98 protein-coding genes, 3 tRNA genes, 1 other RNA gene, 1 pseudogene and 2 riboswitches (1 of these 105 running past the window's edge) are annotated in these 113,170 nt (G+C 68.9%); of the genes and pseudogenes, 41 read left to right on the top strand and 62 right to left on the bottom strand.

Going from position 1 to position 113,170, the window contains the following annotated elements; all coding sequences use genetic code 11:
* Nucleotides 1-67: 67 nt before the first annotated feature.
* A tRNA-Lys gene (locus ELQ90_RS13400) sits at nt 68-140 on the bottom strand.
* A 115-nt stretch (nt 141-255) separates the two neighbouring features.
* On the opposite strand from ELQ90_RS13400, the gene ELQ90_RS13395 reads away from it, so the two are divergent.
* Together ELQ90_RS13395 and ELQ90_RS13390 are read left to right on the top strand one after the other, a co-directional pair.
* Nucleotides 256-1,071 (top strand): inositol monophosphatase family protein, encoded by an 816-nt coding sequence (locus ELQ90_RS13395; protein ID WP_243696181.1) that lies wholly within the window; start codon nt 256-258, stop codon nt 1,069-1,071.
* A 39-nt stretch (nt 1,072-1,110) separates the two neighbouring features.
* A complete protein-coding gene (locus ELQ90_RS13390) occupies nt 1,111-4,026 on the top strand; it encodes an aminotransferase (RefSeq protein WP_128495774.1) in 2,916 nt (971 codons plus the stop codon).
* Between the two features lie 78 nt (nt 4,027-4,104).
* On the opposite strand, the gene ssrA is transcribed toward ELQ90_RS13390, so the two are convergent.
* The 5 genes from ssrA to prfB all read right to left on the bottom strand — a co-directional run bounded on the left by ssrA (nt 4,105) and on the right by prfB (nt 8,565).
* Nucleotides 4,105-4,473, bottom strand: a transfer-messenger RNA (tmRNA) gene (gene ssrA / locus ELQ90_RS13385).
* Nucleotides 4,474-4,601: 128 nt separating this feature from the next.
* The gene (gene smpB / locus ELQ90_RS13380) at nt 4,602-5,078 is read right to left on the bottom strand and encodes an SsrA-binding protein SmpB (protein WP_128495773.1); all 477 of its coding nucleotides are present in this window, start codon (nt 5,076-5,078) and stop codon (nt 4,602-4,604) included.
* 101 nt (nt 5,079-5,179) lie between these two features.
* Entirely contained in the window at nt 5,180-6,094 is a 915-nt protein-coding gene (gene ftsX / locus ELQ90_RS13375) for a permease-like cell division protein FtsX (RefSeq protein ID WP_128495772.1), read from the bottom strand.
* Nucleotides 6,091-7,341 (bottom strand): cell division ATP-binding protein FtsE, encoded by a 1,251-nt coding sequence (gene ftsE / locus ELQ90_RS13370; RefSeq protein ID WP_128495771.1) that lies wholly within the window; start codon nt 7,339-7,341, stop codon nt 6,091-6,093. Before ftsE ends, ftsX begins: the two co-directional genes overlap by 4 nt.
* A gap of 108 nt (nt 7,342-7,449) precedes the next feature.
* Nucleotides 7,450-8,565 (bottom strand): peptide chain release factor 2, encoded by a 1,116-nt coding sequence (gene prfB / locus ELQ90_RS13365; protein WP_128495770.1) that lies wholly within the window; start codon nt 8,563-8,565, stop codon nt 7,450-7,452.
* Between the two features lie 53 nt (nt 8,566-8,618).
* Between prfB and ELQ90_RS13360 the strand changes: the two genes are divergently transcribed.
* The gene (locus ELQ90_RS13360) at nt 8,619-9,842 is read left to right on the top strand and encodes an MFS transporter (RefSeq protein ID WP_128495769.1); all 1,224 of its coding nucleotides are present in this window, start codon (nt 8,619-8,621) and stop codon (nt 9,840-9,842) included.
* A gap of 277 nt (nt 9,843-10,119) precedes the next feature.
* Here the strand turns inward: ELQ90_RS13360 and ELQ90_RS13355 are convergent, their stop codons facing one another.
* The 7 genes from ELQ90_RS13355 to ELQ90_RS13325 all read right to left on the bottom strand — a co-directional run bounded on the left by ELQ90_RS13355 (nt 10,120) and on the right by ELQ90_RS13325 (nt 14,689).
* On the bottom strand, nt 10,120-10,563 hold the full coding sequence (locus ELQ90_RS13355) for a pilus assembly protein TadG-related protein (RefSeq protein WP_128495768.1): 444 nt from the start codon (nt 10,561-10,563) through the stop codon (nt 10,120-10,122).
* Nucleotides 10,563-11,033: a TadE/TadG family type IV pilus assembly protein gene (locus ELQ90_RS13350; RefSeq protein ID WP_128495767.1), complete on the bottom strand. Its 471-nt coding sequence runs from the start codon at nt 11,031-11,033 to the stop codon at nt 10,563-10,565. Before ELQ90_RS13350 ends, ELQ90_RS13355 begins: the two co-directional genes overlap by 1 nt.
* A complete protein-coding gene (locus tag ELQ90_RS13345) occupies nt 10,993-11,379 on the bottom strand; it encodes a TadE/TadG family type IV pilus assembly protein (RefSeq protein ID WP_243696180.1) in 387 nt (128 codons plus the stop codon). Before ELQ90_RS13345 ends, ELQ90_RS13350 begins: the two co-directional genes overlap by 41 nt.
* Before the next feature lie 79 nt (nt 11,380-11,458).
* Nucleotides 11,459-11,644, bottom strand: coding sequence for a hypothetical protein (locus ELQ90_RS13340; RefSeq protein ID WP_128495766.1), 186 nt, complete (start codon nt 11,642-11,644; stop codon nt 11,459-11,461).
* Nucleotides 11,645-11,703: 59 nt separating this feature from the next.
* Entirely contained in the window at nt 11,704-12,651 is a 948-nt protein-coding gene (locus ELQ90_RS13335) for a type II secretion system F family protein (RefSeq protein WP_243696179.1), read from the bottom strand.
* Nucleotides 12,639-13,502 (bottom strand): type II secretion system F family protein, encoded by an 864-nt coding sequence (locus ELQ90_RS13330; protein WP_128495765.1) that lies wholly within the window; start codon nt 13,500-13,502, stop codon nt 12,639-12,641. The genes ELQ90_RS13335 and ELQ90_RS13330 overlap by 13 nt, the downstream gene beginning before the upstream one ends.
* Nucleotides 13,499-14,689, bottom strand: a complete 1,191-nt coding sequence (locus ELQ90_RS13325; protein WP_208020661.1) for a TadA family conjugal transfer-associated ATPase — start codon at nt 14,687-14,689, stop codon at nt 13,499-13,501. The genes ELQ90_RS13330 and ELQ90_RS13325 overlap by 4 nt, the downstream gene beginning before the upstream one ends.
* A gap of 331 nt (nt 14,690-15,020) precedes the next feature.
* Between ELQ90_RS13325 and ELQ90_RS13320 the strand changes: the two are divergent.
* The 3 genes and pseudogenes from ELQ90_RS13320 to ELQ90_RS13310 form a co-directional block, all read left to right on the top strand.
* Nucleotides 15,021-15,680 (top strand): annotated as a pseudogene (locus ELQ90_RS13320) (helix-turn-helix domain-containing protein); the annotation flags it as partial.
* 651 nt (nt 15,681-16,331) lie between these two features.
* Nucleotides 16,332-16,413 (top strand) — tRNA-Leu (locus ELQ90_RS13315).
* Between the two features lie 166 nt (nt 16,414-16,579).
* Nucleotides 16,580-17,335 (top strand): DedA family protein, encoded by a 756-nt coding sequence (locus ELQ90_RS13310; protein ID WP_128495764.1) that lies wholly within the window; start codon nt 16,580-16,582, stop codon nt 17,333-17,335.
* 55 nt (nt 17,336-17,390) lie between these two features.
* Here ELQ90_RS13310 and ELQ90_RS13305 read toward each other — a convergent pair whose 3' ends face one another.
* From ELQ90_RS13305 to murI, 4 genes are all read right to left on the bottom strand, one after another.
* Entirely contained in the window at nt 17,391-18,299 is a 909-nt protein-coding gene (locus ELQ90_RS13305) for a cation diffusion facilitator family transporter (protein ID WP_128495763.1), read from the bottom strand.
* Nucleotides 18,300-18,386: 87 nt separating this feature from the next.
* Nucleotides 18,387-19,025, bottom strand: a complete 639-nt coding sequence (rdgB, locus tag ELQ90_RS13300) for an RdgB/HAM1 family non-canonical purine NTP pyrophosphatase (protein ID WP_128495762.1) — start codon at nt 19,023-19,025, stop codon at nt 18,387-18,389.
* Nucleotides 19,022-19,765 carry a ribonuclease PH gene (gene rph, locus ELQ90_RS13295; protein WP_128495761.1) on the bottom strand — a complete coding sequence of 248 codons (744 nt, stop codon included), beginning with the start codon at nt 19,763-19,765 and terminating at the stop codon, nt 19,022-19,024. Before rph ends, rdgB begins: the two co-directional genes overlap by 4 nt.
* Nucleotides 19,762-20,607 carry a glutamate racemase gene (gene murI, locus ELQ90_RS13290; protein ID WP_128495760.1) on the bottom strand — a complete coding sequence of 282 codons (846 nt, stop codon included), beginning with the start codon at nt 20,605-20,607 and terminating at the stop codon, nt 19,762-19,764. The genes rph and murI overlap by 4 nt, the downstream gene beginning before the upstream one ends.
* A 36-nt stretch (nt 20,608-20,643) precedes the next feature.
* On the opposite strand from murI, the gene ELQ90_RS13285 reads away from it, so the two are divergent.
* Nucleotides 20,644-21,942: a nicotinate phosphoribosyltransferase gene (locus tag ELQ90_RS13285; protein WP_166409060.1), complete on the top strand. Its 1,299-nt coding sequence runs from the start codon at nt 20,644-20,646 to the stop codon at nt 21,940-21,942.
* Nucleotides 21,943-21,961: 19 nt separating this feature from the next.
* Here the strand turns inward: ELQ90_RS13285 and ELQ90_RS13280 are convergent, their stop codons facing one another.
* The 3 genes from ELQ90_RS13280 to ELQ90_RS17145 are packed head-to-tail and all read right to left on the bottom strand — an operon-like array spanning nt 21,962 to nt 25,537.
* Nucleotides 21,962-22,252: a DUF3039 domain-containing protein gene (locus ELQ90_RS13280; RefSeq protein ID WP_424980822.1), complete on the bottom strand. Its 291-nt coding sequence runs from the start codon at nt 22,250-22,252 to the stop codon at nt 21,962-21,964.
* A gap of 49 nt (nt 22,253-22,301) precedes the next feature.
* Nucleotides 22,302-23,873, bottom strand: coding sequence for a hypothetical protein (locus tag ELQ90_RS13275; protein ID WP_128495759.1), 1,572 nt, complete (start codon nt 23,871-23,873; stop codon nt 22,302-22,304).
* The gene (locus ELQ90_RS17145) at nt 23,849-25,537 is read right to left on the bottom strand and encodes an ABC transporter ATP-binding protein (protein WP_341810329.1); all 1,689 of its coding nucleotides are present in this window, start codon (nt 25,535-25,537) and stop codon (nt 23,849-23,851) included. The genes ELQ90_RS13275 and ELQ90_RS17145 overlap by 25 nt, the downstream gene beginning before the upstream one ends.
* A gap of 58 nt (nt 25,538-25,595) precedes the next feature.
* Here ELQ90_RS17145 and ELQ90_RS16690 point away from each other — a divergent pair, with 58 nt between their 5' ends.
* The 5 genes from ELQ90_RS16690 to ELQ90_RS13250 all read left to right on the top strand — a co-directional run bounded on the left by ELQ90_RS16690 (nt 25,596) and on the right by ELQ90_RS13250 (nt 29,356).
* Nucleotides 25,596-25,766, top strand: a complete 171-nt coding sequence (locus ELQ90_RS16690; RefSeq protein WP_166409058.1) for a hypothetical protein — start codon at nt 25,596-25,598, stop codon at nt 25,764-25,766.
* A 276-nt stretch (nt 25,767-26,042) separates the two neighbouring features.
* On the top strand, nt 26,043-26,735 hold the full coding sequence (locus ELQ90_RS13265; protein WP_128495758.1) for a phosphocholine cytidylyltransferase family protein: 693 nt from the start codon (nt 26,043-26,045) through the stop codon (nt 26,733-26,735).
* A gap of 90 nt (nt 26,736-26,825) precedes the next feature.
* Nucleotides 26,826-27,614, top strand: a complete 789-nt coding sequence (locus ELQ90_RS13260) for an ABC transporter permease (protein ID WP_128495757.1) — start codon at nt 26,826-26,828, stop codon at nt 27,612-27,614.
* Entirely contained in the window at nt 27,614-28,372 is a 759-nt protein-coding gene (locus ELQ90_RS13255; protein WP_128495756.1) for an ABC transporter ATP-binding protein, read from the top strand. The genes ELQ90_RS13260 and ELQ90_RS13255 overlap by 1 nt, the downstream gene beginning before the upstream one ends.
* 123 nt (nt 28,373-28,495) lie before the next feature.
* Nucleotides 28,496-29,356: a hypothetical protein gene (locus ELQ90_RS13250; RefSeq protein WP_128495755.1), complete on the top strand. Its 861-nt coding sequence runs from the start codon at nt 28,496-28,498 to the stop codon at nt 29,354-29,356.
* On the opposite strand, the gene ELQ90_RS13245 is transcribed toward ELQ90_RS13250, so the two are convergent.
* From ELQ90_RS13245 to ELQ90_RS13225, 5 genes are all read right to left on the bottom strand, one after another.
* Nucleotides 29,353-30,657 (bottom strand): CDP-glycerol glycerophosphotransferase family protein, encoded by a 1,305-nt coding sequence (locus ELQ90_RS13245; protein ID WP_128495754.1) that lies wholly within the window; start codon nt 30,655-30,657, stop codon nt 29,353-29,355. The two genes, ELQ90_RS13250 and ELQ90_RS13245, sit on opposite strands and share 4 nt — an antisense overlap.
* A gap of 31 nt (nt 30,658-30,688) precedes the next feature.
* Nucleotides 30,689-31,567: a glycosyltransferase family 2 protein gene (locus ELQ90_RS13240; protein WP_128495753.1), complete on the bottom strand. Its 879-nt coding sequence runs from the start codon at nt 31,565-31,567 to the stop codon at nt 30,689-30,691.
* Nucleotides 31,560-32,375 carry a CDP-alcohol phosphatidyltransferase family protein gene (locus ELQ90_RS13235; protein WP_128495752.1) on the bottom strand — a complete coding sequence of 272 codons (816 nt, stop codon included), beginning with the start codon at nt 32,373-32,375 and terminating at the stop codon, nt 31,560-31,562. The genes ELQ90_RS13240 and ELQ90_RS13235 overlap by 8 nt, the downstream gene beginning before the upstream one ends.
* Complete coding sequence (locus ELQ90_RS13230) at nt 32,356-33,447, bottom strand: glycosyltransferase family 2 protein (RefSeq protein ID WP_128495751.1); 1,092 nt, start codon at nt 33,445-33,447, stop codon at nt 32,356-32,358. Before ELQ90_RS13230 ends, ELQ90_RS13235 begins: the two co-directional genes overlap by 20 nt.
* Before the next feature lie 119 nt (nt 33,448-33,566).
* A complete protein-coding gene (locus ELQ90_RS13225) occupies nt 33,567-35,228 on the bottom strand; it encodes a S1C family serine protease (protein ID WP_128495750.1) in 1,662 nt (553 codons plus the stop codon).
* 223 nt (nt 35,229-35,451) lie between these two features.
* On the opposite strand from ELQ90_RS13225, the gene ELQ90_RS13220 reads away from it, so the two are divergent.
* A complete protein-coding gene (locus ELQ90_RS13220) occupies nt 35,452-36,651 on the top strand; it encodes an aminotransferase class I/II-fold pyridoxal phosphate-dependent enzyme (RefSeq protein WP_128495749.1) in 1,200 nt (399 codons plus the stop codon).
* Nucleotides 36,652-36,676: 25 nt separating this feature from the next.
* Here the strand turns inward: ELQ90_RS13220 and ELQ90_RS13215 are convergent, their stop codons facing one another.
* The 4 genes from ELQ90_RS13215 to ELQ90_RS13200 all read right to left on the bottom strand — a co-directional run bounded on the left by ELQ90_RS13215 (nt 36,677) and on the right by ELQ90_RS13200 (nt 42,436).
* On the bottom strand, nt 36,677-37,669 hold the full coding sequence (locus ELQ90_RS13215; protein WP_128495748.1) for a DNA topoisomerase IB: 993 nt from the start codon (nt 37,667-37,669) through the stop codon (nt 36,677-36,679).
* A gap of 481 nt (nt 37,670-38,150) precedes the next feature.
* Nucleotides 38,151-38,224, bottom strand: a tRNA-Met gene (locus ELQ90_RS13210).
* A 70-nt stretch (nt 38,225-38,294) separates the two neighbouring features.
* Entirely contained in the window at nt 38,295-41,231 is a 2,937-nt protein-coding gene (locus tag ELQ90_RS13205) for a UPF0182 family membrane protein (protein ID WP_128495747.1), read from the bottom strand.
* Between the two features lie 59 nt (nt 41,232-41,290).
* Complete coding sequence (locus tag ELQ90_RS13200) at nt 41,291-42,436, bottom strand: YlbL family protein (protein WP_128495746.1); 1,146 nt, start codon at nt 42,434-42,436, stop codon at nt 41,291-41,293.
* Nucleotides 42,437-42,559: 123 nt separating this feature from the next.
* Between ELQ90_RS13200 and ELQ90_RS13195 the strand changes: the two genes are divergently transcribed.
* On the top strand, nt 42,560-43,954 hold the full coding sequence (locus ELQ90_RS13195; RefSeq protein WP_128495745.1) for a zinc-dependent metalloprotease: 1,395 nt from the start codon (nt 42,560-42,562) through the stop codon (nt 43,952-43,954).
* 832 nt (nt 43,955-44,786) lie between these two features.
* Here the strand turns inward: ELQ90_RS13195 and ELQ90_RS13190 are convergent.
* Nucleotides 44,787-46,517, bottom strand: a complete 1,731-nt coding sequence (locus ELQ90_RS13190) for an ATP-dependent helicase (protein ID WP_128495744.1) — start codon at nt 46,515-46,517, stop codon at nt 44,787-44,789.
* A complete protein-coding gene (gene nudC, locus ELQ90_RS13185; protein WP_128495743.1) occupies nt 46,514-47,464 on the bottom strand; it encodes an NAD(+) diphosphatase in 951 nt (316 codons plus the stop codon). Before nudC ends, ELQ90_RS13190 begins: the two co-directional genes overlap by 4 nt.
* A 65-nt stretch (nt 47,465-47,529) precedes the next feature.
* On the opposite strand from nudC, the gene ELQ90_RS16685 reads away from it, so the two are divergent.
* Nucleotides 47,530-48,864, top strand: a complete 1,335-nt coding sequence (locus ELQ90_RS16685) for a phosphotransferase (protein ID WP_166409056.1) — start codon at nt 47,530-47,532, stop codon at nt 48,862-48,864.
* Here the strand turns inward: ELQ90_RS16685 and ELQ90_RS13175 are convergent.
* Nucleotides 48,798-52,052 (bottom strand): ATP-dependent helicase, encoded by a 3,255-nt coding sequence (locus tag ELQ90_RS13175; protein ID WP_128495742.1) that lies wholly within the window; start codon nt 52,050-52,052, stop codon nt 48,798-48,800. The two genes, ELQ90_RS16685 and ELQ90_RS13175, sit on opposite strands and share 67 nt — an antisense overlap.
* Entirely contained in the window at nt 52,049-55,339 is a 3,291-nt protein-coding gene (locus tag ELQ90_RS13170; protein ID WP_128495741.1) for an ATP-dependent helicase, read from the bottom strand. Before ELQ90_RS13170 ends, ELQ90_RS13175 begins: the two co-directional genes overlap by 4 nt.
* A gap of 148 nt (nt 55,340-55,487) precedes the next feature.
* On the opposite strand from ELQ90_RS13170, the gene ELQ90_RS13165 reads away from it, so the two are divergent.
* Nucleotides 55,488-55,712: a DUF3107 domain-containing protein gene (locus ELQ90_RS13165; protein WP_128495740.1), complete on the top strand. Its 225-nt coding sequence runs from the start codon at nt 55,488-55,490 to the stop codon at nt 55,710-55,712.
* 3 nt (nt 55,713-55,715) lie between these two features.
* The gene (locus ELQ90_RS13160; protein WP_128495739.1) at nt 55,716-56,003 is read left to right on the top strand and encodes a hypothetical protein; all 288 of its coding nucleotides are present in this window, start codon (nt 55,716-55,718) and stop codon (nt 56,001-56,003) included.
* Between the two features lie 151 nt (nt 56,004-56,154).
* Here the strand turns inward: ELQ90_RS13160 and ELQ90_RS13155 are convergent, their stop codons facing one another.
* Nucleotides 56,155-56,865 carry a ferritin-like fold-containing protein gene (locus tag ELQ90_RS13155; RefSeq protein WP_128495738.1) on the bottom strand — a complete coding sequence of 237 codons (711 nt, stop codon included), beginning with the start codon at nt 56,863-56,865 and terminating at the stop codon, nt 56,155-56,157.
* 223 nt (nt 56,866-57,088) lie between these two features.
* Between ELQ90_RS13155 and ELQ90_RS13150 the strand changes: the two genes are divergently transcribed.
* The gene (locus tag ELQ90_RS13150) at nt 57,089-58,525 is read left to right on the top strand and encodes a DEAD/DEAH box helicase (RefSeq protein WP_424980826.1); all 1,437 of its coding nucleotides are present in this window, start codon (nt 57,089-57,091) and stop codon (nt 58,523-58,525) included.
* A 154-nt stretch (nt 58,526-58,679) separates the two neighbouring features.
* Here ELQ90_RS13150 and ELQ90_RS13145 read toward each other — a convergent pair whose 3' ends face one another.
* Nucleotides 58,680-59,576 carry a PHP domain-containing protein gene (locus ELQ90_RS13145; RefSeq protein ID WP_128495736.1) on the bottom strand — a complete coding sequence of 299 codons (897 nt, stop codon included), beginning with the start codon at nt 59,574-59,576 and terminating at the stop codon, nt 58,680-58,682.
* Nucleotides 59,577-59,703: 127 nt separating this feature from the next.
* On the opposite strand from ELQ90_RS13145, the gene ELQ90_RS13140 reads away from it, so the two are divergent.
* Together ELQ90_RS13140 and ELQ90_RS13135 are read left to right on the top strand one after the other, a co-directional pair.
* Nucleotides 59,704-60,744 carry an endonuclease/exonuclease/phosphatase family protein gene (locus ELQ90_RS13140; protein WP_128495735.1) on the top strand — a complete coding sequence of 347 codons (1,041 nt, stop codon included), beginning with the start codon at nt 59,704-59,706 and terminating at the stop codon, nt 60,742-60,744.
* 22 nt (nt 60,745-60,766) lie between these two features.
* The gene (locus tag ELQ90_RS13135) at nt 60,767-62,236 is read left to right on the top strand and encodes an aminopeptidase P family protein (protein WP_128495734.1); all 1,470 of its coding nucleotides are present in this window, start codon (nt 60,767-60,769) and stop codon (nt 62,234-62,236) included.
* 31 nt (nt 62,237-62,267) lie between these two features.
* On the opposite strand, the gene ELQ90_RS13130 is transcribed toward ELQ90_RS13135, so the two are convergent.
* A complete protein-coding gene (locus tag ELQ90_RS13130; protein ID WP_243696178.1) occupies nt 62,268-62,789 on the bottom strand; it encodes a general stress protein in 522 nt (173 codons plus the stop codon).
* 77 nt (nt 62,790-62,866) lie between these two features.
* On the opposite strand from ELQ90_RS13130, the gene ELQ90_RS13125 reads away from it, so the two are divergent.
* From ELQ90_RS13125 to ELQ90_RS13115, 3 genes are read left to right on the top strand one after another with little or no spacing between them, the layout of a single operon-like run.
* Nucleotides 62,867-64,150, top strand: coding sequence for a magnesium transporter MgtE N-terminal domain-containing protein (locus ELQ90_RS13125; protein ID WP_128495733.1), 1,284 nt, complete (start codon nt 62,867-62,869; stop codon nt 64,148-64,150).
* A complete protein-coding gene (locus tag ELQ90_RS13120; protein ID WP_128495732.1) occupies nt 64,143-64,679 on the top strand; it encodes a DUF1003 domain-containing protein in 537 nt (178 codons plus the stop codon). The genes ELQ90_RS13125 and ELQ90_RS13120 overlap by 8 nt, the downstream gene beginning before the upstream one ends.
* Nucleotides 64,672-65,853, top strand: a complete 1,182-nt coding sequence (locus ELQ90_RS13115; RefSeq protein WP_128495731.1) for an Mrp/NBP35 family ATP-binding protein — start codon at nt 64,672-64,674, stop codon at nt 65,851-65,853. The genes ELQ90_RS13120 and ELQ90_RS13115 overlap by 8 nt, the downstream gene beginning before the upstream one ends.
* A gap of 221 nt (nt 65,854-66,074) precedes the next feature.
* Here ELQ90_RS13115 and ELQ90_RS13110 read toward each other — a convergent pair whose 3' ends face one another.
* Entirely contained in the window at nt 66,075-66,614 is a 540-nt protein-coding gene (locus ELQ90_RS13110) for an adenine phosphoribosyltransferase (protein WP_128495796.1), read from the bottom strand.
* 17 nt (nt 66,615-66,631) lie between these two features.
* Entirely contained in the window at nt 66,632-67,018 is a 387-nt protein-coding gene (locus ELQ90_RS13105) for a twin-arginine translocase TatA/TatE family subunit (RefSeq protein ID WP_128495730.1), read from the bottom strand.
* Between the two features lie 113 nt (nt 67,019-67,131).
* Here ELQ90_RS13105 and ELQ90_RS13100 point away from each other — a divergent pair, with 113 nt between their 5' ends.
* Nucleotides 67,132-67,782, top strand: a complete 651-nt coding sequence (locus ELQ90_RS13100) for an O-methyltransferase (RefSeq protein ID WP_128495729.1) — start codon at nt 67,132-67,134, stop codon at nt 67,780-67,782.
* 67 nt (nt 67,783-67,849) lie between these two features.
* Here ELQ90_RS13100 and ELQ90_RS13095 read toward each other — a convergent pair whose 3' ends face one another.
* From ELQ90_RS13095 to dapE, 4 genes are all read right to left on the bottom strand, one after another.
* On the bottom strand, nt 67,850-68,020 hold the full coding sequence (locus ELQ90_RS13095) for a DUF3117 domain-containing protein (protein ID WP_071256769.1): 171 nt from the start codon (nt 68,018-68,020) through the stop codon (nt 67,850-67,852).
* 81 nt (nt 68,021-68,101) lie between these two features.
* Complete coding sequence (locus ELQ90_RS13090; protein WP_243696177.1) at nt 68,102-69,319, bottom strand: hypothetical protein; 1,218 nt, start codon at nt 69,317-69,319, stop codon at nt 68,102-68,104.
* A 17-nt stretch (nt 69,320-69,336) separates the two neighbouring features.
* Nucleotides 69,337-70,560: a hypothetical protein gene (locus ELQ90_RS13085; RefSeq protein WP_128495728.1), complete on the bottom strand. Its 1,224-nt coding sequence runs from the start codon at nt 70,558-70,560 to the stop codon at nt 69,337-69,339.
* On the bottom strand, nt 70,557-71,657 hold the full coding sequence (gene dapE, locus ELQ90_RS13080; RefSeq protein ID WP_128495727.1) for a succinyl-diaminopimelate desuccinylase: 1,101 nt from the start codon (nt 71,655-71,657) through the stop codon (nt 70,557-70,559). Before dapE ends, ELQ90_RS13085 begins: the two co-directional genes overlap by 4 nt.
* An 86-nt stretch (nt 71,658-71,743) precedes the next feature.
* Here dapE and dapD point away from each other — a divergent pair, with 86 nt between their 5' ends.
* Together dapD and ELQ90_RS13070 are read left to right on the top strand one after the other, a co-directional pair.
* Complete coding sequence (dapD, locus tag ELQ90_RS13075) at nt 71,744-72,724, top strand: 2,3,4,5-tetrahydropyridine-2,6-dicarboxylate N-succinyltransferase (RefSeq protein ID WP_128495726.1); 981 nt, start codon at nt 71,744-71,746, stop codon at nt 72,722-72,724.
* A 39-nt stretch (nt 72,725-72,763) separates the two neighbouring features.
* Entirely contained in the window at nt 72,764-75,346 is a 2,583-nt protein-coding gene (locus ELQ90_RS13070; RefSeq protein ID WP_128495725.1) for a penicillin acylase family protein, read from the top strand.
* 102 nt (nt 75,347-75,448) lie between these two features.
* Here ELQ90_RS13070 and ELQ90_RS13065 read toward each other — a convergent pair whose 3' ends face one another.
* From ELQ90_RS13065 to ELQ90_RS13050, 4 genes are all read right to left on the bottom strand, one after another.
* Complete coding sequence (locus ELQ90_RS13065; RefSeq protein ID WP_128495724.1) at nt 75,449-76,756, bottom strand: citrate synthase; 1,308 nt, start codon at nt 76,754-76,756, stop codon at nt 75,449-75,451.
* 140 nt (nt 76,757-76,896) lie between these two features.
* Complete coding sequence (gene dapC / locus ELQ90_RS13060; RefSeq protein ID WP_128495723.1) at nt 76,897-78,021, bottom strand: succinyldiaminopimelate transaminase; 1,125 nt, start codon at nt 78,019-78,021, stop codon at nt 76,897-76,899.
* Nucleotides 78,022-78,035: 14 nt separating this feature from the next.
* Complete coding sequence (fdxA, locus tag ELQ90_RS13055; RefSeq protein WP_128495722.1) at nt 78,036-78,356, bottom strand: ferredoxin; 321 nt, start codon at nt 78,354-78,356, stop codon at nt 78,036-78,038.
* Complete coding sequence (locus ELQ90_RS13050) at nt 78,353-78,880, bottom strand: hypothetical protein (RefSeq protein ID WP_243696176.1); 528 nt, start codon at nt 78,878-78,880, stop codon at nt 78,353-78,355. The genes fdxA and ELQ90_RS13050 overlap by 4 nt, the downstream gene beginning before the upstream one ends.
* Before the next feature lie 174 nt (nt 78,881-79,054).
* Here ELQ90_RS13050 and efeU point away from each other — a divergent pair, with 174 nt between their 5' ends.
* From efeU to ELQ90_RS13030, 4 genes are all read left to right on the top strand, one after another.
* Complete coding sequence (gene efeU / locus ELQ90_RS13045) at nt 79,055-79,915, top strand: iron uptake transporter permease EfeU (protein WP_128495721.1); 861 nt, start codon at nt 79,055-79,057, stop codon at nt 79,913-79,915.
* A 90-nt stretch (nt 79,916-80,005) separates the two neighbouring features.
* A complete protein-coding gene (efeO, locus tag ELQ90_RS13040) occupies nt 80,006-81,220 on the top strand; it encodes an iron uptake system protein EfeO (protein ID WP_128495720.1) in 1,215 nt (404 codons plus the stop codon).
* Nucleotides 81,221-81,224: 4 nt separating this feature from the next.
* Nucleotides 81,225-82,535: an iron uptake transporter deferrochelatase/peroxidase subunit gene (gene efeB, locus ELQ90_RS13035; RefSeq protein WP_128495719.1), complete on the top strand. Its 1,311-nt coding sequence runs from the start codon at nt 81,225-81,227 to the stop codon at nt 82,533-82,535.
* 22 nt (nt 82,536-82,557) lie between these two features.
* A complete protein-coding gene (locus ELQ90_RS13030; protein WP_128495718.1) occupies nt 82,558-83,451 on the top strand; it encodes an aminoglycoside phosphotransferase family protein in 894 nt (297 codons plus the stop codon).
* 82 nt (nt 83,452-83,533) lie between these two features.
* Here ELQ90_RS13030 and typA read toward each other — a convergent pair whose 3' ends face one another.
* On the bottom strand, nt 83,534-85,441 hold the full coding sequence (typA, locus tag ELQ90_RS13025; protein ID WP_128495717.1) for a translational GTPase TypA: 1,908 nt from the start codon (nt 85,439-85,441) through the stop codon (nt 83,534-83,536).
* Between the two features lie 4 nt (nt 85,442-85,445).
* Nucleotides 85,446-87,167 carry a dipeptide ABC transporter ATP-binding protein gene (locus tag ELQ90_RS13020; protein ID WP_128495716.1) on the bottom strand — a complete coding sequence of 574 codons (1,722 nt, stop codon included), beginning with the start codon at nt 87,165-87,167 and terminating at the stop codon, nt 85,446-85,448.
* Nucleotides 87,168-87,198: 31 nt separating this feature from the next.
* Between ELQ90_RS13020 and ELQ90_RS13015 the strand changes: the two genes are divergently transcribed.
* Nucleotides 87,199-87,819 (top strand): PH domain-containing protein, encoded by a 621-nt coding sequence (locus ELQ90_RS13015; protein WP_128495715.1) that lies wholly within the window; start codon nt 87,199-87,201, stop codon nt 87,817-87,819.
* Nucleotides 87,820-87,876: 57 nt separating this feature from the next.
* Here the strand turns inward: ELQ90_RS13015 and ELQ90_RS13010 are convergent, their stop codons facing one another.
* The 3 genes from ELQ90_RS13010 to ELQ90_RS13000 form a co-directional block, all read right to left on the bottom strand.
* A complete protein-coding gene (locus ELQ90_RS13010; RefSeq protein WP_128495714.1) occupies nt 87,877-88,950 on the bottom strand; it encodes an ABC transporter permease in 1,074 nt (357 codons plus the stop codon).
* A gap of 1 nt (nt 88,951) precedes the next feature.
* The gene (locus ELQ90_RS13005; protein WP_128495713.1) at nt 88,952-90,484 is read right to left on the bottom strand and encodes an ABC transporter permease; all 1,533 of its coding nucleotides are present in this window, start codon (nt 90,482-90,484) and stop codon (nt 88,952-88,954) included.
* A 285-nt stretch (nt 90,485-90,769) separates the two neighbouring features.
* On the bottom strand, nt 90,770-92,485 hold the full coding sequence (locus ELQ90_RS13000; RefSeq protein ID WP_243696175.1) for an ABC transporter family substrate-binding protein: 1,716 nt from the start codon (nt 92,483-92,485) through the stop codon (nt 90,770-90,772).
* A 316-nt stretch (nt 92,486-92,801) separates the two neighbouring features.
* Here ELQ90_RS13000 and ELQ90_RS12995 point away from each other — a divergent pair, with 316 nt between their 5' ends.
* Nucleotides 92,802-93,554: a CPBP family intramembrane glutamic endopeptidase gene (locus ELQ90_RS12995; protein WP_128495712.1), complete on the top strand. Its 753-nt coding sequence runs from the start codon at nt 92,802-92,804 to the stop codon at nt 93,552-93,554.
* 92 nt (nt 93,555-93,646) lie between these two features.
* Here ELQ90_RS12995 and gcvP read toward each other — a convergent pair whose 3' ends face one another.
* The 3 genes from gcvP to gcvT are packed head-to-tail and all read right to left on the bottom strand — an operon-like array spanning nt 93,647 to nt 97,988.
* The gene (gcvP, locus tag ELQ90_RS12990) at nt 93,647-96,487 is read right to left on the bottom strand and encodes an aminomethyl-transferring glycine dehydrogenase (RefSeq protein WP_128495711.1); all 2,841 of its coding nucleotides are present in this window, start codon (nt 96,485-96,487) and stop codon (nt 93,647-93,649) included.
* Complete coding sequence (gene gcvH, locus ELQ90_RS12985; RefSeq protein WP_128495710.1) at nt 96,487-96,861, bottom strand: glycine cleavage system protein GcvH; 375 nt, start codon at nt 96,859-96,861, stop codon at nt 96,487-96,489. Before gcvH ends, gcvP begins: the two co-directional genes overlap by 1 nt.
* 2 nt (nt 96,862-96,863) lie before the next feature.
* Nucleotides 96,864-97,988 (bottom strand): glycine cleavage system aminomethyltransferase GcvT, encoded by a 1,125-nt coding sequence (gene gcvT, locus ELQ90_RS12980; RefSeq protein WP_243696174.1) that lies wholly within the window; start codon nt 97,986-97,988, stop codon nt 96,864-96,866.
* A gap of 88 nt (nt 97,989-98,076) precedes the next feature.
* A riboswitch (glycine riboswitch) is annotated at nt 98,077-98,185 on the bottom strand.
* Between the two features lies 1 nt (nt 98,186).
* A riboswitch (glycine riboswitch) is annotated at nt 98,187-98,272 on the bottom strand.
* 142 nt (nt 98,273-98,414) lie between these two features.
* On the opposite strand from gcvT, the gene ELQ90_RS12975 reads away from it, so the two are divergent.
* From ELQ90_RS12975 to ELQ90_RS12955, 5 genes are read left to right on the top strand one after another with little or no spacing between them, the layout of a single operon-like run.
* Nucleotides 98,415-99,158, top strand: a complete 744-nt coding sequence (locus ELQ90_RS12975; RefSeq protein ID WP_128495708.1) for an NUDIX hydrolase — start codon at nt 98,415-98,417, stop codon at nt 99,156-99,158.
* Nucleotides 99,155-100,450 carry a quinolinate synthase NadA gene (nadA, locus tag ELQ90_RS12970; protein ID WP_128495707.1) on the top strand — a complete coding sequence of 432 codons (1,296 nt, stop codon included), beginning with the start codon at nt 99,155-99,157 and terminating at the stop codon, nt 100,448-100,450. Before ELQ90_RS12975 ends, nadA begins: the two co-directional genes overlap by 4 nt.
* A gap of 1 nt (nt 100,451) precedes the next feature.
* Nucleotides 100,452-102,053, top strand: coding sequence for an L-aspartate oxidase (gene nadB / locus ELQ90_RS12965; RefSeq protein WP_243696173.1), 1,602 nt, complete (start codon nt 100,452-100,454; stop codon nt 102,051-102,053).
* On the top strand, nt 102,047-102,916 hold the full coding sequence (gene nadC, locus ELQ90_RS12960) for a carboxylating nicotinate-nucleotide diphosphorylase (RefSeq protein ID WP_128495706.1): 870 nt from the start codon (nt 102,047-102,049) through the stop codon (nt 102,914-102,916). The genes nadB and nadC overlap by 7 nt, the downstream gene beginning before the upstream one ends.
* Nucleotides 102,913-104,049: a cysteine desulfurase family protein gene (locus ELQ90_RS12955; RefSeq protein ID WP_128495705.1), complete on the top strand. Its 1,137-nt coding sequence runs from the start codon at nt 102,913-102,915 to the stop codon at nt 104,047-104,049. The genes nadC and ELQ90_RS12955 overlap by 4 nt, the downstream gene beginning before the upstream one ends.
* 73 nt (nt 104,050-104,122) lie before the next feature.
* Here ELQ90_RS12955 and ELQ90_RS12950 read toward each other — a convergent pair whose 3' ends face one another.
* Together ELQ90_RS12950 and ELQ90_RS12945 are read right to left on the bottom strand one after the other, a co-directional pair.
* Entirely contained in the window at nt 104,123-104,611 is a 489-nt protein-coding gene (locus tag ELQ90_RS12950; protein ID WP_128495704.1) for an SRPBCC family protein, read from the bottom strand.
* Nucleotides 104,612-104,637: 26 nt separating this feature from the next.
* Nucleotides 104,638-105,483: a M23 family metallopeptidase gene (locus tag ELQ90_RS12945; protein WP_128495703.1), complete on the bottom strand. Its 846-nt coding sequence runs from the start codon at nt 105,481-105,483 to the stop codon at nt 104,638-104,640.
* Between the two features lie 387 nt (nt 105,484-105,870).
* Between ELQ90_RS12945 and ELQ90_RS12940 the strand changes: the two genes are divergently transcribed.
* Entirely contained in the window at nt 105,871-106,059 is a 189-nt protein-coding gene (locus ELQ90_RS12940; RefSeq protein WP_128495702.1) for a hypothetical protein, read from the top strand.
* Nucleotides 106,060-106,392: 333 nt separating this feature from the next.
* On the opposite strand, the gene ELQ90_RS16680 is transcribed toward ELQ90_RS12940, so the two are convergent.
* Nucleotides 106,393-106,569 carry a hypothetical protein gene (locus ELQ90_RS16680; RefSeq protein ID WP_166409054.1) on the bottom strand — a complete coding sequence of 59 codons (177 nt, stop codon included), beginning with the start codon at nt 106,567-106,569 and terminating at the stop codon, nt 106,393-106,395.
* 157 nt (nt 106,570-106,726) lie between these two features.
* Between ELQ90_RS16680 and ELQ90_RS12935 the strand changes: the two genes are divergently transcribed.
* Nucleotides 106,727-107,083, top strand: coding sequence for a hypothetical protein (locus tag ELQ90_RS12935; RefSeq protein ID WP_128495701.1), 357 nt, complete (start codon nt 106,727-106,729; stop codon nt 107,081-107,083).
* Here ELQ90_RS12935 and ELQ90_RS12930 read toward each other — a convergent pair.
* A complete protein-coding gene (locus tag ELQ90_RS12930; protein ID WP_128495700.1) occupies nt 107,047-107,268 on the bottom strand; it encodes a hypothetical protein in 222 nt (73 codons plus the stop codon). The two genes, ELQ90_RS12935 and ELQ90_RS12930, sit on opposite strands and share 37 nt — an antisense overlap.
* A gap of 127 nt (nt 107,269-107,395) precedes the next feature.
* Here ELQ90_RS12930 and ELQ90_RS12925 point away from each other — a divergent pair, with 127 nt between their 5' ends.
* The gene (locus ELQ90_RS12925; protein ID WP_128495699.1) at nt 107,396-107,629 is read left to right on the top strand and encodes a hypothetical protein; all 234 of its coding nucleotides are present in this window, start codon (nt 107,396-107,398) and stop codon (nt 107,627-107,629) included.
* A gap of 76 nt (nt 107,630-107,705) precedes the next feature.
* Here ELQ90_RS12925 and ychF read toward each other — a convergent pair whose 3' ends face one another.
* From ychF to ELQ90_RS12910, 3 genes are all read right to left on the bottom strand, one after another.
* On the bottom strand, nt 107,706-108,779 hold the full coding sequence (gene ychF / locus ELQ90_RS12920) for a redox-regulated ATPase YchF (RefSeq protein ID WP_128495698.1): 1,074 nt from the start codon (nt 108,777-108,779) through the stop codon (nt 107,706-107,708).
* Between the two features lie 6 nt (nt 108,780-108,785).
* Nucleotides 108,786-109,700 carry a DMT family transporter gene (locus ELQ90_RS12915; protein WP_166409052.1) on the bottom strand — a complete coding sequence of 305 codons (915 nt, stop codon included), beginning with the start codon at nt 109,698-109,700 and terminating at the stop codon, nt 108,786-108,788.
* A gap of 653 nt (nt 109,701-110,353) precedes the next feature.
* On the bottom strand, nt 110,354-111,190 hold the full coding sequence (locus ELQ90_RS12910) for a class I SAM-dependent methyltransferase (RefSeq protein WP_208020658.1): 837 nt from the start codon (nt 111,188-111,190) through the stop codon (nt 110,354-110,356).
* A 117-nt stretch (nt 111,191-111,307) separates the two neighbouring features.
* On the opposite strand from ELQ90_RS12910, the gene ELQ90_RS12905 reads away from it, so the two are divergent.
* Entirely contained in the window at nt 111,308-112,606 is a 1,299-nt protein-coding gene (locus tag ELQ90_RS12905) for a DNA recombination protein RmuC (protein ID WP_128495696.1), read from the top strand.
* Nucleotides 112,607-112,689: 83 nt separating this feature from the next.
* Here the strand turns inward: ELQ90_RS12905 and glpX are convergent, their stop codons facing one another.
* A protein-coding gene (gene glpX, locus ELQ90_RS12900) for a class II fructose-bisphosphatase (RefSeq protein WP_128495695.1) crosses the window boundary here: on the bottom strand, nt 112,690-113,170 show its 3' portion. The gene runs 512 nt beyond the window's last position; the window shows 481 of its 993 coding nt (coding positions 513-993); the start codon falls outside the window, past its right edge — the gene reads right to left on this strand; the stop codon is at nt 112,690-112,692.

Raw genomic sequence — 113,170 nt, 5'->3', positions numbered from 1 at the left:
CCCGACCCGACACACCCACGAAATGAAAAAGCCCCGAAGACTGGCGAGAGTCTCCGAGGCTGTTCCGTGCACCCCCTGGGACTTGAACCCAGAACCCACTGATTAAGAGTCAGTTGCTCTGCCGATTGAGCTAGAGGTGCGTGATCCGGATGACCCGAACCGAGGGTCAACACTAGCATCCGATCGCGGAGCGCGCCAATCGACGATGCACCCGGAGGAATGCGTCCGGAGCCGCCCACGCCCTATCGTGGGATCGTGACCTCAGCCACTGGAAACGACCCCCTCGACGGACGCGCCCTCTCGGCCGATCTCGAGCTCGCCCTCCGCCTCGCGGACGTCGCCGACACCATCGCCATCGCTCGATTCCGATCCGCCGATCTCTCGATCTCGTCGAAGCCCGACCGCACACCGGTCACGGACGCCGACCTCGCCGTGGAGACGGCCATCCGTGAGATCCTCACGGCGGAGCGCCCGGGAGACGGCATCCTGGGCGAGGAGTTCGGTACCGGCGGGTCGACGGAACGCCAGTGGATCATCGATCCCATCGACGGCACGGCAAACTTCCTCCGCGGCGTGCCCAACTGGGCGACCCTCATCGCGCTCTCGATCGACGGCCGCCCCGTCGTCGGCGTCGCGAGCGCTCCGGCGTTCCGCAAGCGCTGGTGGGCATCGCGCGGCTTCGGCGCGTGGCTCCACGACGGCGACGACGAACCGCGCCGCTTGCGCGTCTCGGGCGTCGAGTCGCTTTCGGACGCGTCCTTGAGCTTCCAGAGCATCCAGCAGTGGGACGAGGCGGGATATCTCGACAGGCTCGTCGACCTCTCGCGAGCCGTCTGGCGCGATCGCGCGTACGGCGATGCGTGGTCGTACGGCTTGCTCGCCGAGGGTCTCGTCGATGTCGTCGCCGAGTTCGACGTGAAGGAGTGGGACATCGCCCCGTTCGCCGTGATCGTGGAGGAGGCGGGCGGTCGGTTCACGGCCGTCGACGGATCGGACACGATCGCGGCTCGCAGCTCGCTCGCCACCAACGGGGCCCTGCACGCCGACGTCGTGGCCGCCCTCGGTCACTGACGCTCTGACACACTGACGCTCTGACGAGGAGAGGCCGCCGTGCTCGAGGAGGGACTGCCGCGTCCGAACATCGACATGGCGGGAGCGACCCGCCTCGCCGACGAGGTGTTCGGCGTCACAGGGGCCGTGCGCGAACTCGGCAGCCAGCAGGACCGGAACTTCCTCGTCGCGAGTCGACAGGGTGACGTCCTCCTGAAGGTCAGCAACCGGGCGTTCGGACGCGCCGAGATCGAGGCTCAGAACGCGGTCATGCGCCACGTGCGGGCCGCCGGGATCGACGTGCCCGTGCCGCTGCCATCGCAGACCGGCGACCTGATATCGACCGTGGAGATCGACGGCGAGCCCCACCATGTCCGCCTGCTGTCGTTCGTCGCGGGTACGCCGCTCATCGATCGCGACCGACTGACGCCGTCTGACGTCGCCGCCCTCGGCGACCTCACGGGTCGGACGTCGCTGGCTCTCGCCGGCATCACGCACGAGGGCCTCGAGCGTCGCGACCTGCAGTGGGACCTGCGGAGCGGTGAGGACGTCGTGCGCTCTCTGGCGGACAGCGTCCCCGACGAGGCTCGGCGAGCACGTGTGCTCGACGCCCTCGCCGCCGTCACGGCGATGCTCGACGACCTCCGCGACGCGCTGCCGGTCCAGACCGTGCACGGCGACCTGACGGACGACAACGTCGTCATGCGTGTGGAGCGCGGGGCCTGCATCCTCTCGGGGATCATCGATTTCGGCGACGCCATGACGAGTTGGCGGGTGGCGGAGGTCGCCGTCGCGTGCACCGCCGCTCTGCATCGCGAGCCGGACGACCCGCTCGTCGCCCTACCGCTCGTGCGGGCGTTCGACCGCCACGTCGCACTGACCGACGGAGAGCTCCGGGCGCTCTGGCCCCTCGTGGTGCTGCGGGGAGCCGTCCTCGTCGTGAGCGGACTCCAGCAGGTCGCGATCGATCCCGGCAACGACTATGCCGCCGAGGCTCTCGAACGCGAATGGTCCGTCTTCGCGTCGGCCGCGTCGCTGCCGTTCGACGTCGCGGAACGGGCCGTCCGTCTCGCCCTCGACCGACCGGCCGCCCCGTTCAACGCGCCGCCCGCCGTCGTGCCCGCCGTGGGCGACACCACGGCCGCGCTCGTCGACCTCGGCTGGTCCTCGGACGATCTCCGCGAGGGCGACTGGTTGGAGGGTGACGGCACTGCCGCCGAGGCTCGAGCGGCCTCGGCCGCCGCTCCCGACGATGGCGTGGCGATCACGCGTTTCGGCGAGGGGCGGCTGACGCGGGCGACCGCCACCGGGTTGCGACCGCCGGTGAACGTGGGGCTCGGCGTCGACGTGCACTCGGACGGCCCCGTGGCGTTCCGAGCACCGATCGGAGGCGAGATCGCCCGCACGGCGGACGGGCACCTCGCCGTCGTGTCGAACGGTGTCGCCCTCGTCGTGGCCGGGCTCGAGAGCTCGCCCCTCCCGGGCACGACCGTCGCGCCCGGCGAGCCCATCGGCACCTGCGCCGGGCTCGCCACCGTGTGGGCGACGACGCCAACGGCAGCCGACGGACCACACAAGAGGTTCGTGACCCGCGCGCTCTTCCGGGGGCTGCGCTCCCGGTACGCCGACCCGACGGCACTGCTCTCGTCGTCCGTCGACGTCGAGTCCGCTGACGACATTGGTGCGACCGACGAGGCGACGCTCGCACGCCGGGCACGCTCCTACTCCCCCGTCCAAGGCCACTACTTCGAGGACCCGCCGCGCATCGAACGCGGCTGGCGCGAGCACCTCATCGACGTCGACGGCCGGCACTACCTCGACATGGTCAACAACGTCACGGTCCTCGGGCACGGCCACCCGGCCGTGGCGCGAGCCGCCGAACGGCAATGGCGTCTCCTCAACACCAACTCGCGCTTCCACTACTCCGCCGTCGCCGAGTTGAGCGAGCGGCTCCTCGAGACCCTCCCGACCGGGGCGTTCGACGCCGTCCTCCTCGTCAACAGCGGGACCGAGGCCGTCGATCTCGCCCTGCGTCTCGCACGGGCGTTCTCGGGACGGCCGGACGTGGCGTGCGTCGCCGAGAGCTACCACGGCTGGTCGTTGGCCGCCGACGCCGTGTCGACCTCGACGTCCGACAATCCGCGCGCCGGAGAGACCCGCCCGTCCTGGGTGCACGTGCTCGATGCCCCGAACGCCTACCGCGGCCGCCATCGTGGAACCGCTGCGGGCGCCGCGTACGCACGCGACGCGATCTCGAGACTCGGCGACTGGGCGGCGTCCGGAACACCCATCGGCACCTTCATCGCCGAGCCTCGTAACGGCAACGCCGGCGGGATCGCCGTGCCGCCCGGCTACCTCGGTGCCGTCTACGACGCCGTCCGGGCGGGGGGTGGCGTGGTCGTCTCCGACGAGGTGCAGGTCGGCTACGGGCGGCAAGGAGAGGTCTTCTGGGGTTTCGAGGAGCACGCCGTCGTCCCCGACATCGTCACGATGGCGAAGGCGATGGGCGACGGGCACCCGATCGGCGCCGTGATCACCCGCGGCGAGATCGTCGATGCCCTCGCGGACCAGGGCACCGTGTTCTCCTCAGCGGGCGGGAGCACCCTGAGCGCACGGATCGGCGTCACGGTCCTCGACGTGCTGCTCGAGGAGGACCTGCCCGGGAACGCTCGACGGGTGGGCGAACTGCTGAGGAGCGGGCTCATCGCTCTCGCCGAGCAGCACCCCCTCATCGGCGCCGTGCACGGCCGTGGGCTCTACCTCGGGGTCGAGCTCGTCCGCGATCCCGTGACCCGGGAGCCCGCGGACACGGAGACACGCATCGTCTGCGACCGACTCCGGGATCTCGGCGTCATCGAACAACCGACGGGCGACCGTGGCAACGTCCTCAAAGTGAAGCCGCCGATGTGCTTCTCGGCCGCCAGCGCGGCCTTCTTCCTCAGGGCCCTCGACATCGCACTGGCCGAACTCGAGTGACCGTCACGCCTTCTGACGTGGAGGGTTACGGACGCGCGATGCGTCGTGAAGAGAACCCGACGGTGTGACGACGACCGATGGTGGAGATGGGGGGAATTGAACCCCCGTCCATCGCTGTAATTCCGAGCCTTCTACGGGCGTATCCTGTGCAGACGTTCTACTCGGCCCCGACCTTTGCCACAGGCACCTAGGTCGACAGGCCCAGTCCGGGAAAAGTCCCACACACCGTCCGAACGCCGGTGTGCAGCAAGTCCCCTAGATGACGCCAGGGTCCGGATCGGGAACGCATCCGGTCTGACGGACTCTCAAACTCGCTTAGGCAGCGAGAGCGAAGTCAGTGCGCTTGGAATTGGCACTTGTGTTTTGCAGAGATCGTTAACGAGATAACCCTGCATCCTCGGCCCGCTTCTCTCGGTTTTGCAGGCGATGTCGAAACCGATCATCCCCGTGCACGATCCCGTGGAGTCTGCTCCACGAGAGCGGGTCGTCGTCACACTGTCGAGTTGTCAGGACCGGCAAACCGGTCAGCATGCGCATGGAGCGCTCACTCATTCTACAACGGCAGGGCGCCGGAGCTATTCCCCGACCATGTTCTTGGTGCGCATCGCGCGATCCGCCTCGCGCTTGTCCTGCTTCTCGCGGAGCGCCTGACGCTTGTCGAATTCGCGCTTTCCCTTGGCCACGGCGATCTCGACCTTGGCGCGACCGTCACTGAAGTAGAGGCGCAGCGGCACGAGCGTGTAGCCGCCGGGGGCGATCTTGTGGCTGATCTTGAGGATCTCCTGCTTGTGCAGGAGCAGCTTGCGCTTCCGCCGCACCGGGTGGTTGTTCCAGGTGCCCTGGCCGTACTCGGGGATATGGACGGCGTCGAGCCATGCCTCGGCGCCGTCGATGTAGGCGTAGCCGTCGACGAGGGACGCGCGACCGTGGCGGAGCGACTTCACCTCGGTGCCGGTCAGGACGAGGCCCGCTTCGTAGGTGTCCTCGATGAGGTAGTCGTGCCGAGCACGACGATTGGTGGCGACGACCTTCTCGCCCTTTTCTCTCGGCATGACCTGCTCCTCGTCCGCTCGCCCTCTCGTGAAGACAGCCCCCCAGTCTACCGGAGCGATCGTCGTCCCCGTGCGCATCGGGGCCCGAGGACGACGCCCGATCAGATGCGGAGGTACCGCTTGATCGCGAAGTTCGCCGACAGCGCCGCGAGCACCATGCCGAGAGCGAGCAGGATCGGAACCACGACGACCGCGTCAGCCACGTCGACGAAGCTGATGAACAGCATCCGCGGGGCGAGGTAACCCGACACGACGAAGTGCACGAGCGCGAGGATCGCGCCGCCGGCGAGGATCGACCCGATGAGCGCCGCGAACACGCCCTCGAGCACGAACGGTGTCTGGATGAATCTGTTGGACGCGCCCACGAGCCTCATGATCCCGAGCTCCTTGCGGCGCGAGTACGCCGAGAGACGGATCGTCGTCGCGATGAGGAGGACGGCGGCCACGAGCATGAGACCGGCGATGCCGATCGCGGCGTAGCTCGCGATGTTCAGCACGGAGAAGATCTGGTCGAGGTACTGGCGCTGGTCTGTCACCGTCTCGACGCCAGGGACACCGGAGAACGCCTCACTGATGACGGCCGATTGCGACGGGTCCACGAGGTTCACCCAGTAGGCCTGCGGGAGCTGGTCGGGAGTCACGAGGTCGGCGAGGTCGTTGCCCTCGAACTGCTGCTGGAAGTTCGTGTACGCCTGGTCGTTGTCCTCGAAGTAGGACTCCTGGATGTACGGCGCGAGCGTGTCCGAGTCGAGCTGCGCGCCGATGGCGGCGATCTGCTCCTCGGTGGCAGCTCCCCCGGCGCACGACTCCGCTGCCGAGTCGTTCGTGCAGAGGTACACGGCCACTTGGGCGCGGTCGTACCAGTAGTTCTTCATCTGCCCGACCTGCATCTGCATGAGCACGGCCGTCCCGACGAACGTGAGCGAGATGAAGGTCACGAGAACGACCGAGATGACCATGGACACGTTGCGGCGGAGGCCGTTGAGGGCCTCGGCCCAGACGAGTGCGAATCTCACTTCGTCGGCCCCACGTTCTGCTCGGTGTCCTCGTCACGCGGCTTGCCGGCGCGCAAGCCGAGCCTCTCGGCGAGGGACAGGTGTTCTTGCGTGTCGTCGGGCAGTGGCCCCGGGATCAACGGGAGTCCGGTGATGGGCTGGCTCTGCGTGAGCGGCTGCGCGGGCTCGGAGGGGCGGGGCGTGTCGTCGCGGTCCGGCTGCTCGCCCGCTGTCGCGAGGTCCTCGGAGGTGTCACGCGACCGAGCGGCCCACGGGGGCGTGCCGTCCGAGGCGCGTCCGCTCGGCGTCGTGCCAGCGGGCTCCGCCTGAGCGGCCGCCGTCTCGTTCGGCTCGGAGTCGCTCAGACGATCGATCGCCCCGGTCTCGCTCCGGTTCGCGCGCGTGGCCGACGGGGCGTCCGTCGCCTCACCCGTGGGCGCGACGACCTCCGCGGCCTCGGAACGGCGTTGGGTGACGACGGATTGGGTCGACGGCGCTTCGCGAGCGGCCTCCTCGACGGCGCGCTTCGCGCGTTCGGCGTCCGCGCCGCGCTCCTTGCGCGGTCCGAGCTCGGGGATCACGGCTGTGTTGCCGTAGCCTCCGTGCGTCTCGTCGCGCACGATCGCGCCCTCGACGAGTTCGATGACGCGCCGCTGCATCTTGTCGACGATCGCTGCCTCGTGCGTCGCCATGACGACGGTCGTACCGTTCGCGTTGATGCGCTCGAGCAACTGCATGATGCCGGCGCTCGTGGCGGGGTCGAGGTTTCCGGTCGGCTCGTCCGCGAGCAGGACCTGGGGCTTGTTGACGATCGCGCGCGCGATCGCGACGCGCTGCTGCTCGCCACCCGAGAGCTCGTGGGGCATGCGCTGCGCCTTGTTGTCGAGGCCGACCATCTTGAGGACGTCGGGCACGGCCTCCTGGACGAAGCCGCGCGACTTGCCGATCACTTGGAGCGTGAAGGCCACGTTCTGGAACACGGTCTTGTTCGGCAGCAGCCGGAAGTCCTGGAACACGACGCCGAGATTGCGGCGGAAGTAGGGGATCTTCCGATTGGAGATCGACGAGACGTTGTGCCCGAGCACGTGCACCGTGCCGGCGGAGGGCTTCTCCTCCTTGAGCACGAGCCGCAGACAGCTCGACTTCCCGGAGCCCGAGGCACCGACGAGGAACACGAACTCCCCGCGCCTCACCTCGAAGTCGACGGCGTTGAGCGCGGGTTTGATCGTGCCTGGATATTTCTTGGTGACCTGGTCGAAACGAATCATGGCTGTTCGAGCCTAAGCACGCTTCCCCCGGATGCTCGCAGGACTCGCCGGGCACGCCACCGCCGCCGACACCGTCGAGGCGAGCGGAGACGACCCGGCCGAGAGTGCCTACTCCCCGTCGATGTCCTTCATGGAGCGCCAGCGGATGCCGGCGGCGATGAAGCCGTCGAGATCGCCGTCGAAGACGTTCTGCGGGTTGCCGGACTCGAAGTTCGTCCGCAGGTCCTTGACCATCTGATACGGCGCGAGCACGTAGCTGCGCATCTGGTCGCCCCAGCTCGCCGTGATCGTTCCGGCGAGCTCCTTCTTCGTCGCAGCCTCCTGCTCGCGCTGCAGGATGAGCAGTCGCGACTGGAGAACGCGCATGGCGGCCGCGCGGTTCTGGATCTGGCTCTTCTCGTTCTGCATCGACACGACGATGCCCGTGGGGATGTGAGTGAGGCGCACGGCGGAGTCGGTCGTGTTGACCGACTGCCCACCGGGACCGGACGAGCGAAAGACGTCCACGCGGATGTCGTTCTCGGGGATGTCGACGACGACGGCCTCTTCGAGGAGCGGGATGACCTCGACGGCCGCGAAGCTCGTCTGCCTCTTGCCCGCGGAGTTGAACGGGCTCATGCGGACGAGGCGGTGCGTGCCGGCCTCGACGCTCAGGGTGCCGAACGCATAGGGCGCGTCGACCTCGAACGTCGCCGACTTGATGCCGGCCTCTTCCGCGTAGCTCGTGTCGAGGACCTTCGCCGGGTAGTTGTGTTGCTCCGCCCACCGCAAGTACATGCGGAGGAGCATCTCCGCGAAGTCGGCGGCGTCGACGCCACCCGCGCCGGCACGGATCGTGACGACGGCGGGCTTCGGGTCGTACTCGCCGCTCAAGAGCGTCTGCACCTCGAGCTCGCCGATCGTGGCGCGCACGGCCTCGAGTTCCTTGAGGACGTCGTTCGCGGAGTCCTCGTCCTCCTCGGCGTTCGCGAGCTCGACCATGATCTCGATGTCGTCGAGGCGGCTCTCGATGCTGTTGATGCGCGCGAGCTCCGACTGCCGGTGGCTGAGGGCGCTCGTGACCTTCTGCGCTTTCTCGGTGTCGTCCCACAGATCGGGCGCACCGGCCTGCTCGCTCAGCTCGGCGATGTCGGCGGTGACCCGGTCGATGTCGACCACGGTCTTGATGTCGGCGAAGGTGGCGCGCAGCGCCTGGATGTCGGCGCTCAGATCCAAAGGAAACATAACCGTGCAAGCCTACCGTGGAGCGCCGGACCGGGGCGTAGGGTCGGTTGTTGATGTCGGTCTCCTCCCCCTCGTTCTCCTTCCGTTCGGTCGCACTGTCGGCTCTGCTGCCCACATTCGTCTTCTCGATCGGCCAGGGCGCGATCATCCCGATGATCCCCGTCATCGCGTCGAGCCTCGGGGCGAACCTCGCCTTCGCTGGCTTCCTCGGCGGGCTCTTCATGATGGGAGAACTCCTCGGCGACGTGCCCGCCGGTTCGCTCGTGGCGCGCTTCGGCGAGCGCTCCGCGATGATCGGCGCCGCGATCGTCTGTCTCGTCGGCTTGGGGGTGTGCCTGCTGTTCCCCACGACGGTCGGGCTCGCGGTCGGCATCCTGTTGAGCGGGCTCTCCACCTCGGTGTTCGCCCTCGCGCGGCACGCCTTCATGACGACGTACGTGCCCGTGCAGTTCCGCGCCCGTGCGCTCTCCACCCTCGGCGGCACCTTCCGCGGCGGCTGGGCGATCGGCCCGTTCGTCGCGGCGGGGCTCATCCACGCGACGGGGTGGACGAGCATCGTCTTCTGGGTGCACGTCGTCGCGTGCGTGCTCGTCATCCTGATCCTGCTCGTGGTGCCCGATCCCACGGCATCGCTCGCACGGTCGAGGTCGGAACCCGGTGGCGAGCGGAGACGCGTCAACGTCTTCACGACCATCCGCGACAACCGCGCCGTGCTCGCGCGGATGGGGCTCGCGGCCGCGATCATGTCGGCCGTGCGGTCGTCACGCACCGTGATCCTGCCGCTCTGGGCGGTCGCGATCGGTATGGCGGACGCGCAGACGGCGATCGTCATCGGCATCGCCGGAGCCGTCGACTTCGCCCTCTTCTACACGTCCGGTCAGATCATGGACCGCTTCGGCCGGTTGTGGTCGGCGATCCCCGCGCTTACGGGCCTCGGGCTCAGTCACATCCTGCTCGCCTTCACGAGCACCGAGGGTCTCTTCATCGCGATCGCCATCACGATGGCCCTCGCGAACGGCATCGGAAGCGGCATCCTCATGACCGTCGGCGCCGACCTGGCCCCGCGCGACGACCCGGCCCGGTTCCTCGCCGCGTGGCGCTTCACGACCCACGCGGGCGAGGCGAGCGCTCCCCTTGCGATCTCCGGCATCACCGTCATCGCGTCCCTCGCGACCGCTAGCCTCACCCTCGGTGTCGTCGGCCTCATCGGGGCTCTGCTGTTCCTGCGACACCTCCCCCGGCACGTGCCGCGCGTCGCGCGGCCGGACGTGGGCTGAGCGCGAGCGACCGCTCGGCTTGTCGTCGCCCAGCGACCGCCACACAGCAACGGGGGGGGGCGCGACCGGAGTCGCCGGCCTGCGACGACGCTCGTCAGAACGCCTGGTGAACCGCGTAGGTTGACCTGGTGACTCGCGGTCGACGTCAGCACTCAACGGGACGACCGAGGCCGACGTCGTCGCTTTCGGGGATGCGCTCCAGACGATGCTCGCCGCGCAGCCGGAGCGACTGGAGCGGAACCGGGAGTCGTCGAGCGGCGGCGAGGGATCCCCCTGTTCAGCGCAGCACCGAGCGGGCAGACGACGTCGCCTCCAGACGGACGCCGTCGGGCAGGAACAGCGTGAGCACGGGCGGGCGCCACGACGACGACAGCGACACTTCGGCGCTCTGCCCGTCCGGACTGGTGGCCGCCTCGACCCGGATATCCTCCAGGCGAGTGCGTCCCACCCGGTCGACGTGGACCGTGACGGCTCTCGCGACGCTCTGGGATTCGAGCTCCACCGTGACCCCGGTCCCGTCCTCGGCGACACGGACGTCACCGAGGTCGAAGGCTTCCGCCCCCACGAGAGCGGCCGAGTCAGCGAGCGCCAGCAAGCGCTTCCGCTCGATGTAGAGGGAGGTCGCCGCGGCGACGACGAGGGTCACGACGAGCGCGAACGTCGCGAAACCGAGGGTCAGCACGAGCGTCGACCCGCGCTCCCCGCCGAGGATGTGCCTCATCACCGCTCCCCCACGTGGAACTCCGATACGGCGTTCACGGCGCTCGCCTCGATTGGGACCGTGACGAGCTCGTCGAGACCGAGGACGTGTGGAGCGAGCGGGAGGGACACGTCGAGCCGGACGACGACCGTCACGAGATCGCCGGGATCGAGGCACTCGTCCGGGCCTCCGTCATCACACGTGATCGACACGTCGGCCGCGGCGGGGTCGATCCCCTGGTCGGCGAGCGCGAACTCCACTGCGACCGAGGCATGATCGGTCGCCGAGTCGACATCCGCTGCGTCGACGAACAGGCGTGCCGCTTGACGTGCTCCTCCCTCGGCCGCGAGGACGGCCGACTGGATCTGGAAGAGCACGACCACGAGGTAGACGATCGGGACGAGGAGGACGAGACCCGCGACGATGAACTCGAGCGAGGCGCTGCCGTCCTCAGTCCTCGAGCGTCTCGACGGCGGCGCGTCCGACGGCATGCAATCCCTCCCCCACCCCGAGCAGACCGATCACCGGCAGGGTCCCGTCGACGGTGACGGCCATCGACGCGCGGCCGCGGTAATTGCCGTAGGCTGCGCTGACACGCGTCGTGTACCCGTCCCCGATGGCCGCGTCGATGAGAGCACGCGTGCGTTCGACGGCCTCGGCTGGCCCGTTGCCCGCGAGGGCCCCGAAACGCGCACCCTCCGAGGCCGCATCCACCACCGTCGTGCGGACGTGGAGCGCGAGGGCCAGTTGGATGACGGCGAGCGCGAGCGTCGTCAGCAGCACGGTTACGAGGAGGTTCTCGACGACCGCGGACCCTCGGTCGTTGCCGATCGCCACGGGCAGACCGCGTCGAGTTCCCCCAGTGAGGCGCATCACCGTGCAGGGAATCCGTTGCCGCGACCACGGCGACACTGTGTCACAGGCCAGAGACGCGCGACATGGCCTGCTCGAAGAGACCGGCGAGCGCCGGTCCGGCGAGGCCCCAGATCAGAATGACGAGACCGGCGGTCATCAGCGTTACGAGGACCCAGCCCGGGACGTCGCCCCGGTCGTCCGACAGTCGGCGTGACGCCCGGTTCAGGAGGCGTGTGATCGTACTCATGGAGGAGGCCTTTCGTCGGCGGTGTGCTTGTGAGACAGGAAGGGAACGGCGGGAAGGGGTTAGAAACCGGCGCGGAGCACCATGAGGCCCGGAAGGATCGCGAACGCGACCGAGAGCGGGAGGATCAAGAACACGAGGGGAACGAGCATCGCCACCTCCTTGCGTCCGGCGGACTCGAGGAGGCGCCTCTTGCCCTCCACCCGGACGTCGGCCGATTGGGCACGCAGCGTCTCCGCGAGAGGACTGCCGCGCTCGAGCGCACCCGTCAGCTGTTCGATCGTCCGTGACAACGCGGGCAGCGTGATTCTGTCGGAGAGGTCGGACAATGCCCGGGCGAGCGGCACCCCCGAGCCGACGTCCGCGGTCACTCGTCGGCACTCGGCCGAGAATTCGCCCGAACCGACCTGTGCGACGCGTCGGAGCGCGTCGAGAATGCCTTCACCCGCCGAGAGACTGAGGCTCAGGAACCCGAGGGCCGTCGGGAGCTCAGCCTCGATGCGCGCCACACGACGCTTCGCCCCCTGTGCGAGTTCCCACTCGCACGCGAGGGCACCGACTATCGCTCCCACGATCGGCAGCATCGCGACCAGGAACGGTGGAAGAGCGCCGCTCACGGCGGTCGCGACGGCCGGCACCGTGACGGTGGCGATCCCCACGACCGCCCACAGCAGCTGGCGGCGGCGGAAGGAGGGGACCTCGAGGGAAGCGCCGCGTTGACCGAGCCGCAGGGAGACGGTGTGATTGCTCGCGAGGAGAACCGACAGGAGATCGAAGAATCGACCGAAGACGGGTCTCAGCAGACCCCAGACGAGGGCGACGGGGTCACCGGACGGTCGATCCACCCAAGCTCTCGCCTCGTCGGAGACGTCCACGAGGTACGGTGCCACCCGTTCCCCGAGTCGTCGCACGCCGATACGGGGAACGATTCCTCCGAGGGTCCAGAGCCCGAAGCCCAGTGCTGCGCCGAACACGACGGACCACGCGGCCGCCGCGGTCACCGGAACCACCGCCGCTCCGTCGGAAGTCGCCCAACGGCGAGCATCAGGCGGTAGGCGACGACGGAGACGACGGCCCCGGCCACGATGAGCGATGTCCCCTCCGCGGACGCGTACGCCGCCGCCGCCTCCCGACGGGTCGACAGCAGCACGAGGACCAACCAGGGCGCAGCGACGCCGAGCTTCGCGGCGTTGCGGACCCAACTCTGTCGAGCGTCGAGTTCGGCTCGCGTCGCGGCCTCGTCGCGGAGCGCGACCGCCAACTGCCGAAGAATCGCCGTGAGGTCGGAGCCCCCGACTTCCCGCGCCATGCGCAGGGTCTCGAGAACGCGGTCCGCCACCGGGTCGTCCAGCACGGCCTTCAACCGGTCGACCGAACCACCCCACGACGCCGACGTGGCGTAATCACGCGCGAAGGCTCGGAACTCGGGCCGGAGGTCCTCTGGCCCCTGCCTCCCGAGGCTCGCGACCGCGTCGGGAACCGCGAGGCCCGAGCGAGCTGCGGCTACGAGGTGATCGACGATGTCGGGCCAGAGCGTCGAGCGCAGCCTCCGTCGAGCGGAGGCCCGAATGGACACGAGGACCCACGGCACCGCCGTTCCGACGAGAGCGGCCAGCACACCGATGACAGGGATGGACGTGACGATGACGGCGACGGCCCCGACGGTGAGCCCGACGATGACCGACACGACGACGAAGACCGGAAGGGGGACCCGCACGAGACCGGCGAGTGCCAGGCGCGCACGCACCGGGGCCAGACGATCTACAGAACGGACCGTCGCCTTCTCGCGGCGCGGCCACAATCGCGGAGAGACGATGAGGACGAGCCCTCCGCCGAGCGTGGCCCCGAGCACCCAGGTCATCGGTTGCGCCCACGATCGCTCGCCGGACTCCAGCCCGTCTCGGTGAGAGAACCGCCGCGAGTCTCGAACACCGTGCTGGCCTCGATCGCTCCGTCTCTGCCGGAACCCGTTGGCGCGATGATCTCGGAGACCCGCCGCCGGCCGTCGGCGTCGATGACGCAGTGCACTACGACATCGACGCTGGCGGCGACGGTGGGCCGGACGAAATCGGCGTCGATGTTGCGGCCGGCGAGCAGCGGAAGGGTGCAGAGCTTCACGAGAGCATCGCGCGCCGAGTTGGCATGCACGGACGAGGCTCCGGGGAGCCCCGAGTTCATCGCGATGAGGAGGTCGAGCGCCTCGCCCTCTCGCACCTCCCCCACGACGAGTCGATCGGGACGCATCCGCAGCGCCTCCTTGACGAGGCGGCGCAGCGTGATCTCGCCGGTGCCCTCGAGGCTCGGTTGTCGCCCTTGCAGACCGACGACATCCTGGCCGGGCAGATCGAGCTCGAACGTCTCCTCGACCGTGACGATGCGCTCACCGGACCGAGCCGCACCGAGGAGCGCCGAGAGCAGTGTGGTCTTGCCCGATTGCGTGCCGCCCGATACGACGATGCTGTCGCCGGCCCTGACGGAGTCACGGAGGAACTCGGCCGCTCTCGGCGTCAGCGAACCGAGCGACACGAGGTTGGCGAGACTGCGGACGCGACGCGAGAACTTGCGGATGTTGATAGCGGGATGACGGCGCGTGACGTCGGGGATGGCGACGTGGAGCCGCGAACCGTCGGGCAGCGAGGCGTCTACGAAAGGCGAACTGTGGTCCACCCGCCGACCGGTGCTCGCGAGCAGCCGCTCGATGAGATCCCGGACCGCCTCCTCGGTGAGCACCGTGTCCGTGAGTTCGCTCACACCGTTGCGGGCGACGAACACGCGGGACGGGCCGTTCAACCAGATCTCCTCGATCTCGGGATCGTCGAGGAACGGCTGGATCGCACCGAAGCCGGTGAGGACCGCGAGTGCCTCACGAGCGGCGACGTCCTCGTCGGCGACGACGGCACGAGCACCTCGGTACGAGGACTCGGCGTCGCGTCGCAACTCGTCGCGGACCAACCGTTCCGCCGCGACCCGGTCACCTCCGAGGTCGATGCCCTCTCGTCGTACCCGCGTACGCACGCGCTCGGCGATGCTGTCCCCCGACTGCCCCATGTCCAGCATGATCGCGCAATCCAGCCGGTATTCGTCCGCCCTCTCCACAGCGTCAACCTGTGTCGGCCCTTTGGCCGACGTTCGAACGTGAGGTACTAGCTCACACCACTGCCGAACCAGGATCGTTGCGACGCCACTACCGGCGTCTCCATCTACGAATGAGAAAAGTCATGAAACTACATCGGCTCGTCCTGAGAACCGTCATCGCCGGCGTTGCCGCGGGTGCACTTGCGCTAGCTGTACTGACCTCGATCGTTGTTGACGTAGGAGAGACCTCCGGTGTCGAGTTGGAGCTGTCTAGTTCTGCAGCTCGATCACACGGAGGTCTCTCGTGTCCCACGCTAATGCCCGGTTGACCCCTGCCGGCCGGTTGATCATGGTTCAGCGCATCGATTCGGGTCGTGCGGTGGCTCATGTCGCGTCCGAGATGGGAGTGTCGAGGACGACGGCGTGGCGGTGGTGGCGCCGGTTCCGGGAGGCGGGGATCGTCGGATTGCAGGACCGGTCCAGCGTCGCGCGTTCCCATCCGCGTCGGACGGGTGCGTGCGCGGAGACGCAGGTGCGGATCCTGCGAGCGTTGACTCGGCGCGGGCCGGTGTTCATCGGCGCCCGGTTGGGGATGCCCGCGTCGACGATCGGTCGGGTCCTGGCCCGTCATCACACTCCGCTGTTGCGTGACACCGACCCCGTGACCGGGGTCGTGATCCGGGCGACGCGGCGAACGAAGAACCGTTACGAGCATCCCTATCCGGGGTCGTTGGTCCACATCGACGTGAAGAAACTCGGCCGCATCCCGGACGGCGGCGGTTGGCGCGCCCACGGCCGGAGCGAGAAAGTCCGCGGTCGCGGGATTGGTTACGACTACGTCCACACCGCGATCGATGACCACTCCCGGCTCGCTTATGCGGAAATCCATGCCGATGAGAAAGGCGTCACCGCGGCCGGTTTCCTCAAGCGCGCGACCGCGTTCTATGCCTCCGTCGGAGTGAGCATCAAACGCTGCTTCTACTTTCGACGACGAGCCGTCCGAACCCATACGACGATGAATGCCACAATCGCAGCCACTGCGAACAGTGAAATGACTGCGTTGATAAGAGTGAAGTTGCCGAACATTGACCGATCTTTCTCTAGCAGAAAATCTCAGCCGGCAAGCTGAAACGAGCCGGTGGGGGTGTAATAACGCACGTCATATCGAATCGTTAAATAGACGACAATCGCGTCATAGCTCCGCGACCGCTTGAACACATTCTTCTTGCCTTTGACCGTCGAGCACGGTGACTCAGAGTAAACCACTCCGACCCCACTCACCCCCACGACGCTATACGCGCGCACGTGCGTGCAGGCGACGATCTTATTCACCTTGCCTCCGCCAACAGCCGTGAATGAGGCACGATAAGAGTTGTTGGCGCTGAACTCCCCGTTCGTTGTGTAAAGCGAACCCTTCACACTGCCGGTGCCACCTGCGCCCTTTCCCGACTTAGCTCTATCGTCCCCTACCGCTCGAATGGTTGAGCGAGTTATCCCCAGCGCGCTTGGGACTGCCGCCGATCTCGCCCATCAGTATCCGTAACACCGCGGACTCAGTTCACGAGAGTTCGGCACCTGCTCCCCCGCGTCTCTAGAATTGACAACGCACCACGACGCGGAAGTGGCGAAATCGGCAGACGCGCAGGATTTAGGTTCCTGTGCCTTCGGGCGTGGGGGTTCGATTCCCCCCTTCCGCACTCACGAGGAGGCCCTCGTTCGCGCGGCGAACCTGCTCCCGAACGGGGGCTCATCCTCCCGGCGGATATTTGGCGGGATCCCGGGTTCGCGGCATAGCCGACGGCTAGACTTCGAGCACCGAACGTGCGCCGACTGGCTCGGAAGCAGCCGACGACTGGAGACCCGATGCATCACTCCGCACTCATCCCCTGGCTCGACCCTGAGAGCATCATCGTCACCGCCGGCCCCTGGGCTCTCCTCGTCGTGTGCCTCATCGTCTTCGCGGAGACGGGTCTCCTCGTCGGCTTCCTGCTCCCGGGCGACACGCTCCTCATCATCACGGGTCTCTTCGCCTTCCACCCGGGACTCGGATTCCCCCCGTTCGTCGTCGCGCTCGCGATCGGTCTCGCGGCCTTCCTCGGCGGTGAGGTCGGCTACCTGATCGGTCATAAGGCCGGGCCGAAGGTCTTCGAACGCAAGGAATCCGGCCTCTTCAGCATCGAGAACGTCGAACGAACGAACGCGTTCTTCACACGCTTCGGCGGGCTCGCGGTCATCGTCGCGCGCTTCGTCCCGATCGTCCGCACCTTCGCGCCGGTCGCCGCCGGCGTCGGCCACATGGACTACCGCAAGTACACGTTCTACAACCTCGTCGGCGCGCTCGTCTGGGGTGCCGGGCTCACGTTCCTCGGCTACCTGCTCGGCTACATCCCGCCCGTCGCCGACTTCGTGCGCAACTACATCGACATCATCCTCATCGCCGCCGTCGTGCTCACCCTCGCCCCCACGATCTACCACTACGTGCAGTCGAGCCGGAAGGCGAAGCGTCACGCGGCCGCGGGAGACGCCGTCGTCGATCACGACGAGGCCGAGCAGCTCGTCCTCGACCGCACGCTGTTCGACCAGGACAAGGACAACGACCGGCCCACCGGTCGCGCCTGATCCTCGACTTCCGCGTTCGCGGACGACACGACAGCGAGCGCCGTCGGGAGAGCTGTCAGCGGTGGTGCTGGTCCTCGTGGGCTGCGTGAGCGGCAGGCTCGAGCTGGAACGTCGAGTGCTCGACGTCGAAGTGCGCCGTGAGGCACTCCCCGAGATCGTCGAGCAGCCGACCGGCCCCGTCCTGGCGGAAGACGACGGCGTCCACGACGACGTGCGCCGAGAACACGTGCCTTCCGGAGGTGATCGCCCACACGTGCACGTCGTGGACGCCGACGACCCCTGGCGTCCCGCGGATGTGATCGCGGATGACCTCGACGTCCGTGCCGAGCGGCGCCGACTCGTTGAGCACGCGCCAGACGTCACGGATGAGGAGGGCGGCCCGCGGGAGGATCCCGGCGGCGATGAGGAGCGACACGATCGCGTCCGCCTGGACGAAGCCCGTCGTCGCGATCACGATGGCCGCGACGATGACGCCGATCGACCCGAACGCGTCGCCGAGGACCTCGAGGTACGCGCCCCTCATGTTGAGGGACCCCTTCGCCGAACCGCGCAGGATGAGGAGCGAGACGACGTTCGCGACGAGACCGACGACGGCGACGAGCAGCATGGGCAGAGCCGCCACGTCCGCCGTACCCGGTTCGACGAGCCGCCGCACGCCCTCGATCCCGACGCTCACGGCCACGACGGTGAGGATGAGTCCGTTGAGGAGCGCGGCGAGGATCTCCGTCCTCTGGTACCCGAAGGTGTGGCGATCGGTGGCCGGGCGCCGGGCGATGCCGATCGCAACGAGCGCGATGACGAGGCCCGTGAGGTCGGAGAAGAGGTGCCCGGCGTCGGCCAGCAGGGAGAGCGAGCCCGTCACGAGTCCGCCGATCGACTGCGCGACGAGGACGACCGCGACGATCGGGATGACGATCAGCAGACGGGACCGGTCCGCGGCGCCGTGTGCGTGATCGTGAGCCATGACTCCAGCCTACGTCCTTCAGACGACTTCGGAACCGCTGGTCAGCTATGAGAAATGATCGTCGTTCCCATTATCGGGCCGAACACCTCACTCGTCGCGCGAGGTGAGAATCATGCTGAGGTGCGGGATGGCGTCGGCGACGGCCCGAGCTCGGTGCGAGACCGTGTTCTTCTCCTCCGGGCTGAGCTCGGCGGCGGTCCGGCCGTCGCCCTCCGGAATGAAGATCGGGTCGTAGCCGAAACCGTTCGCTCCCCCGCGTTCCGTGGCGAGGGCACCGGGCCACACGCCGACGGCGATCGCCTCGTGCTCGGGCGTCCCGTCGATGCCCGGTACGACGATGGCGATGTGGCACTCGAAGCGGGCACCCCGGTCCGACGGAGCGATGTCCTGCAACTGCGCGAGCAGGAGTTCGAGATTGGCCTCGTCACCGCGACCCGGGCCGGCCCACCGCGCCGAGAAGATGCCCGGCGATCCGCCGAGCACGTCGACGCAGATGCCGCTGTCGTCCGCGAGGGCGATGCGCCCCGTGTGGGCGGCGGCGGCCCGCGCCTTGATCAAAGCGTTCTCCTGGAACGACAGGCCGTCCTCGACGGGCTCCGGGCCGTCGTACGGGAGCACCGTCACGCCGGGCAACGCCTCGCCGATGATGCGCTGGAACTCCTCGACCTTGTGCGCGTTGTGCGTCGCCAGCACGATCTCGACGACGGCCACGCCCTCGTCCGTCATGCCGTGCCGTTCTGCAGCACCGACCGCTGGATCGCGGCGAGTTCGGCGGCGCCCTCGACCGCGAGGTCGAGGAGCGAGTCGAGTTCCGCTCGATCGAACGGCGCACCCTCCGCGGTCCCCTGCACCTCGACGAACTGGCCGCCTCCCGTCACGACGACGTTCATGTCGGTCTCGGCGCGCACGTCCTCGACGTACGCGAGGTCGAGCATGGGGGCGCCGTCGATGATCCCGACGGAGACCGCCGAGACGCTGTCAGTGAGGGGCACGGCGTTCTTCGACACGAACTTCTGATCACGGGCCCAGGCGATCGCGTCGGCGAGCGCGACGTAGGCGCCCGTGATGGCGGCCGTACGGGTTCCGCCGTCAGCCTGGAGGACGTCGCAGTCGATCACGACGGTGTTCTCGCCGAGCGCCTTCGTGTCGATGACAGCCCGGAGGCTCCGCCCGATGAGGCGCGAGATCTCGTGAGTGCGGCCACCGATCCGTCCCTTCACCGACTCGCGGTCCATGCGGTCGTTGGTGGAACGCGGGAGCATCGCGTACTCCGCGGTGACCCACCCCTTGCCCTTGCCCTGCAGCCACCGCGGGACACCGTTCGTGAAGGACGCCGTGCAGAGCACCTTCGTGCGGCCGTAGGAGATGAGGGCTGACCCCTCGGCCTGATCGCTCCACCCCCGCTCTATCGTCACGGGTCTGAGCTGCTCGGGGATACGGCCGTCGGCGCGAATGGTGTCGGTCACGAAGTGCTCCTCGGTGCGGGGTGGAGGGTGGACAGATCGATGGCGCCCGTCTGGACGAGGTCGACACGGTCGATCTCACGACCGAGCAGTCGGTTGGCGAGGTCGCGGAAGTCATCGGCGCTGTTGCCGGTCGCCTCGTAGCGGCGGGTGGGCTGTTCGAGCGAGGTGCGTTCGAGGCCGCGGGAGACGAGTTCGCGGTACACGTCGCTCGCCGTCTCGGAGTCGCTCGAGACGAGGGTGACGCTCGGTCCCATGACGTATGAGATCGCGCCCTTCAGGAACGGATAGTGGGTGCATCCGAGAACGAGCGTGTCGACGCCGGCGTGACGCAGCGGCGCGAGGTACTCCTCGGCGACAGCGAGGACCTCGGATCCCGTCGTCACACCCGATTCGACGAACTCGACGAAACGGGGGCACGCGCGAGTGAACAACTCGAGTTGAGGAGCTGCGGCGAACGCGTCCTCGTAGGCGCGGGAATTGATCGTCCCGACCGTGCCGATCACGCCGACCCGCCGGTTCCGCGTGGTCGCGACGGCCGTGCGCACCGCCGGCTGGATGACTTCGACGACGGGGACGTCGTAGCGTTCCCGCGCATCCCGCAGCATTGCCGCCGATGCGGTGTTGCACGCGATCACGAGCATCTTGACGCCCTGGGCGACGAGATCGTCGAGCACTTCGAGGGCGTAGCGTCGGACGTCCGCAATGGGCTTCGGACCATAGGGCGAGCGCGCCGTATCGCCGATGTACAGGATCGATTCCCTCGGCAGTTGGTCGTGGATCGCGCGCGCCACGGTGAGCCCACCGACCCCAGAGTCGAAGATCCCGATCGGTGCGTCCGTCACGAGCAACTAGCCTAGCCGCGTCGCTAGGCTGACGAGGTGAGCAACTCCACCGCCCTGCACACCGACCGCTACGAACTCACCATGGTCGACGCGGCCATCGAGAAGGGCACGGCCCACCGCGAAGCGGTCTTCGAGACCTTCGCCCGTCGGCTTCCGGGCGCGAGACGCTACGGCGTCGTCGCCGGCACGGGCCGGCTCGTCGAGGCGATCACACGGTTCCGGTTCCGCGACGAGGAGCTCTCGTGGCTCGCTGACGCGCAGATCGTCCGGCCCGCCACGATCGACTGGCTCGCCGACTACCGGTTCTCGGGCGACGTCTGGGGCTACCGGGAGGGCGAGGTGTACTTCCCCGGGTCCCCCGTGCTCGTCGTGCAGTCGAGCTTCGCGGAGGGCGTGGTACTCGAGACGCTCGTGCTCAGCATGCTGAATTACGACTCCGCCGTCGCGAATGCGGCGACGCGCATGGTGACGGCGGCCGCCGGTCGCCCCCTCGCCGAGATGGGATCACGACGCGCGCATGAAGAGGCCGCCGTCGCGGCCGCGCGAGCGGCGTACATCGCGGGTTTCGGCGCCACGAGCAACCTCGAGGCCGGTCGCACATGGGGCATCCCGACGATGGGTACGGCCGCGCACGCCTTCACCCTCCTGCACGACTCCGAGGAGGACGCGTTCCGAGCGCAAGTGGCCGCCCTCGGCTCGGGGACGACCCTGCTCGTCGATACATACGACATCCCGACGGCGATCGAGACGGCCGTCCGCGTCGCGGGCACGGGGCTCGGCGCCGTCCGCCTCGACTCCGGCGATCTCCCCACCCTCGTGGTCGAGGTCCGCGAGCAACTGGACTCGCTCGGCGCGGTCGGCACGAAGATCACCGTCACGAACGACCTCGACGAGTATGCGATCGCGGGCTTGTCCGGCTCTCCCGTCGACTCCTACGGCGTCGGCACGTCGCTCGTGACCGGATCGGGAGCACCGGCGGCGGGCATGGTCTACAAGCTCGTGGCGCATCGCGACGACGCCGGCGACTGGGTGTCGGTGGCGAAGGCCTCAGCCGACAAGGTCTCCCTGGGCGGGCGCAAGCGCGCGTACCGCCGCTTCGACGGCGGAGTCGCGAGCGCCGAAGTCGTGCGCACCTCCCCCACGGCCGAAGCGCGCACGGACGAACGAGAACTCCTCACGCCACTGCTCGTGGGAGGGGAACCGATGGAGGACGTCCTCGGAGCCACGGGTGTGGAGCGGGCTCGAGCACACCGGGAGAGCGCCGTCGGGGAATTGCCCGCCGCCGCCTTCCGGCTCACTCGTGGGGAGCCGGCCCTCCCCACCCTCTACGAGTGAGGAGCGGCGCTTCGCCGGCTCAGTCCTTCTTGAGCTTCTCGTAGATCTCTTTGCAGCTCGGGCAGACCGGGAACTTCTCCGGGTCGCGACCCGGGGTCCACTTCTTGCCGCACAGCGCCTTGACGGGCTTGCCGGTCATCGCCGACTCGAGGATCTTCTCCTTGCGCACGTAGTGCGAGAAGCGCTCGTGGTCACCCGGTTCGATCGCCTCGTCTTCGAGGAGCTTCTCGAGTTCGCGGTCGAGCACGCTCGTCGATCCCCCATCGGGCGTACCGGAAGGGTCCATCGTGCTGAAGCTGGGCGTCTGCATGACCCCATTCTACGACCGCCGGCACGCAGGAGAGCCGTTGCGGCTCGAGCTACACGCTCGTCGCGAAGCCGATGATCTCCGGGCCGCGTCGATCGAAGACACGGCCTCCGGCGAGGATGCCGACGATCAGCACCAGCAGACCGGAACCGAGCCCCACGAACAGTGCGACGAGGTGCCAGGAGGGTGATTCGACGAGGCCCCGCGCGGCGAACCAGAACGTCGGGACGGTCAAGGCGATGGTCGCGAGGAGGCTGACGGATTGCGAGACGACGGCGGAGCTTCCACTCGTCTGCGGCTGCTGGAAAGGGCTGTCGCCCGGAAGGACCGCCGCGTACGGGAGTCGTGCGGACACGAGAGAGGAGACGCCGACACCGACGAGCAGCAGCGCCGAGGAGACGCCGACGATCGAGGGGAACGCCCTCCAGTCGCCGTAGACGACCGCCGTCAGCGCCGACCCCGCCGCGACGAGCACCGTCCCGATCAACAGGATCGGCACGGTGCGTCCGAGACGGTCCGCCCAGCCGCGGACACCCGACGCAACGTGCAACCACACGGCGCTCGAGTCGAGCGCCAGCTCGTTGTGGAGGGACCACCCGAGGAACAGGCACATCACGGGCAGCGGGAGCAGCGCGAGCGGTTGAGCCGGCACGCCCGCCACGAGAAGGGGCGCGATCATGAGGAACGGAACGACGGGGATCACGAGGAGAGGCGCGAGATAGCGCGAGTCCCGGGACCAGTAGGTGAGGCTCCGCGCGGCGATCACGCCGACAGGACCGCCGGGAAGCGCATCGAACCAACCGAGCCCGCCGAAGCTCTTCGTCGGGGCCTCTCGGACGGGTGAGACGACGAGCCTCGCGACGAGAGCCTCCCAACCCCGCCACAGCAGAGCGACGGTCGCGACGGCGATGAGGAGCTTGACCGTTGCGGCCCCGAGCGAGCCCGTCGCCGCGTCCCCTGGCGCCGACCAGACCGCGCCGAACGGCGTCCAACTCACGACGGATGCCGCCCGGCCGAAGACCGTGAAGCCCGCGTTCCCCCAGTCCATGCTCGCGAGCAGCGCGAGCGCGGGGATCACGAGGACGATCACGAGCAGCCACAGCATCCCCGTGAACTCGCGCGTGCGTCGATGGGACAGGAAGACCGATCCGACCGCGATGGAGATGCGCCCGAGAAGGACGCACGTGGCGACGGCGAGTAGGGCTGACACGATGGCGAACAGTATCGGCAGCGGCCCGCGAGACCACGTCACGACGGTCGCGAGACTCAGCACGGCCATGACGATCGCCGGGACGCCGAGGAGCGCGGCGATTGCGAGCCCTCGTGCGAGAGGACGCGGTGGCAGCCCGAAGAGCGCGAACGCGCGCGGGTCCATCGGGTCCTCGAGCCGGAAGAGCAACGGCACCGTGGCGAACCCGAGCACGACGAACGAACCGGCGACGACGATGAGGTCGCGAGCGTTTCCCGCTTCGACGAAGCGCAACGCGAACAGGCCGAGTCCGATCGCCCAGACGATCGCGATGCCGAGACCGATCCCGATGAGGAGCCCGAGCATCTGCATGGGCGTCCGACGCAGCGCGCCGAGCGAGGACTGAAGCCTCAGCCGGAGAAGCTGTGCAACCATTCCATCCCCTCCGCCGCTTTCCGCCCGCCCGCGAGTTCGAGGAAGCGTTCCTCGAGCGAGACGGGGCCGCGGACGTCCTCGACCGCTCCGGCGGCGAGCACCTGACCCTCGACGATGATCGCGACGTGATCGCACACCCTCTGGATGAAGTCCATGCTGTGGCTGGAGAGGACGACCGTCCCTCCGTTGTCGACGTAGGTGCGGAGGATCTCGACGATCCGGGCCGCCGACACGGGATCGACCGACTCGAAGGGCTCGTCGAGCACGAGGATGCGAGGCGAATGGATCATGGCTGCCGCCAGTGACACCTTCTTCACCATGCCTGCCGAGTAATCGGAGACGAGGCGACCCATGGCGTCCTCGAGGCCGAAGGCCCGCGCGAGATCCTCCACGCGGCTCCGGACCACGTCGCTCTTGAGCCCCCGCAGCATGCCGGCGTAGTAGAGCAGCTGGGCACCGGTGAGGCGATCGAAGACACGCAAGCGGTCGGGCAACACTCCGATCGTGCGCTTCGCGGCTGCCGGATCGGCCCACACGTCGGTGCCGTTCACCGAGACGGAGCCGGCGTCGGGCCGCAGCAGACCCGTGATCATCGACAACGTCGTCGTCTTCCCGGCGCCGTTCGGGCCGACGATCCCGTAGAACGATCCAGCGTGGACGTCGAGGTCGAGCGCATCGACGGCGTGCGTGTCGCCGAAGCTCTTGGTGAGTCCCCGCACGGCGAGCACGGTGCCGAGCTCCACGGCTCGCTCGTCGCTCCGCTCCTCATCGAGAGGCGTGACCGCGCGACCCTCGACCATGAGCGCGTCGTGCTCCGCCGCGGAGCCGTCGTGGTCGGTTACGGGCGCCGGAGCAGACACGGAGGCACCGGTCGTCTCGCTCGAATCGTCGACGAGGACGCCGGGCGCCCGAGCGTCATCGGCGGAACCCGCGTCGGTGCTCTCGGTCGCGGCGGTCTCGCTCGGAGCGGCCTCGCCGATCGATCGCGACGTGAACAGTCGCTTCAGGCGATCGACAAGACCGACCGAGCGGGTGCTCGTCGGCGTCGTGTCGTGCTCGGATGCCGGGGCCGGCCCCTGCGCGAAGACGACGGCGGCCTCGGCGGCCGAGATGGCCGGAAGAGGAGGAAGAGGAGGAGGCGACGCGGAATCATCGGATGTCGATGGCGCTCCAGCGATCTCGTCGTCCACCAGCGCGTCGGCATCACTGAGCGCGGCGCCCTCCTCAGCGCCACCGTCTGCCTCGCCAGGAGTCTCGGCTACAGGGGCGAGTCCATCCGCGGGCGTGATCGGCTCCTCGGGGGCCGGTGTGGGCGCATCGGGCGCGACATCGCTCTCGACCACGGCGCGATCACTGCCGGAGTCCTCGAGCGTTCCCGTGTCGATCGGATCCGCGGGGCCGGCGACCGCCGGCCCGGCAGCCGCCGCCGAGTCCACCGACGCGTCTTCACCCGGTCCAGCTGCCTCAGCTGCCGCGTCGGCCTCGGCGGCTGCCGCTGCGGCGGCCGCGGCAGCGGCTTCCTTTGCCGCCTTGCGCCGTGCCGCGGCGGCCTTCGCCGCGGCGGAGCGGACCGGATCCGGAGTTCGCTTCTGCGCGCTCGCGGCGGGCTTGCGCGTCGAACCGGCCGACCGGGGACTCTTCGGAGCCGACGCTTGCGGCTCCACGACGGCGTCGGGAGCGTCCGCGGATGCGGCGGCGGATTTCCGACGGTTTGTCGAGGGGGTGGACGACGACTTCGAGGTGGAGGACGATGTCGACCGTGACGACTTCGAGGTTCGCGGCGTCGACGAAGCGGTGCGCGCTGACGACTTCTTCGCGCCCGCACTCCCGCCCGGAGCGGACTCCGGAGTCTGCTCGGAAGGGGTCGACGGCGTCCGCGCGTCGTCGTTCTGAGGGGATTCGGAAGTCACCGCTTAAACCTACCAAGGGCGCTGTGGGCGTGCAGAGCGGTGTCGACAGTCGACGAGACGTCGGGCTGGGAGGAGCCCGAGCGGCGTATCACGAATCCACAACGACACTGTCAACCCTGCTGCCCCCCGCGAGGGTGTCCCGTTATCGTGTACGAGGACATAACGGGGTGTCATCTCATCGACTTTCGGGTGAATTGCGTGTGAACGGCCCAGCGGGCGCCCGCGCCGTCTCCCCCGATTTCCAACGAAGGAGCATTTCGTGACCACTCAGGTAGTGATTCTCGCCGCCGGCATGGGAAGCCGACTCGGACGGTCCCTTCCCAAGCCGCTCACCGAGTTGAGCGACGGCCGCACCATCATGCAGCAGCAGTTCGACAACATCCACCACGCCTTCGGCAAGCGGGCCAAGGTGACGATCGTCGTCGGCTACAAGCTCGAGCACATCGTCGAGGCCTTCCCCGACGCATCGTTCGTGTACAACGAGCAGTACGACCAGACGAACACCTCCAAGAGCCTCCTCCGGGCTCTCCAGGCCTCGCAGCCCGGCGGCGTCCTCTGGATGAACGGTGACGTCGTCTTCGATCCGCAGGTGCTCGACCGCGCGGCTGAGATGATCGCGCGCGACCAGTCCTTCGTGACGGTCAACACGGCGAAGGTCTCGGACGAAGAGGTCAAGTACACGACGAGCGCAGAGGGCTATATCCAGAAGCTCTCGAAGACCGTCAAGGGCGGACTCGGCGAGGCCGTGGGCATCAACTACATCTCGGCCGCCGACAAGGCGACGCTCATCCGTCACCTGCAGCGCGTCGACGCGCAGGACTACTTCGAACGCGGCATCGAGCTCGCGATCGAGCAGAACAACATCCTCGTCGAGCCGGTCGACATCTCGGACCTCTACGCCGTCGAGGTCGACTTCGCCGAGGACCTCGACCGGGCGAACCTCTTCGTCTAGTCGTCACCTCTCCGCAGGACCGGCACGCGCGTCTCGCACGTGCCGGTCCTTTTTTGCGGATAAGTTGGTGCTGTGAGTGGACCAGGACCGGTGAGCCCGACGAGAAGGTCGTCCGCCGCCCGGTACCGCCACGCACTCGTGCTGCTGACGTCGCGCGATCTCCGTGTGCGGTACTCGACGAGTGCGCTCGGCTACGTCTGGTCGATCCTCGACCCCCTCGTGATGGCCGGCATCTACTGGTTCGTCTTCGCCGTGGTCTTCGACCGCGGGGGGAACATCGGCGAGCGTCCCTACATCGTCTTCCTCCTCGTCGCACTGCTGCCGTGGATGTGGTTCAACGGCGCCGTCTCCGACAGCACACGCGCTTTCCTCAAGGACGCCAAGCTCGTCCGATCGACGTCGATCCCACGCACGATCTGGGTGAATCGCATCGTCGCCTCGAAGGGCGTCGAATTCATCGCGTCGCTCCCCGTGCTCGCCGTCTTCGCGATCGTCGCGGGAGCACCGGTCGGACCCGGCCTGCTACTGTTCCCCCTCGCCATGAGCATCCAGGCCGCTCTCACGATCGGAGTGGGCATGCTCGTCGCCCCTCTTGTCGTCTTCTTCCGCGACCTGGAGCGAGCGACCAAACTGGTCCTCCGGTTCCTGTTCTACGCGTCGCCGATCGTGTACGGCACGAGCGACCTCCCGGAACAGCTGCACTTCTGGGCCGCCTTCAATCCGTTGAGCGGCATCTTCGCGCTGTATCGATCGGCGTTCTTCCCGGCACAGTTCGACGGATTCCTCGTCGCCGTCTCCGCCGGGATGTCCCTGCTCATCCTGGCCGTCGGGCTCGTCGTCTTCCGCCGCTGCGAACGCGCCGTCCTCAAGGAGCTCTGATGGCCGACACACCGATCGCGATCGCCGTCTCCGACGTCGGTATCCGTTTCCGGCGCAATCGGCGGGGACGCCGCACGTTCAAGGACCTCCTCGCGGGCCGTAGCCGTCGCTCGCGACCGAACGAGTTCTGGGCCCTGCGCAACGTCGACTTCACCGTCGCGCGGGGCGAATCGATCGGCGTCGTCGGGCGCAACGGACAGGGCAAGTCCACGTTGCTCAAGCTCGTCGCCGGTGTCGTTCTCCCCGACGAGGGCAGTATCGACGTCGTGGGCGGCGTCGCTCCGCTGATCGAGATCACGGGCGGGTTCGTCGACGACCTGTCGGTCCGGGACAACGTGTACCTCACCGCCGGTCTGCACGGCATGACACGCTCGCAGATCGACGCGCGGTTCGACGAGATCATCGGGTTCGCCGAGATCGAGGACTTCGTCGACACTCCCTACAAGCACCTCTCGAGCGGGATGAAGGTGCGCATCGCGTTCAGCGTCATCTCCCAGTTGGACGAACCGATCCTGCTCGTCGACGAGGTCCTCGCGGTCGGCGACCGCGCCTTCAAGGCGAAGTGCTACGCGCGGATCGACGAGATGCTCGCGGGGGGACGGACGCTCTTCTTCGTCTCGCACAACGAGAAGGATCTGCGACGGTTCTGCGAGCGGGGACTCTACCTCGACAAAGGCTCCCTCGTGCTCGACGGACCCATCGGCGACGTGCTCGATCGCTACAACGACGATTACAATCGTCCCGCCGTCGCAGGCTGACGCGAGCGGTCCGACACACGACCGGCCGCCGACACCCGTTCACTGATCGACGGCGTCCTGACACAGTCTCGGCACTGCGGCAAGACACAGGGAGCGGGGGCGACACCGACATAGACTTCACGGGTGAGTCGAGAAGCGAAGGACACCGCTGTGTCGTCGAACGACCAGTCCGCCTGGGTCAAGGGACTCGACCGCGTCCTCGCGGTGCAGCGCCCCGCCGTGGTCGCCTACGTGCGCGGCGTGCGCAAGCGTCATCCCGGTGCGACGCCCGACCAGCTTGTGAGGGTCCTCGAACGCCGCTACCTCGCGGCGATCACCGCCGGCGGTGCCGCGGTCGGCGCGACGGCGATGGTGCCGGCGATCGGCACGGGCGTCACGCTCGCACTGTCCGGCGTCGAGACGGCGGGCTTTCTCGAGACGACGGCTCTCTTCGCGCAGTCGGTCGCCGAGGTCCACGGCGTGACGATCGAGGACCCGGTCCGCGCACGCGCTCTCGTCATGTCGCTCATGCTCGGCCGCACCGGATCCGACCTCGTCAAGCAGTTCACCGGTCAGGCGATGGGGCAGGGGCCCGAACGCAAGGCGTTCTGGGGCGAGATGGTGTCGACGAGCATCCCGCAGGTTCTCATGGGGCCCGTCGTCGACGAGCTCAAGAAGCGATTCCTCCGGAAGTTCGCCGTCAACCACGGCGCTTCGCTCATCGGCAAGGCCGCACCCTTCGGCATCGGGGCGGCGATCGGCGGGGTCGGCAACAACATGGCCGGGCGGCAGGTCGTTTCTGCCGCGCGCACGGCGTTCGGCCCCGCGCCCTACGTGCTCCCCCTCGAACTCGAGACCATCGAGGACGATAGGACTCCGCGCCGGAAGCTGCCGTTCGTCCGTCGTCGCGCCGTCACAGCGGGTCCCGTGTCGCCGGGGGAAGCCGACGCGTCCGGCTTCGACGAACTCTCGGGCGACGACACGGAGTCCGTCGACCGCCGCTAGTCGGTCTCTCCGTCGAGGTCGTCGGATTCCGAGGGGTCGAACGATCTGCTCGCTGTCAGTTCCGTCTCACCATCACCGGCGTGGAGCGCGGCGAACCGGTCCCACTCCGTCATGAGGTGATCGATCGCCGCGTGGAACTTACGCGTCGCCTCGCCCGGCGTCGGGTCGCCGAAGTAGTGCCGGGACCAGTAGTCGATACGCGTCAGTGTCTCGTCGTCGTGCAGCAGCCGCTCCGTCTCGGCGACGATGGTCGGTGCCGCCTCCGCCGTGAGCCACTCGCACGCCGTGAGGTAGCCCTCGGAGTCGACGACGGCGGCGGGGTCGGCCGGGCAGGTGATGAGGAGCGGCTTGCCCGTGGCGAGCCGGTCGTAGACCATCGCCGAGATGTCCACGACCGCGACGTCGGCGGCGGAGATCTGCCACCCGATGTCGGGACCGTCGTCGTACACGTGGTGCGCCGACGGATCCTCTCGGTTCGCCTCCTCGAGCATCGCGACGATGGAGCGCTTCGCGGCGCCGTAGGCGGGGTCCACGACGCCGGAGCGCGGATGCGGCCGGAAAACGACCCGGTGCTGCCCCGTCGCGAGCAGTTCCCGCACGAGGGTCACGCCGTGGGACACGATCGAGCCGTACGCGGCCGACGCGCGGTCCCCCTCCCAGGTGGGCGCGTAGAGCACGACCGTTCGGTCGTCCGGCGTATACGGAAGCGCTCCCGAGAAGTGATCGGCTTGCGGACGACCGATGGGGATGGCGCGCTTCTCGAGGTCGTAGTCCCAGAGGGCCCGACGCAACCGGCCGAGCGCCGCGTCCCCGGCGACGAGACTGTAGTCGTACGCCTTGAACTGGTTGGTCATCATGTACATCTTGTCGCTCTCACCATGGTTGATGAAGACGTGCCACATGCGACCGTACCGGAACATCTGGAAGTTCTTGGCGTTCTGGTTGACGTAGAGGACGATTCTGATGTCCTGCTCGGCGAGCGTCTGCTCGAGCGCTACGACGGTGCGCACGTACGCGACGGGGACGGGCGATTCCTCGAGCAGCGCTGCCGCGGCGGTCGCTCCCCGGCTGAGGATCACGACGGGCCACCGCTTCGCCAGGACCGCGAGCGGCTTATACCACTGCCGAACCTGGTACATGTTGACGCTGCTGTCCGCGAAGTACACGGCGATGCGGAACCGACCGGGCTCGAGGGTCGGACGCGAGGCGAGCGTCTTCGACAGATCACGCGACGCCGATCGCGACGCGAGTGTCCTCCTCAGGAACCGCAACGCTTTCCGTGCATCGGTGAGAAGAGCCATGGGTTCCACCATAACTGCGGAAGATAACGGTCTAGATAACGGGCGGTCGTCCCGCTCGCGCCATCCGCACGACCGTACGCCACGACATCGGCCGTCGTACCCCCGGCGACGTCCGCCACCCCTCCGTCCAGCCGCCGAACCACGCCGAGAGGTCGGCCGGCCGTCGCCACCAGCGCAGAAGTGTCACGGCGGTCCACGATGCGACGTACACGGGAACGAGAGGCATCGGCAGGTTGCGCCGGGCGAGCCAGACCCGGTTCCGCGCGTTCATCCGGAAGTACTCGGCGTGCCGCGTGGGATGGACGATCGGGTGGAGGGCCAGGAGGTCGCCGGCGTACCAGGCGCGCTTCCCCTGGTCCCACACACGCCACGCGAGTTCGATGCCCTCATGGGCGTAGAAGTACTCGTCACCCCATCCACCGGCGCGGTCGAAGACGCGTCGCGGGAGGACGACGGCTGCCTCGAGGCATGAGAAGACGTTGCTCGAGTCGTGGCGGTCACCCTTCCGCATCCGCGGGATCCACCGCGCTGGGGGGTCGTCGTCACCCGGGCCCTCGAGCCGCGGCTGCACGAGACCGATGTCGGGCTGGGCGGTGAGCAGATCGACGGCGTCCGCGAGGAACCGCCGGCTCGGGATACGCGCGTCGTCGTCGAGGAAGAAGACGTACTCCCCCGACACCACGGCGGCACCGCGATTCCGTCCCGCCGGGATTCCGACGTTCTCGGTGGTGCCGAGCCCTCGGACGCCCTTCGGGAGACCGACCGGTTGCCAGCCGTTACCCACGACGACGACGTCGAGCGCGACATCCTCCTGGGCGAGCACGCTCGCGAGACCATCCGCGAGATCGGACGGACGCGTGCCTTGCGTCAGCACCACGACCCCGACGGTCGGCACGCGAAAGTCAGACACTGACCCTCTTCGACGCCATGATCGCGACGAAGTGCCCGACGAGGGTCACGAAGCCGAGCACGAGCAGCCCGACGAGAGTCCAGCGCATCGCGAGCTCGTCTCCCACGAACAAACCCACCACCGCTCCCACGAAGATGACCATCGTCAACTCCACCGAGTGGAAGAGTCGATGGAACGGGACGAACTTCGCCATGCGTCGAGCGACGCTCAGGAGCCCGCCACGGGGTGCGCTCTCCCCCTCGGAGTACGTCAGCTTCGGTGCGCCGAAGTTCGCCCGAGCGACGCGGACCATGTCGTTGAGCGCCTTGTTGAGGATGATGACGAGGGCGAGGAGCGCGCCGAGCGTCGTCCATGCGAAGTCCTCGGGGGCAGTGACCGGATAGCCCGCTGCGCGGATGGCGAGCGCGAGCGGGATGAGCGCCTCCGTCGAGTAGTGACCGACCGCGTCGAGGAACGCTCCGGCGGGAGAGGACGTCCGTCGCCACCGGGCCACTTCGCCGTCGCAGCAGTCCACGAGCATCTGCATCTGACCGAGCACGAGCGCGAGCGCAGCCCCCCAGAACCCCGGGATGAGGAGCGCAGCGGCGACCGACCACCCGGTGAGGATCATGAGCCCGGTGACGCCGTTCGCGCTGATGGGGGTCCGCAGCAGGACCCACGTGAGATAGGGCGACAGGTCCCGGAGGTAGAGCGACGCCGTCCAGTGCTCCGCGTTGCGTCGGCTCCGCACCTCGGGCGGCTGGGCCACTGCCCTCAGCTCCGCGAAGCTGCGCGGCTTCAGCGGCCGCTCAACCGATTCGTGTGTCACTCGCGCCCGCGCCCTTCTTGTACGTCTGCGCCGCGATGTTGCTCGCAAGGGAGAGGTAACCGAGAACGAAACCGATGCCCCAGCAGAAGTGGATACAGGGCAACACTACGAGAAACCACGCGAAGGTCCCGACACCGTCCCGACGGGCGACGAGGGCCGCGGCGACGACGACGATGACGGCGTAGGCCGCGGGGGCCAGCCAGCCGAGCAGGAGCAGCGGGACCGCCTGGCCGGTCACGGCGGTCGCGAGCCCGACGAGACCGAGGACGATCCCGAGGGAGACGCCCACGACGAGCACGGGCGGCGCGAAGTATCGCAGGCTGCGCGAGGCCGCGATGAGCCGCGTGAGCTCGCCCCGCCACAGGCCCGTCGAGAAGAACTGACGGCCGAGTCGCGACAGGGTCGATCGCGGGCGGTAGGTGACTCGCAGCTCGGGCGTGAACCACACCGTGCCACCGCTCGAGCGGATGCGCTCATTGAGCTCCCAGTCCTGGCCCCGCTTGATGCGCTCGTCGAAGAGCCCGACCCGCTCGAGGGCGCTTCGCCGGAAGACCCCGAGATACACCGTGTCCGCCGGCCCCTCAGCTCCTCCCACGTGATGAGGCGTGCCCCCGAGGCCGACTCGCGATCCGTAGGCCCCGGCGACGGCCTTCTCGAAAGCCGTCGTGCCCTGGGCGTCCATGATCCCGCCGACGTTGTCCGCACCGGTCCGCTCGATCGTCTCTACCGCGAGTCGCGCGTAGTCGCGCGGGAGGACCGAATGCGCGTCGACGCGGATGACGATGGGGTGACGCGACGCGCGGATCGCGATGTTGAGCCCTGACGGGGTGGATCCGGCCGGGTTGTCGACCACGGTGATCCGTGGGTCCGCCCGCCCCATCTCCTCCACGAGTTCGTTCGTCCCGTCGATCGAGGGCCCGACCGCCACCACGATGTCGAACTCCCCGGTGTAGTCCTGGTCCAGGAGGCTCTGCACGGCGGCCCGCACATGCGTGACGTCGTTGAGGACGGGCATGACGTAGGAGACGCCCGGCCGAGCCGTCACCGGCTCGTCTCGCCGCGGTCGTTCCATGTTCTCCACTCGCATTCGGGTGCGCCCGAGCTTACCAGGGGGTGTCAGGGCGCCCGTGGTGCGCACAGGCCGACGGCCGCGCCGACGATGTCGGTGCGGCCGTCGAGGAGGCCTGCGTCCTACTGCAGATCGAGCTCGCCGAGAGTCACGTCGACGGTGTAGTCGCGACCATCGCGCTGATAGACGACCGTCGCGCTGGCGCCTGCGGCCAGCGCGCGCACCTGAGCCGTGAGATCGGTCGCCCCCGTGATCGGGACGCCGTTGAACGACGTGACGACGTCTCCCGAGCGGATGCCGGCTTTCTCGGCCGCTCCGTTTGCCGTGACCTCGTCGATGACGGCGCCGGCGACGTCGCTCCCCTCGACGGTCGAGGCGTCGCCGACCGAGGCCCCGAGGAGACCGTGGCTCGCCGAACCCTCCTCGATGATCTCATTCGCGATGCGCTCCGCGACGTTGGAGGGGATCGCGAAACCGACACCGATGCTGCCGGACTGCTCGCTCGAGGAACTCCCCGCGCTCGCGATTGCGACGTTGACACCGATGAGCTCGCCGTTGTCATCGACCAGCGCACCACCCGAGTTGCCCGGGTTGATCGCCGCGTCGGTCTGCACGACGGGCAGTGAGATCGATGCCGTGGCCTGCGAGCCCTGGTCCTCCTGGCCGGGGATCTCGAAGCCCCACTGTCCTCCGCCGTCGCTCCCGTCCTCGCCCTCGGTGGTGTCGGGAACGGCCGAGGAGGCGACGGTGATGCTGCGGTTGAGCGCGCTCACGATACCGTCCGTGACGGTACCGGCGAGGCCGAGGGGAGCACCGATCGCGACGACGGTATCCCCGACGTTGAGCTTCGACGAGTCGGCGAACTCCATGGGCGTGAGGCCGCTCGCGTCATCGAGCTTGATGACGGCCAGGTCGAAGACGGGGTCGGTTCCGACGATCGTGGCGCTGTAGAGACGCCCACTGCTGTCGGTGACCTGGATCGTCGGGTCCGAGACGCTGCCGTCGAGCGTGACGACGTGATTGTTGGTGAGGACGTATCCGTCGTCGCTCAGGACGATGCCCGAGCCGGTCCCCGCTCCGTCGCTCCCGGCGACGGCGATCGTGACGACGCTCGGTGAGGCCTTGGCTGCGACCGCTGTCGTCCGGTTCACGGCCGCGGTGTCGTTGATGGTGACGTTCTGCGTCCCCCCGGCGGAACTCGTCACCGCTGCCGGCGACTGGAGACCGTTCACGAGGGCGAAGGTTCCGGCCCCCGATGCGCCACCGACGAGTGCGCCGATCGCGAGTCCTGCGACGAGCATCGTCGAGCCGCGGCGCTTCGTGGTCGAGCGCGAGGTCGCCGGTGCCGGGACGGCATAGGTCGGGTTGCCGAAGGCGTCACGCGATGTCTGCGCGCCGGTCGTCGGCACACCGGGGCCCGTCGCGCCCGGCTGCGGGTGCCAGTCGCGGTGGTCCCCTGGTCGGCCCGGAGCCGAGGGACCGGCTTGGGCGTTGGGCGCGTATGCCGAATGCGGAGCCGTCGGGGCCGCGAACCGGGCCGACGATCCGTCGGCGACCGGGGGAACCACGGGGGTCGAGCTGGAGACGTTGGGGGCGACGTAGGGGTGGGCCGGCCTCGGCGGGGCGTCGGTGGGCCATTCACTCGTCACGCGGTCGCCTGTCGGCGGGACCGGAGTCGACGTACCGGCTGCGGCGTCGGTCGAACCGGCGGACCGCGTGGGCTCCGTTCCGTCGGCGGGGTTCTCCGAAACCGGTTCGTTCGAGCCGGTGGTGTTCTCGGTCATGGTGTGTTCTCCTTTTTCCAACCGACGCAAGCTTCGCCCTGAAGTCTGGACGTTTGGTCGACCACGTCTGTGAGCGACCTTTGCCCCAGCCGAATCCTCGCCGCTACGTTCTCGACGACGGTTCGCTTCCCTCGTCGAGGATCGCAGAGGAAGGTGGTCGCGGCGTCCTCCCTTGACATCCGCGTTCACGCCCACGCCGTTCCGAGGTCGGTAGCCTGAGGACATGAGCACACTCCAGGGCCCGTGGCGACGCACAGCGGCGGGAGCCGGGCTCCTCCGGCCCGACGGTTCGATCGCTCCCACGATCTTCGCGGAGATGAGCGCGCTCGCGGCGCGAACCGGTGCCATCAACCTCGGGCAGGGCTTTCCAGACGAGGACGGGCCCGTCGAGGTCCTCGAGGCCGCCATCGATGCCGTGTCGGCCGGGAAGAACCAGTACCCGCCCGGGCGCGGCGACCCTCTCCTGCTCGAGGCGATCGCCCGCCACCAGCATCGCTTCTACGCGATCCCCGTCGACCCTGCCTCGGAGATCGTCGTCACGGCGGGAGCGACGGAGGCGCTCGCCGCGTCGATCCTCGCCCTCGTCGAACCCGGTGACGAGGTCGTCGTCTTCGAGCCCTTCTACGACGCGTACGCCGGGTTGGTCGCCCTCGCCGGGGCACGGCTCGTGACGGTGCCTCTGCGTTGGCCCGACTTCCGCCCGGATCACGACGAGCTCCGCCGCGCCGTCACCGATCGCACACGCATCATCCTGGTGAACGACCCTCACAACCCCACCGGAAGGGCGTTCGACCAGGAGACGCGCGAACTCGTCGTCGAACTCGCTCACCGGAATGACGCCTTCATCCTCACGGACGAGGTCTACGAGCACTTGATGTTCTCCGGCGCGCATCGCCCCATCGCCGCCCTCCCGGGCGCCCGGGAGCGGACCATCACCGTCTCGTCGGCGGGTAAGACCTTCAACACGACAGGATGGAAGGTCGGCTGGCTCATCGCTCCCCCGGTGCTCGTGACCGCGATCCTGACCGTGAAGCAGTTCCTCACCTACGTGAACGCGTCGCCGTTCCAGCCGGCGATCGCACGAGGTCTCGACCTGGGCGAGGACGTGTTCGCCGGGATCGCACGGAATCTCGCCGAGAAGCGCGACGTCCTCGTCGACGGGCTGCGGGCCGCCGGATTCGCCGTGTCGGTACCCGACGGCTCGTACTTCGTGATCGCGGACGCTCGCCCCCTCGGCTTCGCGGACGCTCGTGAGCTCTGCGTCTCGTTGCCGGAGCGGGCCGGGGTCGTCGGAGTGCCGGTCACTGCGTTCGTGCGACCGGAGAACCGGAGCGACTACGCCTCGCTCGTCCGCTTCGCTTTCTGCAAGCGACGGGGGGTCCTCGAATCGGCCGTCGACGGACTACGTCGGCTTTCGATCTGACGGATCGCGCCGGGCGGACGACGACCTACTCGATCACCTCGGTCGCGCCAGGGCGCAGGAGTTCGACGAGCGCTGCTTCCCCAGCGTGGCCGCGCGCCGGCCGCGCCGTCCGCCCGTTCTCGTACAGGGTCAGGACGCGCGGATCGATGTAGCTCGAACGTGCGATCGTGGGCGTGTTGCCCAGATGCACCGACGCCGCCTTCACGGCCGCGACCACGGCCTTCTTCCGGGCCGTCATCGTGTCCTGGGGGCCGGTGCGTGCGAGCGATTGCGCGGCCACGGATGATCCGTGCAGCGTGCGGAAGTCCTTCGCGCTGAAGGTCTCTCCGACGAGCCCGCGGATGTAGTCGTTCGCGTCCTCGGCGGACAGCGTCTTCCATCGCCGACCGGTCTTCCACGCGAAGACCCTCGAAGCCTTGCCACGACGACGCCGGAGGGCGCGCAAGACGTCGGCGAGATCGGAGTCGATGATCTCCGAATGCCACTGCTGCGAGCTCTTGCCGGGGAAATGCAGCGTGACGAGGTCACCGGAGAGCAGGAGGTGCTGGCCGAGAAGGGTCGACAGCCCGTAGGAACCGTTCTCGTCGGCGTAGCGGTCGCCGCCGATCCGCGGAGAGACCGTATCGAGGATGCGGAACATCGCGGCGAGGACCGTCTCGCGCGACGTGGGGTCGCCGCGGAGGTGCCGCGTCACGGTCGGGCGCACGCCCGGGAGGACCTCCGCGAAGTCGAGGCAGCGCTCGAACTTGGCGACGTCCTGCTTCTCCCGCCATGCCTCGTGGTAGATGTACTGGCGCCGACCGGCGGCGTCCGTCCCCACCGCCTGGATGTGGCCGTTGGGATACGGCGAGATCCAGACGTCCGACCAGGCCGGCGGGATGACGAGGTCCGTGATCCGGGCGCGGGCAACGGGATCCGTGATCGTGTGACCATCCTCGTCCATGTACCGGAACCCCCGACCGGAACGGCGGCGCGTCCACCCGGGACCCGACGCGACGCTTCGACGCAACCTGACCATGTGGTCAGGCTATGCGGGTGTCCGTTGCAACGCCGCCCCGTGCGAAGCGGCGCCCCTCCTGCTATAGGAGGGGCACTGTTCAGGCCTCTGCGGGATGCGCCGGATGCCGCTGGCGCTGTCATCCTCTGGGCCGGTCACCGCGTCGTGCGCACCACCGCCCTCCGGCAAGTCGTGCTCGAGGAACGAAGCGTCCCGCGTCGACGGCCCCCACCACGTCTCGCGAGAGCGCGCATCCGCCACAATCGACAGACACGCACCGCCCGGTCCGATCGCTCGGCGCTCGAAAGAGAGGGTCGACCTCGTCGTGACCGCCACGTAGAACCATGTGGTTGTGCGTTACGCCGAGGTCGGGCACTGTCGAGGAATCGGCGGCTGCGAACCGCGTCGACTACTTAGCCCGGCAGTGCGCACTCGTTACCGGGAACACAGTCCCTGGGCAAAGGGAAAGGCCCGGAATCGTGATGATTCCGGGCCTTCTTTGTTGCGGGGGCAGGATTTGAACCTACGACCTCTGGGTTATGAGCCCAGCGAGCTACCGAACTGCTCCACCCCGCGGCACAAGAATTTACTCTAGCACGCGGATGAGGAGACGTCCAATCGGGGGCGGCGGACCGCCCCCGATCGGTTATTCGCCGAGGAGCCCGAGTGCCCGCTCGACAGCGGCGGAGAGTCGCTCATCGGCCTCGCCGTAAGCCGCCCAGTCGCCGGCCTCGAGGGCCGTCTGCTTGGCCTCCATGGCCGCCTGGGCCTCGGCGAGAGCCGCGGCCAGGTCGACGTCCACTCCCGTGGACGGCGCCTCGGAGCCATCACCGGGTTCCGCGGGCTGCGTCGGTTCCGTGGGTTCGCTCGGCGTCTCCTCCCCTTCGCCCTCGCCGACCGGGACGTCACCGTCGCCGGCACTCGCTCCCGAGTCACCGCCGAACAGGGAGTCGAGCGCCTGGTCGAGGGTGTCCTCGAAGGCGATCTGGTCGCCGAAGCCGACGAGCACCTTCTGGAGGACGGGATAGCTCGTCTCTCCGGTGCTCTGGACGTAGACCGGCTGGACGTACAGGAGTCCGCCACCCACGGGGAGCGTGAGCAGGTTTCCGTTCAGCACGTCCGTCTGTCCCTGACGCAGGATGTTGATGAGCGACGACACGGCCTGATCCGAGTTGAAGTCGTTCTGCATTTGGCCGGGGCCCGGGACCGTCGATTCGTCGGGCATGGTGAGCAATCGGAGTGCTCCGTAGCCCTCACCCTTCACCCCGTCCTCGTTGCCGGCGTCGGCGTCCACGGCGAGATAGCCCTTGAGGACGTTCGAGGCGTCCTCGCTCGACGCACCACGCGGGATGAACGTCGAGTACAGGGAGAACGACGGCGTCTCCTGGCCAGGCATCTGCAGCGTGAGGTAGTACGGAGGCTGCAGGCTGTTGGTCGAGGCGTCCTCCTGGGGATCGGCCGGCGTCTGCCAAGCGTCCGTGCGGGAGTAGAAGCGACCGGCGTCCGTAACGTGGTACTGACCGAGGATCGACCGCTGCACCTTGAACAGGTCCGTGGGGTACCGCACGTGACTCATGAGGTCGCCCGACATCTCGCTGATGGGCTTGAGCGTCGACGGGAAGATCTTCTGCCACGTCTTGAGCACGGGATCCTCGTCGTCCCATGCGTAGAGCGTGACGGTGCCGTCGTACGCGTCCACAGTGGCCTTGACCGAGTTGCGGATGTAGTTGATGTCGTCGATCGCGTAGCGCTGGGCCTCGGAATCCGAGTCGGCGATCGAGTTCGACAGGCTCACGGTGCGCGAGTACGGGTACGCGTCCGACGTGGTGTAGCCGTCAACGATCCAGACCACCTTGCCGTCGACCACGCTGGGATACGGGTCGGAGTCGAGCGTCAGGTAGGGAGCGACCTTCTGGATCCGGTCCACCGGGTTGCGGTCGTAGAGGATCTGCGAGTCGCTGTTGACGGCGTCCGACAGGAAGATCTGCTCCGACTGGAACTTGAGCGCGTAGACGAGGCGGTTGAAGACCGAGTCGAGCTTCGGCCCGGCATCACCCTCGAAGGTGTTGTAGGTCTCGGACTGCCCGTCCTCACCCGACGGGTAGTCGAGTTCCCGTGGGTCCGTGCCCTCAGGAGCTCCGACGATCGAGTACGTCGGCGACTGCTCACCGAAGTAGACGCGCGGCTCGTATTCGCCGAGCTCTCCGCTCGTGGGGATGCCCGATTCGAAGAACACGGGCTGACCGTCCGCCGAGCGCTGGTTTCCGTACGCCGCGACGACGCCGTATCCGTGCGTGTAGACGACGGTGTTGTTGTACCACGACGAGCCGTCGCCGAGGCCCGACTGACGGAGCTCACGGACCGCGATCACGGTGTCCTGGCTCTCGCCGTCGATCTCGTACCGGTCGACGTCGAGCTCGCTGTTGAAGCCGTAGTAGGTCTTGAATCGCTCGAGCTGCGCCACGGCCGGGCTGACGAGAGCCGGGTCGATGATGCGGATGGATGCGGTCGTCTCGGCGTCGGAACGGAGAGCGCCGGGCGACGCCTCCGTCGTGGCCGAGTACGGCACCTCTTCGACCTCGGCGACGTCGAAGGCGTCACGAGTGAGGTCGATGTTGCGCTGGATGTACGGCTCCTCGAGCACGCGGGCGTTCGGGTCGACGGTGAAGCGCTGCACGACCCACGGGTACAGCGAACCGAGGACCACGCTCGCGACGAGCAGGAGGGCGGTTCCGACGAGCGGGAAGCGCCAGCGACCGATGAACGCCGTGACGAAGAAGAGGACGGCGATGAGCAGGGCGATGCCCGCGAGGATCTGTCGAGCCCAGATGGTCGCGTTCACATCGGTGTAGCTCGCGCCCGTGATGAGGTCGCCCGTCTGCGTGAGCGTCGTGTACTGGTCGAACCAGATGCTCACGGCCTGAAGGAGGAGGTACAGGCCGGCGAGGATCGCGATCTGGATGCGCGAGGACTTCGAGATGCGGAGCTCGCGACCGTTCACGCGGATGGACCCGTACAGATAGGCGACGGCAACGGTGAGGAGCAGTGCGATGAGCACGACGGCCGAGGCGAACGACACCACGCCGCGGTAGAACGGCAGCTCGAAAAGGTAGAACGACAGGTCGAGCCCGAACTGCGGGTCGGTCGATCCCGTCGCCGTGCGGTTCAACCAGAGCAGGGTCGTCTCCCACCGACTCGAGGCCGAAAGACCCGCGAACAGGCCGAGGACGGCGGGGATCGCCCACATCGCGAGACGCCGGAGGGGTTCGACGAGCTCCTGGTAGCGATCGAGCTGCGAATTGAGCTTCGCGTACACCGGCCGGAGCCGGTAAGCGAGGTTGATCGTGACCCAGACCGGGACCGCCATGGCCACGAAGCCGATGACGAACATCACGGCGATCGCCGCCCACTGCGTCGTGAGCACGGAGGCGTACCCGAGTTGCGAGAACCACAGGTAGTCGGTGTAGAGGCCCGTGAAGAGGAAGAACGCCACGACCAGCGCACCGACCACGACGAGCGTGATGGCGAGCGGCAGGCGTCTCCGGTTGGGCGACTCGGAGCGGACGGTGGATGCAGAGGTCATTGCGTGTTGGCCTTCATCGGTCGGGGGTTCACTGCAATCCTACGTGCGATGCCTGACAGTCAGCCCGCGAGGACGTCTTCACAGGTGGGAAGTGCTTCGACGTTGCCGTCGCCGCCGATCGCGGCGAGGACATCGAGGGACTCGTCGAGGGTCGCGACCGCGAAGACCTCGAGATCGCCCGGGACATGGCCGACGACCTCATCGCAGTTCGCCGCCGGCGCGAGGAAGATCTCGGCCCCCGCATTGTCGGCGCCGTAGAGCTTCTGACGGATGCCCCCGATCGGTCCGACGTTCCCGTCGTCGTCGATCGTTCCGGTCCCCGCGATCGACCGCCCGTCGGTGAGTGGCCCTTCCGTCACCTTGTCGATGATCCCGAGGGCGAACATCATCCCCGCGCTCGGTCCTCCGACGTTCTCGAGCTGGATGGAGACGTCGAACGGGAACTCGTAGGAGCTCGACGCGACGACGCCGACGGCGACGCTCGAACTGCCGTCGTCGAGCGTCTGCTCCGCCGGGGTGACATCGACGGTCTCGTCCGCGCCGTCGCGGAGGATGTCGAAGGAGACGGGCTTCGACGGCCCGTTGTCGGCGATGATGCGTCGCAGCGTCGTGACGGTGTCCACGGCTTCGCCGTTGGCGCGGAGGATGACATCGCCGATCTCGAGCCGACCCTCGGCCGGTGCCCCTTCGGGGATGTCACCGACGACGACCTCCTCCTCGACGTCGTAGTCGAGGGCCCGGAGTGCCGCGGCGACGGCGGTCTGCTGCGAATCGGTCATGAGTGTCGCGTTCTCCTCGTCGCGCTGCTCCGAGGTGACGCCCGGAGGATAGACGGCCTCGATCGGCAGGACGGCTTTGCTCCTGTCGAACCACGACGTCGCGACTTCGAACCAGGTGGGCCGCTGCTCAGGGGTCCCCACGACGCTCACCGTGAGCATGTCGAGCGACCCCTCGGTCTCGAACGTCTCGGTTCCGGCGACCTCGATCATGGGCACGTCCTCGCCGTCCTCGCCGTCCTCGCCCGTCGGGACGCTTCCGAGGGTGTCGAAGACCGGGCCGGGCTGCTGGATGACATAGGGGCTCGGAGCGAGAGCCAACACGATGAGGAGGGCGAACGCCACGACGAGCGACACGCCTCCGACGGTGATCCGTCGCCTCGGGCGTTCTGCGGGGGGCGCGACGTGGTCGTCGGCGAAGAGAGACACGAGGGGGTCCTTTCTGCGGTGTTCGCGGCGGGCGGACGACCCCCTGCCCGCGCCACGACTTTCCGTCAGGTTCAGCGACTAGCGTAGATGGCCCGACACGGTGCTCGCTGGAAGGTGACCGAGATGGCTGAAGACGACGACAAGTCCCCCGAGGACGAACTGCGCGACATGCTGCGCGACCTCCTGTCCGGGCAGGGCGCGGTCGACCCCGGTCGCTTGGCCGGCGTCGCGGGGCTGCCGTCGGACCCGACGGCTCTCGCCGCCATGATGGCGCAGTTCCAGGCGGCCCTCCAGAACCAGGGAGACGGCATCGACTGGAAGATCTCGACGGACCAGGCCACCACGATCGCCACGACGGGAGCTGTCCCGGCGGCCGCAGATGAGCGGTTCGCGCTCGAACAGGCCTTCCACGTCGCATCGCTCTGGCTCGCGGACGCGACGAGCATCACCGAGTTGACGCAGGAGCCGCGGCTGCTGACCCGTGCCGAATGGGTGCGAGCGAGTATGCCCGTGTGGGCGCAGCTCGCCGAGCCCGTCGCGACGAGCATCTCCGACGCACTCACGCGCGTCCTCGAGGAGCAGGCCCCCGACGAGTTGCAGAGCATGATCGCGGGCGCGAGCAAGATGCTCCGCGGTATCGGAGGGACCATGTTCGCGATGCAGCTCGGACAGGTCGTCGGCCAGCTGTCGACGGAGGTCGTGTCCGGCGGCGACATCGGTATCCCCCTCCTCGACGACAACGTCGCCGCGATCATCCCGCAGAACGTGCGCGTGTTCGGCGAGGGTCTCGAGCTCTCCGACGACCAGGTGCAGCTGTATCTCGCGGTGCGGGAACTCGCCCACGCACGACTCTTCCGTCACGCGCGATGGCTCCGCCTCCACCTCATCTCCTCGATCACGGAGTTCGCCCGCGGTATCCGCGTCGACACCGAACGCCTCGAATCGCTCGCGGAGGGCTTCGATCCGTCGAACCCCGAGGAGCTGCGCTCGGCCCTCGTCGACGGTTCGCTGATCCCTCCGAAGAGCGAGGCGCAGCTCGCGACGCTCGCACGACTCGAGACGACCCTCGCGCTCGTGGAGGGCTGGGTCGACGTGATCACGGCGTCCGCGACGCGCCGACTCCCCAACGCGGACGCCGTCGCCGAGACGGTTCGCCGTCGCCGAGCGACGGGCGGTCCGGCCGAGTCAGCGTTCGCCACTCTCGTGGGCCTCGAGCTCCGACCCCGCCGCCTCCGCGAAGCGGCCGCGATGTGGCAGTCCGTGACCGACGCCGTCGGTCCCGAGCTGCGCGATTCGCTCTGGTCCCACCCCGACCTCATGCCCGTGGCCGCCGACATCGACGATCCCGGTCGCCTCATCGCGGCTCTCGAGGCCAAGGCCCGCGGCGAGGAGCCCGAACTCGACGAGATGGACACCGCCCTCGAAGCGCTTTTGCGTGGCGAAGAACGCGGGCGAGGCGATACTCCGACCTCGGACGATGACGCCCCTCCGCGCGAGGATCCCCCGCCCCACGTGTGATCGACGGGCGGTGTCGCGTGGCCGACCGGGCACGCGGCACCGCCCACGGACGGAAGACCGGAAGGACGCCGCCTGTGGAGAGCCGGCGCGCCCGGAGACGTCGTCGGCCACCATGTCCGCATGATCCTGCGCATCGATGAGAACCGGAGCGTCGTCTGGCGCACACCGACGACCCTCCAATTCGGCCTCGAGCACGACGCCGTCGTGCTCGACGACCTCACGACACTCGACGAGCGACTCGTCTCCGCCCTCATGGTCGGGACTACTCCGGCCGCGCTGGTCGTGCTCGCGAAGCTCGCCGGCGGCACCGCCGCCGACGCGGAGCGGCTCACGAGACGCGTCTCACCGGCCCTCGCGAACGACGACGTGCCCCCGGCCCGCGTACGGCTCGCCATCGACGGACGGGGGGAGACCGCTGCTCGTATCGCACAGCTCGCCGCCGGTGACGAGCGCCTCGATGTCGTCGAGGACGCGGACCGGGCCGAGGTCGCGATCGTGATCGCCCGATACTCGGTCGCCCCCGCCCGGTACGCCCGCTGGCTCAACCGGGACGTCGATCACCTCGCCGTGATCCACGGTGACCGATCGACAGTCGTCGGTCCGTTCGTCCATCCGGGGTCGGGACCCTGCCTCTACTGCCTCGACCGGGCGCGCGCCGAATCCGATGCCGCCTGGCCCGCGATGGCGAGTCAGCTCGAGGGCCGGTCGTCTCCGCGCGAACGGGAGCCCCTCGTGTCCGAGATCGCCGCCCTCGCCATCCGTGTCGTGCTGTCGCGAGACGTCGACGGCAGGGACTCGTTGGCCGACCGTTCACTCGAGATCAGCGACTCGCCTATCCCCGTCGTGCGCCGGCACCGCGTGCATCCGGAGTGCGGATGCCGATCTCCGCGAGGAAACGAGACGGTTCGCGTGGCATCGTCGACCGCGCTCCGTATTCCGCCCACGACACCCGCAGTCGTCGACGTGCCCGCGTGACGCCCACGTACAGGAGACGCCTCTCTTCGTCGATCTGGTCGAAGGACTTCGCGTAGCTGATCGGCACGAGTCCCTCCGAAAGACCGATGAGGAAGACGGTGTCCCACTCGAGTCCCTTCGAGGCGTGCAGCGTCGCGAGCGTGACGGCGTCGAGCGTCGGCTCGTGCTGCGCCGACTGCCGCTCGAGCAGTTCGTCGGTGAACTCGCGGAGGGTCGTGTCCGCCGAGGCGCTGTCGACGAGGCCCATGATCGCGTTGAGCGACTCCCACCGGTCCCGCACCGCACCGCGCTGCTCGGGCGGCACGTGCGTCCACCCGAGCGATCGGAGGACGTCGCTCACCGACTTGAACAGTGGTTCGCCGGATACGGCGACGGACGCTCCGCGCAACGCGAGGATGGCCTGCTTCACCTCGGGGAGATCGAAGAAGCGTGTGGCACCGCGGACGTGCGAGGTGATGCCACGGTCCGCCAGCGCGCGCTCGATCGCCGCCGCCTGGACGTTGATGCGATAGAGGACCGCGATATCAGATGCTGGGGTGCCCGCGCGGACGAGCGCCGCGACGGAGTCGGCCACCGACGCGGCCTCGGCCGTGTCGTCGGCGTGAACGGTCGCCGAGGGGAGTCCCGCGTCGAACTCGCCGGGGACGTCGTCGGCGGATGCGGGCGCCGCCGTGAGCGAGAGAGCGCCCGGTCGCCCGCGCATCAGCCGATTGGCGGTGTCGACGACGGACCTCGACGACCGGTAGTTGTGCTCGAGGCGCACGACGAGAGCGTCCTCGTGGGTGCGCTCGAAGTCGAGGAGATAGGACGACGAGGCGCCGGCGAACGAATAGATGGTCTGGCTGGCGTCGCCGACCACGCACACGTCGCGGCGGTCCCCGAGCCACAGCTCGAGCAACCGCTGCTGGGCGGGAGAAACGTCCTGGTACTCGTCGACGACGAAGAACCGGTACTGCTCCCGCACCTGGAGAGCGACTCGCGGCTCCTGCTCGAGCATGCCGGCGCATGCGAGGAGGACGTCCTCGAAATCGAACTGTCGCCGCTCGTCCTTCAGCGACTCGTACGCGCGCTGGAGCTCGACGACCATGTCGGTCGTGAGGGCTCCGGGCGCGGGGCGTCCGGCGATGGCGTACTCGTCGACGCTACGCCCGGTGATCTTCCGCCACTCGATCTCGGACGCGATGTCCCGGAGCGTCGCAGTGTCGACGGCGATGCGCGCCCTCTCGGCCGCGTGAGCGAGAAGCGTCGCCTTCTTCGTCACGACCTGCGGAAGGGTCCCGCCCACCACTTGTGGCCAGAAGTACCCGAGCTGACTGAGAGCCGCGGCGTGGAACGTCCGGGCCGACACTCCCCCGGCGCCCAGCCCCCGAAGCCGGGACTTCAGCTCCGCGGCGGCTCGTGCCGTGAAGGTCAGGGCGAGAACGCGATTCGGCGCGTAGGTACCGGTCGCGACGCCGTGGGCGATGCGGTGGGTGATCGCTCGCGTCTTTCCGGTGCCCGCGCCGGCGAGGATGCAGACCGGACCGCGCAGCGCTTCGGCCGCCGCCCTCTGCTGCTCGTCCAACCCGGCGAGGAGGTCGCCCGTCACGATCCGTCTGAGCCGTTCAGCCAGTCGTCGATGATGGCGCGGGCGATCGACGTGCTGCCGGGCAGCGTGACGTCCGACCCGGCGTCCCTCAGTTCATCGCGCCTGAACCAGCGGACGTCGGCGAGCTCGTCCTCGTCCGGCCGGATCGCCGCCGGGTCCTGACCATCCGCAAGCTCGGCATGGAAGCCGAACATGATCGATCGCGGGAACGGCCACGGCTGTGAGCCCAGATAGGTCGGGGGGCCGAGTCGGATGCCCGACTCCTCGTGCACCTCGCGGAGGACGGCGGCCTCGAGGGACTCGCCCGCCTCGACGAAGCCCGCGAGGAGCGAATAGCGTCCCTCGGGCCACAAGACGCTCGATCCGAGGAGGATCCGGTCCTCGTGAACGATGCGCACGATGACCGCAGGATCGGTCCGGGGGAAGTGCTCGGCGTGGCAGTGCGGGCACGCGCGCATCCAGCCGGACCGACGAACGATCGTCGCGGTTCCGCAGTTCGCGCAGAAGCGCGAGACGTGGTGCCAGTTCGAGATCGCGAGGGCCTCGGCCGCGATTCCCGCATCCCTGTCCGAGAGGCGGTGGGCGACGTCCCGAGGGCTCATCCACTCCCCCTCGTCCGCCGCTCGAGCGGACGAGCGATCCGAGGCGGCGTCGCCCTCGGTGAAGAGCAGGACCGGGACGCCGATCGGGACCGAGCCCTCGTCCCCGAGGGTGCGACCGAGGTACACGACCTCGTCGAGAGGCGGGCGGTCGAGCGAGGAGACCTCCTCGAAGACGATGGCGTCGTCTCGGACGGGCAGACGGCCGGAGCGCAGGCGCACGACGCGTGTCGCGGGGTCTTCGAGGGCCGCGGCGAGGAAGTCCTCGCTCGTGCGTGCGACCTCGTCCCGATCGAGCGCCGAGCGGGACAGCGGGAAGTCACCCAGCGGGCGGACACGAGAGATCATCGAACCCCAATCGGACAGGCGTGGCGCGGGCTCCGGTCAGGGGCACTCGACCTAACCTAGGAGGCATGGCCAGATCCCACCTCACTCTAGCCGCGCTCGCGACGTCGGCCGTCCCTGGCCTGACCGTCATCGGGAGCGGCCCGCTCGGACTCGGGGCCTCGGGTGATTTCGATTCCGCGCTCCTGCGCACCGACGACGAGCGCGAGATCGTGGTCCGGGTCCCCACGTCCCAGCGTGCCGAGACCGAGCAGGCCCGCGAACTCCTGGCGCTCGCCGCGCTCACCGACGGCATCCGGAGCAGACTCCCCTTCACCGTGCCGACGGTGCTGGGTCAGACGCCGGCGGGAGACACGCGTGCGGTCGTCTCGACGTTCGTGCCCGGCGTCCAGGTGCGTGCCGACGATCTGCCGGCCGGAGACGGCGTGGCGACGTCGATCGGCGGCGCGCTCGCGGCGCTGCATGCGCTGCCCGGTTCCTTCGTCGGCGAGGTCGGGCTGCCGACCCAGTCGGCCGAGGAGAGCCGTCGGGAGGCCTCGAGCGTCGTCGATCGCGCCCTCGCCACCCGCCTCCTTCCCGCCGCCGTCGGTGCCCGCTGGACCGACGCGATCGCCGACGACGCTCTCTGGCAGTTCAACCCGACGGTCGTCAACGGCACGGTGTCGGCGGAGTCGTTCGTGATCGCGGAACACGAGGTCGGGCAGATCGTCGTGGGCATGATCGGGTGGAGCGGGCTCCGGTCGTCCGACCCCGCTCACGATCTGCACTGGCTGTCGGGAGCCGGTGAAGCGGCGGACAGCGTCTTCGCGGCCTACACCGCGGCCTCGAGTCGCACTCCCGACGCCCGAATCCGCGTCCGCGCCATGCTCTACGCGGAACTCGAACTCGCTCGTTGGCTCCTGCACGGCAAGGACACGCACGATCAGGCGATCGTCGACGATGCAGTGTCCATGCTCGACGGACTCGTTGAGCACGTACTCGGGGATGTGATGCATCCGCTGTCCCAGCACACCGGCCCGGTCCTCTCGGTCGACGACGTCGAGACGCTCCTCTCCCGGACGCCGCGTACATCGGCGGCTGCCGGGAGCACGGGCCTCGAGACCGACTCGTACGACCGCTCGGAACTCGAGAACGTCGTGAGCGGGCGCGAGCATGACGCGGACGAACCCGCACACGAGGATGCCGAGACCGGCCCGATCGTCGTCGACGACGACGACGACGACGACGACGACGACCGAGAGAAGCCGAGCGATGAGGAGCGACAGCGTCGCGTCCGGGCCAGTGCGCGCGAGACCGTCGAGTTCGACACGACGGGGTGGATCCGCACGGGTCACGATCAGCCCGATCGAATGGGCGACCCGAGCGCCTCGTCCCATCGAGCTCGCAACTCCGACTCGGAGTAGAAGCGCTCGGGCCGGATGACGCGGTCCTCGCTCACGTAGTAGAAGACCGCGTCGACCGCTTCCGGGTCGATTCCCGCCCAGTCGGCGTACGCCAGTCGGTACAGCGCGAGCTGGATCTGCCGCTCCTCCAACTCGTCGGCCGTTCGGGGCGGCTTCCCGGTCTTCCAGTCGACGATCTGTCGACGCCCGTCGCGATCGTAGACGGCGTCGAGTTTGCACACCACGATGCGTCCGGCGATCATCGCGTGGATCTCCCGCTCGACTTCGATGGGCCTGAGGTCGGCCCATTCGGAGGCCTCGAAGGTCGCCTGAAGCGTGCGCAGATCGTGTGCGTCCGGCGCGGAATCGGACGATCCGTCGAGATCGTCGTCGAGATCGAGGTCGAGGTCGAGGTCGATCTCGTCGACCGACGCGTCGATCGTCTCGGGTGAGCCCGTCGCGGAGAACCGTTCCTCGACCCAGCCGTGGAAGAGCGTGCCGAGAAGGGTCTGGCGGTAGGGCCGCTCCGGAACGGGACGCTCGATCGCGGAGATCACCGCGTCGGGATCCTTGAGGTAATCCTTGAAGCGTGAGGCCGCGATCCGCGCCGGGATCTCGCGATCACCGGGTCCTGCGAGAGCGGCTCGTTCGGCGAGCAGGAGGTCGATGGTCTCGGCGTATGATCCCGGCGTTTCGGGGGCACCCTGCTCGTCCTCCGTCGCCGACTTCACGAGGAAGGCGGCACGTTCGACGGATCGGCGCCGCGAACCGAGCGGGTCCCGCGGCCAGACGAGAACATCGTCGTCGTCGGTGAGCGGGTTCTCCGGGGATCGCGGTTCCATCGGAAGCGGCGCGACGATGCCGGCTTCTTCGAGCTCGCGGAGGAAGACGCTCGGCCGGCGGGGTGTCTTGTGCTCGCCCCAGAACGAACCGCTCAGGAGGAGACGGGAACGGGCGCGGGTGAGCGCGACGTAGGCGAGTCGGCGCTCCTCGAGCGCATGCCGTGCCGCCAGGTCGTCGGAGAATCGTGCGAGCGCCTCGTTCACGTCCTGCTGGGTCTCGGCATTGCGCCAGGCGAAGACCGGGAGCTCCGCCGCATCGCCCCGGAAGTCGTACGGGAGAGATCCGAAGCTCACCCATCCCTTGCCGTCCTTCGCCTCGCCCGGGAATTCCCGTTCGACGATCCGGACGACTGCCACGGCGTCCCATTCGAGACCCTTCGAGCCGTGCATCGTGAGCAGCTGCACTTCGCCGGGCTCGGGCGGCTCCGTGCGCGGCGCCATCGTGTCGTCCGATTCGGCGCGACCGATCCACGCGAGGACGCTGCCGAGCGTGGGGCTCTCCTCACTCGCCAGGAAGGAGGAGACCTCGTCCGTGAAGGCGTGCAGGCGCGCGTTCGCGGTGCGGAGCGTCGATCGGGACGCATTCGCTACGACCTCGATGTCCAGCCGGAGCCCCGACGTGACGAGGGAGATGAAATCGAGGACGGGAGCGCCCGCGCGGCTGCGGAAGAGCCGGAAGAGGTGAGCAGCCTCACGCAAGCGCGAGAGGCCCTCGGCGCTGAAGCCGCTGAGCGCAACGTGACTGTCGGGCATGTCGCGGAGCGCGTCGAGCGCGTCGACGATGGACACAGAACCGTCCGCGGCGACGGACGCCCTGATCCGTTGGATGACCTCGTCGCTCAGACGCGTCGAACGGACGTCGCGTCGTTCGAGCCACGAGGCGAGTGCTCGCAGCTCACGGAGATCCCGAACACCGATCCGCCAACGCGGGCCTGAGAGCACGCGGATGAGCGAGGATCCCGCGGACGGATCGTGACAGACACGGAGCGCGGCGACGAGGTCGGTGATCTCGGGCGACGAGAGCAGCCCGCCGAGGCCGAGGATGCGGTGCGGCACGCCCCGCTCGGCGAGGGCACGGGCGAAGAGGTCCATGTGTCGTCTGACCCGGAACAGGATCGCGGCCGTTGGCGGGGACGCCGAGGTCCGGCCGTCGAGGACGAGTCGCGCCATCCAGTCGGCGACGCGCGCGGCCTCCTCGTCGATCGTCTCCTCGAACACCACGTCGAGAGCGCCGGCCCCGACGCCGGGTCGCGCCGCGAGTTCGGGGACCGGCACGGCCTGCTGATGACGGAGAGGTTGGACGAGCGCATTGGCGGCGTCGAGGATGACCGTGTCGTTGCGCCAACTCGTCGAGAGGGTGAACGATTCCACCGGGGTCGAGCGAGCGAAGTCCGTGGTGAATCGGGACAGGTTGTCGGCGCTGGCGCCGCGCCAGCCGTAGATCGATTGGTGCGGGTCTCCGACCGCCATGACAGAGTGATCGGCGAAGAGCAGGGACAGCAGGCGGGTCTGCACGACGGACGTGTCCTGATACTCGTCGAGGATGACCGCGCGGAAGCGACGTCGTGTCGCATCGACGATCGACGGGTCGCGCTCGCACGCCGCCAAGGCGAGGGCGACCTGGTCGGAGAACTCGACAAGTCCTCGTCGTCGCTTCTCTTCGGAGAAACGCTCCGCCAACTCCGTGAGGGGTTCGAGCGCGGCGACAGTCTGAACGGCTTCGAGTACCTTCGCGTAGGGCGTTCGCTTCGAGCCCCCGTACGGAAGCGCGGGGAGCCGGAGGAACTGCTCGACCAATCGCCGGACGTCGTCACCCCTCGCGATGTTGTCTGCGAGCGCATGCGACAGGTTCACGACGGCTTCCGTGACCGTGTCGATCGATTTCCCGATCCCGACGAGGCGGTCGTCGCCGTGCTCGACCACGACCCGCCGGGCGAGGCGCCACGCCGCTGCCTCGTTCAGGAGCGCCGACTCCGGGTCACGGCCGACGAGGAGCGCGTTCTCGCGGAACAATCCGTCGGCGAACGAGTTGTACGTCGCGACCGTTGGACGTTCGAAGACGTCGTCGCCGCGCAGGTCCACGACACCCGCGGTGACGCCATCGTGCAACCGTCGCTGCACACGCTCAGCAAGTTCGCCCGCTGCTTTGCGGGTGAAGGTGAGACCGAGTATCTCCGAGGGTGCGGACTCGCCGTTCGCGACGAGCCACACCGCACGGTTCGCCATGGTCTCGGTCTTGCCGCTGCCGGCACCCGCCACGACGATCGACGGTGCCGACGGCGACTCGATCACCGCCACCTGCTCGCTCGTGGGTGACGGCAGTTCCAGGAGCTCGGCGATCCTCGCCGCACCGATTCCGGCCGTCATGAGGTGACGGCCTCGATGACGTGGATGCGGCAACGACCGAAGGAGAACGGCTCGAGACAGTGCGACGACACGTGCGCGGGGAACGCGGAGCCCGCCATCTCGCGTGCGGTCGCGGCGATGCCCTCACGGAATGCCACGGCCTGCTCGTGCGAGAAGGGCTCCTGCCTCGGTTCGTAGAAGGCCTTGGTCTTCGCCGCACCAGCGAGCACGACGAGTTTCGCCCCGGCTCCCGCGTGTCCGTCGACGCCCGGCACCGCTCCCTCGAGGATCGCGAGCTGGTAGGCACCGAGCTGCGGGTTGTCGACGACGCCGGCGTCCGTCTTCGGTTCGTTCTTGCCCGTCTTGAGGTCGACGATGTCGATCGTGCCGTCGCGCACGAGCTCGACCCGGTCGATGGTGCCGCGGAGTACGGCCATCGTCGGCCCATCGTCCGGCGCGTGGGCGACGGCATCAGGCGAGTGCGTGGCGGTATCCGGCGACTCGGGCCGCCCGTCCTCCGCCGGCACGACGAGCGGGATCGGGAGCTCGAAAGCCACCTCCTTGCCGATGACCGTGGCGCCGCGCGACTCGAGGCTCGCCAGATACAGCGCCAAGCGCCGAGCGAGGTCCCGACCCTTCACCTCTTCGAGGCTCGCCTGCCAGCCCGCCTCGAACGGGAGTTCGCTCCACCGCGCTGCCATCGCACGCCAGATCTCGTCGGCGTCCGTGCTCTCGAGATTCTCCGCGACCTCGTGGAGGATCGTGCCGAGCCCGGAGGCGACGGTCGCCGTCGAGCCGCCGAGCTCGTCGATCAACCAATGCAGTCCGCATGTGCGGAAGGCCTGCACGCGTGACGGCGAGACTCGCACCGTCTCTTCTGCCGACACGAGCGGGGCGTCTGTGGACACGTCGAGCAGGCCCGACCAGTCGTGAGGGTCTGCTCCATCGACGTCGTTGCGCGCGAGACGTGCGAGCGAGACAGCGGCCCGCTCGGCGGCCGCGTACTCTCCCCGCTCGATCGCGACCGTGAGGTCGCGGCGGAGCCGGGCCGTGAGTCCTCGAAGCGAGAGCGGGTGCCGTTCCACGAGTCCGTCCGTGGGCGGCGGGAACAGGGGCAGGAACGGACTCGGTGCTGAGTCCTCCCCCGAGACCGCGCTCACGACGAGCCGTTCCCGGGCGCGAGACACGGTCCGCGCGAGCAGGCGGAGCTCGTCGTGCAGGACGAGGGCTCGAGCGTCCGAGGGGGTCGGGTCTATCCCCGCTGCCGCGTCGGCGAGTTCGCCGCTCGCGAGGAGGGTCCCGCGCTGCCGCATGTTGGGCCAGCCGTGCTCCTGGAGACCACAGATCACGACGGTGTCGAAGTCCCTGTCGACGGTTCCGACGGGCGTGGTGATGACCACGGCGGAGCCCGCTGCACGCGGAGCGAGCGTATCCTCCGGGAGATCCGATTCCGTCAACTGATCGAGGAAGTGCGCGGGGCTCTCGCCCGGGGACCGCTCGACGGCGCGGCGGGCGGCCGCGAAGAGGGCGACGATCGCGTCGAGGGTGCGGTTGGCCTCGTCCGCAGCGAGCCCCGTTCCGCGGGACTGCTCGACGAGTGCGCGCTCGAGCCTTGCTCGCTCCCACAGCCCCCACAACAGCTCTTCCACCGTCGCGCCATCCGCGGCCGACGCCTCGGCGCGCCGGAGGTTATCGGCGAGCGATTGCGCCTTACGCCCGTGACGCGTGTCGAGGTCGGTGAGCGAACCGGGGAGCTGCATCGCTTCGACAAGCAGCTCGCCCGCTGAGCGAACCCCTCCGGCGTCGGCCTCACGCTGTCGGAGGGCCGCGCGAAGCCGCCGGAGTTCGACCCGATCGAATCCGCCCAGGACGCTTGTGAGCAACTCCTCGGCGCTGGAGTCGTCGAGCCGGCGGACCCCGAGGGCGACGCGGCTCGCGAGCACGAAGGCACGGACCGACGGCTCGTCACGGAGCGCCGTACCTCCGGCGAGGACGCGCGTGGGAACCTCGAGTCCGGCGAGTCCGCGTTCGAGCGCTGCGATCTGCGATCGGCTTCGCACCACGACGGCCATGTCGTGCCAGGGCACACCGGCGAAGACGTGTCGCTCACGCAACTCGCGCGCGACGATTGCAACCTGCTCCGCGACGCTCGACGGCGTCGTGACGAGGACCGGCTCCTCGACCGACCGGTTCGGCCGGCGGACGCGGCGCTGAGCGCCCGCTCCGGCCGTTCCTACCCGCGCGACGACGCGCTCGTACACGTCGGCCAGCTGACGGGATCCACGATAGGAGGAACCGAGGACCGCGGTGTCGGCCGGGGCGTCGAGGACCTGCGGCAGTCGGCTCACGACGTCGGGGTTCGCTCCCCGGAAGCCCCCGCACGCCACGTCCGGGTCACCGGTCACGACGATGTCGACGCCGCGGCGCGCGAACGCCGCGAGCAGCTCAGCGCCGGCTGCGCTCAATTCCTCGGCGTCGTCGACGACCAGGGAACGGAGACGCGCGAACGGGCCGAGTCCCGTGCCGGACGGCCCCGCTCCATCGACGATCTCGGTCGCGCGGTGCACCAGTTCGGTCGAGTCGTAGAACTGGTCACGGAACGCGTCGACGACCTCGTGGTACTGGCGGATGAACCGACCGGCGGCGCGCCACTCGGCCCGGAGGCGACGATCGCCGAGCTCTTCGAGGAGGGACGGCGAGACGTGCGCTTCGACGGCGCGGGCCATGAGTTCCCGGAGCTCGCCACGGAACCCGGGAAGACTCCGGACCTCCGCGTCGAGATGAGCCGGCCAGTCGTCGCTTCGGCCGTCCTCGTCGTCGCCGAGGAGGAGATCGGCGATGACGGCGTCCTGCTCGCCACCGGTGAGCAACCGGGGCGCGGGAAGCCCGTCGTGCGCGTTTCCGGCGACGACGATGCCGAAGGCGAACGACGTGAGAGCGCGAGCGAGCGGGCCCGCGGTCGGCACCCCGACCCTGACGGCGAGCACATCCCGCAACCGAGTCGCCGCACGGCGGTCGGCCGCGATCACCATGATCTCGTCCGTGGCACGGGCACCGGTGGCGATCCGCTCCGCGACGAGTTCGACGACAACAGTGGTCTTCCCCGTGCCCGGCGCACCGAGCACGGCGAGGTGCCGACCGACGGGGGCGCCGACGACCCGCCGCTGATCGGCGTCGAGGTGGACAGCACGAGAGCCGGCCTCGGCGGAACCGGCACGTGCACCGGAGATCGCGGAGGAAGTGGCCCTGCGCTCCGCACTCGCGGAGACCCGGGCGGTCTCGGTGGTCGCAGAGGTCTCGGAAGTCACGTGTTCACGCTAGCGTCGGCCACCGACATCGCCGCACAGCACGTCGGCATGGTGGCGAGCGCGTGTTCGCTCACGGCGAGTCGACGCGGAGCGCCCGGCCCCGGGCCGTGTCGTAGAGTCGTAATCCAGGCAATCGAAAGGCATCCACGTGGAAATCCGTATCGGAATCGCGAACAGTCCCCGCGAAGTGAGCTTCGAGTCGTCGGAGTCCATCTCGGACGTCCGCAAGACGATCCAAGCGGCACTCGATGACAAGAGCTCGTACTTCAGCCTGACGGACTCCAAGGGCAGCCTCTTCATCATCCCGACCGCCGGTCTCGCGTACGTCGAGGTCGGCTCGGAAGACCAGCGCCGCGTCGGCTTCGTCGCCTGATCCATGGAGTTGCTGTTCGTCGCGCTCGGCGGCGCGATCATCGGACTCGGCGTCCATTACGCGGCCCCCTGGCAGCGTGAGCGCGGGGTGCTCCTGGTCCCCGCCATCGGTGTGGTCGTATCGGCCGTCGTCTGGCTCGGGCTGACCGTTCTCGGCTGGCCATGGGATGGCGGGTGGATCTGGGCCGTCACGCTCCTGCTCGCCGCCGTCGCCGCGGCCGTCGCCGCCGTCGTCCTGGGTCGGTCACGATCGACCTCCGACGAGAGGATGCTCGTCCGCCTCGGCGGCTGAGCCTCTCGAACGTCACCCCGTCGCCGCCGACGTCGTAAGCGGGATCACTCCCACACCGTCGGGTCGCGGGCGTGCATCGTCTCGTCGGCGACACGATGAGCTCCGAGGAGACCCGCTCGCCGAGTTCGTGCCCGACGCCTCGCGGGACGCCTCACGCCGTGAGGCCGAGCGCGTCCATCCGCCGTGTGTGCGCGGCGATGAGCTCCGTGAAGACGGGCTCGACGTCGTCGCCGTGCTCGTGCCCGCCGCCGTCGACGACCTCCCGCGCCAGCAGAAGCGTGTCGCCCACGAGCCGCCGACCCCACATGGCGAGGAAGGATGCGGTGCGGCGGTCGACGGAGATCTCCCGTTCGAGGATGTCGACGATGCCCGCGGTCCCGGCCTCGGCACCCAGGAGTCCGCCGATCCGGGGGCCGAGGTCCGGCGGCAGGCTCGCAGCGAGTCCGATGAACAGGTCGTCGAGGAAGCCGGACGTCACATGGAACGACAAGAGTGCTTCCGTCGGGCTGTTGCCCTGCGTGATGGAACGGAAATGGTCGATGGAGGGGGCCACCGCAGCCATCGCTTCGGCGGGATCACCGTCGCGCCGCTCGATCTCGGCGACGACGGCCTGATGCTTGCTGAGCGCGAAGCCGGCGGCCGTCGAGAGCCGCTCCTTGTCGTCGAAGCGCTCGAAGCGGGCGACGAGGGCACCGAGTGTCTCGACGTGGCCCAACTGGATCCGTGCGGCGCGGCCGAGGTAGCTGTCGGGATCGGGGTGGAGATCCGTGAACTCGACCCGCGTGACGGAGCGACGGGCTCCACGAGCGCGCAGCCGCGGAGTCTCCCTCCGAGGACCGCGTCGGCCGAACCAGGATGCCACCCCGCAACTTTAGCCGAAGACCTGCCGCCCGCTTGACGCGGCGATCGGGCGCGCCAGTGGGTCCTCCAGGCGACGCCCGGCCGCGTCCGATAGTCTGAGGTGATTCCCGGCATCGGATCGGGACCTACGCCGCAGACGTGAACAGACAACGGCGTAGACCGCACTCACGCACTGACAGGCAAACGAATACGTGGATTTCCGTGATCTCGGGGTCGACCAGGACATGGTCGACGCCCTCGCAGCAAAGAACATTCTCTCCCCCTTCCCCATCCAGGAGCAGACGATCCCCCTGGGCTTGAGCGGGCAGGACATCATCGGCCAGGCCAAGACGGGTACGGGCAAGACCTTCGGGTTCGGCCTCCCGATCCTTCAGCGGCTCGGCGCGAACCCGGAGCCCGGGGTCAAGGCACTCGTCGTCGTCCCGACGCGCGAGCTCTGCGTCCAGGTGACCGAGGACCTCGAGGTCGCCGCCGCGAACCGTGGGACGAAGATCGTGTCGATCTACGGCGGCAAGGCGTACGAAGGCCAGATCGAACAGATCAAGGCGGGCGCCCAGCTCGTCGTCGGCACGCCCGGTCGACTCATCGACCTCAACAACCAGCGCCTCCTCGACTTCTCGAAGATCCAGGAGATGGTGCTCGACGAGGCGGACAAGATGCTCGACCTCGGCTTCCTCTCGGACATCGAGAAGCTCTTCTCCAAGACGCCGCCCGAGCGACACACGATGCTGTTCTCCGCCACGATGCCGGGGCCGATCGTCGCCCTGGCGCGCCGTTTCATGAACAAGCCGATCCACATCCGGGCGTCCGACCCCGATGAGGGCCTCACGCAGGCGAACATCAAGCACCTCATCTACCGTGCGCACTCGCTCGACAAGGACGAGGTCATCGCCCGGATCCTGCAGGCGAACGGCCGCGGCAAGACCGTCATCTTCACGCGCACGAAGCGCGCAGCCGCCAAGCTCGTCGAAGAACTGAACGATCGCGGCTTCAACGCCGCCGCCGTTCACGGCGACCTCGGTCAGGAGCAGCGCGAGCGCGCGATGGCCGCGTTCAAGGCGGGCAAGAAGGACGTGCTCATCGCAACGGACGTCGCCGCTCGCGGCATCGATGTCGATGACGTGACGCACGTCATCAACCACACCATCCCGGAGGACGAGAAGACCTACCTCCACCGCGTCGGGCGCACAGGTCGCGCGGGGAAGACGGGCATCGCCGTCACCTTCGTCGACTGGGACGACCTCCACAAGTGGGCTCTCATCAACCGGGCCCTCGACTTCGGACAGCCTGAACCGACGGAGACCTACTCCTCGTCGCCGCACCTCTTCGAGGACCTCGACATCCCCGCCGGCACGAAGGGTCGGCTGCCCGGCTCCTCCCCCGCCGCTGCTCCCCGGACCTCCTCGACCTCCGGTGGCGGGGCCGGCGACCGCTCCGGCCGAGGCGGTCGTGGGCAGCGCTCGCGCGGCGGATCGGCTAGCGATGCGGGAGAGCGGAAGCGGGAGAACCCGCGCGCTGAGGGAACGACCGGCGGAGCGATCGCCGATGCCCCGGCGGCCACCGGTACCCACGACGGTGGCGGCCGAGAGCACCACGACGGCAACAGCGCTCCGCGGCGCCGCAATCGCACGCGCCGCCGGACGGCGCCGCCCACCGCCTGATCCATCGGACGGCAGTCACCGGAGACAAGACGAGGGCGCACCCGTGTGAGCGGGTGCGCCCTCGTCGTTCCCGACAGGCGCGTCGTTCCCGACAGGCGCGTCGTTCCCGACAGGCGAGTCGTTCCCGACAGGCGCGTCGGCCCCGACGGACCCGTCAGGCCCGGGCAGGATCCTCGACGGCTCGACCGTAGACCGGCTCGCTTCCCGTGCCACGCTCGATGATCGCCGCGACGCTGTCATCCGACGTCGTGTTCTCCCCCAGGAGATTGGGCTTGCCCGTGCCGTGGTAGTCGCTCGATCCCGTCAGGATGAGACCGTGGCGTCCTGCCAGGCGACGGATGGCCTGCTTGCCCGACGCCGTGTTCTCCCGATGGTCGATCTCGAGGCCGGCGAGGCCCGCCCCGACGAGGTCCTCCACGTCGCGGTCGGAGACGATGAGGCCCGGCCCGCGCGTCGCGGGATGCGCGATGACGGGCACTCCCCCGGCCGCGACCACGAGCCGCACCGCGTCGACCGGATCGGGCGCGTAGTGCGGGAGGAAGTAGCCCCTCGACGGATGCAGGATGCTCGCGAACGCCTCACTCCGCGTCGGGACGTGACCGCGCGCCACGAGGGCGTCCGCGATGTGCGGCCGCCCGATCGTCGCACCGTCCGTGGTCTGCGCCACGACGTCGTCCCAGGTCAGGGCGTAGTCACGGGAGAGGTTCTGCACGATGCGTTCCGCTCGCACGAGCCGCGCCTCGCGGATCCTGGCCATCTCCGTGACGAGGTCGCCGTCGGACGGATCGAAGAGGTAGGCGAGGAGGTGGATGCTCCGGTAGCCCAGACGTGTGCTGAACTCCATGCCCGGGATGAGGGTGATGCCCTCCGAGCGCGCCGCCACCGCGGCTTCCGACCACCCGGCCGTCGAGTCGTGGTCGGTCAGAGCGACCGTACCGAGCCCAGCGGCCGACGCCGAGCGGACGAGCCGACTCGGTGTCTCCGTGCCGTCGGACACGCTCGAGTGGGTGTGCAGGTCGCTCGGGCCGTGGAATCGCCGTTCGCCCGCCATCCCCTCAGTCTAGGCGTCATGCCCGCGCCGTCGTCGTTCACGGCGGGAGCCGGGTCGGCGATCCCGGAGGCGACACCCGAGCCGGCTCGGCCGCTTCCCAGGGGCCTGTCGGTATGGTGGCAGCGCCATGCTCAGATTCCTCGATGCCGTCATCACGATCGCCGTCGCGATCGCGTGCCTCGTCGCGACGTGGCCGCAACTCTTCGGCGCCCAGAACGTGTGGATGGTCGCTCAACTCGTCGCCCTGCGCGGCTTCCTCGTGGTCGGAGCGCTCGCGGCTGCCGCCCTGTTCCTGCTGCTCGCGCTCGCGCGTCCGCTCCGCGCGGTCGCCGGCACCATCGCCGTCCTCCTCGTCCTGACGGCGGCCGGCAACGCCGCCATCATGGGCGCGCGGGGTGTCGGCGACTCGTCGTTCGCCGAGTGGACGGACGGTTCCGTGACGGTGTTGAGCTGGAACACCCTCGGCGACGCGCCCGGGGCGGAGACCATCGCCCGGACGGCCCTCGACGGGAAGGCCGACATCATCAGTCTCCCGGAGACCACGAAGGAGACCGGAATCGAGGTCGCCAACCTCATGCGCGAGGGCGGCAACCCCATGTGGGTGCACACCGTCTGGTTCGACAAGATCGCCAAGGCGCGATCGACGACGATCCTCGTCAGTCCCCGGCTCGGCGACTACGGCACGGTCTGGGACTCGAATCGGGATCGAGCCGAGGAGCAGGCGCGCGTGGGCAACACGCTCGTCCTCCCCACGGTCGTGCTGAAACCGACCGACGGCGACGGGCCGACGATCGTCGCCGTGCACGCCGTCGCCCCCATCCCCGGTCAGATGGAGAACTGGCGGGCCGACCTCGAGTGGCTCGCGACGCAGTGCGCGGAGGACAACGTCATCATGGCCGGCGACTTCAACGCGACCGTCGATCACATGGCGGGTCTCGCGACGACGGACGGAGCGACCATGGGTCGCTGCTCCGACGCCGGCCTCCAGTCGGGCAACGCGGCCGTCGGAACGTGGTCGTCGGCGTGGCCGACCCTGCTCGGCTCCCCCATCGATCACGTCATGGCGACGCCGAACTGGATCGCCACGGGGATGCGCGTCCTCGACGACCCGGCACTCGAAGCGAGCGATCACCGCCCCGTCCTCGTGCAGCTGTCCTCCGCCCCGTAGCCGGCGGTGCCAGAATGGAGGCATGGCCTCCTCGAGCGACGTGACAGCCCCCGCAGACTCCCAGACAGCGACTCCCGAGACTCCCGCGCCGTCCGCGAGTGAGCCGACGGGCGCTCCCGCGAACAGCAACCGGTCGACGACGCCGCAGAGCACTCGGTTCCAGGACTACATCTCGAGCGGATGGGCCGAGCGCGTCGATGAACTCCCCGAGCAGCGGAGGGTCGCCTCCTTCGCCGCGGAGCGCCGCGGTGCCGTGTCCGCCGCGTTCGCCGGAGAGCGCGTCGTCCTGCCCGCGGGAGCTCTCCTCACTCGCTCCAACGACACCGACTACCCCTTCCGGGCCCACTCGGCCTTCGCCCACCTGACGGGCTGGGGAAGCGACAGTGAACCCGACTCCGTGCTGGTCCTCGACCCCACCGAGAGCGGTCACGACGCCACGCTCTACTTCCGGGAGCGCGCGGGCCGCGACTCGAACGAGTTCTACGCGAATCCGGCGATCGGCGAGTTCTGGATCGGAGCGCGCCCCTCGCTCGAGCAGGTCGCGGCCGATCTCGGCATCGCGACGGACCACCTCGACGCCTTCGAGACGCGCGAGGCGGACCGCACGCTCGGCGACGACGAGGAGCTCGACCGCTTCGTCTCCGAGTTGCGCCTCGTGAAGGACGAGTTCGAGGTCGCCGAGCTCACGGCTGCCGTCGAGGCGACCCGCCGCGGCTTCGACGACGTCGTCGCCGCGATCCCGACGCTCGCCGCGAAGCCGCGCGGTGAGCGCATCGTCGAGGGCGTCTTCTCGACGCGCGCGCGACTCGACGGCAACGCGGTCGGCTACGACACGATCGCGGCGTCGGGTCGGCACGCCTGCATCCTGCACTGGACCCGCAACGACGGCACCGTCTCGCCCGGCGACCTCATCCTCATCGACGCCGGCGTGGAGCTCGACAGCCTCTACACCGCCGACATCACGCGCACCCTCCCGGTGAGCGGCACCTTCTCACCGGTCCAGCGGAAGGTCTACGAAGCGGTGAGGGAAGCCGCTGACGCGGCCCTCGCGATCGTCCGACCCGGGATCGTCTTCCGCGAGGTCCACGCCGAGGCGATGAAGGTCATCGCGCGCTACACGGCCGAGTGGGGCATGCTCCCCGTCACGGCCGAGGAGTCGCTCGAGCCCGACGCCCAGTTCCACCGTCGCTACATGGTGCACGGCACGAGCCACCACCTCGGGCTCGACGTGCACGACTGCGCCCAGGCCCGTCGCGACATGTACCACGACGGTGTCGTCGCCGAGGGGATGGTCTTCACGATCGAGCCCGGTCTCTACTTCCAGCCGGACGACCTCACGGTCCCAGAGGAGTTCCGGGGTATCGGCGTGCGCATCGAGGATGACATCCTCGTCACGGCGGACGGAGCCGTGAACCTCTCGGCCGACATCCCCCGGACGGCCGACGACGTGGAGGCCTGGATGGCTCGCGTCGCGTCGACCCCGCGCGACTGAGGACAGGGCGCGGCCGGCGCCCTCCGGAGAATCAGAGGTAGAGGCTCGGACCCTGCTCGTCCGGAGTCTCGGCGGCCGACCCGCCGAGGATGTTCCGCGCCTTGTTGGCGAGTTCGGTCTCGACGACGACGGCGTACGACGACGCGACGATCTGGGCGATCGAGCTGAAGTCGCGTCGGCGACGCCGCAACGTGTACGTCACGACGTTGAACATCATGCCGAAGGCCGCGCCGATGAGGACGGCGGCACCGACGAAGACGACGCCCGATTGCGGAGCAACGATCACGAGCAGCAGTCCGAAGAAGAGGCCGAGCCACGCTCCGCTCAATGCGCCTCCCGCAGCTGCGCGGCCGTAACTCATGCGACCCGTGATGCGCTCGACGCTCTTGAGGTCCGCTCCGACGATCGAGACGTTGCGCACCGGGAAATCGGCCGCGGCGAGAGCGTCGACGGCCGCTTGAGCGTCGTCGTATTTGTCGAAGCTCGCGACGGCCTCGCCCGGAGGGATTCCGATGATGGGGCTCCGGCGTTGTCCACTCTGCGGGATACTCACGGCTCCATTGTCCCACCGGGTCGAGAACATCCGGCGCCGGGCCCGTGTGGAAACGCTGTGCGGGCTAAGTTAGAAGGGTGAGTGCCACGAGAGTGTTCGTCGCCCGGTTGGCCGGGTGCATGGTCTTCGACCCGGCAGGCGACCGGGTCGGGAAGGTGCGCGACGTCCTCGTGGTCTCACGGCCCACGGATCCCCCGCGCGTGGTGGGTCTGCTCGTGGAGATTCCGGGCAAGAGGCGGGTCTTCGTGTCGATCAACCGCGTCACGAGCATCGCGGCCGGTCAGATCATCACGACGGGCCTCATCAATGTCCGCCGCTTCGAACAGCGGGCCGGCGAGGAGCGCGTGATCGCGGAGATCCTCGGACGGAAGGTCGTCTTCACCGACGGCTCGGGCGAGGCGACGATCGAGGACGTGGCGATCGAGCAGAAGGCCGGCGGGACCTGGGCGGTCAGCCAGTACTTCGTCCGCCGACCGAAGACGAGCAACTCCCTTTTCGCCAAGGGCCACACGACCTTCGTATCGTGGCGCGATGTGACCGAGAAGACCGGCGGTACGGAGGCGCAGTCCGCCGAGCAGCTCATCGCCACGTACACCGACCTCAAGCCGGCCGACCTCGCGAGTACGCTGCTCGATCTGCCCGAGGAGCGCATGCTCGAAGTCGCGGGCGAACTCCCCGACGATCGTCTCGCCGACGCGCTCGAGGAGATGCCCGAGAGCGAGCAGGTCAACATCCTGGGGCAGCTCGACGACGACCGCGCGGCCGACGTCCTCGACCAGATGCAGCCGGACGACGCCGCCGACCTCATCGCGCAGCTTCCCACCGAACGCGGCGAGCACCTCCTCGAGCTCATGGAGCCGGAGGAAGCGGACGACGTCCGAATGCTCCTCGCGTTCGCCCCCGACACCGCCGGTGGCCTCATGACGACCGAGCCCGTCATCCTCTCCGCCGACTCGACGGTCGCCGAGGCCCTCGCCCTCGTCCGTCGCGCCGAGCTGCCCCCGGCGCTCGGAGCGGCTGTCTGCATCACCCTCCCGCCATACGAGCCGCCGACGGGTCGCTTCCTCGGGATGGTTCACTTCCAGCGGATGCTGCGGTATCCGCCGCACGAGCGGCTCGGCACCATCCTCGATCAGAGTCTCGATCCCGTATCCGCCGACACGTCGGCCGCCGAGGTCTCCCGGATCCTCGCGAGCTACGACCTCGTGTCCGTTCCCGTCGTCGACGAGAACCATCGGCTCGTCGGGGTGGTGACGATTGACGACATCCTCGACTACCTGCTGCCGGACGACTGGCGAAGTCACGGCGACGACGAACGCCCCCAGAGAGCACGCACCGGACGGAGGATGACGCATGGCTAGGACGCCCAAGAACGACGTCAGGCTCGACGCCCCCAAGGGCATGCGCACTCCGGTGCTCGCGCCGCGGCGGCGGCAGTCGAGCGACCGATTCGGCCGCTTCACCGAGTGGATCGCGCGCGCGATGGGCACACCGTGGTTCCTCATGGGCCTCACGCTCTTCTGCGTGGCCTGGATCATCTACAACACCCTCGCGCCCGAGGACGCCCGTTTTGATTCGGCGGCACTCGGCTTCACCGCCCTCACGCTCATCCTGTCGTTGCAGGCGTCCTATGCCGCTCCCCTCATCCTGCTCGCGCAGAACCGGCAGGACGACCGCGACCGCGTCCAGATCGAACAGGACCGTCAGCGCGCGGAACGCAACCTCGCGGACACGGAGTACCTCGCTCGTGAGGTCGTGGCGCTGCGGCTCGCCCTCAAGGATGTGGCCTCGCGCGACTTCATCCGGCAGGAGTTGCGCTCACTGCTCGAGGATCTCGAATCGAAGGACCCGTCGATCGACGACGGCGGAACGGACCGCCCGCATGTCTGATCCGGTCCCGCCGCCGACCGTGTCGGAGCACCCGGGCATCGTCGAGCGGGTGCGGCGCTCGCTGGACCGCGTCATCGATCCGGAGATCCGCCGCCCCATCACCGAGCTCGACATGGTCGGAGATGTCGCGGTCGACGGATCGGGCGCCGCTCACGTCGCGATCCGGCTCACGATCGTCGGTTGTCCAGCGGCACGGACGATCGAGAACGACGTCCGGAACGCCGTCGCGGGTGTTCCGGGAGTGACCGCGACCATCGTCGATGTCGGCGTCATGACCCCGGAGCAGCGCCGCGCGCTGACCGAGCGGTTGCGCGGACCGGGGCGGCGGGAGATGCCGTTCACGTCCGACTCTCTGACACGCGTCATCGCCGTGACGAGCGGCAAGGGCGGAGTCGGCAAGTCGACGGTGACCGCCAACCTGGCGGTGGCACTCGCCGCGAGCGGGCTCGCGGTCGGGCTCGTCGACGCGGACGTCCACGGCTTCTCCATCCCCGGCCTCCTGGGACTCGACGACCCGGAACACGCGGGCCGCGCGGTACGCCCGACGCGTGTCGACGACATGATCCTCCCGCCCGTCGCACACGGCGTGAAGGTCATCTCGATCGGGATGTTCGTCGACGACCCGTCGACGGCCGTCGCGTGGCGCGGCCCGATGCTGCATCGCACGATCGCGCAGTTCCTGACGGACGTCTACTTCGGCGACCTCGACGTCCTCCTGCTGGATCTCCCCCCGGGCACGGGCGACGTGGCGATATCGGTCGGTCAATTGCTGCCGCACGCCGAGGTTCTCGTCGTGACGACGCCCCAGGCCGCAGCGGCCGACGTCGCTGAGCGCAGCGGGGTCGTGGCGAGGCAGACGGGTCAGCGCGTCATCGGGGTGATCGAGAACATGGGGCCTTTCGTCGGACCGGACGGCTCCGTGATCGATCTGTTCGGATCGGGAGGTGGCGCCGACGTCGCGACGCGACTCTCGATCGGGCAGGACGCGCCCGTCCCGCTGCTCGCGACGATCCCCCTCAGCCCGGCACTCCGGCGGGGCGGCGACGCCGGCGTTCCCGTCGTCCTCGGGACACCGACCGACACGGCCGCGACGGCGATCGGTCGGCTCGCCGAGGACATCGTCCGTCTCGGCCGAGGACTCGTCGGCAGACCCCTCGGGGTGCGAGTGCGTTGACCGCGCGGGCAGTGGGGTGCCGCTCGGCGGTCGCGGCCGCCCTGCTCCTCGTCGCCCTCGCCGATTGCGGTCCGAGCGGTACGCGTCCGCCTCGAGTCCGGCGTCGAGGGCGTGCACGTGCCCGCGTCCGACATCCTGCGGGCGCGGCCCCCTACGACTTCATCGCCCGCTCATGCGGTTGGTGATGAGGGAGCAGGCGAGAACGGCGGCGGACCCGAGCGTCACACGTGGAAGACGCTGACGACGCGCGAATCGAGAGCGTCCCGCCCGGCGAGAGCGTCGAGCTCGAGGACGACCCCGCAACCGACGACGTCCCACTCGAGCCTCTCACCGATCCGCAACGCCGCCGCGAGGGTTCCGCCCGTCGCGAGGACGTCATCGAGGAGGAGGACCCGGACGCCCGGCGGGAGATCATCGCGGTGGGCCTCGATGGTGGCCCTCCCGTACTCGAGGTCGTAACTCTCCGCGACCGTCTCTCGCGGGAGCTTGCCGGCCTTGCGGATGGGGAGGACGCCGGTCCCCGTCCGAGCGGCGACGGCTCCTGCGAGGAGGAAACCTCGCGCCTCGAGACCGGCCACGACGTCGAATCGGCCGGCGAAGGGCTCCGCGATCGCGTCGACGACGACCGAGAAGGCCTCGGCGTCGGCGAAGAGCGGGGTGAGGTCGCGGAAGACGACTCCAGGAGTCGGATGGTCCGAAACGGCCGCGATGAGTGACTCCGCACGGGCGAGACGGAACGCCCCGTCCGTCCGGACCCACACGCCGGGCGACTCACTCGTCACGTGGACTCCGCGTCGAAGGGAGGCGGACCGGAGTACTCCCCCGATTCCAACCGGGAACGATGGCTCTGCTGCACGGCGGGCTTCTCGGCCCGCGTGCGCACGGACGGTGCGGACAGCACGGGCGCCGGCTCGTCGTCGAGTAGCGCCTCCTTGATGATGCGTCGAGGGTCGTACTGCCGCGGATCGAGCTTCTTCCAGTCGACCTCGTCGAACTCGGGGCCCATCTCCTCGCGCATGCGGTCCTGGGCGCCTCGCGCGAGATCGCGGAGCCATCGGATGAACTGCGCGAACCTCGAGGCGTAGAGGGGAAGGCGTTCGGGCCCGACGATCAGCACCGCGATGACCGCGATGAGCAGCACCTTTTCAGGGGTCAGTCCGAACACGCATCAAGAGTACCCCGACGTGGCTGCGCCTCAGCCCGGACGCTCCGCCGTATCCTGGCGGAAGGTCGATCGAAATCGATCCCCGCACCACCGAAACGAACACGGAGCGCCCAGTGTCCTCTCACGACGCAAAGTCCGAGCACGTCGCGAACTGGAAGTATGCCGACGACGTCGTCGTCGAGCCCGATGCGATCGCCCGCGCCCGCGCCCATTCACTCGAGGTCGGCGTCGACCCGGTCTCCCCCGCCACGGGCGCGCAGCTCGCCCTCCTCGTCGCGGCCTCCGGCGCGCGCAACATCATGGAGATCGGAACGGGCAGCGGAGTCTCGGGACTCTGGATGCTGTCGGGAAGCCCGCGGAGCGTGCTCACATCGATCGACAGCGAACTCGAGCACCAGGCGGCGGCCCGCGAGCACTTCCACGACGCCGGCGTCCCGGCCAACCGCTTCCGGCTCATCGCGGGTCGGGCCCTCGACGTGCTCCCCCGGATGAACGAGGACTCCTACGACCTCGTTCTCATCGACGCCGACAACATCTCCGTCATCGAGTACTTCGAACACGCCTTGCGCCTCGTCCGTGCCGGCGGCACGGTCGTCGTGACGCATGCGCTGTCGCGCGGACGCGTCGCCGATCCCGCCGCTCGCGACGATGTGACCGTGGGCTACCGCTCGCTCATCGACGAGGTCGCGTCGTCGACAGCCGTCGTGAGCGCCCTCTCCATCGTGGGCGACGGCCTCCTCCAGGTGACGAAACTCGCGGTCTGACCGGTCGAGACAACGCGATGGCGCCCGGATCCTGGGGATCCGGGCGCCATCGCGTGGTGCTGGTGGATTAGGCGGAAACGACTCCGGCGAGCGCGTCGTGGAGTTCCTTCGCCTCGTCGTCGTTTACCGACACGACGAGCCGACCTCCTCCTTCGAGCGGCACTCGCACAATGATGAGCCGACCCTCCTTTACGGCCTCCATAGGCCCATCTCCGGTCCTCGGCTTCATCGCGGCCATACGGCTCCCCTTTCGTGTACTACGTCCATTATCCGTGATCGGCGCCGGTTCGCGCTAATCCCCACCTCCGTGGATGCGAGATCAGGGCGGCGTCCAGTCGTAGCCGTCGACCCTCCAGGCGATGAGCAGCCAGACCCACTGCAGTGCGATCGCGGCGACGACCACGGCGACGCGGTACAGGCGGGAACGCGGAGCGGCGATGGCCCCGACGAGCGGGAAGAGGGGGACGAGGAGACGGAAGGTGCTCGATTGCGGGAAGAAGACCGCGAGAAGGTACAGGGCGTAGCTCGCGAGCCACAACCGGATGTCGATGCCGAGTGCCGCCACGGGCCGGCTGACGAGCGCCATCGCGAAGGCGACGACCAGGACGACGACGGCCGCCCAGCCGACGGGTCGCCCGAACCACCACTCGAATCCCTGGAACCAGGGCGTGAACGGGACGAGATGCTGGTACCCGATATAGGCGGAGCGCCAGGCGAGCTCGGTGTCCGTGTAGGCGGCGATGTCGCCGGTGACGAACCAGGCCACCGCGGGCCATGCGAGTCCCACGACACCGCTCACCGTGACCGCCGCGATGAGAGCGGGCGCCTCGCCGCGGCGGAACGGTTCGCGCGTCCTCGTCGCGATGCGCACGATGAGGTGGAGCCCCAGCAGGAGTGCGAACGCGAGCGCACTCGGCCGCGTGAATCCCATGACGACGATGACGGGAACGAGCACCCCGTACCGCCGGCGCACGAGGAGGAGCAGAGCCGTCGACAGCAGGAGCAGGTGGAGCGACTCCGCGTACGCGACCTGGAACATCGGGGCGAGCGGGGCGGCACAGAACAGGACGACGCCGAACAGCGCCGTGTTCGCATCGAGGTGCGTGCGGAGGAGCCGATAGGTGACGAGCGCGGCTCCCGCTCCGGCGAGCACGGACACGGTGACCGCGGCGGCCGCCCATTCCGCTCCTGTCAGAACCATCAGGGCGCGCACGACGAGCGGGTAGACCGGCATGAACGCCCAGGCGTTCTCCCCCGTGTGTCCATCGGCGGTGACGGGCAGCAGACTCGGATAGCCGGACACGGCGACGATGTTGTACCAGCGACCGTCCCACATCGAGGCGAAGTCGACGTAGCGGGGCGAGGCACCCGTCCACGCGTTCTGGTCCTGGTTTGCGGCGAGAACCACCATCATCGCGGTCGTCACGAGGCGTGACGCCACGTAGATCGCGAGGACGGCGCCCCACCACGGCAGGGCGGCGAACCGGTCCACGACGGCGACCGGGGCGAGCGGTACCGTCGTTTGCGATCCACTCACCGGGGACCGCTCTCGGGTCACGGCGGAAGCGGTGAGTCGTCGTAGACGCGCCAGAGCACGAACAGCCACAGGAACTGGCCGACGAGCGACGCGACGACGACCGCGACGCGGTAGACGCGCGAGCGCGGGATGGCGAGGGCCCCGGCGAGCGGGAAGAGCGGGAGCAGCAGCCGGAACGTGCTCGACTGCGGGAAGAACACGGCGAAGAGGTAGAGCACGTAGCTCAACGACCACAACCGGATGTCGTCACCCAGTCTCCGCACCTGCGGCAGGAACATGGTGACGATGAAGCCGACGATGATGACGGTCACGAACATCCACCCCCACGGCATGCCGATGCGGTAATTCAGTGATTGGAACCACGGCGTGAAGGGAACGAGGTGCTGGTAGCCGATGTAGGGGGCGCGCCAACTGAGTTCGGTGTCGGTGTAGTGGGCCATGTCGCCCGTCGCGATCCCCGCGATGACGAGCCAGGCGAATCCGACGCACAGACTCACGAACGTCGCGACGCCGGCCGACAGGAATTCCTGGGGCGAGAAGGGATCGGCCTTCCGGCGGTACAGACGCAACAGGATGTGAAGACCGAGGAAGAGCGCGAACGCGAGACCGCTCGGGCGGGTGAAGCCCATGACGATGATGATCGGGATGAGGACCAGGTACCGCCGACGCAGCACGAGCAGGAGCGCCGTCGCGAGCAGCAGAACGTGCAGCGACTCCGCGTACGCCACCTGGAACATCGCCGCGAGGGGCGAGATCGAGAAGAGGACGACGGCGAACAACGAGGTTCCCTTGTCGAGGCGCTCTCGGAAGAGGAGGTAGACCACGAGGGCTGCGCCGAACCCCGCGACGAGCGACACGAGGACGGATGCAGCCGCCCAATCGAGTCCTGTCACGGTCATGAGCCCGCGGACGACGCCCGGGTAGACGGGCATGAACGCCCATTCGTTCTGGCCGATGTGGCCGTTCGCCTCGGGCTCGACGACGGTCGGATAGCCGGTCTCCGAGATGACGCGGTACCAGCCGCCGTCCCACCACCGTCCCGAGAAGGTCAGCAGGTCGGGCGACGCCGGCGCCCACCGGATCGCCTTCTGGATCGACGCCAGGTAGAGAAGCATGCCCGTCGTGATGACGCGAGCGACGGCGAACAGCCCGAGCACGACGACCCACCAGGGAAGCCGACCGAATCGATCCCCGCGGACCTCGGCGACCGGCGTCGCCGCCGCAGCGCTCGTCGCGCTCATGTGGAGAGCCATGAACGCAGGCCGCGCTCGCACTCGATGATCTGATCGACGGAGCAGCGCTCATCGTCTGCGTGCGCCTTGAGCGGATCGCCCGGTCCGTAGTTGACCGCCGGCACCCCCATCGCCGAGAACCGCGCGACGTCCGTCCAGCCGTATTTCGGCGCCGGTTCCGAACCGACGGCGGCGACGAACTGCTGCGCGATCGCCGCCTCGAGTCCCGGGCGAGCCCCCTCGGCCTGGTCGACCACGCGGATGTCGTAGTCGCCGAAGAGTTCGTGCATGTGGGCGATGGCCTCATCGACCGAGCGGCTGGGGGCGAACCGATAGTTGATGTGGACCATCGCCTCGTCGGGGATGACGTTCCCCGCGATGCCACCGGAGAAGCCGACGGCGTTGAGTCCCTCTCGGTACACGAGGCCGTCGACCTCCACCTGACGCGGCTCGTACGCCGCGAGGGTGTCGAGAACGGGGACGATCTTGTGGATGGCGTTGTCTCCCACCCAGCTGCGCGCGGAGTGGGAGCGCAGACCGAACGCCCGCACCTCGATGCGGAGATTGCCGTTGCACCCGCCCTCGATGCGCGAGTTCGACGGCTCACCGAGGATCGCGAAGTCGCCCGCGAACAGGTCCGACCGATTGCGGGCGAGGCGTCCGAGTCCGTTGAGCTCCGCCGAGACCTCTTCGTGGTCGTACCACATCCACGTGATATCGACCGCGGGGTCGGGAAGGGTGGCTGCGAGGTGGAGCTGGACCGCGACACCGGCCTTCATGTCGACGGTTCCGCGACCCCAGATGTACTCGGCCCCGTCGATCGTCTCCCGTTGCGACGGCACGTTGTCGACGATCGGGACGGTGTCGATGTGGCCGGCGATGATCACCCGGCGGTCACGGCCGAGGTTCGTGCGCGCGACGACGGTGTCTCCGTCGCGAATCACCTCGAGGTGACCCAGGCCGGAGAGGGCCTGTTCGATGAGGTCGGCGAGATGGCCTTCGTCGCCGGAGACCGACTCGATGTCGCAAATGACCCGGGTGAGGTCGACGGGCGATGCCGTCAGGTCGAGGCGGGTCGGTCTCGACGCGGGGGCTAGGGGCTCCATGGGGCCCAGTCTAGTGAGAGCGCGCAGACGCCCGACGGCCCTGTTGACGACGTCGAGCGACCGCTCGGCCAACTAGCCTAGGAGTCATGACCGCGACTCCCTCCGCCCCGACCGTCGATGCCGCCGCACCCCGCTTCGCGTGGGGTGACGGCCTCGCCACGACCGCCTCGGACGGCACCGTCCTCGACACCTGGTTTCCGGAGCCGCGGCTCGGTCGCCTTCCCGCCGGTCGGGACAAGTGGATCGCACCGGCCGAGCTCGAGGCGCTCGCCTCTGCCGACGACCGACGTCGCGTCACCGTCGACGTCGTGACGGTCGAGATCGACCTCGACGCCGCTCCTGCGAGCACGCCGGATGCGTACCTCCGGCTCCATCTGCTGTCCCACGTGCTCACTCCCCCGAACTCGATCAACCTCGACGGGATATTCGGGCACCTGCCGATCGTCGTGTGGACGACGGCCGGCCCCGTACTGCCCGCCGACTACGATGCTCTACGCCCGCACCTCCAGCGCGCGGGGATCCAGGCGACCGGCATCGACAAGTTCCCCCGGTTGCTCGACTACGTGACGCCCGAGCGTGTGCGGATCGCGGACTCCTCGCGCGTGCGCCTCGGCGCGCACCTCGCGCCGGGCACGACCGTCATGCACGAGGGTTTCGTCAACTTCAACGCCGGAACGCTCGGCGCATCGATGGTCGAGGGTCGGATCTCGCAAGGCGTCGTCGTGGGCGACGGCAGCGACATCGGCGGCGGTGCTTCGATCATGGGGACGCTCTCGGGGGGCGGCTCGCACCGCGTCTCGATCGGTCAGCGCGCTCTCCTCGGCGCGAATTCCGGGATCGGGATCTCGATCGGGGACGACTCGGTCGTCGAGGCGGGTCTCTACGTCACGACGGGCACGAAGGTCACGGTCATCGAGCCCGGGACCGATGATCGCCCCGTGGTGAAGGCCGCCGAGCTGAGCGGCGTCCCCGGTCTGCTCTTCCGGAGGAACTCGACGACGGGCGCCGTCGAGGTGCTTCGCCGTTCCGGGACCGGTATCGTCCTGAACACCGCTCTGCACGCCTAGGCACTCCGGTCGAGCCGGCGGCGACACGAGGGAGTGCGCATGCGACGAGCCGATTACGACACGCGTCGCCATCCGGCATGGACGTTCGTCGTCCGCGTGGTCGCCGTCGTGGCCGTACTCGCCGTGGTGCTCGGCGGTCTCGGGCTCTGGACCGTGCAGCGATCGTTCCCGCAGACCGATGGCGAGATCCGGCTCGACGTGCTGGACGGGCCGGTCACGGTCACGCGCGACGACGCCGGAATCCCTCAGCTGGAAGCCGGTTCCGCGCTCGACCTCTTCGCCGCTCAGGGCTTCGTCCACGCGCAGGACCGGTTCTGGGAGATGGACTTCCGGCGACACGTGACCGCCGGACGCCTCGCGGAGCTCTTCGGAGAGAGCCAGGTGGGAACGGATGCCTTCGTGCGCACGCTCGGGTGGCGCATGGTCGCCGAACAGGAGGTCGAGGCGCTCGACGACGTCTCGCGCTCCTATTACGACGCCTACGCGAGCGGTGTGAACGCCTACCTCTCGTCGCGATCGGGGGCGGATCTCTCCCTCGAGTACGCCGTGCTCGGGCTGCAGAACCCGGGCTACTCCCCCGAGCCGTGGACGCCCGCGGACAGCGTCGCGTGGCTCAAGGCCATGGCGTGGGACCTCCGGTCGAACCTCGAGGACGAGATCGAGCGCGCACTCCTCTCCGCCGAACTCCCTCCCGAGCAGGTCACGGACCTCTACCCCGGTTACCCGTACGACGACCACCCGACGATCACGGGCGGTGCGCCGCAGGGCTCGGAGCCCGTACACCCATCGGCGGAGACGGCGGGAGACACCGACACGGCCGCCGAGACCGACACCGACACGGCCGTCGAGGCGAGCGCAGCCCTCGAGGACGTCCGCGCCGCCCTCCACTCCGTCCCCGAGCTGCTCGGGAAGGCGGGGACGGACATCGGGTCCAATGCGTGGGTCGTGTCGGGCGAGCACACGGAGAGCGGGAGCCCGCTGCTCGCCAACGACCCGCACCTCGGCCCGTCGCTTCCCTCGATCTGGTACCAGATGGGGCTCCGCTGCTCGACCGTGAGCGAAGCGTGCCCGTTCGACGTCGCCGGATTCACGTTCTCCGGGCTCCCCGGCGTCGTCATCGGCCACAACGACCGCGTCGCATGGGGGTTCACGAACCTCGGCCCCGACGTCGCCGATCTCTTCGTCGAGCGCCTCTCGGGAGACGAGTTCGAGCTCGACGGCGCGATGAGGCCGATGGAGGTGCGGTCGGAGCGCATTCACGTCGCCGGTGGGGACGACGTCGAGGTCCGCATCCGATCGACGGGACGGGGTCCCGTGATCTCCGACGTCTCCGAGCAGATCGGCTCGATCGCGGCAGACTACCCCGCCGTCTCCGGCCAGTCGGAGGGCGACTACGCGATCTCGCTGCAGTGGACGGCGTTGTCGCCGGGACGAACCCCCACCGCGATCTTCGCCATGAACGCCGCGCGGGACTGGGACGCGTTCCGAGCCGCGGCCGAACGGTTCGAGGTGCCTTCTCAGAACCTCGTGTACGCCGACGTCGACGGGAACATCGGCTACCAGGCGCCCGGCATCATCCCGGTCCGGAGCGGAGGTGACGGCACACGCCCGCAACCCGGGTGGTCGAGTGCGACCGGGTGGGTCGGCACGGTCCCCTTCGCGGACCTGCCGAGCGTCTACAACCCGCCGAACGGCTACATCGTCACCGCGAACAACGCCGTGACGCCGAACGGCGACGGCCCGTTCCTCACCTCCGATTGGGACGCCGGTTATCGCGCCGACCGCATCGAGCGGGCCGTCCGTGGCCTCGTCGACCGAGAGGAACCCATCACGACCGACGACATGTCGGCGATCCAGGCGGACGACCACAACGCGATCGCTGAGCGCCTCGTCCCGCTGCTGCTCGACCTCGAGGGTGACGGCGCTGTCGTCGAGGCGCAGACCCTCCTCCGCGACTGGGGCGTCCACGACGACCGGGACGCGGCGGCCGCGGCGTTCTTCAACGTCTTCTGGAAGACCCTGCTCGACGAGACCTTCCGACCGCATCTGCCGGACGACCTGCCACCCGCGGGAGGGTCACGCTGGTTCCTCGTCGTGGATCGTCTGCTCGATCAGCCGACGTCGTCTTGGTGGCGTGACGACGCCGCGGAGGTCGACGGGATCGACGCGACCCTCTCCCGGAACGTCCAGCTGGCGTGGGCGGAGTCGGCGCGGCTGCTCGGTGACGATCCGTCACGATGGAGCTGGGGCGACCTGCACGAGCTCGAGCTCCGCAACGCGAGCTTCGGGACGTCGGGCATCGCTCCCATCGAGGCGCTCTTCAACCGCGGACCGTGGCGGACGTCCGGCGGGTCGAGCGTCGTGAACGCCATCGGCTGGGACCTGCCAGACGGCTACGCCGTCGATTGGGCACCGTCGATGCGCCAAGTCGTCGATCTCGCGGACGTCGACGCGTCGACGTGGATCGTTCTCGCGGGCAGCTCCGGCCATGCCTTCCATCCGCATTACACGGACCAGACCGACGCGTGGGCGGCGAACGAGACGCGACGCTGGCCGTTCACGCGTGGGGCGACCGAGGACGCGGCCGTCGACCTGCTCCGGTTGACGCCGGGCGGCGGCTGAGCGCCCGACCGACGCGTGAGCACGGGCCGACCGACAGCACTCCCCGCCACGACGAACGGTGCGCTCGGGGAGGGCCGTTGACCACCCGGACAGTCGGAGTCGTCAGCGCTGCGGGAACTCCCTCTCGGCGGGGCCGACGTAGAGCTGCTGCGGGCGACCGATCTTCGACTGCGGGTCGAGGTTCATCTCACGCCAGTGGGCGATCCAGCCGGGCAGCCGGCCGATCGCGAACAGCACCGTGAACATCCGCGTGGGGAAGCCCATCGCCTTGTAGATGACTCCCGTGTAGAAGTCGACGTTCGGGTAGAGACGACGCTCCTTGAAGTAGTCGTCCTCGAGCGCGATCTGCTCGAGTTCCTTCGCGAGGTCGAGGAGCGGATCCTGCACGCCGAGGTGCTCGAGGACCGAGTCCGCGCTCTCCTTGACGATCTTCGCGCGCGGGTCGTAGTTCTTGTAGACGCGGTGTCCGAAGCCCATGAGCTTGACGCCGTCTTCCTTGTTCTTGACGCGCTCGACGAAACGCGCGACGCCCTCGCCGCTGTCCCGGATCTTGCCGAGCATGTCGAGCACCGCCTCGTTGGCCCCGCCGTGCAACGGGCCCGAGAGCGCATTGATGCCGGCGGAGATCGAGGCGTAGAGGTTCGCACCCGTCGAACCGACGAGCCGGACGGTCGACGTCGACGCGTTCTGCTCGTGGTCCGCGTGGAGGATCAGGAGTCGCTCGAGGGCGCCCGAGAGCACCGGGTCGATCTCGTAGGGCTCCGCGAGGTTGCCGAAGTTGAGTTTGAGGTAGTTGTCGACGAAGCTCAGCGAGTTGTCCGGGTACAGGAACGCCTGTCCGAGCGACTTCTTGTGGGCGTAGGCGGCGATGACCGGCAGCTTCGCGAGGAGGCGGATCGTCGTGAGCTCGACCTGCTCGGGGTCCTTCGGGTCGTCCGAGTTCTCGTAGTACGTCGACAGCGCGGAGAGGGCGCTCGAGATCACGGCCATCGGGTGGGCGGTGTGCGGCAACGCCGAGAAGAACCGCTTCAGATCCTCATGCAGGAGCGTGTGTCGGCGGATGCGCTCGTCGAACTCGCCGAGCTGATCCGCCGTCGGCAGTTCGCCGTAGATGAGCAACCAGGCGACTTCGAGGTAGCTCGACGATCCCGCGAGCTGCTCGATGGGGTAGCCGCGGTAGCGGAGGATTCCGGCATCGCCGTCGATGTACGTGATCGTCGACTTCGTGGCCGCCGTGTTGACGAAACCGTAGTCGAGGGTCGTGTACCCGGTCTTCTTCGTGAAGGCCGAGATGTCGATGCTCGACGCCCCGTCGACGGAAGGCAGGACGGGGAACTCGGCACTCCCTCCGGGGAACGACAGGGTCGCCGTCTCGGTTTCCTTCGTTGAATCGTGACCGACGTCGCCCACAGTGCCTCCCTGGCTGGATGTCCCATTCGAGCGTGACCGCCGGTGGTTCCCACCGGCGTCACTGACGACTACAGCCTAATCGGCGTCGGCACCTACTGTTGCACCCGCCAATGCTCGCTCGTCATCGCGTGAGGAAACCACTAACCCGCGGCCGTGTCTCGGAGCGCCCGCAATCGGTCGATCGCGGCGTCGATGCGCTCGTCCGTCGCCGTGAGCGACAGCCGGACGTGTTCCGCCGAGGACCCTCCGTAGAACGGGCCGGGGCCCGCGAGGATGCCGACGTCCGCGAGCCGCGCGATCGTCCGCCACGCGTCGAGACCCTCGGTCGCCCAGAGGTACAGACCTGCCTCGCTCCCGTCGATGCGGAAGCCGGCGGCACCGAGGGCGTCGCGAAGCACGGTGCGTCGACGGCGGTACAGCTCGCGCTGCGCGGCGACGTGGCCGTCGTCGCGCAGCGCCACGGCCATGGCGTGCTGGAGCGGCGCCGGCACCATGAGACCGGCGTGCTTGCGCACGGTCGTGAGTCGCGCGATCGTCTCACGGCATCCCGCGGCGAAGGCCGCGCGGTATCCGGCCATGTTGCTCTGCTTGCTGAGCGAGTAGATCGCGAGCACGCCCCGGGAGTCGCCGCCCGTGACGCGGTCGTCGAGGATCGACGGAACGCGTTCGGACGCCCAGCGCCCGTCCCAGCCCAGCTCGGCGTAGCACTCGTCTCCGACGATGATCGCTCCGAGTTCGCGGGCGCGGGCGACGCGCACACGCAACTGCTCGACGTCGAGGACCCGGCCGTCGGGGTTGCCCGGAGAGTTGAGCCAGACGAGCCGGGTGTTCTCCGGCCACTCGGCGGGATCGTCGCTCGCCACGGCCGTCGCCCCGCTCATCGCGGCGCCGACCGCGTAGGTCGGGTAGGCGTTCACCGGGTGCACGACGACGTCGCCGTCGCCGAGGCCGAGCATGTAGGCCAGGAAGGCGACGAATTCCTTCGAACCGATGGTGGGGATGACCTGGTCCGTCATCAGTCCCGGGACGTTCCGGCGACGCGCGAACCACTCGACGACGGCCGTGCGGACGTCGATCGTCCCGATCGTCGCGGGATAGGAGTGGGCGTCGGTCGCTTCCGCGAGAGCTCGACGGACGATCTCCGGGGTCGCATCGACGGGCGACCCGATCGACAGATCAACGATCCCGCCGGGATGGCGTGCAGCGGACTCCGCGAAGGGAGCCATCGCGTCCCAGGGATAGTCCGGAAGCGGAGCGAGAGCCACGCGTCGCCCAGCCGTCAGTGAGCCTGGGGAGGCAGCGCGGCGATGACGGGGTGGTCCTTGTGGATCACACCGACCTTCGCGGCTCCGCCCGGGGATCCGATGTCCTCGAAGAACTCGACGTTCGCGGTGTAGTAGTCGGACCATTCCGCGGGGAGGTCGTCCTCGTAGTAGATCGCCTCGACGGGGCAGACCGGCTCGCACGCTCCGCAGTCCACGCACTCGTCGGGGTGGATGTAGAGGGAACGGTCGCCCTCGTAGATGCAGTCGACGGGACATTCGTCGATGCAGGCGCGGTCCTTCACATCGACGCAGGGAAGGGCGATCACGTACGTCACGGTGTGTGGGGCTCCTTCACGTCGGGAGCTTCCAGTCTATGCGCGCGCGTCGGGAGTGATGGCCATGCGATCACGAGAGCGCCGAGGAGCGCCGGTCCGACGAGCCACACGGACCCGGCGAGCCCCTCGCGGATGAGGATCGAACCGCCGACGCTCTCGAGGGAGAACAGCGAGACGATGCCGACCACCCCGATCGCCGCTCCGACGGCCGCGAGTCTCCCTCCCACGACGAGGCGGAACCCCACGAACAGTGCCAGCACTCCCACGAGCGCGATGACGAGGCCGTACGGGATGGAGAGCGACCCGATGGACACGGCGAGCGGGTGAGCGACGGTCCCGACGGCACCGTAGACCACGCCGACGACGAGGCCGAGAACGGCGGTCACGATGCGGGAAGCGAGACTCGGAGTCGCGTCGGCGACGGGAGGCGCCGAATGGTCCGCACGGGCGTCGGTGCCAGGCCACGGCTCGAACGGGGAGTCCGATGTCCTCGCGGCGGGCCCGTCGCCGTGGTTCGCGGTCACCGGGCAAGTCTATCTGGACAACCGCTCGAGCCATGGCTATCGTCGGAGGGGCTCGGGTTAGGCAAGCCTTCCCTCAGCTACGACGATCCGGTCCCGCCGCCGGACGTCCCCCACCACTCGACCCTCCCACCGTCCCGGCCGATCGCGCGACCGGATCCTCCCCGAAGGGCCATCGTGTTCGCCAGCCTGCTGATCGGTCTCCGAGAAGGCCTCGAAGCGGCCCTCGTGATCGGCATCCTCGTGGCGTACGTCGATCGGATCGGTCGGCGTGACGTGCTCCCCCGGCTCTGGACGGGCGTCGCTGCAGCCGTCGTCCTCTCGCTCGCCGTCGGGGCGGTCCTCACGTGGGGGCCGTACGGGTTGTCCTTCCAGGCGCAGGAGATCCTCGGCGGCGTCTTCTCCCTGCTGGCGGTGGCGCTCGTCACCTGGATGATCTTCTGGATGGCGTCCAACGCGCGCGACCTGACGCGCGACCTCCGGTCGAAGCTCGACGCCGCGATCGGGTCCTCGGGAATCGCCGTCGTGCTCATCGGCCTCGTGAGCGTCGGGCGGGAGGGCATCGAGACCGCCCTGCTGCTGTGGGCATCCGCGTCCTCGTCGCAGAACGCTGCGACGGGCACGCTCGCGGCCCTCGTCGGGATCCTCATCGCCGTCCTCGTCGCGTGGCTCATCAATCGCGGCCTCGTGCACGTCGACCTCTCGCGTTTCTTCCGCTGGACAGGGGTCTTCCTCATCGTCGTCGCCGCCGGGATCCTCGTCTACGGCATCGGCGACCTCCAGGAGGCCGCCGTCCTGCCCGGCTGGGGCGTCGCCGCCGTCGATCTGAGCGCGGCCGTACCGCCGACGAGCTGGTACGGGACCCTGCTCGCCGGGATCCTCAACTTCACCCCGACGCCGACGTGGGTCCAGCTCACGGCCTGGATCGTGTACCTCGTCGTCGTGCTCGCGCTCTTCGTCGCCCGCACCACCGGGGGCGGGTCGCGATCCGTCTCGGACCGCGCCGGACCGACGGACGTCGTCGGCTCGCCCGCCTGAGACCCCGCATCGCCGGCGCTCCTCCCCCGCCGTTCCCGCTACCGGGACGCACGCCCATCGCTTCGCTCACCACTTTCGACAGGAGTCCCCATGTCCCGACGCCTTCTCGCCGCTCTCAGCGGTGGTGGCCTCATCGCCCTCGCCCTCACGGGGTGCGTGCCCAACACGCCGACCGACGATGCCGCAGCCCTCAGCGTGAGCATCACCGACGACACGTGTGCCGTCTCGGCCGATGCGGCATCGGCGGGAGCGGTGACCTTCACCCTCAGCAACGAGGGCACCGACGTCAACGAGTTCGAGATCCTCGCGGAGGACAAGCTGCGCATCGTCGGCGAGAAGGAGAACGTCGCGCCGGGGCAGACGGTCGGCTACGTCGCGCAGCTGCCCGCCGGCACCTACTTCACGGCGTGCAAGTTCCAGCAGGTCGGCGCTCCCGTCGGCCTCGCCGAGTTCACCGTGAGCGGCGAGTCCGCGGCGATCAGCGACGACGAGCAGGAACTCACCGACGCCGCCGTCACGAATTACGTCGCCTACATCCGGTCGCAAGTGGGTGAACTGATCCCCGCCGTCCAGTCGTTCACCGATGCGTACGCCGCGGGCGACGACGACCTCGCGCGATCCCTCTTCGCGTCGACGCGCGTCTTCTACGAGCGCGTCGAGCCGACCGCCGAGGCTTTCGGCGACCTCGACCCGAAGATCGACTTCCGCGAGGTCGACGCCGTCGCCGACGGACTCGATTGGACCGGCTTCCACCGCATCGAGAAGGACCTGTGGCCGCCGGCGCCCGGGGCGCTCAACTCGGACGGGAGCGACGCGACCGTCGATTGGGCCCCGTCGACTGCCGAGCAGCGCACGGCCTTCGCCGACGGCCTCGTTGCCGACGTCGCCGAGTTGCACGACCTCGTGACCGACGACGCGTTCACGGTGTCGCTCGGCGACATCAGCAACGGCGCGATCGCGCTGCTCGACGAGGTCGCCTCTGGCAAGATCACGGGCGAGGAGGACTGGTGGTCCGGCACCGATCTCACCGACTTCGCCGCGAACGTCCAGGGCGCGAAGGTCGCGTTCGGCAACGTCGAGGACATCGCGATCGCGCACGGAGAGGACGGGGCCGCGCTCGTCGACGACATCACGACGCAGTTCGCGGCGCTCGAGACCCTCCTCGCCGAATACGGCAGCATCGAGGACGGCTTCGTCGCGTACGGTGAGCTCGACGACGGCGACAAGAAGGAACTGTCCGACGCGGTCAACGCCCTCGCCGAACCGCTCTCGCGCCTCACGAGCACCGTTCTCGGGGTCTCCTAGGCGCATGGACGCACCGACGACGGACGACGCCCCCGACGACGGGGACCGGCCGGTCCGCGGCGTCTCACGGCGCGGCCTCCTCGGGCTCGTCTCCGCTGGAGCCGCGGGGTTGGCGGCCGGAGCGGCGGGAGGCGTCGCCCTCGCGTCGACGAGTCCGTTGACAGCAGGTGCCCCCCAAACAACCACGACGTATCCGTTCTACGGGGAGCACCAATCGGGGATCACGACCCCGGCGCAGGACCGGCTGCACTTCGCCGCGTTCACCGTGTCTGCCTCGCTCGACCGCGCCGGGCTCATCGAGCTCCTGTCCGATTGGACCGCGGCGGCGGCGCGCTTGACCGCGGGTCTCGACGTCTCGGAGGACGGCGCGCTCGGCGGTCCCGACATCGCTCCTCCCGACGACACCGGAGAGGCCCTCGACCTTCCGCCGAGCGGGCTGACGATCACCTTCGGTTTCGGTCCGACGCTCTTCACAGGTCAAGACGGCGTCGATCGATTCGGGATCGCGGCGCGCCGGCCTCCCGGTCTCGAGCGGCTGCCGCGGTTCGCCGGTGACGCCCTCCGCCCCGAGTGGAGCGACGGCGATCTGTGCATCCAGGCGTGCGCCGACGATCCGCAAGTAGCGGTCCACGCCATCCGCAACCTCAGCCGGATCGCCTTCGGGCGAGCATCCGTCGCGTGGTCGCAGCTCGGCTTCGGCCGGACCTCCTCGACCTCGACGGCGCAGAAGACGCCCCGCAACCTCTTCGGCTTCAAGGACGGGACGGCGAACCTCAAGCTCGAGGATCGTTCGGCGGTCGACGAGTGGGTGTGGGCGGGCGGCGAGGACGTCGATTGGATGCGCGGCGGGAGCTATCTCGTCACCCGCAAGATCCGGATGATCATCGAGGTCTGGGATCGGCAGCAACGGCTCGAGCAGGAACGCGTGATCGGCCGGTCGAAGGGCGAGGGCGCTCCCCTGTCCGGAGGCACGGAGTTCTCGGAACCCGACTTCGCGACCACGGGCGCAGCGGGCGAACCGCTCATCGATCCGACGTCGCACGTGCGGCGGGCGCATCCGAGCAACGTCGGAGGGATTCGACTCCTTCGACGCGGGTACAACTACGTCGACGGCAGCGATCCCCTCGGAACGCTCGACGCCGGCCTGTTCTTCATCAGCTTCCAACGATCCGTCGGCAACTTCGTGGCCGTCCAGGAGGCCATCGCGACGGACGCCCTCGCGGAATACCTCAAGCACATCGGGTCCGCCGTGTTCGCCGTGCCTCCGGGAGCACGCGAGAATGAGTACATCGGTCGGAGACTGTTCGAGTCCTGAGCCGCACGGGGAAGAGGCAACGATGGGTCGCACACCCGACGCCGACGTGCTCGTGGACGACCGACTGGTCGCCGAGCTCCTCGCCGAGCAGCACCCCGATCTGGCCGATCGGCCGCTGCGCCTGATCACGAACGGCTGGGACAATACGCTGTACCGCTTGGGTGACGACCTCGTCGTGAGGCTCCCCCGGCGCGAGGCGTCCGCGGTGCTCATCGAGCACGAGGCGAGGTGGCTCCCGGAACTGGCAGCACTCCTTCCCGTGCCGGTCCCCGTGCCCGAGCGCACCGGACGGCCGACCTGGCGCTACCCGTGGTCCTGGACCGTCGCGCCGTGGTTGCCCGGCCGTTCGGCACTCGGCCTGGCGGCCGCGGAGCGTGCGCCTCTTGCACGCCCGCTCGCCGACACACTCACGGCGCTCCACGTGCCCGCTCCCGCCGACGCGCCGCACAATCCCGTGCGCGGCGTCGATCTGCGACTCCGCGACGTCGCTGTCCGCGGTCGCCTCACCGCGTCGCCGTCCCCTGCTGCCCCGGCCCTCGCCGAGCTGTGGACGGAGCTCGTCGACACGCGGCCGTGGCAGCGGGAGCCCGTCTGGCTCCATGGGGACCCGCACCCGGGCAACGTCCTCGTCGAGGACGGCCGACTCGTCGCGCTCATCGACTTCGGCGATGTGTGCGCCGGTGATCCCGTGACCGACCTCGCCGCCGGGTGGCTCTTCTTCGAGGCGGACGCGCGAGCCGAGTTCCGGGTGACCGCGGACGAAGCGCGCGGGTATGAAGCGGCCGACTGGCGTCGAGCGCGGGCGTGGGCGCTCGTCCTCGCGACCGCGCTCGACGCGCACTCCGACGACGACCCGGACATGGCGGCCCTCGCGGCGCACACCTTCGCGCAGGTGCTCCTGCCCGAGAATCCCTGACACCCCTCGCACGACGACGCTGCCCCCTCGAATCATCGAGGGGGCAGCGTCGTCGTGTGCTCGTGGGCCGACGGGCCGACGACTACTCGGACTGCTTCTTGAGCCGCGAGGTGAGGCGGGCGCGAGCGTTCTGATCGAGCTCGACCTTGCGGATGCGGACCATCTCGGGTGTGACCTCGACGCACTCGTCCTCGCGGGCGAATTCGAGGCTCTCCTCGAGAGTGAGCTGGCGCGACGGGGTCATCGACTCGAACGTGTCGGAGGTCGACTGACGCATGTTGGTCAGCTTCTTCTCCTTCGTGATGTTGACGTCCATGTCGTCGGCGCGGGAGTTCTCGCCGATGACCATGCCCTCGTAGACCTCTTCGGTCGGGTTCACGAAGAACGTCATGCGCTCCTGGAGCGCGATGATCGCGAACGGTGTGACGACGCCGGAACGGTCCGCGACGATCGAGCCGTTCTGGCGGGTGACGATCTGGCCGGCCCACTCGCCGTAGCCGTGCGAGATGGCGTTGGCGATGCCGGTTCCGCGCGTGAGCGTGAGGAACTCGGTGCGGAAGCCGATGAGGCCGCGCGACGGGACGATGAACTCCATGCGGACCCAGCCCGTGCCGTGGTTCGACATGTTCTCCATGCGACCCTTGCGGGCAGCGAGGAGCTGCGTGATCGCGCCGAGGTGCTCCTCGGGGACGTCGATCGTGAGGTGCTCGTACGGCTCGTGGATCTTGCCGTCGATCCGCTTCGTGACGACCTGCGGCTTGCCGACGGTGAGCTCGTAGCCTTCGCGCCGCATCTGCTCGACGAGGATCGCGAGTGCGAGCTCTCCTCGGCCCTGCACCTCCCACGCGTCGGGCCGCCCGATGTCGAGGACCTTGAGCGAGACGTTGCCGATGAGCTCGCGGTCGAGACGGTCCTTGACCATGCGCGCCGTGAGCTTGTGGCCCTTCACCTTGCCGACGAGCGGCGAGGTGTTGGTGCCGATCGTCATCGAGATAGCGGGATCGTCGACCGTGATGCCCGGGAGAGGGCGCACGTCGTCGGGATCGGCGAGGGTGTCGCCGATCATGATGTCGGCGAAGCCGGCGACGGCGACGATGTCGCCGGGTCCGGCGCTCTCAGCCGGGTAGCGGTCGAGGGCCTTCGTGATCATGAGTTCGGTGACGCGGACGTTGTGCACGTCGCCGTCGTGACGGACCCACGCGACCGTCTGGCCCTTCTTGAGCGTGCCGTTGAACACGCGCAGGAGGGCGAGACGACCGAGGAACGGCGAGGAGTCGAGGTTCGTCACGTGCGCCTGGAGCGGGTGCTCGTCGTCGTACGTCGGCGCCGGGATGTGCGTGAGAATCGCGTCGAACAACGGCTCGAGGTCCTCGTTGTCGGGCAGCGAGCCGTTGTCGGGCTTCGTCGTCGACGCGCGGCCGGCCTTGCCGGACGCGTAGACGACGGGCACGTCGAGGACGGCGTCGAGGTCGAGGTCCGGCACGTCCTCCGAGAGGTCGGAGGCCAGACCGATGAGCAGGTCCTGGCTCTCGGCGACGACCTCGTCGATGCGCGCATCGGGACGATCGGTTTTGTTGACGAGGAGGATCACGGGAAGCTTCGCCTCGAGCGCCTTGCGGAGCACGAACCGCGTCTGCGGGAGCGGACCCTCGCTCGCGTCGACGAGGAGCACAACGCCGTCGACCATGGAGAGGCCGCGCTCGACCTCTCCGCCGAAGTCGGCGTGGCCCGGCGTGTCGATCACGTTGATCGTGATCGGACCGTCGGTCGCGTGGACACCGTTGTACGAGATCGCCGTGTTCTTGGCGAGGATCGTGATGCCCTTCTCGCGCTCGAGCTCGTTCGAGTCCATCGCGCGGTCTTCGAGGTGGGCGTGCTCCGCGAACGAGTTCGTCTGACGGAGCATGGCGTCGACGAGGGTCGTCTTGCCGTGGTCGACGTGTGCGACGATCGCCACGTTACGGAGGTCAGCACGTGTGGCAATCGCCATAGTTCTATCCCTGGTCCTTCTGCTTGGCTTGGTGTCGCGCCTCTCGACGAGCTCGCTGCTCGACCGGATCAGGCACAGGAACGGCACTGATGAGGCGCTGGGTGTAGGGGTCTTCGGGGGCACGGAGGATCTGATCGCCGGTGCCCTGTTCCACCAGTTTACCCTTACGCATGACCGCGATGCGGTGCGAGAGCCGATCCACCACCGCGAGGTCGTGGCTGATGAAGAGGCACGCGAACTGCAATTGCTGCTGCAGCTCCTGCAGGAGGTCGAGGAATCGTGCCTGGACGGAGACGTCGAGCGCGCTCGTCGGCTCGTCGGCGACGAGCAGATCCGGACGGAGCGCGAGGGCGCGCGCGATGCCGACACGCTGCTTCTGACCGCCGGACAATTCGTGCGGGAAACGGTTGCGGTAGCTCGTCGGGAGTTCCACCTGCTCGAGCAGGGTCTGGACGCGCTTGTCGAGGTCTGCGCCCTTCGCCTCGCCCGCGAGGAAGATCGGTTCGCCGATCGACTCGCCGATCGGCATCCTCGGGTTGAGCGAGGACGCGGGGTCCTGGAAGACGATGCCCGCCTTGCGTCGGAGCGGCTTCAGGTCTTTGAGCGTCGCGTTCGAGATGTCGACCCCGCACGAGACGAGCTTCCCCTCCACGATCGGCAGCAGGCCGACGGCCGCGCGCCCGAGCGTCGTCTTGCCCGAGCCCGATTCCCCGACGAGACCGACGATCTCACCGGGGAAGAGCTCGAGGTCGATGCCGTCGGCCGCGCGGAAGGCCGGAATGCGGCCGCGCTTCGGGTACTCGATCGCGACGTCGGAGAATGACAGGACGGCGTCGCGCTTACCCTCGAGCGCCTCCTCGAGCCGCTCGGTCACCTCGACCTCGCCCCGCCCGAGGTGCGGGACCGCGGACAGGAGCTGCTGCGTGTAGGCGTGCTTCGGGGCCGTGAAGATCTCGCCCACCGTTCCGCCCTCGACCACGACGCCGTTCTTCATCACGAGGACGCGGTCCGCGAGGTCGGCGACGACACCCATGTCATGGGTGATGAGGATGATCGCCGAGTCGAGCCGCTTGCGCAGGTCGCGCATGAGGTCGAGGATCTCCGCCTGGACCGTGACGTCGAGCGCCGTCGTCGGCTCGTCGGCGACGAGGAGGAGGGGATCGCACGAGATCGACTGCGCGATCATGGCCCGCTGGCGCTGGCCGCCGGACAGCTGATGCGGGAACTTGTCGTACGACTGCTCCGGGTTCGGCATCTCGACCATCGTCAGGAGCTCGACGGCGCGGGCCTTCGCTTCCGTCGGCGACATGTCGAAGTGCGACCGGAGCGCCTCGCTGATCTGGAAGCCCACCGTGTAGACGGGGTTGAGCGCCGTCATCGGCTCCTGGAAGATCGTCGCGATCTGGTTTCCGCGGATCTTCCGCAGTTCGTACTCCGGCACGCCGTTGAGCTCGCGGTCGAGGAGCTTGATGGAGCCCGTGACGCGGGCGTTCTGCGGGAGGAGCCCGAGGAGCGCCATGGTGCTCGTGCTCTTTCCCGAGCCCGACTCGCCGACGATCGCGAGGACCTCGCCGCGTCGGACCTCGTAGTTCATGTCGATCGCCGCGGGATAGAGCTCCCCTTCGACCCAGAAGTCGACGTTCACGCCGTCGACCGCGAGGACCGTCTCGGGGAGCGTCGACGGGTCGCCGCTCGGAGTGCCGTCGAGGAGTGCTGAGTTAGACATCGCGTCGATTCCCATCTGCAAAGCTGGACTCATGTCGAGTCTGCCGAGTCATGAGGTCCGTTTCCGCCCGCTGTTCGGACGAATCCTGACCGTGGTGGTGGCGGTGGTGTGTGCCGCCGGTCTGGTGGGGGTCCTGCTCACCGGCGAGCTCGTGACGATCGCGCGGACCGCTCCCCCGACCCTCCTGCTCGCCGTGGTGTGCTGGGCGCTCTTCTGGCGACCCGGCATGTCGGTGCGACCGGAGGGGGTCGAGGTCGTGAACATCCTGCGCACCTGGCACATCGCGTGGCCGGCGATCGAGAGCCTCGACACGCGTTTCGCGTTGACGATCCGCGCGGCCGGCCGCCGCATCTCCGTGTGGGCCGCTCCGGCTCCCGGCGTCCGCGGCGCGGCATCGCTGCACCGCGCCGACGTGGCGAACCTGCGTGAGAGCGCCTACGCCGGGGAGTCGGTCCGCCCGGGCGACGCCGCCAACACGCCGTCCGGCCAGGCCGCCGAGATCGTGCGTACGCACTGGGAGTCCCTGCGCGACGCCGGCCACCTCGCGTCCGGCCGCATCGAACCCGGATCGGTCCGCACGACCTGGCACATCGGCACGATCGTTGTGCTCGCGGCGCTCGTCGTCGCGTCGCTCCTGGGAGCGGCGCTCTGACGACCGCCGCTCGCCGGAGAGACGGACGCGCTCGCGCCGCGTTGTCGTGAGCGTCATCTAGCTCGTCGCCGGCTTCGAGAAGGCCTTCGAGGCCTTCTTCGCCGCGGCCCGAGCGAGAGCCTTGGGCGACGGCATCTTCTTCTGGCGCGGGTCGAAGGCGTCGCGCAGACCGTCTCCGATGAAGTTGACGCACAGCGCGATGATGATGATGAAGAGACCGGGCCACCAGAACAGCCACGGGCGGGTCGCGAAGGCGGCCTGGTTCTCGGAGATGATGAGACCGAGCGAGGTGTCGGGGAAGCGCACGCCGTAACCGAGAAAACTCAGGGCCGTCTCCGCGAGGATCGCGCTCGCCATGAGCAGGGTCGCCGCCACGATGATGACGCCGACCGAGTTCGGCAGAATGTGCTTGAAGATGATCCGGCGGTCGCTCGCCCCGGAGACGCGCGCCGCATCGACGAACTCGCGCTCGCGCAGCGAGAGGAACTCGCCGCGCACGAGTCGCGCGAGACCCATCCACGAGAACAATCCGAGGAAGATGCCGAGCAGGGCGGCACCGAGGCCTCCCACCGCGCGACCGACGACGGCTCCGACGACGATGTACGGGATCGTGATGATGACGTCGGTGAAGCGCATGAGCACGGTGTCGACCCAGCCGCGGTAGAAACCGGCGAGGGCGCCGAAGAGCACGCCGATGACGGTGCCGACGACGCCGACGATAACCATGATCATGAGCGACTGCTGCGCCCCGCGCATGACGACAGCGAAGATGTCGTGACCGACCTGGTCCTGCCCGAACGGGTGGACGCCGATCCCGAAGCCGGGGCCCGGGACGAGGTTGAGCGTCGGCCGCCCGTTGTCGACGAGTTCGGGCGTCTCGGTCCAGTTCCACTGCCACCAGCCGGGGATCCGGATTCCGGGCAGCGCGAGGCCAACGGACGTGAAGGCGAGCAGCACGACGAACGCGAGCACGATCATCGAGACGACCGCGGCACGGTGACGGAAGAAGCGCTTCCGGACGATCTGGCCCTGGCTGAGACCCTGAGTCTCGCGCTGCTCGATGGAGGTCTCGTCGGGGACGACGCCGGGGGTGTGCCCGGGGCCGGGCTGTTCGAGGTTGATTTCGCTCATGTCAGGACACCCTGATTCTCGGGTCGAGGGCCGCGTACAAGAGGTCGGCCACGAGGTTGAAGACGACGGCCAGGAGGCCGGTCACGACGAAGAACGCCATGACGGGGCCCGGGTCCTGGCTGTTGAGGCCCTTCTGGAAGAGCTGCCCCATGCCGGACCAGCCGAACACGAACTCGGTGATGACGGCACCGCCGATGAGCGCTCCGATGTCGAGGGCGATGATCGTCGTGATTGGGATCATCGCGTTGCGGAGCGCGTGGCGCACGACGACCGTGCGCTGCGTGAGTCCCTTGGACCGGGCTGTGCGGATGTAGTCCTGGTTCATGACCTCGAGCATGCTCGCCCTGGTGTACCGCGTGAGGCTCGCGAAGGAGATCAGGATGATCGCGATGGTCGGCAGCAGGAGGTGCGTGAACGTGTCGATGCCCTGGATCCAGAAGTTGCCGCCGAGGTTCGGCGTCTGCGATCCGACGGTCGCGATGGGGCGACCGCCGACCCGCGAGGAGCCGACGTAGGCGCTCCACCAGTACAGGTGGCAGTCGAGGGCGACGACTCCCCCGACGACGAACGCGACGATCGCGGACGTCCGGGCGGAGGCGGCCTTGTCCTTGCCCCCGAGGAGGAACCCGATCACGGCTCCCACGACGACCGTGAGCACGGCGAGCCCGACGAAGATCGGGAGGGTCATGTACGCCGAGAGGAAGTAGTACATCGGGAAGTACGCCACGATGCCGAGTCCCGCGGTCACGAGCGCGGCGATGAGCGCCTTGCGATCCTTGAGCCCGACGGAGACCGCGGTGACCCCGAACGCAGCCGCGACGGCTGTGAGGACCACGCCGACAGGACCGATGAAGGGGGTCGAGAACCAGTCGACGGCGTTGAAGTAGAACAGCAGCGCAGCCGCCGCGGCGGCTCCGACGGCGAACGACGCCCACCGTCGCTTCGGGCTGCCGCCCACGACCGAGAACCAGAAGAAGCCGGACAGCACTGTCAGGCCGATGATGACGGGTATCGCGATCTCGGGAGAACCGAGCCAGTCGTTGAACCCGATGGCCACGAACTGTTTGAGGAGGACGGCGACCCAGAAGATGGGGAGTGAGAAGAAGAGGAACGAGAAGAAGGTCACGACGTAGTCGTAGCCGCTGTACTGGCGGAGGGCCGTCGTGATGCCGACGATGATGCCGAGGATGATCGCGAGGATCTGAGCGACGGTCACGAGCTGGATCGTCGATCCGATCGCTTGCGACAGCAGGGTCGTGATGGGCAGGCCCTGGATGCTCGTCCCGAAGTCGCACTGGCCGATGAAGCACTTGCCGACGCCCGCGAGCCACAGGAAGTAGCGGAAGAAGACGGGGACGTCGAGGTCGAGGAGGTTCGACCGGGCTTCGATGAGCTGCGCCTTGTTCGGCGCGTTGCCCTCCCGCAGGTCCCGGAGCGGGTCGACGGCCGCCCACGTGAGCATGTACATCACGAAGGTCGCGGCGAGGAGGACGAAGAAGGCGGCGATCAACCGCCGGGTGATGAATGAAGCCATGGGAATGGCTACCTGCCTATCTCGAGGGGCCGCCCGTCGGCGATCCGGGCACACGGGTCGCGTGTGGTTCGGAGCCAAACTACCGCAGGATCGTGCGGGTGGCGGCGGTCATGGGTCGGGGCGCTGGGTCCGATTGCGGACCCAGCGCCCCGACGGGGGGAGCTACCGATTCAGCAAGACGCGAGTCTTAGCTGCTCGGGACCTCCCACTCCGTGACGTTCCAGAAGATCGTCGGCGCGAGGATCGACGGGTCGATCCCGGTGACCTTCGACTCGTCGAACGCGGTCACCGAGGGGAACTGGAAGATGGTGACGCCGTAGTAGTTCTCCCACAGGATGCGGTCGATCTCCTGCTTGAGCTCGATCTGCTTCTCGGGGTCGAACTCTCCACCGAGCTCCGCGATGACAGCGTCCATCTCGGGGCTGAGAAGAAGTTCAGGTTGTTGATGCCACCCGTCTGGAAGTTCGGGCCGGCCTCGGTCACACCGAGGCTGGTCGACTGCCATCCGAAGAGCGCGGCGTCGTAGGCGCCCGGCGTGCCGAGCAGTCCGCCCCACTCCTCGCTACCGCAGTCGGTCACGTTGAAGCCGGCCTGCGCGGCCGACGACTGGATGAGCTGGAACTCGTTGACACGGCGGGGGTTGTTCGAGGCGTACAGGACGCAGACCTCGGGGTTGGTGACGCCGGCCTCGGCGAGGAGCGCCGTGGCGCCCTCGATGTCGACATCGGCGTACGCGTCGGAGCCGTTGCCCTCGATCGACTCGTCGTAGCCCTCGGCGCCGGGCACGAACACCTGCGAGTCGCGGGTCACCGCGTCGTCACCGACGATGGGCTTGATGAGCTTGTCGATGATCTCCTGGCGCGGGATCACCTTCATGAACGCCTCGCGGACCTTGGGGTCGTTGAAGTGGCCGCTCTTCGAGTTGTCGAACATGAGGTCGACGTGCTCGTAGGTGCCCTCGGAACCCGTGAGGACCGTGGCGCTGTCGATGGCCTCGAGCGCGTCGACGACGTCGGTCGTCGCCTGTGGCGAGATCACGTCGACCTCACCGTTCTCGAGAGCCGACACGGCGGCGTTCGGGTCCGGGATGAAGCGGACGGTGATCTCCGAGATGTTCGGAGTGCGGTCTCCCGCGTACTCCTCGTTGGCCTCGAGGGTGATGAACTGGTCGGCCTGGAAGTCCGTGATGACGTAGGGGCCGCTCGAGAGGTACAGTCCCTCGTCCTCCGGGAGCTCCGTGAAGTTGAAGCCGTTGTTCCAGAAGTTCGAGATGGAGGCGAGCGCCGCGGCGTCGTTGTCCTCGATCGCCGTCACGAGGGCCTCTTCGGCCTCCGCGTCGTCATCGATCTCGAGGGCGTTCTTGGCGACGACGTGAGCCGGAAGCATCGGCGGGAAGTCGAGCTCCCAGTCGACCCACGGCGCGCTGTACGTGAGCGTCATCGTCTTGCCGTCTTCGCTGATCTCCGGGACCTCCTGCACGAGGCCGAGGCCCGTGTCGGGCTGGGCGCCGGAGTCGAAGTAGACGACGTCGGTCGGGAAGTCGTCGGTGAACTCACCGGTCTCGGGGTCCGTGAACTCCGTCGGGTCGAACTCCGGGGTGTCGAGGGCACGCGAGTTGGCTGCCCAGCCCAGAAGGAGGTCGCCGGCGTCGATCGCGGTGCCGTCGGACCACACGGCGTCGTCGGCGACCGTGTACTCCACCACGAGCGGGTCTTCCGACACCAGCTCGTAGGTACCGAAGGACTCGTCCTTCTGGAGTTCCGGCGTGTTGTCGTAGTACTTGAAGTCGGACAACGTCATCGAGGTGATGTTGTTGTTGGCCGTGGCGTTACCGAACGACGTCGACCCGTTGTACGAGTAGAACGCCTGGTTCCACGCAACGTTGACCGACGTGCCTTCGTCGAGTCCGGAGTCCTGGGCCGCGGGGGCCGAGCAACCGGACAGGACGAGGACACCGGTACCGACCGCGGCAGCGACTGCCCCGAATCGAGTGATTCTCACTGTTCCTCCTGTGCAAGGTGACGAGCGTCAGCGCACGCGAAAAGCGCGCCACTGCCGCTCTGGATACCACTGACCCTAAGCAGCCAGTCACCTGTCGGCCAAACCGAGGAGCCATAACGTTACAAAGCGGTAATGAGGTTTCACGATCGTTGCAGCGCTCCGACGTATTGCTGCGTTTCGGCGCAGATCCGTGCACGAAACTAGCGCTCGGTTGCGAGGTGTGCAGTTCGAACGGTCATTTCGTCCGATCGCGGCGCACCTCGGGCCCGGATGAACACCGCGAAACGTATGCGCATACGTAGGTCAGGATGGACGGATGAGTCGTGCGCGCATCCGCTGGGAGATCGTCATCGTCCTCGGGCTGTCGCTCGGGGCATCGGCCGTCTACGCGATCGTCGCGATCATCGCGGCGGCCACCGCGCCCGTGGCGATCGCCGACCAGAGCACTTCGGTGAACCCGGCGCGCAGCGAGCGGGAGTGGCTCGACTTCACCTACCAGTTCCTGTCGCACTTCTTCGATCTTCTGCCCGTCGCCCTCGCGCTCTACCTGCTGTGGCTGCCCTCGCGGAGCGCCTTCGAGCGGATCGGCCTCGATCTCCGGCGTCCGGGCGGCGACGCCGTGCTCGGCGTCGGGCTCTTCCTCGCGATCGGCGTGCCGGGCATCGTGTTCTTCGCCGTCTGCCGGCTCATCGGCCTCAATCTCGCCGTCGAGGCGTCCTCGCTCGACACCTACTGGTGGACCGTGCCGATGCTCGTGTTCTCCGCGCTCCGTGCCGCCCTCGTCGAGGAGGTCATCGTCATCGGTTACCTCTCCACGCGACTGAAGGAGCTCGCGTGGTCGCCGTGGCTCATCATCGGGGCGGCGGCGCTGCTGCGCGGGACGTACCACCTGTACCAGGGCTACGGGCCCTTCGTCGGCAACATCGTCATGGGACTCGTATTCGGCTGGTGCTACCTCCGCTGGGGACGCGTCATGCCGCTCGTGATCGCGCACGCGCTGCTCGACATCGTGTCGTTCGTCGGTTATCCCCTCGCCGTGTCCCTCTGGCCGGACGTCTTCGCGGCCTGACGTCTTCGCGGCCTGACGTCTTCGAGGCCTGACGGGACGACGATGCCCGTCGGTCCTCACGGGACCGACGGGCATCGCGGGCAGCTCGCTGATCAGGCGAACGCCTCCGGCGGCGGGCACGAGCAGACGAGGTTGCGGTCGCCGAACGCCTGGTCGATGCGACGCACCGGTGGCCAGTACTTCGAGCGCACGAGGCTGCGGACGGGGTAGACGGCCTTCTCGCGCGAGTAGGCGTGGTACCACGCGTCGTCGACGACGCTCTCCGCGGTGTGCGGGGCGTTCACGAGCGGGTTGTCCTCGCGGGGCCACTCCCCCGCGCCGACGGCGTCGGCTTCCGCCTTGATCGCGATCATGGCGTCGATGAAGCGATCGATCTCGGCGAGGTCCTCGCTCTCCGTCGGCTCGACCATGAGCGTGCCCGCGACGGGGAACGACATGGTCGGCGCGTGGAAGCCGTAGTCGATGAGCCGCTTCGCGACGTCGTCGACCGTGACTCCCGTGGCCTCCCGCAGGGGCCGCAGGTCGAGGATGCACTCGTGCGCGACGAGCCCGGCGCCGCCCGTGTAGAGGACCGGGAAGTGGTCGCGCAGTCGCGCAGCGATGTAGTTCGCCGACAAGACCGCAGCCCCCGTCGCCGCGCGGAGACCCTCCGAACCCATCATGCGGACGTACGCCCACGCGATCGGCAGGATGCTCGCGCTGCCGTACGGCGCGGCGGAGACCGGAACGCCCCCGTGCTCGTGACCGTCGTGGTCCGACCGCTGCGCCATCGGGTGACCGGGGAGGAACGGCGCGAGGTGGGCCTTCGCCGCGACCGGCCCGACGCCAGGCCCGCCGCCGCCGTGCGGGATGCAGAACGTCTTGTGCAGATTGAGGTGCGAGACGTCTCCCCCGAAGTCGCCGAAGCGCGCATAGCCGAGCAGGGCGTTGAGATTCGCGCCGTCGACGTAGACCTGGCCGCCGGCCTCGTGCACGGCGTCGGTGATCGCACGCACCTCGTGCTCGTAGACGCCGTGCGTCGACGGGTAGGTGATCATGAGTGCGGCGAGGGACTCCGCGTACTGCGCGATCTTGGCGTGCAGGTCGTCGAGGTCGACGTTGCCGAGCTCGTCGCACGCGACGACGACGACCTTCATGCCCGCGAGCACGGCTGACGCCGCGTTCGTGCCGTGCGCGCTCTGCGGGATGAGGCACACGGTGCGCGCCTCGCCGCCGCGGGAGCGGTGGTACCCGCGGATCGCGAGGAGACCGGCGAGTTCACCCTGGCTGCCGGCGTTGGGCTGGAGGGAAACGGAGTCGTACCCGGTGACTTCGGCCATCCAGCGCTCGAGCTGCGCGATGAGTTCGAGCGATCCCTCGACATCGCCCTCGGGGGCGAACGGGTGCAGGGCGGCGAACTCCGGCCAGGTCACGGCCTCCATCTCGGTCGCGGCGTTGAGCTTCATGGTGCACGAGCCGAGCGGGATCATCCCGCGGTCGAGCGCGTAGTCCCGATCCGCGAGGGTCTTGAGGTACCGCATCATGGCCGTCTCGGACCGGTGGGAGTTGAACACGTCGTGCGTGAGGTACTCGCTCGAGCGCGTCAACGCCTCCGGGATCCGGCTGGAGGGCGAGTCCGGGATGGGATCGCCGCCGAGCAGGGACGCGACGAGTTCGAGGTCGGCTCGCTCGGTGGTCTCGTCGACCGCGACGTGGACGGTGTCCGCGTCGACGCGCCACAGCAGCAGGCCGTGCTCGTGCGCGGCGCTCACGATCTCGTCGGCGCGTCCGGGCACGATCGCGCGGATGGTGTCGAAGACGTCGGTCGCGACGACCTCCACTCCGGCGATCTCGAGGGAATCGACGAGCGACGCCGCGCGGTCGGCGACCTCCTGCGCGATCCGGCGGATACCGTCGGGGCCGTGGTAGACGGCGTACATCGACGCCATCACCGCGAGGAGCACCTGCGCGGTGCAGATGTTGGACGTCGCTTTCTCGCGACGGATGTGCTGCTCACGGGTCTGGAGGGTGAGCCGGTACGCGGGGTGACCGGAGGCGTCCTGGCTGACGCCGACGAGGCGCCCGGGCATCTGCCGCTCCAGACCCGCGCGCACAGCGAGATAACCGGCGTGCGGCCCGCCGAACCCGAGGGGCACACCGAAGCGCTGCGTCGTACCGACGGCGATGTCCGCGCCGAACTCGCCGGGAGAGCGCACGAGAGCGAGCGCGAGCAGGTCGGCCGCGACGACGGCGAGTCCCCCACTCGCGTGGATTCGGGCCACCACGTCGCTCGGGTCCCAGAGCCGGCCTGACGCTCCCGGGTACTGCACGAAGGCACCGAACGCCTCGGGCAGATCGTCCACGGTCGCGAGATCGATCTCGACGATCTCGATCCCGACGGGCTCGGCACGACCGAGGAGGAGCGCCTTCGTCTGCGGGAGGGCGTCGGCGTCCATGAGGAAGACGGAGGAGGGGGACTTCGACGCACGGCGCGCGAGCAGCATGCCCTCGACGACAGCGGTGCCCTCGTCGAGCATCGACGCGTTCGCCGTGTGCAGTCCCGTGAGGTCCGTCACCATCGTCTGGAAGTTGATGAGGGCTTCGAGGCGGCCCTGGGAGATCTCCGGCTGGTACGGCGTGTACGCCGTGTACCACGAGGGGTTCTCGAGGACATTGCGTGTGATGACGGCCGGCGTGATCGTGCCGGAGTAGCCGAGGCCGATGAGCGAGCGGTTGACGGCGTTGCGCGCCGCGAGCCCGCGGAGCTCGGCGAGGGCACCGCGCTCGTCGGCCGCCTCGGGGATGACGGAGGTGCCGAGAGCCGACAAGCGGATCGATCCCGGTACGGCGGCGTCCATGAGCTCGTCGACCGAACCGTACCCGACGACGTCCAGCATGACGCGTTGGGTGGCGACCGTCGTGCCGATGTGACGGTCGGAGAAACGCTCCCCCATCACTCGCCGACCAGGGCCGTGTACGCGTCGTGGTCGAGCAGCCCGTCGGGCAGCGCCGTGAAGCGCACCTTGACGAGCCATCCGGCCCCGAAGGGGTCGCTGTTGACGAGCGACGGGTCGTCGACGACGGTGTCGTTGGTCTCGACGACCTCCCCGTCGACGGGAGCGTAGAGCTCGCCGACGGACTTCGTCGACTCGATCTCGCCCACGACGGTGCCGCCGGTCACCTGTCCCCCGACCTCGGGGAGCTCGACGAAGACGACGTCACCGAGCTTGTCGGCGGCGAAGTCGGTGATGCCGACGGTCGCGACATCGCCGTCGACGGCGATCCACTCGTGTTCCGTCGTGTAGTGGAGGGTCGTGAGGTCCGGCATGGTCACTTCTTTCTCGAGTAGAAGGGCAGAGTGGTCACGGTCGCGGGGATTCGCGAACCGCGGACGTCGATGGCGAGCTGCGTGCCGACCGCGGACGAGTCCGGGTCGACGTACGCGAGGGCGATGGGGTGGCCGAGCGTCGGCGAGAGCGCCCCGCTCGTGATCTCACCGACGGGCGTTCCGTCGGTCGCGACGACCGCGTAGCCCGCACGGCCGGCTCGGCGCCCCTCAGCGACGAGACCCACGAGGACGCGCGCACCCTCGGGCGCCCCGGCCTCGACGGCTGCGCGACCCGGGAAGTCGACGTCCTTGGCGAGTGCGACGACGCGGCCGAGCCCGGCCTGTTCCGGCAGGAGGTCGGTGCCGAGTTCGTGTCCGTAGAGCGGCATGCCGGCCTCGAGTCGGAGGGTGTCGCGGCACGCGAGGCCGGCGGGTACGAGCCCGAGCGGTGCGCCCGCGACGGTGAGCGCCGACCACAGCGCCGCCGCGTCGCGGACGTCGACGTAGAGTTCGAAGCCGTCCTCGCCGGTGTACCCGGTCCGCCCGATGAACACGTTGCGCTCATTGAAGGTCGCGGCCGTCGCCCGGTAGTAGCGCACCTCGGCGAGGGACGCCTGACCGGGAACGATGTCCAAACCGACGGTCTTCTCGACGATCTCCTGAGCGCGCGGTCCCTGTACGGCGATGAGGGCGATGCCGTCGCTCACGTCCGTGACGGCGAGGTCGAACGAGGTCGCCGCGGACGTCAGTGCCTTTGCGACGACCTCGCGATTCGACGCGTTCGCCACGACGAGGTATTCGTCCGCACCGTTGCGATAGACGATGAGGTCGTCGACGACTCCGCCTCGCTCGTTGAGGAGGAGGGTGTACTTCGCCTGCATGAGCTCGAGCGCCGAGAGCCGTCCGGCGAGGGTCGCGTCGAGGAACTCGCCCGCGCGAGCGCCTCGCACCGAGATCTCCCCCATGTGGGAGATGTCGAAGATGCCGGCGGCCGTGCGAACGGCGTGGTGCTCGGCGAGGTCGCTCGAGTACTTCACCGGCATCGACCACCCGGCGAAGTCGGTGAAGGTCGCACCGAGCGCGACGTGGATGTCGCCGAGCGGGCTGGAACGGGGAAGATCGGGCACGAGTTCTCCTTGATCGATCGCCTCGGGACGCCACCGCGGGAACGGACGACGACTCCGCGACGCCGGCGCGATGCGCCTGGTCGGGAACTCCCCCTCTGTCATGGGCCTGAGAGTTTCACTCCGCTGACGCGGGGCTTTCACCGTCGGCGGGACGTCCACGACCGAGGGTCGATGCAGGAGTCCACTTTCCAGAGTGGCCAGTTCGATGCGGTACGAAACCTGAGAGATTGGCGGGGAGGCTTGCTCCTTCGGTGCCGGCGTACCGGCTCTCCCGCATCGCGTGTGCGGCCCGATGTTCGATTGTCCAGCCAGCATACCGGGGCGGACACGGCGCGACCGCGATCCGAAACGTGACGTTCTTATAGTCATTTGCACCTTAAGCGGGTAGCACTGTTAGGGTCGTGCCAACCCGAAGGAGTGCCGATCATGGCAGCATCCCCCCACGCCGACGAGGCGGTCGCGATCGCCGTGTCGACGGTCATCTTCGCCTTGCGCCAGGACGACGGCATCGGCGCCGCCAACGGGGACCCCACGATCTGGCTCCCCCTCGTCCGCCGCATTCGCGAGCCGTTCGACGGTTCGTGGGCGCTCCCCGGCGGGCCTCTCGATGCCCACGAGAGTCTCGCGGACGCCGCTCGTCGGTCACTCGCCGAAACGACGGGGCTCGCCCCCCGCTACCTCGAGCAGCTCTATGCCTTCGGCGATGTCGATCGCTCGCCGGGCGGCCGAGTGGTGTCCATCGTCTATTGGGCCCTCGTCGACTCCGCCGAGGCTCGGCGAGCGCTCGTGGGCCAGAACGTGCGGTGGTTCCCGGCGGATCGACTTCCCCGCCTCGCCTTCGATCACAACGAGATCGTGGCCTACGCCCTCGGGCGCCTCCGCACGAAGGTCGAATACAGCGACATGGCGCGGGCCCTCCTCGGCGAGACGTTCACGCTCACCGAACTGCGGAGCGTGCACGAGGCGATCCTGCAGCGTCGCCTCGATCCCGCGAACTTCCGCCGGCAGGTCGATGCGCACGGTCAGCTCGAGGCGACGGGCGAGATGCGGCGGACGGGCGCCCACCGCCCCGCGCGCCTCTACCGCTACGCCGCCGCCCCGGCCCCGGCCCCGGCTGCTCCCCCCTCTTCCCCGACCTCCTCTTCCCCGACGAAGGAGACCACACGATGACGATCACGGCTTCCGTCGATCTGACCATCCGCGACATCACCGCCGGCAGCGCCGAGGGTGAGACGTGCACTCCCGAACTCGCGGCTGCTCCGTGGACGTTCGACACGCAACCGCCGGGATACGGGCCAGGCGCGTCCCTCGGCGACGTGCTGCCGACGGGATCCCCACGCCAAGGCGCGTTGCCCGCGTTCTACCGCACGGCGTCTCCGGTGGAACTCGATCGGCGCATCCGCGACGCGAAACGGGTCCTCGGCGACCGGCTCGTGATCCTCGGACACTTCTACCAGCGCGACGAGGTCGTGCAGTACGCCGACTACGTCGGCGACTCCTTCCAACTCGCGAACGCGGCCAAGGCGCGGACCGACGCCGATGCCATCGTGTTCTGCGGCGTGCACTTCATGGCCGAGACAGCCGACCTGCTCTCGGCCCCCGATCAGGCCGTGATCCTGCCGAACCTGGCCGCCGGTTGTTCGATGGCCGACATGGCGGACATCGATCAGGTCGAGGAGTGCTGGGAACAGCTCATGGAGCTCTACGGCTCGGAACCCGACGCCGACGGCCGCGTGCCCGTCATCCCCGTCACGTACATGAACTCGTCCGCGGCCCTCAAGGGATTCTGCGGACGGAACGGGGGCATCGTCTGCACGTCCTCGAATGCGCGCACGGTCCTCGAGTGGGCGTTCGAACGCGGCCAGCGCGTACTGTTCTTCCCCGACCAGCACCTCGGCCGCAACACGGCCAAGGCCATGGGCGTGCCGATCGATGCCATGCCGCTCTGGAACCCGCACCGCGCTCTCGGCGGGAACGACGAGAGCGGTCTCGAGGACGCACGCGTGATCCTCTGGCACGGGTTCTGCTCCGTGCACCGGCGCTTCACGGTCGACCAGATCGACCGCGCCAGGGCTGCGCACCGCGGCGTCCGCGTCATCGTGCACCCCGAGTGCCCCATGCCCGTCGTCGACGCCGCCGACGAGAGCGGATCGACGGACTACATCACGAAGGCGATCGCCGCCGCCCCGGCCGGTTCGACGTTCGCGATCGGCACCGAGATCAACCTCGTCCAGCGGCTCGCGGCGGAGTACCCGCAGCACACGATCTTCTGCCTCGACGACGTCATCTGCCCGTGCTCGACCATGTACCGCATCCATCCCGGCTACCTCGCCTGGGTCCTCGACGAGCTCGTCGCCGGACGGATCGTCAACCGCATCACCGTCGGCGACGACGTCTCCGTCCCCGCCCGTATCGCCCTCGAACGCATGCTCGCGGCTCGTCCCCCCGTCCCGGCGGCGTGACGTGCGCGCGCCAGTGCGGCGAACGGTCGTCATCGTCGGATCCGGGATCGCGGGCCTGACGGCGGCGATCCACTCCGCGCGCGACCACGACGTCGTCCTCGTGACGGCCGGCGGCATCGAGGACTCGAATACGCGGTACGCCCAGGGCGGCATCGCGGGAGCGATCGGCGCGAGCGACAGCGTCGCGGCACATGTCGAGGACACCCTCCGGGCGGGAGCGGGTCTCTGCACGGAGGACGCCGTCAGGATGTTGTGCACGGAAGCGCCTGAGCGGCTCCATGAGCTCATCGGTCTCGGCGTGCGCTTCGACCGCGTCGACGGGCGACCGGCCCTCGGACTCGAGGCGGCCCACTCGGCACCGCGCATCCTGCACGCCGGAGGGGATGCGACGGGCGCCGCCATCGAGCGCACACTCGCCGCCATCGCGCGCGAGAGGGCTGCGCTCGTCCTCGAGGACACCGTCGCGACCGATCTGGTGATCGTCGACGGTGTGGCCCGCGGCGTTCGCCTGCGTGACCGGCTGGGGGCATCCGTGCTCGCCGCCGACGCGGTGATCCTCGCCACGGGAGGCTTCGCCGGGCTCTACGAACACACCTCGAACCCGCCATCTGCTGGCGGCTCCGGGATCGCGGTCGCCGTCCGCGCGGGAGCCGCCGTCGCCGACCTCGAATTCGTGCAGTTCCATCCGACGGTGCTCACCGCCTCGGGAGGGTTCCTCGTCTCGGAGGCGGTACGTGGGGAGGGAGCGGTTCTGCGCGACGAGAGCGGCGAGCGCTTCCTGCTCGACGTGCACCCGGACGCGGAACTCGCCCCGCGCGACGTCGTGGCGCGAGCGATCGCCGACGCGATGCGGCGGCAGGGAGGTCGTCCCGTCCTCCTCGATGCGACGCACCTCGACGGCGGGCGACTCGACGCCCGGTTCCCGGGCATCGCCCGCCGTCTCCGGGCGGCCGGCATCGACTGGACCCGCGAGCCCGTCCCCGTGACGCCGGCCGCACACTACACGATGGGCGGGATCGCCACGGATCTCGACGGACGGACGACCGTGCCGGGACTCTTCGCCGTGGGGGAAGTGGCGCGCACGGGCGTGCACGGGGCCAACCGGCTCGCGTCCAACTCCCTCGTCGAGGGCGCGGTCTTCGCGGCTCGCGCGGCCGCAGCCCTCTCACTCCCGGGTCTTCCCGAACGACACCTCGCCGTCCCGCCGGGCAGGAGCTCCACCGTCGTCCTGCCCGAGCCGCCGGTCGGGCGGCCGCTCCCGGCCGGGGCGGCTCCGTCTCCCGCGCTCGGTCGGCTGCTCTGGCAGGAGGTGGGCCTCTCGCGATCGGACGCCGGGCTCCGTCGGGCCCTCACCGGCGTGGACGTACTCGCGTCGACGGGCGAGGCCGACCACGACGCGGCGATCGTCACCGGCCTCGTCGTCCGTGCCGCTCTCGAACGACGCGAGTCGCGGGGTGCCCACGCCCGGAGCGACTTCCCGACGACCGACCCCTCCCTCGCCGAACCGAGGTTCCTCGTCGGCGAGCGCTCGGCGGTCTCCGACCACGACCACGACCACGACCACGACCACGACCACGACCTCGAGGAGGCCACAGCGTGTTGACGCGATTCGACATCGAGACCGCGGTACGGGCGGCACTGCTCGAGGACGCCCCATGGGGCGACCTCACCTCGGAGGCGTTGTTCGCCCCCGAGGCCCACGCCGATGCCGCACTCGTCGCCCGCGAGGACGGCACCCTCAGCGGCGCCGAGGTGTTCATGGCCGCTTTCCGATTGCTCGACGCCGACGTCGTCGTGTCGCATCTCGCGGAGGACGGCACCCGGTTCGCGGCCGGTGACGTGCTCGCTCGGGTGAGCGGGCCGGCCCGCTCCGTGCTGCAGGCCGAACGCGTCGCGTTGAACTTCGTGCAACGCATGTGCGGGACCGCGACCCTCACGGCGCGCTTCGTCGACGCCGTCGCGGGCACCGGTGCCCGCATCGTCGACACCCGGAAGACGACGCCCGGTCTTCGTGTCTTCGAGAAGCATGCGGTCGTGTGCGGGGGCGGCCGGAATCACCGGCAGTCCCTGTCCGACGCCGTCATGGTGAAGGACAACCATCTCGCCGTCGTGACCGGCGGAGGGTCGTCGGTGATCGACTCCCTCCGCGCTCTGCGCGCGCGGCTCCCCCACACGACACACGTGGAGGTCGAGGTCGATCGGCTCGACCAGATCGACGATGTGCTCGCGGGCGGGGCCGACACGATCATGCTCGACAACTTCTCCCTCGCTGACCTCCGCGCCGGGGTCGCCCGCATCGCCGGGCGGGCCGTCGTCGAGGCGAGCGGCACGGTGTCCCTCGAGACGGTGCGAGCGATCGCCGAGGCCGGCGTCGACGTCATCTCGGTCGGCGCCCTCACCCACAGCGCACGGGCCCTCGACCTGGGCCTCGACGTCTCGATCGACGCGAGCGGCGCGCCCTCGTGATCTATCTCGACGCGGCAGCGACGACACCGGTGCGGCGCGAGGCCGTCGAGGCGATGTGGCCGTTCCTCACGAGCGAGTTCGGCAATCCCTCGAGCGTCCACGCCGTCGGCGAGTCCGCCGCCGGTGCCCTCGCCGCCGCGCGCCGCACGGTCGCTCGCGTCTTCGAGGTACGGGCGACGGGCGTCGTCTTCACCTCGGGCGGGACCGAGGCCGACAACCTCGCCGTCAAGGGGCTCTCGCTCGCGAACCCCCGCGGGCGCCACCTCGTCGTGAGCGCCGTCGAGCACGAGGCCGTCCTCCGGTCCACCGAGTACCTCGAACGCTTCCACGGCTTCGAGGTCTCGGTCGTGCCGGTGGACGACCACGGAGTCGTGTCGGCGGCGGCCGTCGGTGCGGTGCTCCGGGAGGACACGACGCTCGTGAGCGTCATGCATGCCAACAATGAGGTCGGCACCGTGCAGCCCATCGCGGGGATCGCGCGAGCCGCACACGCGGTCGGCGCCCTCATGCACACCGACGCCGTGCAGTCGGTCGGTCAGCTCGACACGCGATTGGGCGAACTCGGCGTCGACGCTCTCTCCTTCTCCGGCCACAAGCTCGGAGCGCCGAAGGGAACGGGCGCCCTCGTGCTCCGCGGCCGTCTCGACCTCGAGCCGCTCGTGCACGGGGGCGGGCAGGAGAACGGACGACGTTCCGGAACGGAGTCGGTCGCGGGCGCCGTCGCCCTCGCGACCGCCGTCAACCTCGCGGACGGCGAGCGTCTCACGATGGGAGATCGTCGTGCGATTCGAGACGACTTCATCGCCGCGGTTCGCGCGGTGTCACCTGGAGCGCGCCTCACGGGACATCCCAGCGAGCGGCTTCCGGGGAACGCCTCCTTCGTCTTCGATGGACTCGGCGGCGAGACGATCCTCCTCGAGCTCGAGAGCCGTGGCGTGGTCTCGTCGAGCGGCTCGGCCTGCGCGGCGGGGAGGACGGAGCCGTCGCACGTCCTGCTCGCGATGGGCCTCGAAGCGGACGCCGACTCGGCGGTCCGCTTCACGTGGGGTCCGACGACGACGCGCGACGAATTGCTCGCGGTCGCGCGCACCGTCGGCGACGCGACGACCGCCCTGCGCACCCTCGCGAGATGAGGAGCCGGTTCCGCCCGAGCGGGAGGTGAGGCAGGAGGCTGGAAGCGGACCTCGCCCGACGGGTGGGCCGCCGTCAGTCGCCGACGCCGACCGGTGCCGCGCGAACCGCGATCCCGCGCGCCACGACGAGCAGGTGCGCGTTCCGCGCGGAGATGAGGCCGCGCATGTACTTCTCGAGGACGACCTTCTCGACGAGGCGACCGAGGGGCCCGAGCGGGGCCGCGAAGGTGATGTCGTCGGTCACGAGCGTCCCATCGCGGTGCGGCTCGAAGCGATGCTCGTGTCGCAACCGACGGAACGGGCCCGCGATCTCCTCGTCGACGAAGAGCCTCGGGTAATCGACCGTCGTCAGCCGCGACATGAGGGTGAACGGCACCCCGAGGTGGCGCCCGCGCCACGCGACGTGCTCCCCCTGCTGCAGGAGTCCGCTCCGCCGCCCCGCGACGACCGTCTCCCGCGTAGCGACCAACGAGTCGAGATGAAGCCCGACGTCCCGCGAGAGGTCGAACGCCTGACCGGGTGTGAGCGGGACGACGGTCTCGAGGCGCAGGTGCACCGTCATGCGACGCCCGGCTTCGTGATCGCGGGTCAGCCGACCCGCTGGCCGTCGTAGTTCGCGCCCGGAACCGCGGCGGTGATGGGGATCTGGAGGGCCGTGAGGATCGCCTCGAACTCCACAGGGCTCATGACCTTGACGCTCATCTTCGCGTGCTTGATGAGTGCGTCACGTTCCGTGCGGGAGATGTGGTGGAGGAACTTGAATCCCACCAGCGCGACGTAGCCCGCTCGGACGTTCTTGAACGCCGTTTCGGTTCCGATCATGAGCATGTCGAGCCTTTCGAGGTCGCTTTCCTGAGGCACCGGCACGGGAGCGAGCGGCGCGAGATTGATCTTGGGTTCGGGGTCGATACTGACGTTGTTCTGCCGGACCTCGATGTGGAGGTGCGGCCCCGTCGATGAGCCGTTGTGACCGACGAGCCCCACCCGCTGGCCAGCAGCGATCGCGCCGAGCGGTGCGACCGAGCCCTTCTCGAGGTGTGCGTAGACCGTCTGGAGTCCGTTTCCGTGGTCCACGGTGACGCAGTTCCCGAAGCTGTTCGCCTCGAACTGCCCGTAGGCGAGGACGTCACGTCGCCAGACGACGGTGCCGGCGGCGGCTGCGTAGATGGGGGTCAAATGGCCGGGCGAGTAGTCGAGCCCCTTGTGGAACGAGCTGCACCCCGCGCACGGCGAACTGCGCGGGCCGAAATCGCTCCGGATGGGAACGCGCTTCGTGAAGGGGTGGTACCACGTGATGCCCGCCGCTTCCGCCTCCGGCAGCGATGCTGCCCCGAGCGCCTCGGCGATGAGGAGGGAAGCGGTGATCGCTCCCGCGCCCGCGACGATGTTCCGCCGAGAGAAGTGGGGGGTGAGAAGTGGCTCGGAACGAGTCATACGTCAACTGTGCGGGTTCACATCCGTTTACACCAGTCACCTCATCGGGTGTCAAGTCTCGGTTCGCGATTGAACGTTGCAGATCCTGCAGCGGCCGCGTGGTCGTCGGCCGCTTCGTCACCGAGGTTCCGTTCACGCTCGGAAAGCGCCAGCTTGGAGCGCAGCGAAGGGACACCAGTACCGCACTGCGGCGTGCTCACTGCGGGCGGCGGTGCCGAGGTTCGGCCCATCCACGGCGGAGGGTCGGGAGAGACGCGCCTCGACACGTCACCGTGAGCGATAGCGGAACCCGTCGTGATTCTCGGAGTCGCAGGGATCGAACGTAGCCGCCCGTCGTGCCTCGCACCAGCGGTGGAGCCGCACCCGCCGCGGGCGTAGCGTCGACGTATGAGCGACACACAGAACCCCACTCCGGCAGGCCCCGACGACTCCACCAGCGACGACCTCCGCGCGGCTATCGAGGAGGCCGTCGACGAGCACGAGGACGACGGCGCGGGCGCGATGGCCGATCACCTGCGCAATCGTGTCGAGGAGACCGAGGCGGAGCCGGAAGCGCCGGGCGACCGCGAGGACTGACGTCTTCCGTTCCGGCGGGATGGGCGGGCTGAACGCCGACGCGCAGCGTCGGCGACCCGAACACGGGCCGGACACGGACCGAGCACGCAACGAAACGGGCCATCCGCGCCCCTCAGGACGGAGAGTAGTCGAGTGTCTCCTTGTCGGGCAAAGGGTGGACAAGAAAACGGAGCCACCGTATCGTTTCCTCTTGAGCGCCGCGGCCGTGAACTTAGCCACCGATCGTGCGCCCTCCGACTCCAAGCTCGATGAAGCGCCTGGCGTTACGAAGACGGCCCCGCATCGACCCGAAAGATGCCGGGGCCGTCTCCATGCCCCCGCCGGAAGGGCGACTCAGGACTCGTTCGTCACCTCGTAGAAGGACGGATCGCTCGCGTCCCCGGGGGTCGCTCCGCCTTCGTGGCCCTCATCTCGAGCCCGGTACGTCACGCCCTCGTAGACGATCTCCGGTCCGGTGTCGTCGACGACGGCGACGGTCACGCCGCGGGAATTGATCAGTTTCGCCTTCATCCTCCGATGATGGGCGGCGACCCGGCGTCACGGCAATGCGTGGACCGTGTCGGCGACATGCGATAGGACCCGGCGGGTGCCGCGGGACGCGGCGGGTGCCGCGGGTCGGCGCGAATCCACTTGATCGGAAGCCGCAGCGGGCCCTATCGTTCGACTCATGGAGAGGACGATGCCGTCGAGCACACAGCCGGAGGCGGACTCGACGGTCGTGATTCCCGCGGTCGCGCTGGGCTTCGCGACGTGCGGCGCCGCGGCCCTCGCGACGGGCTCGGCGATCGGGTTCCTCGACCCGGTGTCCGAATCGCTCTTCGTGGTTCTCGTGATCCTCGGGTGGGTGCTGCTCGTCTGCGCGGTGCTCGTCGGCGGCGCCGCCGCGGTCCGCCTCGTCCGGGACGTCGTGGCGCGCCGACCGCTCCCCCTCGGCCCGACGATCCTCGTGACCGCGACGACGGTCGTGATCGTCCTCACGACCGTCGCCTACCCGTTGTTCGGAATGTCGGGCGGGGCGGGCTGAGCCGGGTGGGTCCGTCGGGCTCGCGTCTTCACGAGCCGACCGTCCGCCTCGCCATCGAGCAGCGCGAACGCCCGAGCGCGATGCTCGTCCCGCTTCTTCGCGTCCATGTCGTCGAGCAGCGAGACGACCATGCGCGACCGCGGGTTGGCGGCGACCCAGTCGTACGCGTCGACGAACGGCCCCATGGACCACGATCGCCCGACGCGCCGGTTGATTCCGCTCGCTCCGTCATATGTCAAGACGGGCGGACCCCCTGTCGACTCGCGGGGACGGCACGTAGCCTGGCCATCCGCACACGAAGGAGGAAGCGCCATGGCCGAACTGCACGATCCCCACGGCTCCGTCGACGAGACGCCGACCGTCGAGCCCGCCGAGAATCCCGAGCCCGCCGAGAATCCCGAGCCCGCCGACGACAGCGAGGGAACCCCGAAGCCGGATGGCCTCGGCGAGAGCGGCACCATCCCCAACGACCCGAACGGCGTGGCCGCGGGCCACACCGGCACGGCCTCGTCCTTCGAACCCGAAGAGGACGACCACGCCGAGTGACGACAGCACGACGAAGCCCCTCTCCGCATCGGAGAGGGGCTGCGTCGTATCGGCACCCGGTGGCCGCGGCGGCCGACTACACGTTGAAGCGGAACTCCACGACGTCGCCGTCCTGCATCGTGTAGTCCTTGCCCTCCATGCGGGCCTTGCCCTTGGCGCGGGCCTCCGCGACGGAGCCGGTCTCGACGAGGTCGTCGAACGAGATGATCTCGGCCTTGATGAAGCCCTTCTCGAAGTCGGTGTGGATGACACCCGCAGCCTGAGGCGCCTTGGCGCCCTGCGGGATCGTCCATGCGCGCGACTCCTTCGGGCCGGCGGTGAGGTAGGTCTGCAGTCCGAGCGTCTGGAAGCCGACGCGCGCGAGCTGGTCGAGGCCCGACTCCTCCTGACCCGTCGAAGCGAGCAGCTCGGCGGCGTCCTCGGGATCGAGGTCGATGAGTTCGGACTCGATCTTCGCGTCGAGGAAGACGGCCTCGGCGGGTGCGACGAGCGCCGCGAGCTCCGCCTTCTTCGCGTCGTCGGTCAGCACCGACTCGTCGACGTTGAAGACGAAGATGAAGGGTTTCGCGGTGAGGAGGCCGAGTTCGCGGAGGGGCGCGAGGTCGAGCGTCGTCGCGGACAGGAGCGTTCCCTGCTGCAGCGACTCGATCGCGGCCTTCGCCGTCTCGAGGACGGCGGGGTCGAGCTTGCGGCCCTTGACCTCCTTCTCGTACCGCGTGACGGCCTTCTCGAGTGTCTGGAGGTCGGCGAGCATGAGCTCGGCGCCGATCGTCTCGAGGTCCGACTTCGGGTCGACGGCTCCGTCGACGTGCACGACATCCGAGTCGACGAAACCGCGCACGACTTGAGCGATGGCGTCGGCCTCACGGATGTTGGCGAGGAACTGGTTGCCGAGCCCCTCCCCCTCGCTCGCGCCGCGTACGATGCCCGCGATGTCGACGAAGCTCACCGTGGCGGGCAGGATCCGCTCGCTGCCGAAGATGCCCGCGAGCACCTCGAGGCGCGGGTCGGGCAGGTTCACGACACCGATGTTCGGCTCGATCGTCGCGAAGGGGTAGTTCGCCGCGAGGACGTCGTTCTTCGTCAACGCGTTGAAGAGCGTCGACTTGCCGACGTTGGGGAGACCGACGATTCCGATAGTGAGAGCCACGAGGGTCTATCGTAGTTGCCCGCGTGGCCCGGGGCCGCCACGATCATCCGCCGGGAGCCGCCGCCGCGTCGATGTGACCGTCACGCCCAGCACCACGAGCGCACCGCCGAGCACCGTCGCGAGCGAGAGCGGGACGCCCACGGCCAGCCCGAGGAGCGCCGTGAAGATGGGCAGGAGGTTGAGATAGACGCCGGCCGTGCTCGCGCCGACCTTCTTCACCGAGACGTTCCAGAGCGCGAGCGACAGGACCGACGGGAAGATCGCGATGTAGAGGAGTCCGCCGATGGCCGATCCGTGGAGCGAGACGTCGCCGAGCTGCGGAATCACGAACGGTGCCAGCACGATCGTCGTGAGAGTCGCCTGAACGGCGGAGGCGGTGACGGGCCCCGTGGAGAGCCGTCGTCCGAGGATCGTGTAGCCCGTCCAGACGACGACTGCCCCGAGCATCCAGACGTGCCCCTCGTTGACGTCGAAGCGGAGGAGCGATCCGAGGGCGCCGCCGCTGATGACCACGAGGACCCCGACGAGCGACACGATGATCCCGGCGGACCGCCGCGCGCCGACCCGCTCGCGTGCCATGAGCCCGGCGACGACGGCGATGATGGCGGGGTTGATGGCACCGACGACGGCGGCATCGGTGGGCGTCGTGTGGCGGAGCGCCTCGTAGCTGAACACGCAGAACCCGACGAGCCCGAGGGCCGCGAGAAGGAGGTGCATCGGCCACTCGCGGAGCGCCTCGCGCCACCGAGGCTTCTCGACGACGATCGCGAGGACGATGAGCAGAGGCGCGGCTGCCGCCCACCGCAACGCCGTCAGGAGGAAGGGAGAGAGCTGGTCGACGACGACGCTGCCGAAGAGGAAGTTGCCCGCCCAGAACAGATTGGCGAGGACGAGGAAGACGTAGAACTTTCCCGAGCGCACGACGGCCAGGCTATCCGCTTCGGACCACGTCCGGGGAACGGGCGGATGTCGGTGGTGCGTGGTCGAGTGGCGGTATGCATCGGGGGATGTTCGCGGGGGCGAACGAAGAACGATCGGTGGTCGCCGAGCACCGGCGGCGCCTGCGCTCGCTCCGCCGTCGTCTGGCCCGACCTCAGTTGCCTCGGCCTCCCGTGCCCAGCCTTCACTCGCATCCTGACCCACCCCGAGACCGGCACCGTCGTGTCCGTCGGTCGCACGTCGTACGCCGTTCCCGCCGACCTTCGGCGACTCGTCCGGTTACGCGACGAACGGTGCCGATTCCCGGGCTGCGAACGCGACGCGGGCGGGTGCGACATCGATCACACGCGGTCGTGGGAGCACGGCGGGGCGACGGCTCACGACGATCTCGCCTGCCTCTGCCGCTCGCATCACCGTCTCAAGCACGCCAGCACGTGGCAGGTGTCTCGGTCCCCGGACCGGACGGCCCACCCGACATGGACGAGCCCCTACGGACGCGTCGTCACCGATTCGACCGATCCATCGTTCTGATCGCCGGAGAGCGTAGCTCGCGAGCCCGAGCGCCAAGAGCTGAACTCGCGCGCCTGATCGTCACGGACCGAACTCTGAAGCCTCATACTCCAAGCGAGACACGTTCATCGTCGGTGCGCTCGGAACACCTCGGTGACGTAGGCCATCTCCACGCGTCCGTCGACGGCGGAGGCGGCGACGAGCTCCGATACGCCGACGATCATGCGCTCACGGCCCGCCTCGTCGGCCGTCAGATACCAGCTGCGCGAACGGACGAGGTCGAGTACCTCCTCGAGCGTCAGGAGGTGGGACCACTCGAACCGGGCGCGTTCGAACGGACCGAAGTGAGGACTCACGACCGGATCCTCGCCGAGGTCGCGGTAGGAGCGCTCCGAGCCGGCGATCTCACCGAGGCGCCGCAACCAGTCGAGGCGCTCGTCCCGAATGTTCCAGACGAGAGAGAGGCGCCCGCCGGGCGCGAGGATGCGCGCGGCCTCGGCACCGGCACGATCCGGATCCACCCAGTGCCACGCCTGCGCAGCCGTGACGAGGTCGACCGAGCCGTCCCGCAGCGGGAGCGCTTCCGCTTCACCCACGATCGTCCGAGCCTCCGGGACCACGCGCGTGAGCACCGAGAGCATCTCCGCCGACGGATCGATCGCGAGCACGTCGAGCCCGCGCGCGACGAGAGCGCTCGTGAGCTTGCCCGTACCCGCTCCCAGGTCGAGGACACTGCTCGCACCGGTGGGGATCATCCAGTCGACCGCGGCCTCCGGGTAGCCCGGGCGTGACGTCTCGTAGATCTCGGCGGCGTTCGAGAACGACCGCGCTGCGACCCGCCGCGAGGAGGAGGCGGATACAGCGCTCGCCTCCCCCGCCGCTCCTCCGCCGCTGGCACCCATGCCGACGCCGACGCCGATGCCGACGCCGATGCCGGCTTCGGGTGAGGGATCTCTCGTCATCTCGTTCTCCTCGTTCGATCGGTCGGAGCCCCGCGTCGGGTCGTCCGGTGCCGTGGTTCGGTCGCTGTCCCCGCGGGTCCGCCGCGCGGTGTCGGGGGTGTGCCGCACACTCGACGTATGGACCCCATCCTCCTCCTCGTCGCCATCCTCGGGCTCGCCGCCGGGGCGGCATCCGGCTTCGGCCTCGGCGCCGCGATCGGACGCCGCCGGGCGGCGTCCGCACCGGCGACGACCGATGCCGCTGTCGCAGCCGCTCGGGCGGAAGCGGCGATCGCGTCCGTGCGCGCCGAGGAGGCGACGCGACGCTCGGCCCTCGAAGCGGAGCTCGCGGCCATGTCGGCCGCTCTCGACGGTGTGCGCGAGCAGCTCGACGCCGAGCGGGCCGAACGAGCGGCTCGCGACGACCGTGAACGCGACGAGCGCCGCGTGCTCGAGGCGCTCGCGCCGGTGCGCGAGACGCTCCAGACGATGCAGCGCACGGTGGCCGAGCTCGAGCAGCAACGCAGCGAGCAGTTCGGGTCGCTCGCGGAACAGCTCGCGGCTTCACGACAATCCGACGAACACCTCCGCGCGACGACGGAGTCCCTCGCGAGCGCCTTGCGCTCGAACAGCGCCCGAGGCGTCTGGGGCGAGACCCAATTGAAGCGCGTCGTCGAGGTCGCGGGGCTCACCCAGTACGTCGATTTCGATCTGCAGCACTCGATCACGACCGATGGCGGCTCGTTCCGCCCCGACATGGTCGTCCGCCTCCCCGGCGGCACCTCCGTCGCGGTCGACGCGAAGGTCCCCCTCGAGCACTTCCTCGAAGCCTCGGCCATCGCACCGACGGCCACCGGTGAGAGCGGAGCGCGGCGCGCGGCCCTCGTCGACCGGCACGTCAAGGCGGTACGCGGCCACGTCGATGCCCTCGGGAAGAAGGCCTACTGGCAGGGCTTCAGCTCGAGCCCCGAGTTCGTGATCGCCTTCGTCCCGAGCGAGTCGCTCCTCTCCGCCGCCCTCGAAGCCGACCCGAGCCTCCTCGACTACGCCTTCGGAAAGCGGGTGGCACTCGCCTCCCCCGTCACCCTCTGGTCCGTCCTCAAGACGGTCGCCTCGGCGTGGCAGCAGCAGACGGTCACCGACGAGGCGAGGAAGCTCTTCGAGCTCGGATCGGGGCTCTACGACCGACTCGGAACGCTCGCCGGTCACGCCGATGCACTCCGTCGCGCCCTCGAGCGCACCGTGGACAGCTACAACAGCTTCGCGAACTCGCTCGAGTCCCGCGTGCTCGTCACTGCTCGACAGTTCCCCGGGGTCGACGAGACGAAGCTCATCGAGGTGCAGAAGCCCATCACGTCGGCGCCGCGCAAGCTCACGGCCATCGAATTCGACGTCGACCGCGATCAGGAACGAGACCCGGCCGAGCGCGCGAGCTGATCAGAGTCGTCGGCTGCGCCCGCCGACTCGACGAAGTAGCCGGCCCGGCGATGCGCCGGCCCATCGTCCGGTCGACTCGTCGGCTAGATCCAGCGCTCGCGGACGTGGTCCGCCTGAATGCGCCGCACCGTGCCCGAGTGACTGCGGAAGATGATGCTCGAGGTACTCACGATGGGGCCGTCGGTGGAGACACCCGCGACGAGTTCGCCGTCGGTGACGCCCGTCGCCACGAACAGGGTGTTGTCCCCCGCGACGAGCTCGTCCGCCGAATAGACGTAGTCGAACATGAGGCCCGCGGCGAGTCCGCGTTCCCGCTCCTCCGCGGTCTTCGGCGCGAGTCGGCCCTGGATGAGCCCGCCGAGCGCCTTGATCGCGCACGCCGTCGCGACGCCTTCGGGGCTGCCGCCCGTTCCGATGCACATGTCCACGCGGTGGTCGTAGCGGGCCGCATTGATACCCCCGGCGACGTCACCGTCGAGCATCAGGCGCGTGTGCGCTCCCGCCGCGCGGATCTCTTCGATGAGCCCCTCGTGACGCGGCCGGTCGAGCACGGCGACGCGGATG

This window comes from Labedella phragmitis (assembly GCF_004078635.1).
Lineage (GTDB): Bacteria > Actinomycetota > Actinomycetes > Actinomycetales > Microbacteriaceae > Labedella > Labedella phragmitis.
This window is presented reverse-complemented; position numbering and strand designations above follow the sequence as displayed.

Bases quoted from the DNA above. Each gene is read 5' to 3' on its own strand.
- ELQ90_RS13230 (WP_128495751.1), bottom strand. From the start codon at position 33,447: ATGGAACGACCGCGGCGAGACGAGCCGGTGACGGCTCGGCCGGGCGTC.
- ELQ90_RS13275 (WP_128495759.1), bottom strand. From the start codon at position 23,873: ATGGTTGCACAGCTTCTCCGGCTGAGGCTTCAGTCCTCGCTCGGCGCG.
- ELQ90_RS16680 (WP_166409054.1), bottom strand. From the start codon at position 106,569: ATGAAGGCGAAACTGATCAATTCCCGCGGCGTGACCGTCGCCGTCGTC.
- ELQ90_RS13095 (WP_071256769.1), bottom strand. From the start codon at position 68,020: ATGGCCGCGATGAAGCCGAGGACCGGAGATGGGCCTATGGAGGCCGTA.
- ELQ90_RS13220 (WP_128495749.1), top strand. From the start codon at position 35,452: ATGAGCACACTCCAGGGCCCGTGGCGACGCACAGCGGCGGGAGCCGGG.
- ELQ90_RS13360 (WP_128495769.1), top strand. From the start codon at position 8,619: ATGTCGGTCTCCTCCCCCTCGTTCTCCTTCCGTTCGGTCGCACTGTCG.
- ELQ90_RS12995 (WP_128495712.1), top strand. From the start codon at position 92,802: ATGAGTCGTGCGCGCATCCGCTGGGAGATCGTCATCGTCCTCGGGCTG.
- typA (WP_128495717.1), bottom strand. From the start codon at position 85,441: ATGGCGATTGCCACACGTGCTGACCTCCGTAACGTGGCGATCGTCGCA.
- ELQ90_RS13330 (WP_128495765.1), bottom strand. From the start codon at position 13,502: ATGACCTGGGTGCTCGGGGCCACGCTCGGCGGAGGGCTCGTCCTCATC.
- ELQ90_RS13085 (WP_128495728.1), bottom strand. From the start codon at position 70,560: ATGAGCGCGACGAGCGCTGCGGCGGCGACGCCGGTCGCCGAGGTCCGC.
- ELQ90_RS13135 (WP_128495734.1), top strand. From the start codon at position 60,767: ATGGCCTCCTCGAGCGACGTGACAGCCCCCGCAGACTCCCAGACAGCG.
- ELQ90_RS12950 (WP_128495704.1), bottom strand. From the start codon at position 104,611: ATGACGGTGCACCTGCGCCTCGAGACCGTCGTCCCGCTCACACCCGGT.
- ELQ90_RS13120 (WP_128495732.1), top strand. From the start codon at position 64,143: ATGGCTAGGACGCCCAAGAACGACGTCAGGCTCGACGCCCCCAAGGGC.
- nudC (WP_128495743.1), bottom strand. From the start codon at position 47,464: ATGATCTCTCGTGTCCGCCCGCTGGGTGACTTCCCGCTGTCCCGCTCG.
- ELQ90_RS13340 (WP_128495766.1), bottom strand. From the start codon at position 11,644: ATGAGTACGATCACACGCCTCCTGAACCGGGCGTCACGCCGACTGTCG.
- ELQ90_RS13160 (WP_128495739.1), top strand. From the start codon at position 55,716: ATGGAGTTGCTGTTCGTCGCGCTCGGCGGCGCGATCATCGGACTCGGC.
- ELQ90_RS13140 (WP_128495735.1), top strand. From the start codon at position 59,704: ATGCTCAGATTCCTCGATGCCGTCATCACGATCGCCGTCGCGATCGCG.
- ELQ90_RS13280 (WP_424980822.1), bottom strand. From the start codon at position 22,252: ATGCAGACGCCCAGCTTCAGCACGATGGACCCTTCCGGTACGCCCGAT.
- ELQ90_RS12945 (WP_128495703.1), bottom strand. From the start codon at position 105,483: ATGACTCGTTCCGAGCCACTTCTCACCCCCCACTTCTCTCGGCGGAAC.
- ELQ90_RS13225 (WP_128495750.1), bottom strand. From the start codon at position 35,228: ATGACCGAGAACACCACCGGCTCGAACGAACCGGTTTCGGAGAACCCC.
- ELQ90_RS13325 (WP_208020661.1), bottom strand. From the start codon at position 14,689: ATGGGGCAGTCGGGGGACAGCATCGCCGAGCGCGTGCGTACGCGGGTA.
- ELQ90_RS12930 (WP_128495700.1), bottom strand. From the start codon at position 107,268: ATGGGGCCGTTCGTCGACGCGTACGACTGGGTCGCCGCCAACCCGCGG.
- ELQ90_RS13255 (WP_128495756.1), top strand. From the start codon at position 27,614: ATGGCCGACACACCGATCGCGATCGCCGTCTCCGACGTCGGTATCCGT.
- efeB (WP_128495719.1), top strand. From the start codon at position 81,225: ATGGACGCACCGACGACGGACGACGCCCCCGACGACGGGGACCGGCCG.
- ELQ90_RS13145 (WP_128495736.1), bottom strand. From the start codon at position 59,576: ATGGCGGGCGAACGGCGATTCCACGGCCCGAGCGACCTGCACACCCAC.
- ELQ90_RS13355 (WP_128495768.1), bottom strand. From the start codon at position 10,563: ATGAGGCACATCCTCGGCGGGGAGCGCGGGTCGACGCTCGTGCTGACC.
- ELQ90_RS13350 (WP_128495767.1), bottom strand. From the start codon at position 11,033: ATGCCGTCGGACGCGCCGCCGTCGAGACGCTCGAGGACTGAGGACGGC.
- dapE (WP_128495727.1), bottom strand. From the start codon at position 71,657: ATGGAGCCCCTAGCCCCCGCGTCGAGACCGACCCGCCTCGACCTGACG.
- ELQ90_RS12905 (WP_128495696.1), top strand. From the start codon at position 111,308: ATGGACCCCATCCTCCTCCTCGTCGCCATCCTCGGGCTCGCCGCCGGG.
- ELQ90_RS13150 (WP_424980826.1), top strand. From the start codon at position 57,089: ATGGTCGACGCCCTCGCAGCAAAGAACATTCTCTCCCCCTTCCCCATC.
- prfB (WP_128495770.1), bottom strand. From the start codon at position 8,565: ATGTTTCCTTTGGATCTGAGCGCCGACATCCAGGCGCTGCGCGCCACC.
- ELQ90_RS13010 (WP_128495714.1), bottom strand. From the start codon at position 88,950: ATGAGCGAAATCAACCTCGAACAGCCCGGCCCCGGGCACACCCCCGGC.
- ELQ90_RS13020 (WP_128495716.1), bottom strand. From the start codon at position 87,167: ATGTCTAACTCAGCACTCCTCGACGGCACTCCGAGCGGCGACCCGTCG.
- ELQ90_RS12935 (WP_128495701.1), top strand. From the start codon at position 106,727: ATGGAGAGGACGATGCCGTCGAGCACACAGCCGGAGGCGGACTCGACG.
- ELQ90_RS12910 (WP_208020658.1), bottom strand. From the start codon at position 111,190: ATGACGAGAGATCCCTCACCCGAAGCCGGCATCGGCGTCGGCATCGGC.
- ELQ90_RS12940 (WP_128495702.1), top strand. From the start codon at position 105,871: ATGAGCGACACACAGAACCCCACTCCGGCAGGCCCCGACGACTCCACC.
- ELQ90_RS12975 (WP_128495708.1), top strand. From the start codon at position 98,415: ATGGCAGCATCCCCCCACGCCGACGAGGCGGTCGCGATCGCCGTGTCG.
- ELQ90_RS12925 (WP_128495699.1), top strand. From the start codon at position 107,396: ATGGCCGAACTGCACGATCCCCACGGCTCCGTCGACGAGACGCCGACC.
- ELQ90_RS13205 (WP_128495747.1), bottom strand. From the start codon at position 41,231: ATGACCTCTGCATCCACCGTCCGCTCCGAGTCGCCCAACCGGAGACGC.
- ELQ90_RS13310 (WP_128495764.1), top strand. From the start codon at position 16,580: ATGCATCACTCCGCACTCATCCCCTGGCTCGACCCTGAGAGCATCATC.
- ELQ90_RS13175 (WP_128495742.1), bottom strand. From the start codon at position 52,052: ATGACGGCCGGAATCGGTGCGGCGAGGATCGCCGAGCTCCTGGAACTG.
- smpB (WP_128495773.1), bottom strand. From the start codon at position 5,078: ATGCCGAGAGAAAAGGGCGAGAAGGTCGTCGCCACCAATCGTCGTGCT.
- gcvH (WP_128495710.1), bottom strand. From the start codon at position 96,861: ATGCCGGACCTCACGACCCTCCACTACACGACGGAACACGAGTGGATC.
- ELQ90_RS13070 (WP_128495725.1), top strand. From the start codon at position 72,764: ATGCGACGAGCCGATTACGACACGCGTCGCCATCCGGCATGGACGTTC.
- ELQ90_RS13015 (WP_128495715.1), top strand. From the start codon at position 87,199: ATGTCGAGTCTGCCGAGTCATGAGGTCCGTTTCCGCCCGCTGTTCGGA.
- ELQ90_RS16685 (WP_166409056.1), top strand. From the start codon at position 47,530: ATGGCCAGATCCCACCTCACTCTAGCCGCGCTCGCGACGTCGGCCGTC.
- ELQ90_RS13215 (WP_128495748.1), bottom strand. From the start codon at position 37,669: ATGGTCAGGTTGCGTCGAAGCGTCGCGTCGGGTCCCGGGTGGACGCGC.
- ELQ90_RS13005 (WP_128495713.1), bottom strand. From the start codon at position 90,484: ATGGCTTCATTCATCACCCGGCGGTTGATCGCCGCCTTCTTCGTCCTC.
- ELQ90_RS13115 (WP_128495731.1), top strand. From the start codon at position 64,672: ATGTCTGATCCGGTCCCGCCGCCGACCGTGTCGGAGCACCCGGGCATC.
- ELQ90_RS13030 (WP_128495718.1), top strand. From the start codon at position 82,558: ATGGGTCGCACACCCGACGCCGACGTGCTCGTGGACGACCGACTGGTC.
- ftsE (WP_128495771.1), bottom strand. From the start codon at position 7,341: ATGATTCGTTTCGACCAGGTCACCAAGAAATATCCAGGCACGATCAAA.
- ELQ90_RS13305 (WP_128495763.1), bottom strand. From the start codon at position 18,299: ATGGCTCACGATCACGCACACGGCGCCGCGGACCGGTCCCGTCTGCTG.
- ELQ90_RS13195 (WP_128495745.1), top strand. From the start codon at position 42,560: ATGGCTGAAGACGACGACAAGTCCCCCGAGGACGAACTGCGCGACATG.
- ELQ90_RS13245 (WP_128495754.1), bottom strand. From the start codon at position 30,657: ATGGCTCTTCTCACCGATGCACGGAAAGCGTTGCGGTTCCTGAGGAGG.
- gcvP (WP_128495711.1), bottom strand. From the start codon at position 96,487: ATGGGGGAGCGTTTCTCCGACCGTCACATCGGCACGACGGTCGCCACC.
- rdgB (WP_128495762.1), bottom strand. From the start codon at position 19,025: ATGACGGACGAGGGCGTGGCCGTCGTCGAGATCGTGCTGGCGACGCAC.
- efeO (WP_128495720.1), top strand. From the start codon at position 80,006: ATGTCCCGACGCCTTCTCGCCGCTCTCAGCGGTGGTGGCCTCATCGCC.
- dapD (WP_128495726.1), top strand. From the start codon at position 71,744: ATGACCGCGACTCCCTCCGCCCCGACCGTCGATGCCGCCGCACCCCGC.
- nadA (WP_128495707.1), top strand. From the start codon at position 99,155: ATGACGATCACGGCTTCCGTCGATCTGACCATCCGCGACATCACCGCC.